102 protein-coding genes, 1 pseudogene, 1 riboswitch and 1 other annotated feature (2 of these 105 only partly in view) are annotated in these 115,343 nt (G+C 38.5%); of the genes and pseudogenes, 83 read left to right on the top strand and 20 right to left on the bottom strand.

Annotated elements, in window-relative coordinates; all coding sequences use genetic code 11:
• The 3 genes from H3T55_RS13990 to H3T55_RS13980 form a co-directional block, all read left to right on the top strand.
• A protein-coding gene (locus tag H3T55_RS13990; RefSeq protein ID WP_225534750.1) for a peptide ABC transporter substrate-binding protein crosses the window boundary here: on the top strand, positions 1–58 show its 3' end. The gene continues 1,577 nt to the left of window position 1, outside the view; 58 of the gene's 1,635 nt are visible here — the last part of the coding sequence; the start codon falls outside the window, past its left edge; the stop codon is at positions 56–58.
• Between the two features lie 260 nt (positions 59–318).
• Positions 319–1,020, top strand: coding sequence for a DUF1003 domain-containing protein (locus tag H3T55_RS13985; RefSeq protein ID WP_225534751.1), 702 nt, complete (start codon positions 319–321; stop codon positions 1,018–1,020).
• 278 nt (positions 1,021–1,298) lie between these two features.
• Positions 1,299–1,730 carry a hypothetical protein gene (locus H3T55_RS13980; protein ID WP_087642088.1) on the top strand — a complete coding sequence of 144 codons (432 nt, stop codon included), beginning with the start codon at positions 1,299–1,301 and terminating at the stop codon, positions 1,728–1,730.
• A 137-nt stretch (positions 1,731–1,867) separates the two neighbouring features.
• On the opposite strand, the gene H3T55_RS13975 is transcribed toward H3T55_RS13980, so the two are convergent.
• Positions 1,868–2,206, bottom strand: coding sequence for a hypothetical protein (locus H3T55_RS13975; protein ID WP_225534752.1), 339 nt, complete (start codon positions 2,204–2,206; stop codon positions 1,868–1,870).
• 352 nt (positions 2,207–2,558) lie between these two features.
• Between H3T55_RS13975 and H3T55_RS13970 the strand changes: the two genes are divergently transcribed.
• The 13 genes from H3T55_RS13970 to H3T55_RS13910 all read left to right on the top strand — a co-directional run bounded on the left by H3T55_RS13970 (position 2,559) and on the right by H3T55_RS13910 (position 16,846).
• Positions 2,559–3,260 (top strand): winged helix-turn-helix domain-containing protein, encoded by a 702-nt coding sequence (locus H3T55_RS13970; protein ID WP_225534753.1) that lies wholly within the window; start codon positions 2,559–2,561, stop codon positions 3,258–3,260.
• Positions 3,261–3,584: 324 nt separating this feature from the next.
• Positions 3,585–7,010 carry an isopeptide-forming domain-containing fimbrial protein gene (locus tag H3T55_RS13965; RefSeq protein WP_225534754.1) on the top strand — a complete coding sequence of 1,142 codons (3,426 nt, stop codon included), beginning with the start codon at positions 3,585–3,587 and terminating at the stop codon, positions 7,008–7,010.
• Between the two features lie 22 nt (positions 7,011–7,032).
• Positions 7,033–7,407 carry an LPXTG cell wall anchor domain-containing protein gene (locus tag H3T55_RS13960; protein WP_225534755.1) on the top strand — a complete coding sequence of 125 codons (375 nt, stop codon included), beginning with the start codon at positions 7,033–7,035 and terminating at the stop codon, positions 7,405–7,407.
• Positions 7,404–8,213 (top strand): WxL domain-containing protein, encoded by an 810-nt coding sequence (locus H3T55_RS13955; RefSeq protein ID WP_225534756.1) that lies wholly within the window; start codon positions 7,404–7,406, stop codon positions 8,211–8,213. Before H3T55_RS13960 ends, H3T55_RS13955 begins: the two co-directional genes overlap by 4 nt.
• 42 nt (positions 8,214–8,255) lie before the next feature.
• Positions 8,256–9,029, top strand: a complete 774-nt coding sequence (locus tag H3T55_RS13950) for a WxL domain-containing protein (protein WP_225534757.1) — start codon at positions 8,256–8,258, stop codon at positions 9,027–9,029.
• A 117-nt stretch (positions 9,030–9,146) separates the two neighbouring features.
• Positions 9,147–10,217: a DUF916 and DUF3324 domain-containing protein gene (locus H3T55_RS13945; protein WP_225534758.1), complete on the top strand. Its 1,071-nt coding sequence runs from the start codon at positions 9,147–9,149 to the stop codon at positions 10,215–10,217.
• A gap of 31 nt (positions 10,218–10,248) precedes the next feature.
• A complete protein-coding gene (locus tag H3T55_RS13940) occupies positions 10,249–10,911 on the top strand; it encodes a hypothetical protein (protein ID WP_087642096.1) in 663 nt (220 codons plus the stop codon).
• A gap of 12 nt (positions 10,912–10,923) precedes the next feature.
• Complete coding sequence (gene lepB / locus H3T55_RS13935; RefSeq protein WP_225534759.1) at positions 10,924–11,643, top strand: signal peptidase I; 720 nt, start codon at positions 10,924–10,926, stop codon at positions 11,641–11,643.
• A gap of 103 nt (positions 11,644–11,746) precedes the next feature.
• Positions 11,747–11,863: riboswitch (SMK box riboswitch) on the top strand.
• Entirely contained in the window at positions 11,861–13,048 is a 1,188-nt protein-coding gene (gene metK / locus H3T55_RS13930) for a methionine adenosyltransferase (protein WP_225534760.1), read from the top strand. (Overlaps the previous riboswitch by 3 nt.)
• Positions 13,049–13,065: 17 nt before the next feature.
• The gene (locus H3T55_RS13925; RefSeq protein WP_225534761.1) at positions 13,066–13,206 is read left to right on the top strand and encodes a hypothetical protein; all 141 of its coding nucleotides are present in this window, start codon (positions 13,066–13,068) and stop codon (positions 13,204–13,206) included.
• Between the two features lie 391 nt (positions 13,207–13,597).
• On the top strand, positions 13,598–15,052 hold the full coding sequence (locus H3T55_RS13920; RefSeq protein ID WP_225534762.1) for an MDR family MFS transporter: 1,455 nt from the start codon (positions 13,598–13,600) through the stop codon (positions 15,050–15,052).
• Between the two features lie 125 nt (positions 15,053–15,177).
• The gene (locus H3T55_RS13915; RefSeq protein ID WP_225534763.1) at positions 15,178–15,810 is read left to right on the top strand and encodes a LysE family translocator; all 633 of its coding nucleotides are present in this window, start codon (positions 15,178–15,180) and stop codon (positions 15,808–15,810) included.
• Between the two features lie 235 nt (positions 15,811–16,045).
• Entirely contained in the window at positions 16,046–16,846 is an 801-nt protein-coding gene (locus H3T55_RS13910; RefSeq protein ID WP_225534764.1) for an alpha/beta hydrolase, read from the top strand.
• A 19-nt stretch (positions 16,847–16,865) separates the two neighbouring features.
• On the opposite strand, the gene H3T55_RS13905 is transcribed toward H3T55_RS13910, so the two are convergent.
• Positions 16,866–17,513, bottom strand: a complete 648-nt coding sequence (locus H3T55_RS13905) for a TetR family transcriptional regulator (RefSeq protein ID WP_225534765.1) — start codon at positions 17,511–17,513, stop codon at positions 16,866–16,868.
• A gap of 235 nt (positions 17,514–17,748) precedes the next feature.
• Here H3T55_RS13905 and H3T55_RS13900 point away from each other — a divergent pair, with 235 nt between their 5' ends.
• Entirely contained in the window at positions 17,749–19,449 is a 1,701-nt protein-coding gene (locus H3T55_RS13900) for an ABC transporter ATP-binding protein (protein WP_263864707.1), read from the top strand.
• A 2-nt stretch (positions 19,450–19,451) separates the two neighbouring features.
• Positions 19,452–21,221, top strand: a complete 1,770-nt coding sequence (locus tag H3T55_RS13895) for an ABC transporter ATP-binding protein (RefSeq protein ID WP_225534767.1) — start codon at positions 19,452–19,454, stop codon at positions 21,219–21,221.
• Positions 21,222–21,347: 126 nt separating this feature from the next.
• Here the strand turns inward: H3T55_RS13895 and H3T55_RS13890 are convergent, their stop codons facing one another.
• The 6 genes from H3T55_RS13890 to H3T55_RS13865 all read right to left on the bottom strand — a co-directional run bounded on the left by H3T55_RS13890 (position 21,348) and on the right by H3T55_RS13865 (position 25,753).
• On the bottom strand, positions 21,348–21,602 hold the full coding sequence (locus tag H3T55_RS13890) for a YiaA/YiaB family inner membrane protein (protein ID WP_087642309.1): 255 nt from the start codon (positions 21,600–21,602) through the stop codon (positions 21,348–21,350).
• A gap of 136 nt (positions 21,603–21,738) precedes the next feature.
• Positions 21,739–22,302: a class I SAM-dependent methyltransferase gene (locus H3T55_RS13885; protein ID WP_087642104.1), complete on the bottom strand. Its 564-nt coding sequence runs from the start codon at positions 22,300–22,302 to the stop codon at positions 21,739–21,741.
• Positions 22,302–23,270 (bottom strand): TIGR01212 family radical SAM protein, encoded by a 969-nt coding sequence (locus H3T55_RS13880; protein ID WP_225534768.1) that lies wholly within the window; start codon positions 23,268–23,270, stop codon positions 22,302–22,304. The genes H3T55_RS13885 and H3T55_RS13880 overlap by 1 nt, the downstream gene beginning before the upstream one ends.
• A gap of 14 nt (positions 23,271–23,284) precedes the next feature.
• Positions 23,285–23,935, bottom strand: coding sequence for a phosphatase PAP2 family protein (locus H3T55_RS13875; protein ID WP_225534769.1), 651 nt, complete (start codon positions 23,933–23,935; stop codon positions 23,285–23,287).
• 131 nt (positions 23,936–24,066) lie between these two features.
• Positions 24,067–25,098 (bottom strand): DUF4097 family beta strand repeat-containing protein, encoded by a 1,032-nt coding sequence (locus tag H3T55_RS13870; RefSeq protein ID WP_225534770.1) that lies wholly within the window; start codon positions 25,096–25,098, stop codon positions 24,067–24,069.
• A 1-nt stretch (position 25,099) separates the two neighbouring features.
• Positions 25,100–25,753, bottom strand: a complete 654-nt coding sequence (locus tag H3T55_RS13865; protein ID WP_087642108.1) for a DUF1700 domain-containing protein — start codon at positions 25,751–25,753, stop codon at positions 25,100–25,102.
• A gap of 311 nt (positions 25,754–26,064) precedes the next feature.
• On the opposite strand from H3T55_RS13865, the gene H3T55_RS13860 reads away from it, so the two are divergent.
• From H3T55_RS13860 to H3T55_RS13820, 9 genes are all read left to right on the top strand, one after another.
• Positions 26,065–28,119 (top strand): muramidase family protein, encoded by a 2,055-nt coding sequence (locus H3T55_RS13860; RefSeq protein WP_225534771.1) that lies wholly within the window; start codon positions 26,065–26,067, stop codon positions 28,117–28,119.
• 51 nt (positions 28,120–28,170) lie between these two features.
• Positions 28,171–28,419, top strand: a binding site (T-box leader).
• Between the two features lie 472 nt (positions 28,420–28,891).
• Positions 28,892–31,405: a leucine--tRNA ligase gene (gene leuS / locus H3T55_RS13855; RefSeq protein WP_225534772.1), complete on the top strand. Its 2,514-nt coding sequence runs from the start codon at positions 28,892–28,894 to the stop codon at positions 31,403–31,405.
• A 247-nt stretch (positions 31,406–31,652) separates the two neighbouring features.
• On the top strand, positions 31,653–32,351 hold the full coding sequence (locus H3T55_RS13850) for a phage tail tip lysozyme (protein ID WP_225534773.1): 699 nt from the start codon (positions 31,653–31,655) through the stop codon (positions 32,349–32,351).
• Positions 32,352–32,593: 242 nt separating this feature from the next.
• Positions 32,594–32,995, top strand: a complete 402-nt coding sequence (fosX, locus tag H3T55_RS13845; protein ID WP_225534774.1) for a FosX/FosE/FosI family fosfomycin resistance hydrolase — start codon at positions 32,594–32,596, stop codon at positions 32,993–32,995.
• A gap of 470 nt (positions 32,996–33,465) precedes the next feature.
• Entirely contained in the window at positions 33,466–35,061 is a 1,596-nt protein-coding gene (gene abc-f, locus H3T55_RS13840) for a ribosomal protection-like ABC-F family protein (protein WP_225534775.1), read from the top strand.
• A gap of 293 nt (positions 35,062–35,354) precedes the next feature.
• Positions 35,355–38,009: a fibronectin type III domain-containing protein gene (locus H3T55_RS13835; protein ID WP_225534776.1), complete on the top strand. Its 2,655-nt coding sequence runs from the start codon at positions 35,355–35,357 to the stop codon at positions 38,007–38,009.
• 10 nt (positions 38,010–38,019) lie between these two features.
• Positions 38,020–38,556, top strand: coding sequence for a hypothetical protein (locus H3T55_RS13830; protein ID WP_225534777.1), 537 nt, complete (start codon positions 38,020–38,022; stop codon positions 38,554–38,556).
• 64 nt (positions 38,557–38,620) lie between these two features.
• Positions 38,621–39,277, top strand: a complete 657-nt coding sequence (locus H3T55_RS13825; protein ID WP_225534778.1) for a hypothetical protein — start codon at positions 38,621–38,623, stop codon at positions 39,275–39,277.
• Positions 39,278–39,300: 23 nt separating this feature from the next.
• Positions 39,301–39,621 (top strand): hypothetical protein, encoded by a 321-nt coding sequence (locus H3T55_RS13820; protein ID WP_225534779.1) that lies wholly within the window; start codon positions 39,301–39,303, stop codon positions 39,619–39,621.
• Here H3T55_RS13820 and H3T55_RS13815 read toward each other — a convergent pair.
• A complete protein-coding gene (locus H3T55_RS13815; protein ID WP_225550202.1) occupies positions 39,618–39,782 on the bottom strand; it encodes a hypothetical protein in 165 nt (54 codons plus the stop codon). The genes H3T55_RS13820 and H3T55_RS13815 overlap by 4 nt on opposite strands.
• Positions 39,783–39,916: 134 nt before the next feature.
• Between H3T55_RS13815 and H3T55_RS13810 the strand changes: the two genes are divergently transcribed.
• The 19 genes from H3T55_RS13810 to H3T55_RS13720 all read left to right on the top strand — a co-directional run bounded on the left by H3T55_RS13810 (position 39,917) and on the right by H3T55_RS13720 (position 63,036).
• Positions 39,917–41,380 carry a glycoside hydrolase family 1 protein gene (locus tag H3T55_RS13810; RefSeq protein WP_087642117.1) on the top strand — a complete coding sequence of 488 codons (1,464 nt, stop codon included), beginning with the start codon at positions 39,917–39,919 and terminating at the stop codon, positions 41,378–41,380.
• Positions 41,381–41,825: 445 nt separating this feature from the next.
• A complete protein-coding gene (locus H3T55_RS13805) occupies positions 41,826–42,518 on the top strand; it encodes a response regulator transcription factor (protein ID WP_225534780.1) in 693 nt (230 codons plus the stop codon).
• Positions 42,515–43,888, top strand: coding sequence for a sensor histidine kinase (locus tag H3T55_RS13800; protein WP_225534781.1), 1,374 nt, complete (start codon positions 42,515–42,517; stop codon positions 43,886–43,888). Before H3T55_RS13805 ends, H3T55_RS13800 begins: the two co-directional genes overlap by 4 nt.
• Positions 43,889–43,999: 111 nt before the next feature.
• Positions 44,000–44,659, top strand: coding sequence for a PepSY domain-containing protein (locus H3T55_RS13795; RefSeq protein ID WP_225534782.1), 660 nt, complete (start codon positions 44,000–44,002; stop codon positions 44,657–44,659).
• 218 nt (positions 44,660–44,877) lie between these two features.
• Positions 44,878–45,417, top strand: a complete 540-nt coding sequence (locus H3T55_RS13790; RefSeq protein WP_087642121.1) for an HdeD family acid-resistance protein — start codon at positions 44,878–44,880, stop codon at positions 45,415–45,417.
• Between the two features lie 164 nt (positions 45,418–45,581).
• A complete protein-coding gene (locus H3T55_RS13785; protein WP_225534783.1) occupies positions 45,582–46,409 on the top strand; it encodes an AraC family transcriptional regulator in 828 nt (275 codons plus the stop codon).
• Positions 46,410–46,523: 114 nt separating this feature from the next.
• Positions 46,524–47,792: a PTS sugar transporter subunit IIC gene (locus tag H3T55_RS13780; RefSeq protein WP_225534784.1), complete on the top strand. Its 1,269-nt coding sequence runs from the start codon at positions 46,524–46,526 to the stop codon at positions 47,790–47,792.
• Between the two features lie 2 nt (positions 47,793–47,794).
• Complete coding sequence (gene bglX, locus H3T55_RS13775) at positions 47,795–50,011, top strand: beta-glucosidase BglX (RefSeq protein ID WP_225534785.1); 2,217 nt, start codon at positions 47,795–47,797, stop codon at positions 50,009–50,011.
• A 178-nt stretch (positions 50,012–50,189) separates the two neighbouring features.
• Positions 50,190–50,804 (top strand): nitroreductase family protein, encoded by a 615-nt coding sequence (locus H3T55_RS13770; protein ID WP_225534786.1) that lies wholly within the window; start codon positions 50,190–50,192, stop codon positions 50,802–50,804.
• Between the two features lie 36 nt (positions 50,805–50,840).
• The gene (locus H3T55_RS13765) at positions 50,841–51,932 is read left to right on the top strand and encodes a FecCD family ABC transporter permease (RefSeq protein ID WP_225534787.1); all 1,092 of its coding nucleotides are present in this window, start codon (positions 50,841–50,843) and stop codon (positions 51,930–51,932) included.
• A gap of 3 nt (positions 51,933–51,935) precedes the next feature.
• The gene (locus tag H3T55_RS13760; protein ID WP_225534788.1) at positions 51,936–52,700 is read left to right on the top strand and encodes an ABC transporter ATP-binding protein; all 765 of its coding nucleotides are present in this window, start codon (positions 51,936–51,938) and stop codon (positions 52,698–52,700) included.
• Between the two features lie 41 nt (positions 52,701–52,741).
• A complete protein-coding gene (locus H3T55_RS13755) occupies positions 52,742–53,749 on the top strand; it encodes an ABC transporter substrate-binding protein (RefSeq protein WP_225534789.1) in 1,008 nt (335 codons plus the stop codon).
• 418 nt (positions 53,750–54,167) lie between these two features.
• Positions 54,168–56,384, top strand: a complete 2,217-nt coding sequence (locus H3T55_RS13750) for a M60 family metallopeptidase (protein WP_225534790.1) — start codon at positions 54,168–54,170, stop codon at positions 56,382–56,384.
• 416 nt (positions 56,385–56,800) lie between these two features.
• Positions 56,801–57,739: a phosphate/phosphite/phosphonate ABC transporter substrate-binding protein gene (locus H3T55_RS13745; protein ID WP_412523577.1), complete on the top strand. Its 939-nt coding sequence runs from the start codon at positions 56,801–56,803 to the stop codon at positions 57,737–57,739.
• Between the two features lie 200 nt (positions 57,740–57,939).
• Positions 57,940–58,707, top strand: a complete 768-nt coding sequence (phnC, locus tag H3T55_RS13740) for a phosphonate ABC transporter ATP-binding protein (protein ID WP_087642129.1) — start codon at positions 57,940–57,942, stop codon at positions 58,705–58,707.
• Complete coding sequence (gene phnE / locus H3T55_RS13735; RefSeq protein WP_225534791.1) at positions 58,704–59,483, top strand: phosphonate ABC transporter, permease protein PhnE; 780 nt, start codon at positions 58,704–58,706, stop codon at positions 59,481–59,483. Before phnC ends, phnE (H3T55_RS13735) begins: the two co-directional genes overlap by 4 nt.
• Complete coding sequence (phnE, locus tag H3T55_RS13730; RefSeq protein ID WP_225534792.1) at positions 59,483–60,262, top strand: phosphonate ABC transporter, permease protein PhnE; 780 nt, start codon at positions 59,483–59,485, stop codon at positions 60,260–60,262. Before phnE (H3T55_RS13735) ends, phnE (H3T55_RS13730) begins: the two co-directional genes overlap by 1 nt.
• Before the next feature lie 16 nt (positions 60,263–60,278).
• Positions 60,279–61,469, top strand: a complete 1,191-nt coding sequence (locus tag H3T55_RS13725) for a bifunctional metallophosphatase/5'-nucleotidase (protein WP_225534793.1) — start codon at positions 60,279–60,281, stop codon at positions 61,467–61,469.
• 37 nt (positions 61,470–61,506) lie between these two features.
• Complete coding sequence (locus H3T55_RS13720) at positions 61,507–63,036, top strand: bifunctional metallophosphatase/5'-nucleotidase (protein ID WP_225534794.1); 1,530 nt, start codon at positions 61,507–61,509, stop codon at positions 63,034–63,036.
• 92 nt (positions 63,037–63,128) lie between these two features.
• On the opposite strand, the gene H3T55_RS13715 is transcribed toward H3T55_RS13720, so the two are convergent.
• Together H3T55_RS13715 and H3T55_RS13710 are read right to left on the bottom strand one after the other, a co-directional pair.
• Entirely contained in the window at positions 63,129–63,641 is a 513-nt protein-coding gene (locus tag H3T55_RS13715; RefSeq protein ID WP_087642134.1) for a LysM peptidoglycan-binding domain-containing protein, read from the bottom strand.
• A 238-nt stretch (positions 63,642–63,879) separates the two neighbouring features.
• Positions 63,880–65,037, bottom strand: a complete 1,158-nt coding sequence (locus tag H3T55_RS13710; protein WP_225534795.1) for an ROK family transcriptional regulator — start codon at positions 65,035–65,037, stop codon at positions 63,880–63,882.
• A 137-nt stretch (positions 65,038–65,174) separates the two neighbouring features.
• On the opposite strand from H3T55_RS13710, the gene xylA reads away from it, so the two are divergent.
• The 10 genes from xylA (at position 65,175) to cls (ending at position 79,177) form a co-directional block, all read left to right on the top strand.
• Complete coding sequence (gene xylA, locus H3T55_RS13705) at positions 65,175–66,482, top strand: xylose isomerase (protein WP_225534796.1); 1,308 nt, start codon at positions 65,175–65,177, stop codon at positions 66,480–66,482.
• Between the two features lie 20 nt (positions 66,483–66,502).
• Positions 66,503–67,789 (top strand): ABC transporter substrate-binding protein, encoded by a 1,287-nt coding sequence (locus H3T55_RS13700; RefSeq protein WP_225534797.1) that lies wholly within the window; start codon positions 66,503–66,505, stop codon positions 67,787–67,789.
• A gap of 79 nt (positions 67,790–67,868) precedes the next feature.
• A complete protein-coding gene (locus H3T55_RS13695) occupies positions 67,869–68,732 on the top strand; it encodes a carbohydrate ABC transporter permease (RefSeq protein ID WP_087642138.1) in 864 nt (287 codons plus the stop codon).
• Positions 68,729–69,553: a carbohydrate ABC transporter permease gene (locus tag H3T55_RS13690; protein WP_225534798.1), complete on the top strand. Its 825-nt coding sequence runs from the start codon at positions 68,729–68,731 to the stop codon at positions 69,551–69,553. The genes H3T55_RS13695 and H3T55_RS13690 overlap by 4 nt, the downstream gene beginning before the upstream one ends.
• A gap of 247 nt (positions 69,554–69,800) precedes the next feature.
• Entirely contained in the window at positions 69,801–72,086 is a 2,286-nt protein-coding gene (gene yicI / locus H3T55_RS13685; protein WP_225534799.1) for an alpha-xylosidase, read from the top strand.
• Between the two features lie 16 nt (positions 72,087–72,102).
• On the top strand, positions 72,103–73,539 hold the full coding sequence (locus tag H3T55_RS13680) for a glycoside hydrolase family 1 protein (RefSeq protein ID WP_225534800.1): 1,437 nt from the start codon (positions 72,103–72,105) through the stop codon (positions 73,537–73,539).
• A 94-nt stretch (positions 73,540–73,633) separates the two neighbouring features.
• A complete protein-coding gene (gene xylB / locus H3T55_RS13675) occupies positions 73,634–75,121 on the top strand; it encodes a xylulokinase (RefSeq protein WP_225534801.1) in 1,488 nt (495 codons plus the stop codon).
• Positions 75,122–75,141: 20 nt separating this feature from the next.
• Complete coding sequence (locus H3T55_RS13670; protein WP_225534802.1) at positions 75,142–76,008, top strand: ROK family protein; 867 nt, start codon at positions 75,142–75,144, stop codon at positions 76,006–76,008.
• Positions 76,009–76,150: 142 nt separating this feature from the next.
• Positions 76,151–77,482 (top strand): dihydrolipoyl dehydrogenase family protein, encoded by a 1,332-nt coding sequence (locus H3T55_RS13665; RefSeq protein ID WP_225534803.1) that lies wholly within the window; start codon positions 76,151–76,153, stop codon positions 77,480–77,482.
• Between the two features lie 198 nt (positions 77,483–77,680).
• The gene (gene cls / locus H3T55_RS13660) at positions 77,681–79,177 is read left to right on the top strand and encodes a cardiolipin synthase (RefSeq protein ID WP_225534804.1); all 1,497 of its coding nucleotides are present in this window, start codon (positions 77,681–77,683) and stop codon (positions 79,175–79,177) included.
• Between the two features lie 113 nt (positions 79,178–79,290).
• On the opposite strand, the gene H3T55_RS13655 is transcribed toward cls, so the two are convergent.
• The 4 genes from H3T55_RS13655 to H3T55_RS13640 all read right to left on the bottom strand — a co-directional run bounded on the left by H3T55_RS13655 (position 79,291) and on the right by H3T55_RS13640 (position 83,760).
• A complete protein-coding gene (locus H3T55_RS13655) occupies positions 79,291–79,746 on the bottom strand; it encodes a GNAT family N-acetyltransferase (RefSeq protein ID WP_225534805.1) in 456 nt (151 codons plus the stop codon).
• Between the two features lie 240 nt (positions 79,747–79,986).
• Positions 79,987–81,132 (bottom strand): ArgE/DapE family deacylase, encoded by a 1,146-nt coding sequence (locus tag H3T55_RS13650; protein ID WP_225534806.1) that lies wholly within the window; start codon positions 81,130–81,132, stop codon positions 79,987–79,989.
• Between the two features lie 34 nt (positions 81,133–81,166).
• Entirely contained in the window at positions 81,167–82,564 is a 1,398-nt protein-coding gene (locus H3T55_RS13645) for an MFS transporter (protein ID WP_225534807.1), read from the bottom strand.
• A gap of 2 nt (positions 82,565–82,566) precedes the next feature.
• Positions 82,567–83,760, bottom strand: coding sequence for a M20 family metallopeptidase (locus H3T55_RS13640; RefSeq protein ID WP_225534808.1), 1,194 nt, complete (start codon positions 83,758–83,760; stop codon positions 82,567–82,569).
• A gap of 189 nt (positions 83,761–83,949) precedes the next feature.
• On the opposite strand from H3T55_RS13640, the gene H3T55_RS13635 reads away from it, so the two are divergent.
• A complete protein-coding gene (locus tag H3T55_RS13635) occupies positions 83,950–86,289 on the top strand; it encodes a helix-turn-helix domain-containing protein (RefSeq protein ID WP_225534809.1) in 2,340 nt (779 codons plus the stop codon).
• A 71-nt stretch (positions 86,290–86,360) separates the two neighbouring features.
• Positions 86,361–86,834 carry a glutathione peroxidase gene (locus H3T55_RS13630; RefSeq protein WP_087642150.1) on the top strand — a complete coding sequence of 158 codons (474 nt, stop codon included), beginning with the start codon at positions 86,361–86,363 and terminating at the stop codon, positions 86,832–86,834.
• A 125-nt stretch (positions 86,835–86,959) separates the two neighbouring features.
• On the opposite strand, the gene H3T55_RS13625 is transcribed toward H3T55_RS13630, so the two are convergent.
• On the bottom strand, positions 86,960–87,046 hold the full coding sequence (locus H3T55_RS13625; protein WP_140405355.1) for a type I toxin-antitoxin system Fst family toxin: 87 nt from the start codon (positions 87,044–87,046) through the stop codon (positions 86,960–86,962).
• 184 nt (positions 87,047–87,230) lie between these two features.
• On the opposite strand from H3T55_RS13625, the gene kdpF reads away from it, so the two are divergent.
• The 9 genes from kdpF (at position 87,231) to H3T55_RS13580 (ending at position 98,360) form a co-directional block, all read left to right on the top strand.
• Entirely contained in the window at positions 87,231–87,311 is an 81-nt protein-coding gene (gene kdpF / locus H3T55_RS16775; RefSeq protein WP_087642151.1) for a K(+)-transporting ATPase subunit F, read from the top strand.
• Entirely contained in the window at positions 87,308–88,990 is a 1,683-nt protein-coding gene (gene kdpA, locus H3T55_RS13615) for a potassium-transporting ATPase subunit KdpA (protein ID WP_225534810.1), read from the top strand. The genes kdpF and kdpA overlap by 4 nt, the downstream gene beginning before the upstream one ends.
• 19 nt (positions 88,991–89,009) lie before the next feature.
• Positions 89,010–91,070 carry a potassium-transporting ATPase subunit KdpB gene (gene kdpB, locus H3T55_RS13610; RefSeq protein WP_225534811.1) on the top strand — a complete coding sequence of 687 codons (2,061 nt, stop codon included), beginning with the start codon at positions 89,010–89,012 and terminating at the stop codon, positions 91,068–91,070.
• 33 nt (positions 91,071–91,103) lie between these two features.
• Positions 91,104–91,634, top strand: coding sequence for a potassium-transporting ATPase subunit C (locus tag H3T55_RS13605; protein ID WP_225534812.1), 531 nt, complete (start codon positions 91,104–91,106; stop codon positions 91,632–91,634).
• A 14-nt stretch (positions 91,635–91,648) separates the two neighbouring features.
• Positions 91,649–94,309: a DUF4118 domain-containing protein gene (locus H3T55_RS13600; protein ID WP_225534813.1), complete on the top strand. Its 2,661-nt coding sequence runs from the start codon at positions 91,649–91,651 to the stop codon at positions 94,307–94,309.
• Positions 94,310–95,008, top strand: a complete 699-nt coding sequence (locus H3T55_RS13595; protein WP_225534814.1) for a response regulator — start codon at positions 94,310–94,312, stop codon at positions 95,006–95,008. It abuts the gene before it with no gap.
• Positions 95,009–95,302: 294 nt separating this feature from the next.
• Positions 95,303–95,983: an ABC transporter ATP-binding protein gene (locus H3T55_RS13590; protein WP_225534815.1), complete on the top strand. Its 681-nt coding sequence runs from the start codon at positions 95,303–95,305 to the stop codon at positions 95,981–95,983.
• Positions 95,984–97,267: an ABC transporter permease gene (locus H3T55_RS13585; protein ID WP_225534816.1), complete on the top strand. Its 1,284-nt coding sequence runs from the start codon at positions 95,984–95,986 to the stop codon at positions 97,265–97,267. It begins immediately after the preceding gene.
• A gap of 151 nt (positions 97,268–97,418) precedes the next feature.
• Entirely contained in the window at positions 97,419–98,360 is a 942-nt protein-coding gene (locus tag H3T55_RS13580) for an NADP-dependent oxidoreductase (protein ID WP_225534817.1), read from the top strand.
• A gap of 87 nt (positions 98,361–98,447) precedes the next feature.
• On the opposite strand, the gene H3T55_RS13575 is transcribed toward H3T55_RS13580, so the two are convergent.
• The gene (locus H3T55_RS13575; RefSeq protein WP_225534818.1) at positions 98,448–99,344 is read right to left on the bottom strand and encodes a LysR family transcriptional regulator; all 897 of its coding nucleotides are present in this window, start codon (positions 99,342–99,344) and stop codon (positions 98,448–98,450) included.
• 167 nt (positions 99,345–99,511) lie between these two features.
• Between H3T55_RS13575 and H3T55_RS13570 the strand changes: the two genes are divergently transcribed.
• Genes H3T55_RS13570 through H3T55_RS13545 form a run of 6 tightly spaced genes read left to right on the top strand, consistent with a single transcriptional unit; the run spans position 99,512 to position 104,987 of the window.
• Positions 99,512–100,195 carry a CoA transferase subunit A gene (locus H3T55_RS13570; protein WP_225534819.1) on the top strand — a complete coding sequence of 228 codons (684 nt, stop codon included), beginning with the start codon at positions 99,512–99,514 and terminating at the stop codon, positions 100,193–100,195.
• On the top strand, positions 100,179–100,820 hold the full coding sequence (locus H3T55_RS13565; protein WP_225534820.1) for a 3-oxoacid CoA-transferase subunit B: 642 nt from the start codon (positions 100,179–100,181) through the stop codon (positions 100,818–100,820). Before H3T55_RS13570 ends, H3T55_RS13565 begins: the two co-directional genes overlap by 17 nt.
• 13 nt (positions 100,821–100,833) lie before the next feature.
• Entirely contained in the window at positions 100,834–102,024 is a 1,191-nt protein-coding gene (locus H3T55_RS13560; RefSeq protein ID WP_225534821.1) for an acetyl-CoA C-acetyltransferase, read from the top strand.
• Positions 102,024–103,340, top strand: coding sequence for a GntP family permease (locus H3T55_RS13555; protein WP_225534822.1), 1,317 nt, complete (start codon positions 102,024–102,026; stop codon positions 103,338–103,340). The genes H3T55_RS13560 and H3T55_RS13555 overlap by 1 nt, the downstream gene beginning before the upstream one ends.
• A 30-nt stretch (positions 103,341–103,370) precedes the next feature.
• Positions 103,371–104,141, top strand: coding sequence for a cyclase family protein (locus H3T55_RS13550; protein WP_225534823.1), 771 nt, complete (start codon positions 103,371–103,373; stop codon positions 104,139–104,141).
• 15 nt (positions 104,142–104,156) lie between these two features.
• A complete protein-coding gene (locus H3T55_RS13545; RefSeq protein WP_225534824.1) occupies positions 104,157–104,987 on the top strand; it encodes a 3-keto-5-aminohexanoate cleavage protein in 831 nt (276 codons plus the stop codon).
• A gap of 474 nt (positions 104,988–105,461) precedes the next feature.
• Here H3T55_RS13545 and H3T55_RS13540 read toward each other — a convergent pair whose 3' ends face one another.
• Positions 105,462–105,773, bottom strand: a complete 312-nt coding sequence (locus H3T55_RS13540; protein ID WP_225534825.1) for an ArsR/SmtB family transcription factor — start codon at positions 105,771–105,773, stop codon at positions 105,462–105,464.
• Between the two features lie 102 nt (positions 105,774–105,875).
• Between H3T55_RS13540 and H3T55_RS13535 the strand changes: the two genes are divergently transcribed.
• The 6 genes from H3T55_RS13535 (at position 105,876) to H3T55_RS13510 (ending at position 110,116) form a co-directional block, all read left to right on the top strand.
• The gene (locus H3T55_RS13535) at positions 105,876–106,514 is read left to right on the top strand and encodes a nitroreductase family protein (protein ID WP_087642168.1); all 639 of its coding nucleotides are present in this window, start codon (positions 105,876–105,878) and stop codon (positions 106,512–106,514) included.
• Positions 106,515–106,526: 12 nt separating this feature from the next.
• On the top strand, positions 106,527–106,892 hold the full coding sequence (locus H3T55_RS13530; RefSeq protein ID WP_087642169.1) for a DUF1304 domain-containing protein: 366 nt from the start codon (positions 106,527–106,529) through the stop codon (positions 106,890–106,892).
• A 165-nt stretch (positions 106,893–107,057) separates the two neighbouring features.
• Positions 107,058–107,654 carry a nitroreductase family protein gene (locus tag H3T55_RS13525; protein ID WP_087642170.1) on the top strand — a complete coding sequence of 199 codons (597 nt, stop codon included), beginning with the start codon at positions 107,058–107,060 and terminating at the stop codon, positions 107,652–107,654.
• A 34-nt stretch (positions 107,655–107,688) separates the two neighbouring features.
• Positions 107,689–108,537 carry a VOC family protein gene (locus H3T55_RS13520; protein WP_225534826.1) on the top strand — a complete coding sequence of 283 codons (849 nt, stop codon included), beginning with the start codon at positions 107,689–107,691 and terminating at the stop codon, positions 108,535–108,537.
• Between the two features lie 177 nt (positions 108,538–108,714).
• Positions 108,715–109,377, top strand: a complete 663-nt coding sequence (locus tag H3T55_RS13515) for an ATP-binding cassette domain-containing protein (RefSeq protein WP_225534827.1) — start codon at positions 108,715–108,717, stop codon at positions 109,375–109,377.
• Positions 109,358–110,116: an ABC transporter permease gene (locus H3T55_RS13510; RefSeq protein WP_225534828.1), complete on the top strand. Its 759-nt coding sequence runs from the start codon at positions 109,358–109,360 to the stop codon at positions 110,114–110,116. The genes H3T55_RS13515 and H3T55_RS13510 overlap by 20 nt, the downstream gene beginning before the upstream one ends.
• 54 nt (positions 110,117–110,170) lie before the next feature.
• On the opposite strand, the gene H3T55_RS13505 is transcribed toward H3T55_RS13510, so the two are convergent.
• Positions 110,171–110,860, bottom strand: coding sequence for an HAD family hydrolase (locus tag H3T55_RS13505; RefSeq protein ID WP_225534829.1), 690 nt, complete (start codon positions 110,858–110,860; stop codon positions 110,171–110,173).
• A gap of 17 nt (positions 110,861–110,877) precedes the next feature.
• Positions 110,878–111,645 carry a DeoR/GlpR family DNA-binding transcription regulator gene (locus tag H3T55_RS13500; RefSeq protein ID WP_225534830.1) on the bottom strand — a complete coding sequence of 256 codons (768 nt, stop codon included), beginning with the start codon at positions 111,643–111,645 and terminating at the stop codon, positions 110,878–110,880.
• 239 nt (positions 111,646–111,884) lie between these two features.
• Here H3T55_RS13500 and lacG point away from each other — a divergent pair, with 239 nt between their 5' ends.
• The 4 genes and pseudogenes from lacG to H3T55_RS16770 form a co-directional block, all read left to right on the top strand.
• Positions 111,885–113,288 (top strand): 6-phospho-beta-galactosidase, encoded by a 1,404-nt coding sequence (gene lacG, locus H3T55_RS13495; protein ID WP_225534831.1) that lies wholly within the window; start codon positions 111,885–111,887, stop codon positions 113,286–113,288.
• Positions 113,289–113,322: 34 nt separating this feature from the next.
• The gene (locus H3T55_RS13490) at positions 113,323–113,640 is read left to right on the top strand and encodes a PTS lactose/cellobiose transporter subunit IIA (RefSeq protein WP_225534832.1); all 318 of its coding nucleotides are present in this window, start codon (positions 113,323–113,325) and stop codon (positions 113,638–113,640) included.
• Positions 113,641–113,661: 21 nt separating this feature from the next.
• Positions 113,662–114,931: pseudogene (locus H3T55_RS13485) on the top strand (PTS transporter subunit EIIC); the annotation flags it as partial.
• Positions 114,922–115,343, top strand: partial view of a lactose/cellobiose PTS transporter subunit IIB gene (locus H3T55_RS16770; RefSeq protein ID WP_412523580.1) — the 5' portion only. 31 nt of this gene lie beyond the right edge of the window; only the first 422 of its 453 coding nucleotides appear in the window; it begins with the start codon at positions 114,922–114,924; its stop codon lies off the right edge, out of view. The pseudogene H3T55_RS13485 and the gene H3T55_RS16770, both read left to right, overlap by 10 nt.

Here is a 115,343-nt window from a genome sequence, read left to right as displayed (position 1 = left end):
CTATCATACTTTTGCTGCACCATTGACACTAAAAAATGTCTATAAAGAAACAAAATAAAAATCTAAGGATAGAGTGTTTGAGACATAACTCTGCGAGTCATATCCTAGACATCTGAAATCCAGATAAACGGTGGGAGCAGAAGCAATCCCTTCGGAAATAAGCGAGAATTCTCAAAAATTTGAAGAACAATTTTTGAGAATTCTTTCTTATTTCTTGGGATTAAACACTTCTGTCCCATTATTTTTTTGTGCAGAATAATATCTGAATCTTCATTCTCGTTGTATGATAGAGCTATAGAATATCAGGAGTGTGAGGATATGACGCGACATACCCATGAAAAGCAGACCGAAGTGAATGAAATGCAGCTAAAAAATGTCGAAGAAGAAATTCGAAAATTTATTTTGAAACAACGACCAGATTTAACAGAAGATTCCTATATACTTTTTCACGAATTATTGAATTACCGTTTGGATTATATGAAAATAATGATAAAAAGTGATTCTATGATAATGGAAAAACTAAATGAAAGCATTGTTCAAACAATTAAAAATAATGAAACGATATCCAATAATCTGAATACGACTGTAGAAAAAAATTTAACTATTGGACAAAAAACAGCAGATGCTATTGCCAAATTTGGCGGCAGCTGGCCATTTATTTTCATTTTTATCATCGTTTTAGTCGTTTGGATCATCCTTAATTCAACGCAACTATTGGGGAAACCATTTGATAGATATCCGTTTATTTTATTGAATCTTGCATTGTCTTGTTTAGCTGCGATTCAAGCGCCAGTGATTATGATGAGCCAAAATCGTCAAGAAGCAAGAGATCGTGAGCAGGCCAATAATGACTATAAAGTAAATCTAAAAGCTGAAATCGAAGTCAATCTGCTGCATGAGAAAATGGACTATCTAATCAATAGCCAATGGCAGCACTTGGTTCAAATGCAGCATATTCAAATTGAACTACTAAGTGAATTGCAAGAGCAAGTAAGTGAAATGAATAAAAAGAAGGAATGAACTAATGTAATTCAAACGATTATATTTATATTTTTGGAAAATAATATAAATAACTTTGTTTAATATTGGAAAAAATAGAGAAAAGCTCGAAAACCGCTATATATGTGGCTAAATGGGCTTTTTTTGTTGCTGTAGTTTAAAAAAAATAGGTGTAAGAATGAAAAAAATGACAAAAAAATCCATTTTAATAGCATATTACTTGATATAAAAGATTAAGGGAGACTATAATAAATATAAGTCAGTGTTTTAACTGCTTAGTTATGGGAGGAGAGAGCATTATGTTTAGTTATACAGATATGATTTTGTCAGTAATGCAAAGAGTTGAAGTCTACAATGAGATTTTTAATGCCATTGCTAAGGAAGTTCAAGAGAACAGCTGCAGCCAAGCGATCAACAGAAAAGGGAAAGATACTTATTTATTTTGTCGCAACAATGTGAACCGTTTCTTTATAGAAGAAGGAAGCTTTAGAAAAAATTTAGTCTTCTATGGAGAAAAAGAAGCGACAAAAATCTTGTTGGAAGGCTTAGATATTTATAAAGAGGGGATTTACTTTTGGTTGGAAGCATTGAATGATAAGTGCGAAGTGATCGATGAAGTCAAATATAAACGTGGATTGCATCGTGCAAAAAGTGCATTTATGTTGATCAACCAAGCCTGTAAGGAAGCTTGTGGAGGAATTGAAAGTGCACATAGCGTTCATAAAATGTAATCACTTAATGTCTTAGCACTGTACTTTATTATTAAATTTTATTGATTTGAACTAGCTATATGAAAAGAAAGTTCAATTTGTTTGGAATTATTTTCATTTAGTATTTATATTAAAATATTAAAAAATACCAAGATTAATTAGAAAATCTTGGTATTTTTATTTTTTATATTAAGAAATTTTTCGATTAATTTGTCAAGTTCTTGGTCGATCTCTTGTTTATTTGATTCTTCTCGCGTCAAAAACAATGGCGGAGTGACGTGCATGTCTATCATTTTAATAGCTAAAGCACTTGACTCTGTTAAGCTGACTGTGATTTGCGGATGTACGAGTGTATCGCCGCAAGGGCCTGCAACTAAGAAAGCTAGTTCGATCGTCTCTTTATCAAGTATTCTAATACGGTAATAGCCATCATGAATAAACGTTTTATCCTCGCTGAAATAACTTAACAACTCTTGTAGCTCATTGACTCTCTTCATTTTGTCCACCTCATTTTATTGATTATACCATAGTTAGGAAAACTTAATGTTTCTCTATATCCCTCGTGTTATTATTGAGTTTTTTTCTTTTAAAATATATTTAAATTCTATACTGATTAACAGGCTTTACAGCGATTTCGCTTCACATAATTCTCAATTTTTTGTGTTTTTAATTAAAAAAATGATAAAAAAAAGGACGAAAAAACATAGACTTAACAAATGAAATAGATTAAACTAATTTTAGTTTAGGAATTATATCAATATTATATCTAGATTATCACGTTTTTTTAATAGAGAATACATATAAATTAGAAAAATGGATGTGTGGCAGAATACTTTAAAGGAGAGCAGCATGATGTATGACATAGGATTTGTTTCATTTAATGAGCTCGATAAAGAGAAGTACATAGAAGCATTAAGAAATAGTCAATTACATGTAAATTTGATTTCGAAAGATGAAGCAGCTGAAAATGCGAATAAGTATGATGGCATTATTATAGAAGAAAATCATTCGCAAAATATTGGTATGATCTGTGAGTTGATCATCTTGATAAAAAAAGAAAGTAATCCATTTGTTTGGGTCATTTCTAATAGAAAGAACAATATGAATCATATTGTATATCTTCAACTTGGAGCAGATGGGATATTGGATGAAGAACTTGATTTTGAAGTTAGCAAGCTTTTCTTGACGAATACATTGAATCGTTGCAAGAACAAAGATGGAGCATCTATAGATAGGAAAGAACAATCTACGAAATCAGCAAGTGGTTCTGATTTTCATTTGCGGCCATGTAACTATAGTGTTGTGTTGAATGGAACAGAAATAAATCTGACAAAACTGGAATTCAAGGCGATTGAATTTTTGCAGACACAGCAGGGAGTCGCTGTATCTTATGAAGAAATTTATAAAAATGTTTGGGAAAATGAAGGGAACGATAAACAATATCGTGTGTCGAATCTGATTTTTCATTTAAGGCAGAAAATCGAAACAGATGCTGCTCGCCCAGTATATATTAAAACAGTTCGTTCAAAAGGCTACAAATTAGCCCTATAAGTTTCAAAATATAAGGGCACAATAATGTCATGGCGGTTGTTCTAAAGAGAACGATGACGGTGACAAAAAAACGAATTTAATTGGTTTCTTTTTTTCTAGCCAGATGTAAACACATAAACAAAGAGAGAAAATCAGTGCTCCTTTGATGACATCCGAATTGAGAACAGCCATTCTCGATCGGAACCAAGTCATAAATTCAGCGCCAATTTTCCCTGCACTGTGAATGTATCAAAAAATGAAACACTTGGCAAGAAAAATAGAAATAGATTGTGTGTTCAATTAAGACAGACACACAAAAAATGTTTTGGGGAGGAGTTGAAAGATATGAAAATCGGAAAAAAGTCTTACCTTACTATTGCATTAGTCTTATTGGTTAGTATTTTCTCTACTCTTTTATTAAAAAATAGTACTCCGATGAAAGCATCAGAAGAAAGGTATTCTATTGAAACAGAAACGGTAAATGCTGCTGGTCAAATACCAGTTAAAATAACTATTGCTGAACCAATAGATGAAGAGTTGACGCTTTCGCTTGAAGGTTTTGACAATTTGGATGCTGCTGATTTAAACAATGGTGTTCTGGAGGAAGATAAAAAGAATATAGTAATAGAAGATACAGATGATATTAAAATCAAAAGAATTACTACAAAAGTGAGCGAAAAGCCTGTACAAATAACTTTCTTTGCTAATAAAGATGGTCAGAGTGAATCTGGAAAGATCACATTATTAAATGTAGCTCAAGAAGTGTTGAGTTCTACTAAGGTTGAATTTGCAGCCGATGAGTCAACGTTAGTTGATAAGATTGTTGCAAAAAGCTTGGCTCTAACGCCAACAGCTGATGCAACCACAGAGCAAAATGTGGGACCTGTTCCTGCAACAGCCGAAGAAAAGGCTGCGGCAAATGCTGCTGCTAATACAAGATTTGGATTCGATCCATTGCAAAATGAAGCAACTGTTGGAACTTGGGCAGATTTCAAGTTAGCTTATCAAGACAATTCAGTTACTAAAATCACAATGACACAAAATATTTCAAATAGAGCAGTCAGTGGAACCGCTGGTAACTTAGGTGAAAGATCTAAGTCTATTGAAATTGATGGTGGTGGTTTTTTACTTGATTTAAATGATCAGACACTTCGCTTAGCTAACACACCAACTGATGGAATCGGCTTTGTCCATGTGCATAATATGTCTATCAAGCAAAATGTAACAGATGCTGGGTATAACGGCGGAACTTACAGTTGGGCATTTATTATGGGAAACAATGGAACGGGCTATGCAAGAAATTGGTATTTTAGAGTTGGGGATATTCGCAGCTTTGAAGAAGTTAATGGCGAAAAGGTAGCTCGTTTGATTCGTGGAACAAGAAGTGAAATCACTGTTTATGGGAAAATGACGTTATACACAACCTCTGAAAACTTTTACGCTGGTAGTGTCATTATTGAAGATGGAACTGAATGGTATGGTGTGAATACTACATCTCCTTGGTCTTTGGTCTGGTATGAACAAAACTCATCAGGGACTGACACTGGAGCCGCTCAAAAATATATTGTAGGAAAACGCAGTTATGTTTACTTACAAAATAGAGGAAATAATCCGACATACCCATCTGTATACAGCTACTATAAAGAATTAGAAGTTGGGGAAAACTCAATTTACAATGCAAATATGGCTGGAAACTCTGTACGATTTGATAATCCTGGAGTTATGACGGTAAAAGCAAATGCCGTAGTTAACTTACTGAGTCGTGGAACAGGAGAAGTTCTTCAATATTCTTCAAATGATGCGTCAGTCGTTGTTGAACCAACAGGGAGCTTATATATTGTTGGAAACACAACTGGTGGTGTCGTTGGACTGAATGGAGGAAGTAATCGTTCTCTAACACTGAACTCACCTAAAGGCTATGATATACGGAACCGAAATAATAGTGGGAGAGCTATTGCAGTGACAGCTGTGGCAACTCAAACATTTAATTTAACCGATTCTGATATCGATCTATGGAATGTCGGTAAGGATATGGCTGGACCATCACAAGAAACGTATGCTTTAGTTACTAACTTTAGCTCTACTGGTACAAATGTGATTACAACTTCTGAGCCTGGACTACAATCATTCAGATTTACAAATTATCGAAGAATCACTGGAATGAATGCTAAACCTACAATGGAATGGACGCCTGTAACAGATGCAGACAAAACTTATCAAGCAAAAGTTAAGATAGGAATGACACCATCTGATGAATTTGATGAAAATGGAAATGTCAAATTAATTCCAGTTTATGCTTCTAAAGATCAAGCATCTGTAACCTATACAGATACTTACAATGAAACACATACTGCATCAACTTTAGATGGAGGACTCGCACCTTTTACTGATACAAAATTCAATATTGCAGGTAAACAGATCAGTGCACATGCTGTCAGAGGACCTTGGATTTCAGAGCCAGATGAAGCAACGACGGTTATCGATGTCACACCGCCGGAACCGGCAGTTGTAACTGGTGGTAAAGTTACTAACGGAATGAAGCAATTGACTGGTGAAGGTGCGGAACCAAAAGCAAAAATTTACCTGGATATCAATGGCGTTCGTCAATCAGTAGTTGGGCTTGTAAATGATGATGGCACATGGACGTACAATCTACCCCATTATTTAGAAAAAGGCGATGTCATACAAATCTTCTTAGAAGATAACGCGGGTAAGATCACTGAAGCAATTACTCCAGCAGCACCTTCGACAAATAGCGATGCAGGGAACATTAATCCAGCAACAGATATGACGTACCGTGATGCAACCTTTAAAGCGGCAACGAAGTATACCGTAGAGGATGTTCTTCCTGATAAACCATCAATGGATAAAACAGTTGTTTCTTCAGGTGGAGCGACGACACAAGTTGGCGATACGTTGACTTATACGTTGACAGCTAAAAATAATAAGGAAGCAACTTATACAACGCTTTGGAAAAATGTAATCGTTACGGATACCCTTCCAGAAGGATTGGATTTTGATCCGGCAACAGCTGAAATCAAGATTGATGGAGTAACCGCTGAAACACCAAATGATTACTCTTATGATCCAGATTCAAGAGTGTTGACAGTCAAATTAGGTGATTTAGCAACTGGAGATTCTTCAGTTATCACATTCAAAGCAACTGTTGCTTCTTCAGCCGTTGGAACCGTGATCAGTAATACTGCAACGGTGGTCGGTGACTCACCAAGAGAAACGCCATTTGTTGAAGGACCAAATGATCCGGATGCGACACATGAAACCTATACAGCGACTTCTCAAAAAGCAGATAGCCCTGGTGGAACCGTCTTTGGTGTACTTGAACTAGCTTCTGCTCCGACAGAAATCGATTTTGGAAGTGCGAAGTATCAAGGGAAAACAACGAGAATCAATTCAGCTCAGCATCATGGAGCAGATTTAGTTGTTAAGGATAGCCGGGCAAACAAAAAAGGCTGGACATTGACAGCTAAATTAACAACACCGATGACAAGTACAAATCCAGACGTTCCAGCTTACACATTGGATGGCGCTTTGAAGTATGTCTATAACAATAATGAAATCACATTGAACGGCGGCGCTCAGGATATTATGATCCAAGACGCCAATGCTTCTACCGCTGAAACGACCTATAATATTAGTGATACGTGGTCTGCTTCCGGTGACGGCTTCAAGTTTGAAACTGCAGCTCAAGATGTGAAAGCACTTGGTACGTATCAAGGCGAGATCCTTTGGGAACTTGGAGATACTCCATAAGAGTAAAGGAGATTTTTAATCAATGAAAAAAAGAATCAAGTATATGATCATCTCCTTTGCTTTTGTATTGACGTTAGCAGTCGTTTATCCATTGAATGCTGCGGCCAATGCCAATGGAGGAGAATTGAAAACGGACGGTGTGATCAGCTTTTATGAAGATAGTTCTTCAACAGAACCGACAAGTACTACGCCACCTTCATCAACGACAGAACCATCATCTGTACCAGAGCCTTCAACAAGTGAACCTAAAGTGGTAAAACCTGTTGGACGTTATCCAAGTACAGGTGAGATGGTAAAAACTAGTCTTGTTTTTACTGGAGCGGCTTTGATCGTTATTGGATTACTTCTATTCTTATGGAAACGTAAGAAAGATAATGAAGGGCGGGATAATCAATGAGGAAAAAACGATTACTGATTCAAGCTCTCATTGTACCGCTGACTGTAGTTGCTTCATTAGCGGGTGTATCTAATGCTGCTTATGCTGAAACAGAATCGATCAGCGGACCTGGAACGATCAAGTTTGAAGGAGAATATCCTCAGAATATTGTGGATCCTGAAAAACCTGGTGAAATTGTCGATCCAGGAGAAACCCCTCAACTTACAGGGGATTTGCGAATTGATTTTGTACCAAAATTAGATTTCTATCAGAACAAAATCTCTGATAAAGATGAAGTCTATTATGCAAATGCGCAAAATTTCTTTGGAGCAACAAAGGCTAGAGGTAATTTTGTTCAAGTCACAGACTTGAGACAAAAACCAACGGGTTGGACACTGCAGCTTCGTCAAGAAATGCAGTTTACAAACAATGATGCCAAAAACAAAGAAATCAAAGGGGCTATGCTTTCGCTGGATAAATCTTGGGTGAGTTCGACCAAGGATCTTAATGAAGCGCCTCAACTATCAAAAGAAATCATCAACATAGACAATGTTGGCGCTTCGTATAACTTAGCGCAAGCGAATACGGGACAAGGCAGCGGGACTTGGACGATTTCCTTCGGAGCTTCTGAAGAAAATAAGGCGAACCAAAAAAATACGCTGGAACCAAGACTGGACAAAAATGGACAAGCAGTACTTGATCCTGTTTTTGATCAAAAGCCTGTCTATCAAAACAAAGCAGTTTCATTGTCAATACCAGGAACAACAGTTGTTGATCCGGTACCTTACACTACGGTGTTAACTTGGATATTAGCCGAGTTGCCATAAATAAAAAAACACACAAACATACAATACTAGGAGGAAACACACATGAAAACAAAAACATTATGTTCAGTAGCATTATTAGCAGTAGTAGCAGCAGGATTAGCTTTACCAGCAGGAGCAAACGCTGAAGCAAAATCTCAAGCAGCAAAAGGAACAATGACATTTACAGAAGACAACGATCCTAAAGACGTAGTTGACCCGGAAGATCCAGACAAACCAATCGTAGATCCTAAAGAGCCAATCATCGTTAACCCAGATCGTGGTTCATTCAGTATCGATGCAGTAACTGAATTAAATTTTGGTACTGATAAAGTAAAAGCTTTCGCATCTAACCCTGAGTACTTCGCAGCAGCTATCCCAACAAAAAATGCTGATGGTGATATCACTCGTGGGAACTTCGTACAATTCACAGATGTACGTGGTACTGCAAACCATAAATACACAGTAAGTGCACAATTGACTAAACAATTTGAAGCAAACGGAACTGCCGGTACTTTCTTGAAAGGTGCTACAATCGATTACTCAAATGCAGCAATCACTTCTGCAGATCCAGCAGCACAATGGCCAGCAACTACTGTTGCAGGATTCCAATTAGCAGCTGATGCAGCAGGAACAGGCGCTGGTTCTTCAGTACCAGTATTAACAAATTCAGATGCTTCTAAAGGTATCGGAACTTACACAATCGAATTTGGTCAATACGGCGACGGAACTGCTGATACAACAGCTGACTCTGTTAAATTGACTGTACCAAACACAAACATTTTACTAGCTGATACTTACACAGCTGAAATCACTTGGTCAATCGCTGAAGTATTATAATTCAAACGAATTAAACTGGATCATAACACAGACTTTTAGCTAGTCATGTTTCAAATGAATGGCGGGACAGAAGCAAATACTACTTCTGTCTCTGCCTTTTTAAAGAGAGGGATATCGATGAAGAAAAAGAAGCTATTATTTTTACTAGTAACAATTATCATAGCAACACTTCTGCCGATCAAAGCCTATGCAGAAGATAGCAGTAGCGGGAACGCAACTGGATTTACATATGAAGCAATCAAGCCTGATAACCAAAGAGACACTGGTGCAGGATATTTTGACTTAAGAATGACTCCTGGACAAAAACAAACGGTAAAGATCAAAATCAAAAATTTAGCTGCCGAAGAAATCGAAGTCTCTGTAAAACTGAATGGAACAAAGACGAATGCGAATGGAGTAGTGGAATACGGACCAACGACGATCAAGAAAGATAAGTCGTTGAAGTATGATTTTGAAGAGATTGTTTCAGCACCAGAAACGGTGAAAATACCTGCAAAAAGTGAACAAGATATCGACATAGCAATCAATATGCCAGAAGCATCTTATGATGGGATGATCGCTGGTGGCATTCAGCTTCAAAAAGTTGAAAAAGAAAATAAAGCCGAACCTAAAAAGACGGGGGTCATCAATAAATACGCCTATGTAATTGGGATGATTCTAACGGAAACTGATAAAGAAGTACTACCAAATATAGAATTGAATAAAGTGTATGCAGATCTAAATAATTTTAGAAATACATTTTTTGTTAACTTCTCAAATGTTGAACCCGCGTATTTAGAAAACATGACGACGCAAGTTCAAATCATGAAAGAAGATAGTGATGAAGTACTGTATGAAACAAAACGTTCAGGTATGAGAATGGCGCCGAATTCATTGATCAATTTTCCTGTAAGTATGGAAGGTGATCGAATGGTTGCTGGAAATTATCGTGCCAAAATCCTGGTAACTTCTGGTGACAGAAAATGGAACTGGGATGAAAAGTTCAAGATTACAGATGAAGAAGCAGACAAATTCAATAATCAGGATGCAGGATTGGAAGATGTCCAAACCTTTAACTGGCAATTGATTGCCGGCATTGTTGGCGGAATTGTTGCGCTAGCAGTGATCATCTTCGTAGTGATCAGAACCATCAGCAAAAAGAAACAAGCGAAGAAAAAACAGGCAAGAAAAAAGAAACCTAGAAAATAACTAAAAATGGAGAAAGTGAGGAGGGAAAGAAATGACGGTATTAGATTGGTTTTTTATTATTTCTTTGTCTCTAGCCAGTATCGGGTTAGTATTTTCAGGTATCTCTTTTTATCTGATGGCTCAAACGAAAAAGGCTCTAAAGAAACTGAAGAGAAGAAAAGTTCGTAAGAAAAAACAAAAACAAAAGAAACGCAACATCAGAGAGCTGGTGAAGAAGAGTAAGAAGCAGCGCAATTGGGGAATTTCTTTAAGTATACTCTTTTTAGTTTTTAGTATAGCCGCTGGTTATTCTTTATATTATCAGGCAATGCATTTAAGCCAGAAAGATTCTAAAGCTGTTGTTCAAGGGTACTATTTGATGGATAATCTGGAAAATGAGTTAAAAACGGCCAAGACTACTGAAAATGATGTGAAATCAGGTAAAAATATCAAACTATTAGCAGGACAATTCTCGAGCTATGGTATTTATAAAGCGACGATTCGAAATAGCGAGACAGGGCAAAAGAAATTGAACAAGTATTATAAGTCGATGAAAGAGTTAGGAATCAATTTATCTTCTCAGCCGAATGATTTCTTTAAAAATGAAACACTACTAAATGAGTTTGAAACTGATTTGGAGGCGATCAAGAAGAATCATGAGGATGTTGTCCGTTACTTCAATATCAATAAAAATGCGTTGGTAAATAAAAAATAGTCTGGTGATTTCATGAAAAAGACCACTCACAAACCAAAGAATCGAGCAGTCAAAAAGAAGTCAGAACAAAGAAAACCAGCTGCTGTCAAAAAGCCGCAAGCATCAAAAACTGGAAAGCCGAAAAAAAAGCAGGTTCGACCTGTCAAACATAAAAAAAAGAAAATCAACAAGAGAAAAAGAAGGCTTAGAAAAATAAAGCTTCTTTTTGTGGAAATAGTGTTGACTCTTTTGGTGACGATAGGCGTCTTATATACATTGTCACTTTTTACTTTTTCCCTTGCTAGAGTAGAAGGCTATTCTATGAGTGCAACGTTAGAGGATGGAGACATTGTGGTGGTGAATAAATTAGCTAAAGTGAAACGGTTTGATCTGGTTTATCTTAAAGTACCGAAGTCAAAAGAGAAATCGATCCGCAGAATTATCGGACGACCAGGTGAAAGTTTATACTATAAGAATGGACAGCTATTTATCAATGAGCAGGAAAAAGATGAAGCCTTTATTGGTGAGTATAAAAAACAATTTGAACAAGACGGAATGCTTTATACAGAAGATTTTACGTTAAAGGCATTAACTGGAAGTCCAACGATTCCACAAGGGAAGTACCTCGTTTTGGGAGATAATCGACCATATGCGACTGATAGCCGTTATTATCAGCTTGTGGATGAAAAAGAAATCATCGGGAAAGTCGAAATGAGAGTACTGCCTCTCCATAAACTTCAACGAGTAAAATAGTTATTGAAAAACATCTGATATTCCAATGAATGCCAGATGTTTTTTGTTGAGAAAAAAAGTCAGTTAAAAAGCAAGTTTTTTCTTTTGATATCTGTTATACTGGGAATGTTACAAGTTCCCGAAAGGATTTATTTGGCGCTGGTTGAGAGCATATGTGATGCTTCGATCACCTAAATAAAGATGCCTTGTAACCGAATATAACTAGGGGGAATACATTATGACAGAGAGACATTTATTTACATCAGAGTCCGTTTCAGAAGGACATCCGGACAAAGTAGCCGATCAAGTAAGTGACGCGATATTGGATGCGATTTTAGAGCAGGACCCACAGGCACGTGTCGCGTGCGAAACAAGTGTAACAACAGGTTTGGTTTTAGTTTTTGGAGAAATATCGACAACAGCTTATGTTGATATTCAAAAAATCGTTCGACAAACATTAAAAGATATTGGCTATACTCGAGCAAAATACGGTTTTGATGGAGATACAGTAGCAGTTCTTGTTGCCATTGATGAACAATCACCGGATATCGCTCAAGGTGTGGATGGTGCGCTCGAAACTCGTGGAGACAAAGATACAAAAGATGACATTGGTGCTGGAGATCAAGGGCTGATGTTTGGCTTTGCAGTCAACGAAACACCGGAGTTGATGCCTTTACCTATTTCACTGAGTCATCAATTAGTTCGCCGTCTATCAGAGCTACGTAAAGAAGAAACATTACCTTACTTACGACCTGACGCGAAATCACAAGTAACAGTAGAATATGATGAAGAGGGAAAACCTCAGCGCGTGGACACTGTAGTGATCAGCACACAGCATGATGAAGATACAACGCTGGAGCAAATTCAAGATGATGTGAAATCACTCGTGATCGAACATGTGATTCCAGCTGAATTATTAGATGAAGAAACAAAATATTTTATCAATCCGACTGGCCGCTTTGTTATTGGCGGACCTCAAGGAGATGCCGGCTTGACTGGACGGAAAATCATCGTTGATACTTACGGCGGTTATGCGCGTCACGGCGGCGGTGCTTTTTCTGGAAAAGATGCAACAAAAGTCGATCGCTCAGCAAGCTATGCAGCTCGCTACATTGCTAAAAATATTGTTGCTGCTGGTTTAGCAGAAAAAGCAGAAGTTCAACTAGCATACGCAATCGGCGTAGCACAACCGGTGTCAATTTCAATCAATACCTTTGGTACCAGCAGTGTACCAGAAAGTAAATTGATCAAAGCAGTAAGAGAAAACTTTGATCTACGTCCGGCAGGAATCATTGAAATGCTTGATTTACGCCGTCCAATTTACAAACAAACAGCAGCATATGGTCATTTTGGTCGTACAGATATCGAACTACCTTGGGAGCAGACAGACAAAGTCGAAGCAATCAAAGCAAGTTTAGGTGAGTAACAGAGGCGGCGCTACTAATGAAAATTAGTGGCGCTGTTTTGCTGCGAACCACCGCGATTGGCTTTGCCAGAGCGGATGCTGAGCAGTACTTGGCGACCAACGGGAGCGAAGTCACCTTACTAGTGAACCATGAACAAGAATCATGGAACAACCCCTAATAAACCTGAACTTTCAAGCGGTTAATCCAACTAAAGCAGCCAGAACTAGTGAATCACAAACAAGGCTTATGAACAAAACTAATAAACTCAAGGGTTCAAACAGTAATTTAACTAAAACAGCTAGAGTAATGCTGGGCAGTACTTGGAAACAATGCGAGCGAAGGAATCCTTAGGATGACCGTAGCTTAAACAAAAGCAAAGAACACAAAAACCACATCGAACCTATATTTATTCACAAGTTATTAGTTTAGCTATATAAGCAACATTGCAAGAATAGCTAATCTAACAAACAGTGGAAAAACATTGTTTTATAAAGCTACATAAGCAGTAGTAAAATTAACTGTCACATAATAGGGGAATGAACATTATTTAGATAAAAGGATGGAGATATATGAAAAGAGAAACAAACGTCAAACTTGTAACGATCAGTGTGTTCGTTGCAACCTTTATGACTGCGATCGAAGGCACGATCGTTTCAACAGCGATGCCGACGATCGTGGGATCATTACATGGTATGGAAATCATGAATTGGGTTTTTTCTATTTATTTGTTAACTAATGCTATGTTAACACCGATTTATGGGAAATTAGCAGATAAAATTGGTCGAAAACCGATTTTTATGATAGGAATTATTATTTTTATTATTGGTTCGTCACTTTGTGGTTTGGCTCAAAACATGCTGACATTGATCATTGCTAGAGCAATTCAGGGGATTGGTGCAGGAGCGATCATGCCCGTTGCTTTGACGATTCTTGCAGACATTTATTCTATTGATAAACGAGCGAAAATGTTGGGGTTGAATAGTGCTGCCTGGGGAATCGCCAGTATTTTTGGTCCGCTTGCCGGTGGTTTTATCGTTGATACCGTCGGCTGGCATTGGATTTTCTTCATCAATGTTCCGATCGGCCTTGTCTTGTTAGGTTTGATCGCTTACTTCTTAGTGGAACCAAAAAGAGAGCAAAACAAAGTACCAATGGACATACTTGGCAGTGTTCAGCTGATGCTGGTCTTATTGACCTTACTATTGGGCTTTCAATTGATCGGTGATAATGGTTTTGGTCTGAACGTCTTTCTTTGTTTAGGTGCGTCTATTTTATTCTTTATTAGCTTCATTTTTGTTGAAAAAAGAGCCAAAGATCCAGTGATCGATCTAAAATTATTTAAAAATTCTACGTTCGTTATTGTGAATATCGTAGCTGCTTTGATCAGTGGATTTTTGATGGGAGTAGAAGTGTATATTCCGATGTGGATGCAGGGCGTTTTAGGTAAAAGTGCGGGTCTTGGTGGACTTGTTTTAGCCCCGATGTCGATTTTATGGATGGTTGGTTCGTTTATTGCAAGTTCATTGATGGAAAAACACACGACTAAAAAAGTATTGACGATCGGATTAACGATCACATTACTAGGTGGTATTTTCTTAGTATTGGTTCCTGTATCGATTTCATTTATTTGGTTCTTTGCTATTTCTTCAGTATTAGGGATCGGTTTTGGGATTACGATCACTACAACAACAGTCAATGCTCAAAGTAGCGTAGATCCTTCTGAGGTAGGTGTAGCAACTTCATTCAATACTCTTGTTAGAACAATTGGGCAAACGTTGATGGTGTCTATTTTTGGTGTGATCATCAATGCAGTAACGACATCAGAGCTTGCTAAAAGTTCGCTAGATGTTGATCCTGATGTGATGAATAAGTTAGTGAATCCTCATACAGCGAATACGATTTCAGCAGAATTATTGGAACCATTACGTGGCATGTTGTATGCTGGTCTTCATAATGTTTATATTGTAGGAATTGGCTTAATCATAGCCGCGATGATTTTAAATGCACTTGTGAAGAAAAAGTAGTTTAAGTAAAAGTAAGAATAAGAGTTTGGGAAAAAACTGTTTTTTAGTTTTGTTCTGGACTCTTATTTTTTACTTTATAAAGTAGCAAATTTTTTGTTATACTGTCCAAAAGGAGTGATACATGTATGGGAATTATTAATTTTGGTGCGTTCATTATCTCAGCTATTTTATTAAATTTGATTCCAGGTTCTGATACGATTTACATTTTGAGTAGATCAACGCTTGGCAGTAAGCGGCAAGGAATCATTTCTGTTTTTGGTATTTCATCGGGGATTTTTGTACATACTATTTTAACTGCTATAGGATTGTCAGCTATTTTGATGACTTCGGCGATTGCTTTTAATAGTATGAAGTGGCTTGGTGCTGGCTATTTGATCTATTTAGGCATTTCCTCGATCTTAAAAAAAGAATCGTTAGTAAACACAAAAGAAGAGCAAACGACAACCGATTGGCAGGTGTACAAACAAGGGTTGCTAACGAATGTATTGAATCCTAAAGTAGCATTATTTTTTCTCTCTTTATTGCCTCAATATGTGGATGCGAATGCTCAGTCAGGTTCTTTACCATTTTTGATTTTAGGAATCACTTTCGTATGTACAAGCACGATTTGGAGTTTAGCAGTTGCTTACGGTGCTTCTTTTTTTGTAGGACTGCTCAATAAAAATGATCATATGAAAAAAGTTGCAAATAAAATTGCTGGATGTATTTATATTGGCTTAGGCTTGAATTTACTAAGAGTTACGTCCACTAATAATTGATTCTTTATAAAAAACTCTTGAAGAAAGCAAACATTGAACAAAGAAAAGTCATAATTGATTTGTATGATAGATGTATACCAACACAAAACAACTTATAACAAACATTTTTTCATTGTTAACTCCTCCCCTTGGACCTAGTCAAAGAGATTTGTCTAGGTCCTTATTTTTTGTTACTGCTTCTCATTTAATCAAAAATAGTGCTACAATAGAAGAAAATGAAAATGAGGGATGCTGGATGGCTTTTTTGCAAGCAAATGTTTATTCCAATATATTGGAAATGGAAGTATCATTAAACATCGTTTTACCACAGAAAACAGAGAAAAAAATAGGAACAGCAACAAAAGGCAGTTTATCTGACGTTCCAGTTTTATATTTACTGCATGGAATGGGTGGAAATCATAGCGTTTGGGAACGACGTACATCGATCGAGCGTTACGTAGCTGATCTAGGCTTGGCAGTGATCATGCCGTCCACAGATTTAGGCTGGTACACAGATACGACATATGATATGAACTATTGGACGTTTATTTCTGAGGAATTACCGAAAATTTGTCATGAACTATTTCCTCAGTTAACAAAAAAAAGAGAGAAGACCTTCGCGGCAGGGTTGTCGATGGGCGGGTATGGTGCGTTGAAATTAGGGCTGGCAAAACCCGAAAATTTTGCCGCCGTCGCTTCCTTATCTGGAGCAGTCAATCTTGCGGATCGACCAGAAGATCTATTAGCACTCAAAGGAAAAAAATATTGGGAAGGTATTTTTGGTCCGTTAGAAGAAATGCAAGGATCTATCAATGACCCAATGTTTTTATTGAAACAATTAGTTGCAGATAAGAAAGAAGCACCAAAAATTTTTCTTTGCTGTGGAGAAGATGATCCACTTTTATATGGAAATAAAATGATGGCTAAGGCATTGAGTGAGCATGATCTTGAGCATACATTTGAAACAGGACCGGGAAACCATGACTGGATTTTCTGGGATCAATGGATCCAACGAGTATTGGCTTGGTTGCCAATTGAATCTGAAAAAAAAGCTTAGACTTTTGTCTAAGCTTTTTTTAAATCAACGGATCTAGTCCGTTTAAAAAAACACGCAGCGTTTTCATAAAGAAATCTTTTTGTTTTTCAGTTCGTCGATAATCAATGCTCTCACGGATATTGTTCAATTCTTGCTCTTGAACATACTGCTTCATTAAGATGATCTGACGTTTTAAGTAATCATCACCTGCGATGACTTTATTGTATAATTTTTGTTCTTCAGTTGAATCTAGCAGCATACCAAATAATAGATGCTGCATAGAAGTCACAGTCATATAACTAAGCTCAATAGAAAAACCTGCTTCTTTGAGGATACCCAACATGCTATCTAAATTCTTTAAACGACTGGGATAAGATGGAATCGTCAATATCTCTATTTCTAAAGCACAAGGATATTGTTGATAGAGCTCATAGTAATTTTCCATGTAAGCGTAGATTGCTTCTTTCCAATTTTTTTGAGGTTTAGGAGGGACAAAATGATTTTCGATTTCCTCAGCCATACTTTGTAATAAAGCCTGTTTATTTTCTACATGCCAGTAGATAGCAGGGGCTTGAACACCTAATTTTTTTGCTACTTTGCGCATTGAAAGCTTGTCTATTTCAGGGACTTCCTCCAATAATTCAAAGGCAGCTTCAATGATTTTATCTTTTGATAATTTTGACTCCATTTTTCTCATCCTTCTATTAAAAAATCTAAGCGAACTCCTTGAATTCCACTGCTAAAAATGGTACATTGGTATGCAACCTAATTTTACAGTGTTAAATTAGAGGAATATAGTGATGTGTCCGTGTCTCGCTCATTTACTTATTTCATATCATAACACTAAATGCACACTTAAAGGTAGACTATGTATTGATTAGGTTAGTTTTATAAAGGAAGTTGGGGATTACGTGAGTATTATTATGGAACACGTCAAAAAGTACAAGTTGGAAGTTTCCATAGCTTTGATTACAGTTATTATCATGGTTATGTCGGCGTTGTGGCAGCCCAAACTATTACAGCAAGTGTTAGAAGCAATTATAAAAGATGATAAAGGACAAATTAAGGAACTAGGATTATATCTGATCGGTATTGCAGGGTTAGGGTTGGTTGCAGGTGTTTTCAACACGATTTTTTCAGCTAAAGTTGCTCAAGGTGTGAGTGCAGATATTCGTGAAGCGACCTTTCGTAAAATCCAAACCTTTTCATTTGGAAATATCGAAGAATTTTCAGCTGGAAATTTAGTTGTTCGTTTAACGAATGATGTGACTCAGATTCAAAATGTGATCATGATCGCTTTACAATCATTGTTCAGAATCCCATTTTTATTTATTGGCAGCTTTATTTTGGCGATGACAACATTACCACAATTGTGGTGGGTCATTATTTTACTAGTTGTAGCGGTATTTATTATCACTGCATTGTCATTTTCTCAAATGGGCAAACACTTTATGATCATTCAAAACTTGATCGACAAAGTGAATGGGTTAGCAAAAGAGAACCTTCTAGGCATTCGTGTCGTTAAATCTTTTGTTCAGGAAAAAAATGAATTGGACCGTTTTAGTAAAGTCAGTGATGAACTGACCACACACAATTTGATCGTCGGTACACTATTTTCTGTGATGATCCCGTCATTTATGCTGGCTGCGAATTTAGCAGTTGCTGGATCGATCTTTTTAGTGAGTGATCTTGTGAAAGATGATCCGACCGTTATTGGCGGTATTGCTTCATTTATGAGCTATTTGATGCAGATCATGATGGCGATCATTATCGGCGGGATGATGATGATGATGACGTCACGTGCAGCTGTTTCGATCAAACGGATCAAAGAAGTCATGGACACTGTACCAGCACTTACTTATAAAGAAGTACCAGAACAAGAGTTGGATGGCAGTGTTGTATTTGACCATGTTAGCTTCCGTTATCCTGGAGATGAATCCGATACGTTGAAAGATGTTTCTTTCTCGATCAAGCCAGGTGAAATGATTGGAATCGTTGGAGCAACAGGTGCTGGTAAATCGACATTAGCGCAATTGATTCCACGACTATTCGATCCTTCAGAGGGAACCGTTGAAGTTGGCGGTGTGGATTTAAAAGAGGTCAATGAACAAAGTCTTCGTAAGACGGTTTCCTTTGTCTTGCAAAAAGCGATCCTGTTTTCTGGAACGATTTCACAAAACTTACGGCAAGGGAAAAAAGATGCTGATGAGGCAGACATGACCCGTGCAGCTGAAATTGCTCAGGCAAAAGAATTTATTGAAAAGCTGGCATTACAATACGAAGCGCCTGTCGCTGAGCGAAGCAATAATTTTTCCGGCGGGCAAAAGCAACGCTTGTCGATATCACGAGGTGTCATCGGAGAGCCAAAGATTTTGATTTTGGATGATAGTACCAGTGCACTAGATGCTCGCTCTGAACGTCTGGTCAGAGAAGCATTGGATAATGACTTAAAAGATACGACAACAATTGTAATCGCGCAAAAGATTTCTTCCGTTGTTCATGCTGACCGTATTTTAGTATTAGATAAAGGGCAGCTAGTCGGCGAAGGAACGCATGAAGAATTAGCTAAAACAAATGCGATTTATCAAGAAATCTATGAAACACAAAAAGGGGAGGAAGATTAAGAATGACTGATTTAGTAAGAGCAAGTAAATTCTTTTTTCACTATTTAAAACGTTATAAGATCTCCTTCTTCTTTATTTTTGTGACGATCATCATAGCAACTTACTTGCAAGTTAAAGCTCCGCAGTTTGTGGGTGAAGCGATTCAAGAGCTGGCAAATTATGTAGGAGCCTTGATGCAGGGAACGGATGATAAAAGCAAGTTTATCGAAATTATTTGGAAGCTATTGATTTTCTATGTATTGACTAGTGCTGCAAATTTTATTTACAGTATTCTGTTTACACAGGTCGTTGGAAAGTCAACGAACCGCATGCGAATTGGTTTATTCAATAAATTAGAAAAATTGACGATCCGCTTTTTTGATTCCCATCAGGATGGCGAAATCTTAAGTCGTTTTACCAGTGATTTAGATAATATTCAAAATAGCTTGAATCAAGCGTTATTGCAGGTTTTGACGAATGCGGCATTATTTGTCGGGATTTTGATCATGATGTTCCGCCAAAACGTTCAACTTGCTTGGGCGACGATCGCTTCTACACCTGTTGCGATTTTGATTGCGGTAGTTGTTATCAGCAAAGCGCGTAAATATGTCGATATTCAACAAGATGAAGTTGGTAAGTTAAATGGGTATATGGATGAAAAAATCAGCGGTCAACGTGTGATCATCACTAACGGTTTGCAAGAAGAAACCATCGATGGTTTTCTTGAGCACAATGAGACAGTTCGTAAAGCAACTTTTAAAGGGCAAGTTTACTCAGGATTATTATTTCCGATGATGCAGGGAATGTCTCTTGTTAATACGGCCATCGTGATTTTCTTTGGCGGCTGGTTAGCATTGAATGGAGATTTGGAAAAGACAGTTGCTTTAGGTTTAGTAGTTACCTTCGTTCAATACTCTCAGCAATATTATCAACCATTGATGCAAATATCTTCAGGATATAGCATGATCCAGTTAGCGATCACTGGTGCAAGACGCTTAAATGAAATGTTTGACGAGCCGGATGAAATCAATCCTAAAAACGGCAAGGAAATTTCAGGCGTTAGTGATTCTGTTGCTTTGAATCAGGTTGATTTCGGGTACGATCCTGAGATTCCTATTTTAAAAAATGTTTCGATCAATGTAAGTAAAGGTGAAATGGTTGCATTAGTAGGTCCGACAGGTTCAGGAAAGACAACGATCATGAACTTGTTGAATCGTTTTTATGATGTTGACAGTGGGTCGGTTACATTTGACGACACAGATATTCGTGAAATCGATCTAGATAGTTTACGTTCACATGTTGGGATCGTTCTACAAGATTCAGTGTTATTCTCTGGTACGATCCGAGCAAATATCGCGTTCGGAAAACCGGAGGCAACGGATGAAGAGATTGTTGCTGCAGCGAAGCAAGCGAATATCCATGAGTTCATCATGGCTTTGGAAAAAGGCTATGATACTGAAATAACAGAAGAAAATAATGTCTTTAGTACCGGTCAAAAACAATTGATCAGTATTGCTCGTACGATCATCACAGATCCGGCATTATTGATTCTGGATGAAGCAACGAGTAATGTAGATACTGTGACAGAAGCGAAAATCCAAAAAGCGATGGATGAAGCAATCAAAGGGAGAACCAGCTTTGTTATTGCGCACCGATTGAAAACAATTTTAAATGCTGACCGTATTGTAGTGTTGAAAAATGGTGAGGTCATTGAAGAAGGAAATCATCGTGAACTATTAGAACAAGATGGTTTTTATGCAGAGCTTTACCATAATCAATTTGTTTTTGAATAAGATTTTGATCGTGAAATAAATAGATAAAAAGCCTACCTGATTTTAGCATAATGACTAAAATCAGGCAGGCTTTATTTTTTGAATCATGTGAAGATATCTAGTTAAAGATCTTAGTTGACTATAGTCTTAATCTTCAATATCATCTTGAACTCTAAACATTTTGTTATAGCGTTCTTCATCTTCTTGATTGTCTCTGATTACTTTAGAAAGTGTGAAGGATGAAGAAATCAATCCAACTGATCCCATCAAGTAATAACCTTTTACCATCAATGGTTCTTTTAATGTGTACAACCCAACAAGAATAAGGACCGCAAAGAATAAAAATGATCCCCATGCCAACATCACGAAAGCCGGTGTATTACGGTAAGCTTTCCTTTTCATATTATTATTCAAATAATCACTCCATTTTTTTATTGATAGACATTAATTGTACCAAAGAATAGGAGGGAAGGAAAGGCAATCTAGATAAAATGTTAAAAGCAATATCAGATCAGAAAAGCATATTGAGATAGATGGTCTACTTTTTCTCAATACAAAATAAAATCGGTGGATTGTTACGTTGATTGATGAATTGATAGGTCAATACACTGTAATGTTCTTGCGGCAAATTTTGGCAATACTCCTGAACTAATTCTAATTCAGCCTCTCCACCATCATGTCCATAATAAACAACTAAGACGATCCTTCCCTTTGGTATCAATCTTGGAAGCAGTGCATCTAGTGCTTGCTTTGTTGTATCTGGTGTTGTAATGATCGTTTTATCACTTTTGGGAAGATAGCCAAGATTGAAAATGGCAGCTGTGATCAATGTTTCTTTAGCAAGTACGGTTTCAATCGTTTCATGACCTTGATGAAACAGTTGGACTTGCTTTGTCAAATTTGCATCAGTTAATTTTTTAGCGGTGGCAGTTAGTGCTTGTTCTTGAACATCGAAAGCATAGACATCTCCTTTTGTTCCGACAAGCTCTGCCAAGAAGGCTGTGTCATTACCATTGCCCATTGTAGCATCGACCACAGAATCTCCTTCTTTAATGACTTCTTTCAACAATGTATGACTAAAATGTAGTGCTGTTTGCAGCATTAATGATACACCTCTTTTTCTATACGAACGTTGTGACTCCCCTGAAAAGTACCGCGTCGTTTCATTTCATCATCGATAGCATTCAAAACTTCCCATTTTTTCAAGCTCCACATCGGGCCAACTAGAGAGTCAGAAGGCGCATCTCCCGTTAACCGATGGATCACGATTTCTGGTGGGATCATTTCCAATTGGTCGCAGATCACAGAAACATAGTCCTCTCTGCTCATCAATTGAAGCCTGCCTTCATGGTAGTCTCTTAGCATCCGTGTATTTGTCATTAAGTGAAGCAAGTGAAGTTTGATGCCTTGAATGTCTGAGTCAAGAATCGTTCGTCGCACATTTTCTTTCATCATTTCCATCGATTCTCCAGGCAAACCATTGATCAAATGTGTGCAAACACGGATGTTATGTTTCCGTAATTTTGCTACGCCATCTAGATAGGTCTGATAGTCATGAGCACGATTGATCATAGTACTAGTTCCTTCGTAAGTGGTCTGCAGACCCAGCTCTACCCAAACATAATAACGCTGATTCAACTCTGCTAGATAATCTACAACATCATCAGGAAGACAATCAGGACGAGTACCGATCGAAATTCCAACAACACCTTTTTCATTGACCACTTGTTCAAAGCGATGGCGGATGACTTCGACAGGTGCGTGAGTATTCGTGAAATTTTGGAAATAAACAATATATTGTGCCACTTGAGGCCATTTTTTATGCATCATTTGAATTTCTTTTTGAAATTGAATCGGTAAAGGATCTTGTGGAGCCACGATCATGTCACCAGAACCAGAAACGCTGCAAAATGTACAACCGCCTTTAGCAACAGTGCCATCACGATTAGGACAGTCGAAGCCGCCGTCTAAAGGAACCTTAAAGATTTTTCCGCCAAACTGCTGACGCAAGGCATAATTCCAAGTGTGGTAACGTTTATTTGGATCTTCTGTATATAAAAAATCAGACATAACTTTTCTTCTTTCTATTGCTGTTTATTTTTAAAACGCCAAACGAATCGCTTTTCTAGATAAATTGGGTACGTCATCAATAACCAAGCTAAACCAAAACAGAATCCGCCTAACACATCACTCGGGAAATGAACGCCGACATAAATCCGGCTGATCCCAATCAATAAGATACCGATTCCTAACAGAATTTGCAAGGTCAAACAAAGCTTCTTGTTCTTGATAAATTGAGGGAGTAGAAAAATAAGTGTTCCGTAAAGAAGCATGCTTCCAGTCGAATGACCACTTGGAAAACTATAGCTGTGTTCTGATACTAAATGATCTAAGGTTGGACGCGGACGCATGAAGACAAGCTTGATCAGCGGATTTAGAATTCCAGCCACTCCTCCTGTGTTGATCAAAAGCCAAAGCGCTTCTGCATAATATTTCCCTCTAGCTAAAATAAATCCGATTGCCAAAGCTAAAATACCAACAGTCAATGGATCAGCAAATTTTGTATACCAAATAAAGAATTGATTCATTGAGGGATATGGAGCGCGTACAATAGCTGTGATCGCTTGGTCGAATCCATTTAGCCACGTCGGATAAAATCGAACAACATAGCCTAAAAACATAAAGACAACTAAAAAGCAGCTGCCGGCAAACTGATAATATAATTTGTTTTTCATAAAAAATCCTTTCTCATATACGTAATGCTCATTATAACATCAAACAATTAAGAACACAGCTTAGAACAAGAAAAATGAAGGCTGCTTTAGAACTTTTTAAGCTCTAAAGCAGCCTTCAGCGAATCATTTGATTACTCATCGTCCTCAGAATCAACAGGTCCTTCAATTGAAATATCACCAGAATTTGACTGAAGATCAAACACTCTTGACCCTTTTCCACGTTTAAATGATGAACGCTCCTTACCAAAGATCGTGCTGTCACCTAACTGTGTTTTTGAATGGATCGCAATATCATAAAGGATTTCGTCTGTGTACAGATTGATATCACCTCGCTGGGTCGTAACATTCAACAGTTTAGGAATGTCTGATCCGTATAGATCAAAGCTGCCATTGGTATTTTTTATAGTGGCTTCACCTTTCAAATTACTGGCATTGATATCACCATTCATTGTTTCAATAGTCGAAGTTCCTTTCACTGATTCTAGAGATATATCGCCGGATGTAGTGATTGCAGACCAATTCAACGCAGCGAAATCATTGAGGTTGATATCTCCATTCGTTGTCTTAAATGTAGCTTTATCTGCATGAACGTCTGTGTAGACATTTAAGTAACCATTCGTTGTCTCAAGAGCTAGTTTCTCAGTATTGAGACTGTTTGCATCAACATCAGCATTATCAGTTTTGACCGTAATATTCTTTGCGTTGATTCCTGAAAGGTTGATTCTACCAGAAGCTTTGCCATCAACGATAATTCGTTCAGCATTGTCTGGAATCGTTAAAGAAACAGATGACCCTCTGTCAAAACTAAAAAAATCAAATTTCATGCTGCCCAGCTTCTTTTCATCCCTGTTTCCATTAGCTGAAATGAGAAGCTGTCCATTTTTCTCGTCAACCTTTAGCGCACTTTTTATTGAAATAGGAGCATAGCTGCGTGTATTCATCACAACTTTATTTGTGCTTTCAGTACTGATATAATATTCTGCATTTCCCGCAAGCGACAAATGGATCTCTTTTAGATTTTCATTCTTCTTAACGGTATAACTTTCTTTTTTTGTATCCGTCATGGATTGCTCAGCGCGTCTAAAGTAAACTGCGCTGCCGATTCCGCCTATAATCATCGTTACTACACCAATCGTTAGAAAAAAAGCAGTAGTCTTTTTCATATCATATATCTCCCCTTAAGACACGTATATTCCATAGCATATACCGTTTTAATACTTTGCCGAAAAATCTTGTTAATGGCGCTAAGATCAGCAGGCCGATAATACCTGCACCGCAAAGAAAGACACTAACAAACATTTCGAACATTGATGCATCATTCAAACCGGTAAAAATCGAAATCCCGCCTAGAATTGGAGAAAACAAGAAAAGAATTGCTGCAAACCAACCAGAAAAGAGAAGCATAGCAAAGCTGAATATAAACCAAAACATTAAAAGAAAATTTAATAAAATAACACCAGATATCTGACAAAAACGGACGAATCCATTATGTTTTGGGCGCTCATATGACTGATAGGCTTGATCATATGGATGCTCCGCTGTTTCCTCATAATACTCATAACTTGTTGCAGGTGGAATTTCTTGCCAACCGTCACGCTCCAATCGCTTTTCAGGAACAGTGATATCAAATTCCTCTAAAATCTCTTCAGCGATCGTTCTAGGCTTTCCTAAATCTTTGGCGATTTCTTCTTCCATTTCTCCATTAGCCAGCCGCTCATCAAATATATTATCGTATTTTTCTAAGATAAAGGCTTGCTGTTGTGCCGTCAATGGTTTCAAATAGATCTTTAATTCAATTAAAAAATGCTCTTTATTCATCCTTTTTCCCCTCACTTTATTAACCAATCGGATTACTTCCTCTTCACTATAATTTCTTTTGCAGTCAATAACAAGACTTTGCGAAAAAAATCAGCCTAAGGTAAAGAGGGATATCAGACCTGAGACCTAGATTTTGCAGAGAAAAAAATTAGGGTATAAAATGAGTAAAAGATCCCAAAAAAAGAAAGGAAAAAAGAACATTTAAATGATCGGACGGAGAAGTATATATTAAAAAAATATTCTATTTTCAGCTGAAAAAGGGTATACTATAATTCAAGGTATACTTTTTTAGAAAATTCGGAGGACTTACTATGGAGAAGTACAAACTATCGAGAAAAGAGCGGAGGAAAGCCGAACAAAACAAGCTTGCTGCCGAACAGTTGAAAAAAGGTACGACTGTCTTAAGCTCAGCAATCGTTGTTTCATCGATTGCCGCGCCGATTGCAGCACCTAAAATCGCAGAAGCAACGGAAGAACCAACACCAAATGCTCAGATCAGTTACTCAGAGACACCTACACATACAGAAGACGTTCAATCACAAACGACGACTGACCCTAACGATTCGATGACAGAAGACACTCAGGAAACATCTTCAAGTGAAGAAACAACTGAAACAACAGATTCATCAGAATTAAATACATCAGAAACAACTCAAGGTACTGAGGAAACAACAACTGAAACAACAGAAGATCTGACTGAAACAACTGATTCTTCTGCAGATGAGGCTGATGATCTACCAGAAGTATCTTTACGTTCTTTTGCAGCAACGACAAGAAGCATTAGTCCAAGTGCGTTTATTGCAGAAATTTCCGGACATGCTCGTTCTGTAGCTTCAGCAAACGATTTGTATGCTTCAGTGATGATGGCTCAAGCGATTCTTGAAAGTGATTGGGGCAGAAGCACATTATCTGCTGCACCAAATCATAACCTGTTTGGAATCAAAGGCAGCTATCAAGGACAGTCAGTTACGATGCAAACCTGGGAAGTCTATAACGGACAGTGGGTTCAGGTGAATGCTGCATTTAGAAAATATCCTTCCTATTCAGAATCATTCAGCGATAATGCCTATGTGCTGAAAAATACGTCATTTCAATCTGGCGTTTATTATTATTCGGGTGCCTGGAAAAGTAATACCAATTCATACAGAGATGCGACTGCATGGCTGACAGGACGTTATGCAACAGATCCAAGCTATAATACAAAATTGAATAATATTATTACGACATACAATTTGACACAGTATGATACACCAGCAACTGGTGGCAATACGGGTGGAAACAATAATAACGGAAATACTGGCGGCAACACAGGTGGAAGTTCAGGTAATACTGGCAACACAGGAAATACAAGCAGTCAAAATGTGACTCATACGGTAAAATCTGGAGACAGTCTTTGGGCTTTGGCCGCTCAATATGGCACATCTGTCGCAAATATCAAAAGCTGGAATGGATTATCTAGTGATATGATCTATGTTGGTCAAAAGTTGATCGTCAAAAAAGGCTCTGGAAGTACAAGTGGCGGAAATACTGGCGGCAATAGCGGCTCGACAGGCAATACTGGTAATTCCGGCAACACGAGCACATCAAATACGTACTATACAGTAAAATCTGGTGATTCACTGTGGGCAATCGCAAATGCGAATGGTACAAGTGTTGCAAATATCCGTCAATGGAATAATTTAAGTGGCGATATGATTTATCCAGGTCAAAAGTTAATTGTCAAAAAAGGTTCTGGAAATACGAACAGTGGGAATAGTGGTTCGACAGGAAGCACTGGCAACTCAAACAATTCTGGCAACACAGGTACTTCAAATTCCACGTACACAGTAAAATCCGGTGACTCATTATGGGCAATCGCAAATTCAAATGGTGTGAGTATCGCAAACTTACGTCAGTGGAATAATTTAAGTGGCGATATTATTTACCCAGGTCAAAAATTGATCGTGAAAAAAGGTTCTGGGTCTGCCAGCAGCAACAATAACTCATCAAGTAATACAGGTAGCTCAAGTACTAACTCTGGTTCAACAACTGGTTCTTACACAGTAAAATCTGGTGATTCATTATGGGCGATAGCGAGTGCAAACGGTACGAGTGTTGCTAATCTGCGCCAGTGGAATAATTTGAGCGGAGATATGATCTATCCAGGCCAAAAATTGATTGTCAAAAAAGGCGGTAGTTCAACAAGCTCATCTTCTTCATCAAGTAATCAAGGGAATACCCAAAGTGCAGGCGCGCATAAAGTGAAAAGCGGTGATACTTTATGGGGACTTGCTCAAAAATACAATACAAGTGTTCAAAAAATCAAACAGCTGAATGGTTTATCCAGTGACGTGATTTATATTGGTCAGCAATTAAAAGTTAAATAAAACAATTGAATTTCTAGTAGAAGTTTGATAGTATGAGAACACATAATTGATTCATAAACAGTGAAAAGGAATAGTAGAAAGAACCATGTTTTAGAGAGCGTATGGCTGGTGAAAATACGTACAGAAGCTTTTGAACTCGCCTTTGAGTTATTTTACTGAACAAATGAAAAAAGTACAGGTGAACTCCGTCATTTCTTTTCATTAATTAAGTAAAATCGGTGACGGCCGTTATAACGTTTGAGGCTTGTATAATACAAGTGAACTTAGGTGGTACCACGTTGCTTATCAAACGTCCTATAGGAAATATTTCCTATGGGACGTTTTTGTTGTGAATCACTGCGACTGGCTTCGCCAGAGTTGATGATGAACAATACTTGGCGACCAAAGGGAGCGAAGTTACCGTACTAGTGAATCACAGCACTTCGATCAGAGGAAAGGTTAAAGACCGCGTACCTGAGGAACAAACGCTAAAAAAATTGACCTTATCAAAGCCGATGATACACAATACATGGCGACCCAAGGGAAGGAAGTTATACTAGTGAATCACAGCACTTCGATCAGAGGAAAGGTTAAAGACCGCATACCTGAGGAACAAAAGCCAAAAAAATTGGCAACATCAGAGCTGATGATAGAGAATAAATTATGTGGGAAGCACAAATCTTTTACAATCTGGCTCTGCAAACTGATCGAATCATATTTTTCAAGGACAAAAGCACGACCACCAGTTAAAAAAGGATAAAAAAGTTATTTATAAATAGGAGGAGAAAACATCGTGAGTTACGATCACAAGAAGATTGAAAAAAAATGGCAAAAATATTGGGCGAAAAACAATAGCTTTATCACCCACGATGATCCAAACAAAAAGAAATTTTATGCACTGGATATGTTTCCATATCCATCAGGTCAAGGGCTGCATGTAGGACATCCAGAGGGCTATACAGCTACAGATATTTTATCTCGGATGAAACGAAGCCAAGGATATAGCGTTTTACATCCAATGGGATGGGATGCTTTTGGTTTACCAGCAGAGCAATATGCGCTAGATACAGGAAATGATCCAGCTGAATTCACAAAGAAAAATATTGAAACCTTTAAACGTCAAATCAACTCATTAGGTTTTAGTTACGACTGGAATCGTGAGATCAATACGACTGATCCAGAATATTATAAATGGACACAGTGGATTTTTACTAAGCTGTATGAACATGGTTTAGCTTATGAAGCAGAAGTTGCAGTAAACTGGGTACCTGAACTTGGAACAGTTATTTCTAACGAAGAAGTGATCGATGGCAAAAGTGAGCGCGGCGGATATGATGTCGTCAGAAAACCAATGCGTCAATGGATGCTGAAAATAACGGCTTATGCAGATCGTTTGTTAGATGATCTAGAACTAGTGGATTGGCCGGAAAGTATCAAGGATATGCAGCGTAATTGGATCGGTCGCTCAGAAGGTGCGAATGTTACCTTTAAAGTAGATGGAACGAATGAAGAATTTACTGTTTTTACAACAAGACCTGATACATTATTCGGTGCAACCTATACGGTGTTGGCTCCAGAGTTAGCATTAGTAAAACAAATAACTACGCCAGAACAAAAAGAAACTGTTGAAGCTTATATCGATGCTGCATCGAAAAAATCTGACTTGAATCGAACGGATTTGGCCAAAGAAAAAACTGGCGTCTTTACAGGTGCGTATGCAGTAAATCCAGTTAATGGTGCGAAAATCCCAATTTGGATCGCAGATTATGTACTGGCTTCATATGGAACGGGAGCAATCATGGCTGTTCCGGCACATGATGAACGTGACTATGAATTCGCTAAAACATTTGGTATCGAGATCATTCCGGTATTAGCTGGTGGAAATATTGCAGAAGCAGCATTCACAGGAGATGGTACTCATATCAACTCAGGCTTTTTAGATGGTTTGAATAAAGAAGAAGCCATCGCTAAAATGAATGACTGGCTGGAAGAAAATCAAGTAGGGAAAAAAGAAATCAGTTACCGTCTACGTGACTGGTTGTTCTCACGTCAACGTTATTGGGGTGAGCCAATCCCGGTGATCCATTGGGAAGATGGCACAACAACCACTGTACCTGAAGAAGAATTACCACTAAGATTGCCAAAAACAGACGACATCAAACCAAGTGGTACAGGAGAATCTCCTTTAGCTAACATCACTGAATGGGTCAATGTCGTTGATCCGGAAACTGGTAAAAAAGGTAAACGGGAAACCAATACTATGCCGCAATGGGCCGGCAGTTCATGGTACCATTTGCGTTATGTTGATCCGCACAATAAAAAAGCACTTGCTGATTATAAAAAATTGGAACGTTGGTTGCCTGTAGATATTTATATCGGTGGAGCGGAACATGCTGTATTGCATCTACTGTATGCTCGTTTCTGGCATAAATTCTTGTACGATATCGGGGTAGTTCCTACTAAAGAGCCTTATCAAAAATTGTACAACCAAGGAATGATTCTAGGCCAAAGCTTCCGTGATAATCGTGGCGCTCTTGTTCCTACAAATATGGTCGAAAAACGGGATAATGTTTGGGTGAACATCGAAACAGGAGAAGAGCTGGAAGAAGCACCTGCTAAAATGAGCAAATCATTGAAAAATGTGGTGAATCCTGACGATGTCATTGAAAAATATGGTGCGGATACTCTTAGAATGTATGAAATGTTCATGGGACCTTTAGATGCATCGATTGCTTGGAGCGAGAATGGATTAGAAGGCAGCCGTAAATTCTTAGATCGTGTATGGCGTTTGATCGTTGATGAAGATGATAAGATGCGTGATCGGATCACGACGGTCAATGATGGTCGCTTGACAAAAGTCTATAACCAAACAGTGAAAAAAGTTACAGAAGATATGGAGAATCTGCATTTCAACACAGCTATTTCTCAATTGATGGTTTTTGTGAATGAAGCGAATAAAGTTGATGTATTGCCTTATGAGTATATCGAAGGTTTTGTTCAACTTTTAGCGCCAATTGCGCCTCATATCGGTGAAGAACTTTGGGCAATCTTAGGAAATGAAGAAAGCTTAACGAATGCACCTTGGCCAACGTATGATGAAGCAGCCTTAATTGAAGATGAAGTTGAAGTCGTATTCCAAGTTAATGGAAAAGTTCGGGCAAAATTAAATGTTCCTAGAGGAATGAGCAAAGAAGAGCTTGAAGAAAAAGCATTAGCGGCTGAAGAAATACAATCATTTATTGAAGGAAAAACAGTTCGTAAAGTGATTGTCGTTCCTGAGAAGCTGGTGAATATCGTAGCGAATTAATGAACTATAAACGTGTAACGGCTAGAAGTCTTATATGATAAGACTTCTAGCCGTTTTTTTATTTGAGTATCAAGCATAATACTGTTTTTTTATTTTTCGATAGTAGTATCACTTACTGTAAATCACTACACAATAGGAGTATTTTTGCAAAGAATAGTGACAGAATGTTGGCAGCTTTATATTAATAATACAAGCTATAATAACAGTGTAAGATCTTACAGAAGAACTGAATGTTAGGAGGAAAATAATGGCGACACAAGCTCAAACAGCTCAGCAAATTTGGAATTATTTAACTTCTAAAGGCTGGACAAAAGAATCTGTTGCGGCTATCTTAGGGAATATGCAGTCAGAAAGCGGAATTATCGCTGATCGCTGGGAATCGGACATCACTGGTAATATGTCTGGTGGCTACGGTCTTGTGCAATGGACACCAGCTACAAAATATATCAACTGGGCTAAAGCCAATGGTTTGATCTATCAGAATGTTATTAGTCAGTGTAAACGTCTAGAATGGGAAGTGGTAAATAATGAACAATTTTACCATCCTTCGATGTCCTTTAAGCAGTTTACACAAAGTACTCAGTCCCCAGAAGTTTTAGCGGATATTTTTATCCGTCACTATGAACGACCGTTTAACCCAAACCAGCCGATCAGAGGAACACAAGCAAGATATTGGTTCAATTTGTTAAAAAATAGCGGGGAAAATCCGCAATTAGAGGAGGAATTTTTAATGTGGGTATTTTATCAAGCAAACAACAATGTACCAGTAAGGTGGTTCAATGGACAGCATTCCTATCCACTTGCCCATCCAGACGAACAGGCTGCTATCAATCACGTCTATAAGGCAAATACAGGAAGAGATGTTCCATTTTTAACCAATTGGAAGGATGCGTCACCATACCACAATCGATTAGCTAATGTATTGAATAGAAAAGCAGATTTTTAGAAATATTGATAGGACTACCCAAAAAGGGTAGTCTTTTTAGATTTAAATTACTTATAAGTAGACTTTCTAGCTCATAAAACGTTGTAGTATTTATATAGAATGCTATTATGATACTATCTATCTAAAGTTATAGAGTAGCAAAGTATATGATATGGAACTAGTTTAGTTAACTACCTCTGATATTAGCAAGAAAACAGAAAGAATTGTTATTAGGGTTAGCTAATAATAAAAGGAGAAAAAATATGCAAATCATCAGTCATATGACATTCATTGTCCATGATTTAGAAAAAGCAACACAGTTTTTTGAACAAATTTTTGGTGCGAAAGAAGTCTATTCCAGCGGAGAAACAACATTTTCAATTGCTAGAGAAAAATTTTTCCTGATCGGAGATCTGTGGATCGCAATTATGGAAGGTGAACCGCTGCCGACAAAAACATACAATCATATCGCTTTTAAGATTGAAGAAGCAGATTATGAGTTGTATTTAGAAAGAATCGATCGATTGGGATTAGAAATAAGAAAAGGTAGAACGCGTGTCGAAGGGGAAGCTAGCTCCATTTATTTTTACGATTTCGATAATCATCTGTTTGAGTTGCATACGGGGACATTAGAGGAACGCTTAAAACAGTACCAAAAAAAATAAGTGCGCATTGAAGAACTTCATGATACAATCAATGTATCGATTAAAAAGGTGGTGAATAAGTACGATGGTCAACATGTCAAAAATAACAGCAAGTAATTCATTTATGTTAATGTATCTGGCTTTTTGTCATGTCATTATTTCCAATTTTTTATTCCAAGGCACAAGTGTGTCCAATTTAGGATAATCAATTGAATAAAACAGACCATTCAGACTTATTTACTTAAAGAGTATTCATGATTAAATAACAAGTCGGTGTTAGAAGCCTTAGTACTTACAATAGTAGATGACTGTGAAGGTTGAACAATTTTTGTTCAACTTTTTTTGCTTACTTTAAAGTAATGTTCGGAGAAAAATGACTATCTAGAGACTTATTTGATTTTTTGAATACCGTTTTAAAAAATAGAAAATTCAAGCCTCAAAGCATAAGCAATCATTTTGTTGATCTGTCTGAATGGCAGAAAGAGGGAAAAATGTTAATACAATTACAAAATATAACTAAAAATTACGGTGCTGTTCCATTATTTGAAGCACTGAACCTGCAAATCGACAAAGGAGAGAAAGTTGGATTGATCGGCAGTAATGGTTCGGGTAAGTCAACACTACTAAAAATAATCACGGGTACCGAATCCCAAGATCTAGGAACTGTCAGCCGTAAGAAAAACAGTAAGATCGGCTACCTAAATCAAATTCCAGAAGCAACAGAACAAGAGGTGAAGCATTATTTATTAGAAACGTTTTCTGCTTTACTTGAGATTCAACAGCAATTGAGTTATTTAGAACAGAAAATGACTGAACCAGAATGTCAATTGGAACAAATTTTAGCTCGATACGGACAAAAACAAGAAGAATTCACTCAAGCGGGCGGCTATGAAATGGAGAATCGTTTAACGATGATCGCAAATGGTTTAATGATCGCTCATCTTTTAGAGAAAAAGCTTTCTGATTTGAGTGGTGGAGAATTAACGATCGTAGCATTAGCAAGAGTTCTATTACAGGAGAATGAGCTTGTTTTATTGGATGAACCGACCAATCATCTTGATGCACAAAGGATCTCGTGGTTGGAAGGATATCTAGCCTACGAAAAGACTGCATATCTGATCGTTTCACATGACCGTTTCTTTTTAGATAATGTTGTTCAAAGAGTCATTGAGTTGGAAGATGGACGAATTCTTGAGTATAAAGGTAATTATTCAGCCTATAAAAAACAAAAAGATGAACAGCTCGAGAAGTTGAGAAAGGACTTTAATGAGCAGGAAAAAGAAGTGAAAAAATTAAAACAGTCGATTCGCCGTTTTCGACAATGGGGCTATGAAGGAGATAACGAGAAGTTTTTCAAAAAAGCAAAACAGCTGGAAAAACGGCTGGAAAAAATCCAAACAATCCCTAAACCAAAAGAAGAATCAAACAAAATTGGGAAGAATTTCAAAGAAACAGACCGTTCCGGGAAAGAAGTGCTTTTATTTAAAGGTGTCAGCAAAAGTTATGGTGATCAGTCTTTATTTACTCAGCTTGATTTCTCATTATTCTGGCAAGAACGTGCTGCTGTTATTGGGGAAAATGGTGTTGGTAAAAGTACTTTACTCAAATTGGCCTTGGACATGGAAAAGCCGGATGATGGCGAAATAAGACATGGAACAAATCTTAAAATCGGCTATTTATCTCAAGTTATTGACTACCAAAAGACAAAACAGACCATCCTCCAGCATTTTAGTGAGAGCTGTTCGCTATTGGAACAAGAAAGTCGCCAGATTCTGTCTAAATATTCATTTTATAAGGACGATGTGACGAAACAGGTTCGCTTTTTGAGTGGTGGTGAAAAAATTCGCCTAGAATTGGCTAAGCTGATGTACAACGAAGTAAATTTTCTTGTATTAGATGAGCCAACGAACCATTTAGATATTGAAACTAGAGAAGAAATCGAAGAGATTTTACAATTATTTAAAGGAACGCTGCTTGTCGTTTCTCATGATCGTTTTTTTCTACAGAAAATGTTTACTACATTTTTTGTGATTGAGGAAAAAGGAATCAAAAAAATAGAAGGAAGTTATATAGAAATCCTAAGTTAATATTTAAAGTGAATTGGCAAGAGATAAAGAGGAGGCAATCCCACTTTATCTCTTCTTTTTAATTTTTTTTTCCACTTTTTGAGCTAAAAGAGAGTCGTTATAAAAATAGAAAGAAAAACATAATAAAAAGTTTTGATGATTAAACTTAAAGTTTTATCAAAAACAAATGTAATTATTCAGAAAAAATAAAGAATAACGAAATTAAATTGATATTAATTAGAAATTACAATACAATGATAGTTATAGTAGATTCGTTATAGTTTTGTTTTTTTACAAGAGTAAAGGAGGCAATCGTGAAAAAGAATGTATCGCATGTTTTGATTTATTTTTTGATTCTGCTGATTTTCCCAAGCGATTGGTCCTACGCTTTAGAGGCAGAACCAATACAAGATAAGGAAGAAATAATTACGGAAGAAACTGCTGAATCTTCGGAGCATACAGAGCTATCTTCTGAATCAGCTGAACCTGATTTGGATGAGCATTCAGAAGAAAGTAGTGAAAATTTACCTGTAGATAAAGTAGAAAATAAAGAAATAAACGACAAAAATTTAGAAGAATTTCCATCAGATGATGTTGAATTGGATCAGACAAAGATTTCTCGGGCTGCTGTGCAGGCAGAAGATGGTTTTTGGCTAGTCGATTCAGCTACAACGCTAACAGAGTATTTAAAGGATAGTCAAAAATTAAAATTTCGTCTAACGAATGATCTAAATTTGGGAACTTCGGCTTTTCAATTGAAATCAGGAATGATCATTGATGGAGCAGGGTATACGATCACCTATAATAAAGCAGGTACAGCTGCTCAAGGCTTTTATACTAATCAGGCAGATGCTGTAATTGAGATTCGAAATACGCAGTTTGGTAATCCTGATGGCTCAGGAGCGGTTGGTTATTATGGGATCGTTACTGGCTCTGCTACAAATGTCACACTTATCTATGACTCTATTTCCTACTATTCAAATAATGGACAGATGATCTATAACCCTAACGGTTCGGTCATCATGAGAGGGAATAATACGATCGATCAAAAAGGAACGAGTACATACTCCCAAGAATGGGCAGAGATCAATTATGTAGAAATCGAGAATGGACAAACAACTATTGAACATTCATCGAATCAGACAAGTGCGTTTATTTGGTCGACAGGAACTGCTTCAGGAAATCCTCATGCGAATACCTCGCAAATTGTCGTAAGAGAAAACGCCAAGCTGGATATTAAGACAAACAGCAATATGACTTATGGGACGCTTGCTCCAAGCTATATTGTTGAGAAAAATGCTGTTTTTAACCTGGATAAGGTGACTTTGGCAACAGGCGGAACAAGAAATCAATTTTTTTATTCATCACAAACACAGCCAGTCAATTTTTCATTTCAGGAAAATGCCAAGGTCAATTTCATTTTACCGCTGCCGATCAACCTAAATACTTCAAAAGGAGGTATGGCAATCGGCAAGGATGCAGAAGTCTCGATCGATGTAGCCAGCGGGGCTATTTTTACAACAGGTTCATCTAGCTCATTCGCTGTGACAATGGATCACTCAAAGAAAGTTGCTTTTTCCAGCACTAGTGCAGGAACGCTTGGATTAAACGGAGCTAGTGGTGTAAAGAACTTAGGTTTTACTAGTGACTATTTACAAAAGGTTGAGACTTTTACAACAAATACAGCTACTTCACCGACGCACGAGATATTGAAACAAGCCTCTGATTTGAGTGTGCAAGGAGCTAATTTTACGAATCTAGCTAGCTCACCGGACCCTTTTGATACTCAAGAAATTGCGGCGTTAAAAGGCGCACAAAAAATCGTTTTTAGCGCATTTGTCGATGTGGCTGACCAATTAAAGCTTACAACAGCGAATGAAACGGCGACATCCGTTACGCTAAAAGGGACATCATTTAACAATGGGAGCCCAGCGTCTAAGGTCAAATTTTATTTATTTACCTCTATAGAAGATTTAAATCAACCGGATAAAGCGAAGCATATTTTATCATTAGACTCTTTTGATGATCAGCAAAATACGATGCTTGAGTCTGCTTATCAAGTGACAGCGACAATGCTAAATCCGAATACAAATTATTGGGCTCAAATGGTTGTGATTAATCAAGCAGGACAAAGTCAATTTTCAGAGTCAGTGTTAGTTACTACAAAGCCGCAATTGGAAAGCCTTGAAGCAAATGTTACGACCACATCAGCGGTTATAGAAGGAGTGCTGTCAACTGATACAGGCTACTGGACAGATTACTCTTCAGGAGAAGAATCAGGTGTTGGCGGGCAAGCTGCGTATTATGGCGGAAACTATCAACAAGTACAAGTAGAATATAGTACTGATAAGGAATTTGCAGCAGAGGATACGAACGTTCAACTGGCCGATTTATCTGGAGACAAAAATCAGTTGTTCAGAACTAAACTTAAAGGATTAAAAGCAGAAGTGACCTATTATGTACGAGTACGTGTTATTGGTCTTTCTGGAGAAGAAGTGATCTTGGCGTTGGATCCGTTGACCCAATTTACTACCATAGCAGAGATCATCAACGTGGAAGTGCCGATCGAAATGAATTTTCAAACGAGGAACAAAGATCTTGGGACAGCTCAACAAGGGCAAATCACTTCGCCGAATTATGCAGTTGTCAATAAAGGCAACACACCGACAAAAATCACGTTAACTAATTTGACGAAGGAAAATGCCGACGCTGGTCAGCTTCAGCTTTTAAGTGATCTCTCAGGAACTGAGGGAACTGAAGAATTGGCATTGAAGCTTTTGGTTGAAGCTAATCAGATTTCGACCCATTTTTTAACAAGTCAACTTGCAAGCCAGCCGCAAACGATCGGTGAACTAAATCCTAATGAACACCAAAGCTTAAGGTTAGAAGGGAAATATTTTAATCCTGATAGTGCCGCGTCATTTCCGCAATATAAATTGACGTTCAAAGTCGAAAAAAATGAAGAATAAGAGGATATCTATGGAACAACAAAACCAGAAGAATGAAAAGAAAAAGAACAAACGAATCCTGCTATTATTATTGCTACTGCTTTTAGCGGCAACAGCAGGTGGTCTCTATTACTATTTTTCAAATAAAACCGAACCTGTTCAAGTCGTTTCAGGAGATTATTTGCCTGATAGCAAAGGGGCAAAAAAAATGACCGATGCAGAACTCAAGGCAGCGGAACAAAAAGCTGTGGATGAAAGTAAATTCAACATGGTCATCAAATCAGTCGCAGTCTTTGAAACAGGGGAAAGTGAAGGTAGTCTTTACATTCAGAATCCAGTTGAAAATGGCTATCCGATCAATGTCGTCATCCGTTTAGATGAAACCGGTGAACAAGTTTACTCATCAGGAGCTATTCAGCCTGGCTATGAAATAACCAGTGCAAAGCTGGATAAAACATTAGCTAAAGGGGACCATCCCGCAACTGCGACGTTTGATATCTACGATGCAAAAACCAAGCAAAAGCGCGGACAAGTTCAAGCAGGAATCACACTCCAAATCAACAATTAATCACGAGTTTAACAGAGGATTCTGTTAAAAATAAATTATCACACACATAGAAGGAGAAACCAATATGAAGAAAACCAATTTATTAGTAGCAGCAGCGATGCTAAGTTTAAGTGTAACTGGTCTGACACACACAGCATTAGCGCAAACGATCGATGGAGAAAATTCAGCTGATGTGATCATCAACGGAACGATCGGTAAATTAGATAATACAGATCCAAATACAAACATTCCAGAAGGTTCTGATGAATGGATCAACGTTACTGTTGACACAGCAACAGCTTTCCACACAACAACAGCTAGCGCGCATAAAAACATCGAATCAGCGGATTACAGTATTGTAAATAATTCTGGGCGCGGCGTAGCTGTGACTCTGAATACAATTGCAGGAACACCAACATATGTAGACACATTGACGATCAATGCAAAGGGCACAGGATTAGTTAATACGCCTACTGCTACTAATTTAGTTGCAAGTAAAGCACTTGTTGATCTATCAAGTTCACCTGTTTGGATGACACTGGCAAACAAAGATGGTCGTCTGAATATCGACACGGATGCTGCTTCTGCATACGCAAATTCAGCAAAATTCTATTATACAGGTACAACAGTAGATAACTTACCAGCGGATGTGGATCAAACGGCTACGGCTGAAAATTACACATTGACATTGAAATTCACATCGATTCAAAAAGATGGGACAACACTTGGTGTGACACCATAAGGAATTAAAGGTCGTGATGAATGATGAAACAATTTAGTCTTTCGATCGTCACATGTATTCTTTTGATAGGCTGCAGCTTTAATTTTCCATTGCCGACACAAGCATCTGAAGCGGATATCCAAATTCGCGGAACGGTTGGCAGTGAGAGGCAAACAGAGATAGAACAGTCATCGAAAGAACCAGAAGTGAAACAAGAGCTTGCACAACCGAAACAAATACACATAGCGTTAAAAAAATTTCCCTACACAGGTAACAAGGCAAGTAACTTAGCAACAGTAGGTTTTCTCCTATTAACGATTTACCTGTTGCTATTGGTAAGGGAAGCACATAGAAAACATGATTAACTAAATGCATAGAGAACAACCAGAAGAATCAACTGAAATGTTTCTTCTGGTTGTTCTCTTTTTTTGAATGAAGATGGATGAAAGAAGCAAGGATTGACAGCGTTTTCCAGTAATGTTATGATTGATGTAATCAATGGAATGTAACTGAATTTTTCGGGCATAACCACGATATAGCAAAGAAGACACTCACGTTGTCATTTTTTCTATGTTGTGGTTTTTATTTTTTGATGGATGAAAGAAACTGCAGCTAGGCTAAAGAGAGCAAGACAAGAAAAAAAGTAAGGAGAAATGGCGAATGAGTAAATCAGGATTTCCAAAAAATTTTTTATGGGGCGGCGCAACAGCAGCAAATCAATATGAAGGTGGCTATTTATCCGGCGGCAAAGAGCTAAGTACATTGGATGCGATCACAGGGGGCAGTCATACAAAACCAAGAATGATCACTTATAAAACCAAAGAAGGGAAGGTCGAAACTTGTACGAGAGAGCAAGCGCTACCAGAAGGTGCGATCGGTTATGTAGATCCGGAGCAGTATTACCCAAGTCATGTGGCAACTGATTTTTACCATCATTATAAAGAAGATATCGCATTATTTGCTGAAATGGGCTTCAAGTGTTTCCGATTGTCGATCGCTTGGTCAAGAATTTGTCCAAAAGGTACGATGGAAGTTAATGAAGAAGGACTTGCTTTTTATGACAAGGTATTTGATGAACTCTTAAAATATGGGATCGAACCAGTTGTAACGATCAATCATTTCGATATTCCGATGTATTTAGCTGATGAGCTGGATGGCTGGTCAAGTCGTAAAGTGATCGATTATTTCTTGTTCTTCTGTGAAACACTATTTAAGCGCTATAAAAATAAAGTAAAATACTGGATGACATTCAACGAGATCAACTTTTTACGCAGCTGGACACAAATCGGTATCCATAAAAATGATAAACAAGCCAAGTATCAAGCTGCACATCATTTATTTGTAGCAAGTGCTAAAGCAGTTACATTGGGACATGAGATCAATCCAGATTTTCAAATTGGGATGATGGTTGCCTATATTCCGAGCTATCCAATGAGCTGTAATCCAGAAGATGTGATGGAAGCGATCCAATTTAATCGTGAGCAGGAATTCTATATCGATGTTCAAGTCAAAGGCTATTATCCTGCACACAAGTTAAAAGAATACGAACGGGAAAATATCGACATCAAAAAAGAAGCGGGTGACGATGAGATCATCCAAGCGGGAACGGTTGATTATATCGGATTTAGTTATTATATGTCGACTGTTTCAGCCTCTAATCCAGAAGAAGTGAAATACGTAGGCGGCAACCAAATGCCGGCTGTTAAAAATCCTTATTTACAAGAATCTGATTGGGGTTGGGCCGTTGATCCGTTAGGTTTACGTATTTCTTTATGTAAGCTGTATGATCGTTATAACGTACCTTTGTTTGTTGTTGAGAATGGCTTTGGTGCTGTTGATAAAATAGAAGCAGATGGGACTATTCAAGACGATTATCGTATTGATTACTTCAGTAAACATATTGCTGCAATGAAAGATGCGATTGAACTGGATGGTGTTGATTTGATCGGTTACACGCCTTGGGGCTGTATTGATTTAGTGAGTGCAGGAACAGGTGAAATGAAAAAACGTTATGGCTTCATCTATGTAGATATGGACGACGAGGGAAATGGTACGTTAGATCGTTCTAGAAAACAGTCGTTTTACTGGTATAAACAATTGATTGCTGCAAATGGTGAGCAATAGGAATAAATCCTTTAAAAAATATGAAGCATAAGTTGCTTAGGAGCAAGGGTTTGTTTTATATTGCTTGAACCACCATGGATTAACGATTAAAGTCTGAGACAAAAGAATAGGTCTCTTAAAAGTTGTACGTAGATTAATTATTTAGCTGACTGGTGTGAATTCGGTATCGAACCGGACTCATACCAGTCAGTTTGGTTTTTAAGGGGAAGCCTATCATAGGCAGCGCTAGAACTTGGTGATATGGGCCAAATAGTTTGACGTCTATTCTAGCTTGAACGTGATTTTTCGTTTCTGCATAATACTCCGAAGGGATGGATTCCCATAGTTGATCACTTCTATCCTAACTTTATTATATAGTTCAACTGCCAAAATGAAGATTTTTTCATCATGATTTGATTGACCTTGCCTAAAATACTAGGTACTCTATAAAAAAGGCGGTGGAAAAATGAATGATGTAGTCATTTTATTAGTTGAAGATGAAGCAAGCTTGGCAAATTTTATTTCGGAAGAGCTTCGTTTTGAAGGATATGAAGTGCTGTATGCTGCAGATGGTGAACAAGCATTGACCTTATATGAAGAAAACCAAGAGCGAATCACGATGCTTTTGCTGGACTGGATGCTGCCGAAATATGATGGAATCACAGTTGCTAGAAGAATCAGAAGGAACAGTCAAGTTCCTATTATTATGATGACCGCACGAGATCAATTGACGGATAAAGTTGTGGGTCTCGATGCTGGGACAGATGATTACATAACGAAACCGTTTGAAATAGAAGAATTACTAGCGCGGATTCGTGTGATTATCCGTCGAACAGCGCAAGCACAAGTTCAGTCGCTGATTTATAGCTATAATGATTTGATGTTGGATTTAACAAAACGAGTGGTTGAACGTTTCGGAGAAAGTATCCAACTGACACAAAAAGAATTTGAGCTCTTAGCAGAATTGATCAAGCGCCCGGAAGAAGTTTTGACCAGAGATGAATTGCTTAATGCAGTTTGGGGCTATGATTATTTTGGGCAAACGAATGTCGTGGATGTTTATATCCGTTCTCTTAGGAATAAAATGGATTACGAAGTAGACCAGCGATTGATTCAGACTGTTCGTGGTGTGGGCTATGTCTTGAGGAAGAAATCATGAAAAAGAGTAGCGCTTTATTTCAAGAGAAAAAAAATACGACACAATTTCAGTTGACTGCTCGATTTATTGGTCTATTGGTTTCTACAGTTTTAGTTTTAAGCGTATTGATCATGGGGATCACTATCGCTGAGCTGTACGACTCTGTAGAAAAACAAGCAGTTTTATTAGAGGATTCTCTCAAACGCAGTGGAGCAGAAGATGAAAAAGAATGGACTGACGTACTGACAAGCTATCGATCACAGGATAAATCTTCTTATTTGATTCGCGTAGGGTTAAATTCTGGTGAAGTAATCTATTCTTCAGAGGATGCACAAGAAATTTACGGGGAATTTTCTCGTTTAAAACAGTTGTTCTTTTTAGATCGGATTTTATGGACCGACGACATGGAGCCTTTTTATTATAACAGTTTTGAAGACCAAACAGGTAAGGTGACAATGCTAGTCGAAATGGAAGATCAATTCGAAGTGATCGGCAGGATTTTTTCGTTGACGATATTACTCACGGTCATCGTGATTGCCGTAGGTTCATTTGTTACCTATCGCTTTTCTAAAAAACTTAGCGGCTCATTAATTGTGATGAATGAAGAGATCACACAGTTGGAGGGTTCCATAGATGAAAAAATTTTGACTGTGCCTAAAACGCCGCAAGAAGTTCAGAACATCTCGAAATCTTTCAATCAATTACTGGACAGACAGCGATCATCCTTGAAGCGTGAGCAACAGTTTGTGACAGATGCTTCTCATGAATTAAGAACACCGTTAGCTGCGATTCGCGGACATGTAAATTTGATCAAGCGTCGTGGGGAAAAGCATCCTGAAGTGATTCCAACTTCTTTAGAATATATCGATAAAGAGTCTAAACGGATGGAGATTTTAGTGAATCAGCTGTTGACATTAGGACGTTTGGAAAATACTGGGGAAGGAGATACTCTCGATTTATCTCAATTGATCAAACAGACGATCGATGAACTCCGTATGATGATGACGCAAGAGTTGACTGTTCAAATCGAACCCGGGATCATGATCGTGGGGCAAAAAGAACATTTTTATCAAATTACTCGTAATTTAGTAGAAAATGCGATGAAGTATACAGAAAAAGAAGGCCAAATCCATATTCAGTTAGTAACTGCAGCAAGTCAAATTCAATTGATCGTTGAAGATTCTGGTATCGGAATTCCAGATGAAGATAAGGACAAGGTGTTCGAACGTTTTTATCGTGTAGATCAGTCACGGTCTAGTGAAATTGCAGGAACAGGAATTGGACTTGCGATCGTTAAAGGGCTGGTAGAACATTACCACGGGAAGATCACTATTTCAGATGTGCAGCCTAAGGGCACCCGTTTTACGGTTACTTTGTTACCTGAAACTTAAAAATGAAGATTTCTTCATTTAGCTTTCACGTTGGTTTATTTTTTTAGACACAACAGCCTGTTATGATACTTGTATAAAGAAAAACAACAACAACTCAGGAGGAATAATAGTATGAATAAAAAGGTTATAGTAGCAACAGTCGGTTTAGGTGTTCTTTTGGCAGGATGTACCAACAATAATAAGTCATTGGAAACAAAGGGTCAAAGTAAAGCGAGTACAGAGGTCAGCCAAACGATCACATTCGATTCAAGTACCAGTGAATCAAGTAATACAAAAACTACCGCATCATCTAACAAGACAACAAATGCAACTAAAAATCAAGTTCAGGTGAAAGTGTCACTGGAAGAAGCTGTTAAAGCATACCAGGAAGCTTATCCAAACACAGCGATCACCTCGTTAGATTTAGATCCGTCTTTTGGCACCTATTATTATGAAATAAAAGGAGTAGATGATTCTAAAGAATATGAAGTGAAAATCAATGCTGAAACTGGCGAACTGAAAAAAGAGCGTGAGGAAACATTAGATCGTGAAGATCAAAACGGTGTGGAAAAAGCGAATGAAGCGCTAGATTTAAACAACTTGAAATCAATGGATGATATCTCAAAAATCGCTGTTGACAGTTTTGGTGAAGGTCAAGCAATCGAATGGTCGTTAGAAAGAGAATTATCGACAACCTATTGGGAAGTCAAAGTTCAATCGGGGAATCAGGAAATGTCTGTGAAAATCAACGCTCAAACGGGCGATGTCTTAGAAAAAGAATTGGATGACTAGTATATAAAATTGAAAATGAGGTTGGGACAGAAGGGATCACTTCTGTTCTCACCGTTATCTGTATTCCAGGTGTCCGGGATTTGACTCGCAGAGTTTTGTCCCAGACCCCTTTTTTGTTATAAAATATTTGCTGATCGAGACCTTATCACTCGTCTTATTTGGAGAAATTCTATACAATTAAGAGGAACATAAGTAAATGAAACAACGGAGGGATCAGAATGAATAATGTTATGGAACAATTAAGAAAATATGCTCTTTTAAGAGGAATCGTCTACATTCTTTTTGGCCTATTGATCGTAGTTAATCCAAGAAGTGTTTTTCAAGCGGCAGTTTACTTTATTTCTGCGTACATTGCTATTATGGGAATTCTTAATTTGTATGACGGGTTTAAAGTAAAAAAAGCAACAGGTACTTACGGGATGAGCTTCCTTGGCGGAATCGTGCTGTTAGTCATTGCAGGGATCGTACTAGTTTTTGCGAAAGGCATCGTCAGTATTTTACCGATTTTCTTAGGTTTAGCCATCGTTATTGTTGGTGTTAGCCGTGGGATGCAGGCGGTCAATCTACGAAACTATGTCAATGTGAATTGGTTACCGATGTTGATTTATAGTGCAATTTTGATCATTGCAGGTTTAGTATTGACGTTTAATCCATTCAGCAGTGTGTTAGTACTGTTCCAATTATTTGGCGGGATTTTGATTTTTATGGGAATTGGTGAAGTTGTGGCCTTTTTCCAATTACGTAATATTGATCGATAGTTAAAGCTTAGGATAGACTGACAATGCGTTTGTTGGTCTGTCCTTTTTGTTATGTCTTTTATGATTTTTTTTTAGTAAAAAAGGATGAAGAGTCACTTTATTTTGTTAAGAGTGAAAATAGCTTATAATTTGCTTACTATTGTATAAAAGAAAGAGGTATCGGAATGAAACATGAGATGATTTCTCCAAATGAACATTATCCCTTTAAGCTATTCTCATTTACTTCAAGAAATCCAGATCGACTGATCAGCACGCATTGGCATGAAAGTGCTGAACTTTTATATTGCTTGAAAGGAAATTTAGAAGTTCGTTTTCCTCAGGTGGCTTATCTTTTAGAACCAGGTGATACATTATTCATCAACTCAAATATCATTCATTCTTCAAGAAGTCCACTGCCTAACGAGGTTTTTGTCATGCAGTTTCCATTGCATTTTTTACAAGAGATGACACAAAACCAATACAATGAGCAGTTTTTATTTAATTTGAATCCGTCTAAAGGACAAGATTCACGCATACAGTTGCTATTGGATCAGATTTTTCATGAGTATCAAACTCAGGAGCTTGCAGTCAACCTCTTGGTCAAAAGTCAAACATTGGCGTTACTTGCTTTATTAGTCAAAAACTATCGCATTCCTTTAGCTTCTCAGCAGTCCATAAAAAGCTTGAAGCATCTAGATCGACTAAAACAAATCAATGATTATGTACAGGAGAATTACTATCAATCATTGAAGTTAGAACACGTAGCTGAGGTATTTAATTATGATCCAGCTTACTTCTCACGCTTTTTCAAAAAATATATGGGGATTTCCTTTTCTGAATATGTTAATACTGTCCGTTTAGAAAAAGCTTATTATCAATTGAGAGATACTGATATGACTGTAATGGCGATTGCTATGGCAAATGGCTTTTTCTCTGTGAAGTCCTTTTACAATGTGTTTAAAAAGAATTACAACCTTTCACCTCAGCAATATCGGAAAAAATATTTCTCTTAGAAAAAGTCATTATTTTTCCGATTTTATGACGAATTGGGCAAAGAATTAAAGGATGATTGTCAGTATACTAAGTATAAGTAAAGCGCTTACTGTATTTTGAGAGGAGCAAGCAACATGAAGAAGAAGTTAGTGGATTTTTTTGATAAAGTTAGTCCATTTTTTGATAGAATGGGGAACAATCCGTACCTCCAAGCTATTTCTGGTGCAATGATGTCGACTTTGGGACCTGTTTTTATCGGATCGATCGCTGTATTACTTGTCGTGTTTATGAATATGTCCAAAACCTTACAAGGATTTACACAAGTCATTGATTTATTAGGAAAAGTCAATACATTTACCATTGGTTCGTTGGCCTTATATATTTCTGTTTTGATGGCGATCAACTTAGTTCGAAAACTCGATGAAAAAGAGGACTATGTCGCTGCTGGTATTATTTCGTTGATGAGTTTCTTATTGATCACACCATTAGATAAAACTGCTGATGAAGTTGCCGCATTACCAACGACATGGTTAAGTGCACAAGGCGTTTTTTCTGCGATGATCGTCGGTTTAGTCGTTGGTCGATTGTTTCTGACAATCAAACGTAAAGGCTGGACGATCAAAATGCCGGAAGGGGTTCCGCCAATGGTCACGCGGCTATTTGAATCCTTGATTCCAACCGTGTTGATCGGTGTTTTATTTATTCTGGTTGATTTTGGGTTTAGCTTAACACCTTTTGAAAATATGCATCAATTTGTATATACGATCATCCAAGAGCCGCTAAAAGGAATCGGTGGTTCAATTGGCGCTATGATCATTTTAAGTTTATTGCAACAAATATTATGGTTTTTTGGTATTCACGGAACCAATGTGATATTGCCTTTAGTAACGCCTTTATGGATGGCGATGGATGTGGAAAATATGAATGCTGTAACGGCTGGACAAACACCACCAAATATTGTTGGATTAGCCTTTTTCAATATCATTACGTTTGGGGGAATGGCACTGGGGTTAGTTTTATTGATGCTTAGAGCGAAAAGTAAACAGTATCGTGAAGTCGGAAAAATCTCGATCGTGCCTGCTTTATTTGGGATCACTGAACCAGTGATTTTTGGTTCACCATTAGTTTTGAACTTTGATTTAGCAGTGCCGTTCATTTTTAATAATAGTATTGCGTTGATTTTAGCGTATGTCTTAACCAAAATCGGTCTAGTTTCAAGGTTTGTCGGTGTTCAGGCGATCTTTGGGTTGCCGGTTGGTTTTCACGCAGCGGTTCAAGGCAGCATTTCAGTTATTATTTTACAGCTGGTGATCCAGTTAGTCTTATCACCGTTGCTTTGGTATCCGTGGTTCAAACGCTTAGACAACAAAACGTATTTGCAAGAGCAAAGTGAAGAGGTGTAGAAATGAAAGAGCAAGCACTAAAAGAATTATTGAACTCTTTGACTTGGGAAGAAAAAATCGGACAGTTGGTTCAATTATCAGGTGATTTTTTCCACGCAGATCAGTTAGCTGTTGGCCCGCAAAAAAAATTAGGTATCGATCAACGCATCGTTGATCAGGTTGGTTCAGTGCTAAATGTGACAGGAGCAGAAAAAACAAAAGAGATCCAAGATCGTCATATGGCAAAAAGTAGGCACAAAATTCCACTGTTGTTTATGGCCGATATCATTTATGGCTACCGAACAATTTTTCCGATCCCTTTAGGCTTAGGGGCAACGTGGAATCCAGATCTGGTTGAGTCAGCGTATCAGCAAACGGCAGAAGAAGCTAAAGCAGCAGGTGCGCATGTCACATTTGCACCGATGGTCGATTTAGTTCGCGATGCTCGTTGGGGCAGAACATTAGAATCAACGGGAGAGGATCCTGTGCTGAATGCAGCTTTTGCTAAAGCGATGGTCACTGGACTGCAAAAAGATCTTTTAAACGGTGGTGGGATCGCTTCTTGTGTGAAGCATTTTGCAGCCTATGGAGCAGCAGAAGGCGGTCGTGAGTATAATACAGTAGATATGTCTGAACGAAGGCTGCGTCAAGAATATCTGCCAGCGTATAAGGCAGCGGTCGATGCTGGTTGTCAATTAGTGATGACATCGTTTAATACCTATGACGGAATGCCTGTTACTGGCAATCAGTTCTTATTGAAAGAGATTTTACGCAAAGAATGGGGCTTTGATGGAGTGATCATTTCCGATTATGCTGCGATTCAAGAATTGATTGCTCATGGTGTGGCAGCCGATGATCGTGAAGCTGCAAAATTAGCGATCGAAGCCACAACTGATATCGATATGAAAACCCCCTGTTATGCAAAAGAGTTAGAACCGTTGATCGAAAATGGAGAAATCAGTGCAGAACTGGTCGATCGATCTGTTTATCGTGTATTGAAGTTGAAAAATGATTTAGGGTTATTTGAAGATCCTTACAGAGGTGCAAGCCAAGCATTAGAAGAACAAGCTTTTCTGACGGAAGAAAAACGTCGCTTAGCGAAAAAGGTCTCTGCTGAATCAGTTGTTCTACTGCAAAATAGAAATCAAGTGTTGCCGCTTGCACCTAATAAAGAAAAAGTGTTGCTGGTTGGTCCATATGGTGATAATCAAGAATTGATCGGACTGTGGGCGGTTCATGGTCAAAGAGAAGATGTAGTGACCATCAAAAAAGGCTTTGAAAACTATCTTGATCCGGAGCATCTTCTTTATACTCAAGGCTGTGATATGTTGGAAGACTATGCCTTTTTAGGAGAATTTGGGGCAACAAAAGACCAAATCGAACAGCTGGGGCTTGATGAACAAATGAAAGCAACTGAACTAGAAACGGCATTAGCATTGGCGCAACAGGCGGATACGATCGTTTTTGCTTTAGGTGAACATACGATGCAAAGCGGTGAAGCAGGAAGCCGTACAGATATCACTTTGCCTAAAATCCAGCAGGTCTTTTTGCAAAAAATGGTCGAGTTGAAAAAGAAAACAGTTTTGATCGTTATTAGTGGCAGACCGCTTGTGCTGACAAAAGAAATTGAGCAAGTCGATGCGATTCTTCAAGCGTGGTTCCCAGGAACAGAAGGCGGAAATGCTTTAGCAGATATCGTTTTTGGTCAAACCAATCCTTCCGGCCGTTTAAGCATGAGTTTTCCTTATTCTGTCGGTCAGCTACCTCTTTATTATAGTGAATTCAAAACAGGTAGACCGTTGACAAGCCCAACACATAAAGGGCGTTTTGTTTCAAAATATTTAGATAGCCCTAATGAACCGTTATTCTCCTTTGGGTTTGGTTTATCTTATAGTAAGGTCGAGTATTCTGAGTTGACACTTAACAGTGAGTATATGAATGAGTCATTGACTATTTCAGTAACAGTAAAAAATCGTTCTGATCGGTCAGCACAGGAAACGGTGCAGTTATATATTCAAGATGTGACTGGCTCAGTTGTTCGCCCGATCAAGGAACTAAAAGCTTTTCAAAAAGTTGATTTACGTGCTGACGAAGAGAAAAAAGTAACGTTTCATTTAACTAGAGCGGACTTGAAATTCTACACGAAGGAAATGCTGTTTAAGGAAGAACCTGGTAAATTCATCGTGTTTGTTGGACCTAATGTGAAAGAAACCTTGGAAGCTACTTTTGACCTTAAGTAAATGAAACATCATAATTAAAAACGAAGAAAAGCTGATTTGGTTTTTCTTCGTTTTTTTTATCTGAATGAAACTTGCAAAAATAGAAGTTGAATGGTACTCTTAATTTCTAATTGAGAATGATTTTCATTCGCATTTAATTGTGAATGTTTGTTTAAGTAGAAAAGAATGGAGGAAAAAAATGTTTAGTGCGTCTATCGAACAGGTGATCAAAGAGCGGCGAACGATTCGAACGATATCGAAGCAGCCTGTTTCTATTGAAGATATTAAAGCGTTATTGGAAGTGGCAAGTTATGCACCATTTCATTCTAAAGAGGAACCTTGGGCAGTCATTATGGTCATGTCACCAGAAGAGCGTAGTTTATTCGTGGAAAAAATCATGGATAGCTATGAGCGGATGAACATTTGGGCAAGGTATGACCAAGAACACTTAGCAGCGTCAAAGAAAAGAACTGAAGATTATTACCTGAGTGTTCCTGTAACATTGATTGTAACAGCACCGATTCATGAAAAGAAAAAAGCAAATTTTGAAGCCGTTGGTGCTGTTTCTGCATTTATCCAAAATTTCCAGTTAGCTGCATGGTCTCGAAATATTGGTGTTACTTGGCGTACAGTACCGATCATTTTTGATGATGTCTTTAAACAAGAGATTGGTGTTGGATCGGATCGTCAGATCATTGGTTTATTAGATATAAGTATGATCGATGAAGCAGTCAAGTTACCAAGAGCCAAGAGAAAAACAGTTGATCAGTGGGCATTTCATTTATCAGAAAAATTGTCAGAAAATAAAGAATAATAGAGCTATGTTCAGTTATTTAGGAGGCGCATTTTTTTGCAGGCAATCAAAGCAACAGAAGACAATCTAAAAGTGAAAACACAGCGGTATTATCCGCTCGTTTTGCTCGGCTTGATCATAGCTATTTTCATTTCGATCATTTATTCTTTGCTCAACGGTCAGGCGGATATTTCAGTGGATGACATTATTCAAATCTTATTATCAAAGCTATCGGGTGGAAGAGTTGGTTCATTAGATGGCGTTTCAAGCAATTCTGCGGTCAACATCATCTGGTTTGTGCGAACCCCCCGTGTGATCTTGGCTGTCTTTGTGGGAATGGGGTTAGCTGTAACAGGGGCTGTGATGCAGGCAGTGGTGCAAAATCCTTTAGCTGATCCTTATATTCTAGGGATTTCATCTGGTGCCTCTCTTGGAGCAACCTTTGCGATTTTGATCGGTTTTGGTACTGCCAGTGTATTTTCACAATTTGGCTTAGCTTTTGGAGCGTTTGTCGGTGCGATGGCAGCAGCCTTTGGTGTCTTGATCTTATCTAGCATCGGCGGGCGGATGACTTCTGTAAAATTGGTTTTATCGGGTTCTGTCATCGGTGCGCTTTGCAGCTCTATCTCAAGTTTTATTGTATACCTGGCCAATAATGCAGAAGGAATGAAAACGGTCACGTTTTGGGCGATGGGAAGTCTAGCTTCTGCAAGTTGGAATAAGTTGAGCGTCCTTTCAGTAACTGTCGTTTTGATCACTCTCTTTTTTTTATTTCAGTATCGTATTTTGAATGTGATGCTATTAGGAGATGAAGCGGCAATCACGTTGGGTGTTCCATTAAGTAGATATCGTAAGCTATATTTGATGCTTGCAGCCTTATTAACAGGTGTGATCGTTGCCTACTCAGGTATGATCGGCTTTGTTGGATTGATCATTCCGCATATCGTACGTGGTTTGACAGGTTCTGATCATAAGCGTTTATTGCCTGTATCAGCATTGACAGGTTCTCTTTTTATGATCTGGGCGGATGTCCTTTCTAGAACGCTGATCGCTACCGTAGAGCTTCCCATTGGGATCATTACTTCGGTCATCGGAGCGCCATTGTTCATCTATATTATCGTTAAAAAAGGATATAATTTCGGAGGCTAAGCTATGGAATTAAATGTGAAAGATCTGGCTATTACGATTGGGCAAGAGCAAATTGTTAAAAGTGTTTCTTTGCAAACTCAAAAAGACCAAATTGTCGGTATCATTGGAGCAAACGGTTGTGGGAAATCAACGATGCTGAAAGGAATTTATAAAGGGATCAAACCTCAAGCAGGCACAGTTTTTCTAGACGATCTAGATCTTTTAGCAGCTTCTGAAAAGAAAGTAGCGCAGCGGTTAGGTGTGGTCAATCAGTTTAATGAATTAAATTTTGATTTAACCGTTTTTCAGATGGTTCTCTTAGGTCGAACGCCGCATAAAAAATTACTTGAATCAGATACACCAGAAGATATTGAGATCGTGAATGATGCGTTAGCAAAAACCAATTTGACGAACTATGTCGATCGTAGCTTCCTATCGTTATCCGGTGGAGAAAAGCAACGAGTGATTTTAGCTCGTACGATTGCGCAGCAACCGAAATATATGATTTTAGATGAGCCGACCAATCATTTGGACATCCGTTATCAGTTGGAGATCTTAACGTGTGTGAAAAACTTAGGGATCGGCGTTTTGGCTGCGTTGCATGACCTAGAGTTGGCAGCTCATTACTGTGACTATATCTATGCGATGAAGGCGGGCAAAATCATTGCGGAAGGGAAACCAGAAGAATTATTTACAGCAGCATTGATCGAAGAAATCTATGAAGTAAAATGTACGATCTACACAAATCCGATCACAAAGCGTTTGGGATTTAATTATTCGCTGGACTAATGTGTAGAATTAAAATATATAGCAAATGAGGAAGCATAAAAATGAAAAAAATTGTAATGATCACTCTATTGAGTTTAGCGATTTTTACAGGCTGTGCAACGAAAGAACAATCAGCTAGTGATAAAGAAACAAGCACGGATTATCCAGTAACTATCAAGAACTATACTAGAGCGGAAGGCGCAGAAGGCTGGCAATCAAAGGAGCAAACATTTGAGAAAGCACCAGAAAAAGTTTTAGCCAATACACGACCGGCAGCAGAATTATTATTGCATTTAGGGTTGAAAGACAAAATCGCTGGAGTTGGAGCAGTTTTTGGAGCATCAGACATCACGGTCGAAAAAGATTTTGATCAGCTGAATCATCTATCAGAGGATTATATCGGTAAAGAAATGGCGTTGAGCGTAGATCCAGATCTTATCTATGGTCGCGGAGGTCTATTTGATAATCAAGACTGGGGCGTTGGCACAGTTGATAGCCTCAATGAAATGGGGATCAAAACATTTGTTTTACATTCCTCAGTAACAGGAGGGACATTTGATTCTATTTATGATGATATCGACAATTTAGGAAAAGTCTTTCATGTTAAAGATAAAGCAGAGTCATTTAAACGTGAACTGAAAGAACGTCAATCAGCGCTTGAAACGAAGCTTAAAAGGATAAAAGAAAAACGTACATTTGCCTATATCCATACCACTGATCCGAATGAACTTTATATCTATCCTGCTCATAATGAGACCTTTTTCAATGATATTTTTACAATGGTCAAACTAGAGAATGTTTTTAAGGATGAAAAGGGAGAAGTAAGTGTTGAAAAATTGATCGAAACAGATCCGGAAGTTCTGATTTTAGCTGACTGGAGCTCGACTAAAGGCGGGATCTCCGGTGAGAAAATGCTTGAAGGGATCATGAATAATCCTAAGCTTTCAAGCATGCAGGCAATCAAAAATAAACAAGTTTATACTGTCGATTATAACTATATGTTTGGTTATGGCTATCAATCTTTAGATGGAATCGAAAAATTGGCTGATGAAATGTATCTAGAAAAGTAACTGTTTAAATGAAGAAAGTGCGGAACAAAACTAAGTAACAGTTTTGTTTCGCACTTTAAAGCTTAATAAACGGCGGAAACAGAAGCAACTGTATGAATCGCCTGATATCGAAAGAACAACAAACATCGATTATATCCATTTTCTTACTTTCTGAAATTAACTCAAAAAAGTTTATTTTTCGGCGATTGTTGAACAAAAAAGGGATAAAATTGGTCCATCTGGTTACACTTTGTGGAGAGCGATTTTATGAAAGGATTTGTGAAATAATGAACTTGTTGGTGTTTTCACTTTTTTTAAGAAATAGAAATACTACAAAAGAAGAGCCATTTTTATTAACTAGGCTGAACATTTTTGACCTGATAGCAAGTTAAATCTCTCCTATACTTGACCTATATCAAAGAAAGGTAGGTTAATAAAAATGAACAAAAGAAAATATTATGTATCCGTAGGAGCGTCACTTTTAGCATTAGTTGCTGCTGGTATTATCCAAACAACAGACGCTTATGCTGATCCAGCGGCAAACGAAACAGCTTCAAAAGTGGAGCAAAAAAATGATCAGCTTCGTGTTGGTGTCCAATCAGAGCTTGTACAATCTGAGAATGCTAAACTTTACGCTGAAAAAACGTTGGATAATCCTAGAGGAGCTAGTAATAACCAGTCTACAGGTGTCTACAAAAGAAAGTCTGATACGATCACGATCTACGTAGATGAACAAACAGATCAAACAACGATGCCGACATATACGATTTCACCCATTAGTTTGAATGACTTTAGAGAAGGCAGGACGGAGACGTTTCCTTTAAAGAAGGGGAAAAATGTTATTACTAATACCAAAGAAGGAATCATCCATGTGCAAAATGTGACAAATCGTACTGTACAACAAAAATTAGTCATTAGTGTTGATGGTGGAGTGAAACTGCCTCGATACATCTTAGGAAAAACGACTGATTCCGATTGGCAAAATCAGCTGCGACAAAACCCGAATGCGCCAGGTTTTGAATTAGTTGGAAAACATACACTGATCACAGCTTCTAAAGCGAATTTAAAGCATGTAACAAACCCGAAAAGAACGATAGAAACATATGATAAAGTAGTCGATTTCCATGATGAGACATCTGGTCTGGATAATAGTTCTGCTTTGCATAGAAAAAGCCGGGGCGTGATACAGCATATGAGAGAAACAAAAGAGCCGGGATATTATATGTATGCTTGGTATAATCATACGGGCTACTCTATAGATTCCGGGATGCCTATTGTGCTAAGAGCTGAGCCAAATCGTGTTTGGGGACCGATGCATGAATTTGGTCATATTTATCAATCAAGTCGTATGACTTGGAAAAATAAAACTGAAGTGACAGTCAATATTTTTAGCATGAGAAGTGAGAAAAAATTAGGAGGTAGAAGTCGCCTAGAGACTGATCGTGTCTATGATAAAATGTTCGCTTATTTCAAACAACCAAATAAAAACTATGATTCGATCAATGATTACTTTATAGAACTAGGCATGTTTTGGCAGTTAGAATTGGCTTTTGGGGAAGATTTTTATCCGCAACTGCATAAACTATATAGAGAAGAAGCGAAAAGTTTAAACAGTGATTCAGCGAAACAACAATATTTTATTCTATCGGCATCAAAAATCGCAAATACGAATTTGACTCCTTATTTTGAAATGTGGGGACTGCCTGTCTCTTCAACAACGAAAAAAGAGTTACAACAATATCCTGAATTGACACATAAGATCTGGGAATACCGTGATGAAATGAAAAATCCAATCAGTCCGATCGATCCATCACAACCAGCAAAACCTGCTGCACCGACAGCACTTTCTGTTGTAGAAGCAAAACATGATTCAGTAAAAATCAAGTGGGCGCCAAGTCAAGGCAATCAACAATTGATAAAAGAATATATTATTTTTAGGGACGGCAGAGAAGTTGGTCGAACAGGAACAACTGAGTTTACAGATAAAACAGTTACTGGTGCTGCAACGTATTCTTATTCTGTCGCAGCAGTTAGTGCAGCAGGTACGCAGTCAGATAAAAGTACTAGCTTAAGAGTCAATACACCTTCTGGTCCAGGCACCGAGGTACCCGCTCCAACGAAACCGCTGAATCTTATCTCTAGCACTGCCACTCAACATTCGATTGATCTATCTTGGAGTCCATCAACTAGTTCGATCGGTGTTGTAGGATACCATATCTATCGTAATGGCGTAAAAATCAATACGGTGAATATGACGTCATTTAAAGATACTGGGCTACAAGCCAATACTTCATATACGTATCACATTACTGCTTTCGATAAAAATAACAAGGAATCTGAGAAAAGCGATAGCCTAGTGGTAAAAACAAAAGAAGGCAGCAGCCAAATCACTACATGGGATGCAAACAAAACGTATGACACTGGTGACCGTGTAACGTATGAAGGCTTAGAGTATGAAGCAAAATGGTGGACGAGAGGCACACGTCCAGATGAATCTGATGCATGGCTGCTTCTTTCAGATCAAGCCGTGGAATGGAATGCGAAAAAAGGCTATGATGGCGGAGCAAAAGTAACCTATCAAGGAAAAACATACAAAGCGAAACACTGGACAAGAGGAGATCAGCCAGGATCATCTTCTGTTTGGGAACTGATTTAATTCGGATCGCTTGTTGTTCATATAGATAAAAAAGCAGGACGTGAGCAGATAAATATCTGGTTGCTGTCCTGCTCTTATTTTTTACTACCTCTTTTTAATTTTGGAGAATGTTCGTGTTTTTCAGAAAAAAAGATGAGAAGTAAAAAAACAAAAATTGAAAAAGAAGGCTAGAATATTATCGGATTTATGCTATACTAAATTTAGTTTTGGACGATTATATTATGAGAGAAACAGTGAAAATTACTGAAAAGAAGATTTGCTGCAGTCCATGACGATTTAGTGATGATTACGAAGTGGAAATTGAAAATTTACACAATCTTTACGTCGTTATTATCAGAAGTTTACACCATTAAACTAGAATGAATATAGCTAAAATAGAAAAAACATTCGTTTTAGCTATGCCAAGATGCGAAAGGATGGAAAGAGTGAAAAAGAGAACGAAATTGTTAGGGTTATTATCAGTGATTGGTTTAAGTATCGGTTTACTTACAGGATGCGGTTCATCGGGCGATAAAAAGGCTGCTGATGATACTAAACCATTAGAACTACAATTTGTACCGACAAATAACGATGGCTCAATGGAGGCTAAAGCGAAACCTTTCGCAAAATATTTATCAGACAAATTAGGTCGCGAGGTCAATGTTACGTTAGCGACTGACTACTCTACGATCGTTGAAGCGATGGCTTCAGGTAAAGTCGATATCGGAATCATGCCGCCGTCAGCATATGTTCAGGCGCGTAATCAAAAAGCAGCAACAGCGATTTTATCTTCTGAATTAGGTGCGTATAACCGTGAAACAGGTAAGCCGGAAGATGGCAAATTATCTGGTACGTTCAAGGGAGAAATTTTAGTTAGAGCGGATAGTGGTATTGATTCATTGAAAGATTTGAAAGGTAAAAAAATCGCTACCTTGAGTCCAAACTCAGCAAGCGGCTATATTTACCCTGTTGTTGAGATGAAAGAAGCTGGGATCGATCCAACGAAAGATGTTACTTTGACGACAGTCAATGATATCCCAAGTGAAATCACAGCTGTTTTGAACGGCCAGCAGGATGCTTGTTTTGTGTTTGAAGGAGCTCGTAATGTATTTGCTTCAAAATTTGAAAAAGACGATCTATTCAAAGAGTTGAAAGTCCTTTACTTAACTGAAGGGGACATTCCGAATGACGCGATCGCTGTTCAGCCAAACATGGATAAAGATCTTCAGGCAAAAGTCAAAGAAACGTTCTTGGCAATGTCAGAAGACGAAGAAGGCTCTGAAGCGATGGCAATGTGGGGACATAAAGGCTATGTAGAAGCAGATGACAAAAACTACGATACCGTTGAAGAATATACGGAAAAAGCAGCGGAGTAAATTGAGTGTACATGAAAGAGTAAAGATCAAATGGATGAGATAAAAGCTATAGAAGTCAGGCGCTCTGTTATCATTTATTGTATGATAAGACCGCGGCTTCTGCTTTTTCTTGCTATTTTTTGAGTTTGGAGCGTGCACAAAAGTTTGTATGTACTTTTGGACGACGCTCTTTTCTATTTTTTATATCAAAAGGAGAAATCATGATTCAGTTTGAAAATGTTACAAAAACCTATAGCAACGGTGTTAAAGGATTGAAAAATATCAATTTAACGATCAAAGATGGCGAGTTTGTTTCTGTTATTGGCTTAAGTGGAGCTGGAAAGAGTACATTATTGCGTTCGATCAATCGTTTGAATGAAATCACAGAAGGAAATATCCTAATCGATGGAACATCGATCACAAAGGCCAATAAGCGAAATCTACGAAAAATAAGAAGAAACATTGGCATGATCTTTCAGCATTTTAACTTAGTTAAGAAAAGTTCTGTACAAAAAAACGTTATTTCTGGACGTTTAGGTTATTATTCGACATTCAAGAGTATTTTCGGGATCTTTTCAGCAGATGATTATGCGCTTGTAGAAGATGCTTTAGGTCGTGTTGGCTTAGCCGATAAGTTACATTCAAGAAGTGATGAGCTTAGTGGTGGACAACAACAGCGAGTGTCGATCGCTCGGACATTGGTACAGCAAGCATCGATCATTTTAGCCGATGAGCCTGTGGCATCTCTTGATCCGATCACTACCCAAAAAATCATGAAAGATTTGAAGAAAATCAATCAGGAATTGAATCATACAGTTGTGATCAATCTTCACTCAGTTGATTTGGCGCGTGAATTTTCAAGCCGGATCATTGGATTACGGGATGGTGAGGTCGTGTTTGATGGAACAGCCGCTGAGGCAACAGATGAAGTACTCACGAGCATCTATGGGGCGGATATTTTGAAACAAACTGAAGGTGTACAAGAATGAAGCTGAAAGATACGATCCATCGAAATTTATATAAGCACTTATTTATTTTAGCTTTAGTCTTGATTTGTGTATATTCTAGTGCGAGTGTTACAGGGGCTCAAATGGCTGATGTCTTCAATAATCTGGATCAAATGGGGCTTTTCCTACAGCGTTTTCTTCGTCCAGACTGGAGCTATCTTCCAAAGCTTGTTGAACCTATGCTGAAAACGATCAAAATGTCTGTTGTAGGAACGACGATCGGTGTGATTTTTGCTATTCCATTTGCTTTTCTAGCGACAACAGTTGTTACTAGAAATTTCTTTTTTACAACGATTATCCGTTTTTTGATGAGTATTGTTCGGACGATCCCCAATCTTTTACTAGCAGCGCTATTTGTTGCGATGTTTGGGATCGGTGAGTTTACAGGTGTGCTGACGATAGCAGTCTTTACTTTTGGTATGGTTTCCCAATTAGTCTATGAGGCGATCGAGACGATCGATCATGGTCCGATCGAAGCGGCTGAATCAGTTGGTGCAACTAAAACGCAGGTTGCTTTTTGGTCGATTGCACCGCAGATCACACACCAGATCGCCAGCTATTCATTGTATGCTTTTGAAGTGAATATTCGTGCGTCAACGATCCTTGGTTATGTTGGTGCTGGAGGAATTGGTGTGATTTTGAATTCTTCATTAAGTTTGATGCGTTATGACCGTGTGTCGATCATTATTTTATCTATTTTAGTTGTTGTGATCACGATCGACTGGATCAGTGAAATCATCAGAAAGAGGTTGGTGTAATGAGCATAAATAGAAAAGTAAAACGCTATATGCCGATCCTGATTGTTTTGGCGATCATTCTTTATTCTGCGGCAGGCATTGACTATTCAGAAGCAGGAAACATGTCATTTGATATGGTGAAATCAGTTTTAACGGGATTGTTTCAGCCAGATTGGGCATATGTGTATGATGGCAGCGGTGAAGATTTAGTGAGCTTGATGCTTTTGACGATCGGGATCGCCTTTTTAGGAACGGTGATCGCTACGATTTTAGCTTTACCATTGACATTTATCAGTGCACATAACCTATGGAAATCGAATACGATCATTTCTAAAATCGGGAAGTTTATCTGTAATGTTCTTCGAGCATTTCCAGAACTGGTTTATGCGATCATTTTCGTGAAAATGGTGGGACCGGGACCTTTTGCTGGTGTTTTAGCGATTGGTGTCCACCAAATTGGGATGTTGGGTAAATTGTATACAGAAGAAATCGAATCGATGGATGAAGCTCCTGTGGAATCGATGACAGCGGTTGGCGCCAATTTCTGGCAAACCATGTTTTATGCACGCTTGCCGCAATTGATTCCGACGTTTCTATCATTAGCGTTGAATCATTTTGAAATAGCTGTACGTAGTGCTGCGACTCTTGGATTGGTTGGTGCTGGAGGGATCGGTGCACCAATGATTTTTGCGATTCAATCAAGAGCTTGGGATAAAGTTGGGGTCATTTTGTTTGGTATCATTATTACAGTCTTTCTGATCGATGCAGTGACTGGTTATTTACGCAAAAAATTACAATGATTCGTGAGGATAGAAAATGACAAAATTAACAATTTTAGGTACGACAGACATCCACGGTTTTCTGACAGAGGCTGAAAGTGAGAGCGGAGTTTGCTCTCTTTCAGCAATTGCTGAAAATTTTGACGCCCCCATTTTGATCGATAATGGGGATTTTTTAGTAGGGAGTCCGCAATCGACTTTTTTTAATACTACAAAAATGATTTCTCCATTGATCGAGTTGGCTAATAAAGTTGGCTTTGATGTAATGGTGCCGGGAAATCATGATTTTGACTATGGACTTGATTTTTTGGTTCGTCAGGCGGCAGCTTTTAAAGGAAAGTATGTGTGTGCAAATGTACTGGGTTTAGATGACCATTTGATTTTTGATCCGTACGCAATTTTGGAACGCGGCCAGTTAAAAATTGGTGTGATCGGTGTGATAACAAGCGCTATGCCTCAAATTTCAGACTATGATCGAATAAAGGAAGTAAAATTCCTCGATGTCATCGAAACGTTAAACAAATGGGTGCCGATCGTACGAGAAAAAGTTGATGTGCTCGTCGTTAGCTATCATGGCGGAATCGAACGTGATATGATGACTGGTGCATCAACACAGTATGATACTGGTGAGGATCAAACATATCGTATCATTGATGAGGTCAATGGGATCGACGGCCTGATATGCGGGCATCAGCATCGAACAAACGCTGGGATCACGAATGATACAGCGTTTGTTCAGCCAGGCTATCGCGGCAATTATGTTGGAGAATTGTCATTCTCTGTTCAACATCGTCAAATTATCAACAAACAGGCACAACTGATCGCTACTAGAGAATATCCGCCAGCGGAGTACCAAGTATATGATGAAAAAGCCTATCAGCTCTGGCTGCAGCAAAAATTAAATCTAGATGAATTAGATCGCTATTTAAGAAAAAAGGTACCGAATACCTTTTACTCTATTAAACTTCAGGATGAAACAATTGGCGGATTTTTACAGAGCTTTAAACCACCGTATACACTATCTACTTATCATATCTCAAAAGAAGAGCTGAAAGAATATTTGCAGCATGAAGACATTTGCGGTATAGACGATCATGAAGGACAAATTGATCCGGAACAACAGGACTATCGCATCACAGCTAATACAGCAATATTTCCAAAGTATCGTTTAGAAACAAATTATATTTACAATGTTTTCGACGAATATCTTTCATTTATCAGTCAATAATCGAAAGAACCAAAAGCTACTAGAAAGGAGAAGGTATGTGAAACAACAAATGAAGATTTATTATACATCTGACGTCCATGGTTATTTGTTTCCTACGAATTACGCGGATACAGAAGATCGCCCGATGGGGTTATTAAAATGTATTCCTGACTTTCAAAAGGATGAAAATACCTTGATCATTGATGGCGGAGATATGCTGCAAGGTTCAGCATTAGCGTCCTATTGTCAAGCACATCCCGAAGAAGGATTTCCGCAAGCAACTGTTTTAAATCAGGCAGGGTATGATTTTGTGACGTTAGGAAACCATGACGTCAACTTTGGGACAGATTATTTATATCACTATTTAGAACAATTGAATGCCGCTTGTATCTGCGAAAATATACTTGACCGAAAAACACAAAGTAAAAAATACCCGTGGACAGTTAAAACATTAGCAAACGGCATGAAAATTGGCATCGTAGGTGTGGTTACGGATTATATCAATGTCTGGGAAAAAGAAGAGAATATCGAGGATATTTTGATTACTGATCCTTTTGAAGCGGCAAAAAAGGCATTAGCTGAAATGAAAGAACAAGCACTCGATTTGACGATTTGCGTCTACCATGGCGGCTTTGAGCGTGATGTAAAGTCGGGGAAACAATTGTCTATAACGACTGAGAACATTGGCTATAAAATCTGTGAACAGCTCGATTTTGATCTTTTATTGACTGGGCATCAGCATCTGTTGATCGAAGGCCAGCTTTTACATGGAACCTATATTGTTCAGCCTTCTGCTAATGCATTGAATTATGCAGCGATCACTGTTGAAAAAAAAGAGAGTGCTTTACAAATAGCCTCGATTGTCGGGAAACCAAGTGAACAGCCGCAAGCAGATACTTTTGAACTGTTACAGCCTGTGGAACAAAAAGTCCAACAATGGCTGGATGAATCGATCGGGTCACTGGATAAAGAAGCCTTAGCAGATGAAAAACTAGCGATAGCACTTCACGGCAGTCCTGTTGTTGAGCTGATCGGTGCTGTTCAACTTCAAGCCAGTCAAGCACAGATTACGGTTGTTTCTTTAGCAAATACATCACCAGGATTTCACCAAGAAGTGACGATGAGAGATGTTATTGCTACGTATCCTTATACGAATCATCTAATCACATTAAAGATCACAGGTGCACAATTAAAGCAGGTGATAGAGAAAAATGCCGATTACTTTGCTTTAGATGAACAAAATAACATCAATATTTCTCAAAGATATCTATATCCAAAAATTGAACATTACCACTATGATTTTTTTGTTGGAGTAGAATATGAAATCGACCTTTGTCAAAAAGCGGGAGAGCGCTTAGCTGCTTTAACGTATCAGGGAACCCCTGTTGAAGATCAGGAGGAGTTTACGATTTCATTGAGTGATTATCGAGCAAGCGGAGGCGGTGGTTTTTCGACGTACCAAGACTGTCCGGTTGTTGATGAGGGAGCGAAAGAAATCGTTGAATTGATCGTGGAATACATTCGTTCTTCAGAAAAAATAGTAGTACCCAATCGATTGAAGTATAAAATTAGTAGCTCCTGTGAATGAGCAAGATTTCAAAAAAGAACAAGCAAACTAAAAAAAACGCAAAAGGTTTTGGCCTTTTGCGTTTTTTATTGTCACAGAGTTATGTAGGAAAATTATTGTAATGAGAGTACCTGCCCAATGTAGACAGTTGCGTCAGTTAGATTATTTTTAGCCATCAAATCTTGAAGAGAAATGTTATTTTTCTCAGCGATCACAGAAAGTGTATCACCTGATTGAACAGTATACGTCGTTGCAGCAGGTTCAGCAACATGAGTAGTCGTTTCAGATGATGGTGTTGTCTGATCTGCAGTGTGTGTGGAATCTACTGTAGTCGAACTTGATTGCTCTGATTGACTTTCTTGAGTTGAGCTTGGTCGTGTCAAAACATTTTGTTCTGTCTCTTCAGAGACAGGTGTCTGTTTGTTTGTTTCTTGATCAAGCTGGCTGACTTTCTTTTCAATGTTATTGAATCGTTCTTCATTTTTGGTATTTTCCTGCGTATTCATAAACAACAAACTACCCAGTGCCAGCGTATTGATAAATAATAATAAAATAACAATGATCATCCACGATTTTGGTGTAGAAGCTGGTCGTGTTTGTTTGCGTCGAGAGTATTCTTCTTCCAAGTTATTTTCATTCCTTTCGTCATTGATTTAATTGAAAAGCCTAAAATAAAGCAATAATAGTATATCATACAATTAGGGCAGGCTCAAAGTAGATTTTTTAGACGAATGAAATAGCGGATAAAAGAGAGTTGATCAATAAAATAAAAAAACAACTTATTGTGAAAAAATACAAATTATTTTGAAATATAGTTTTGTATTATGCTGGTTTATTTAATTTTATTGTATATTCTTCTTTTAATCAATAACTATTTTGCGAATGGAATTTTAATTCTCTAATATTTAAGAAATTTTGACAGCATAAAGCAATACCGCCATAAAGAGTTGCTTGACTGCCTAGTGCACTATTTTGGATCAATACTTTACGGGCGATCCGACTGGTTAGGTGATGTTCAACAACAGAAAGCAAGGCAGGATTGCTGCGGTAAATAGAGCTATTGATCACAACTACCTCCGGATCGTAAATAGCGATGATATTATTGATACCGACACTTAGTAGAAAAGCGTTCCTATTTAACTCTTGTAAAGTCTCTGTATCAGCATGATCGATCAATTCTTTGACCACAGAAGAATCAACATAATCCAACTGTTTAACTTTAGCAAGTGTTTCATACAAAACAGAATTTGATGCATATTGCTCTAGACAGCCGTGATTACCGCAAGGGCATTTTTTTCCATTGGGATATAAGATAGAATGGCCGATCTCACCAGCTTCTCCATATTGTCCTTTGCGTAAAATTCCATGATCGACGATACCTGCGCCAATACCACTATGGATGCTCAAGCTGACAAGTGTTTTAGAGTCTAAAGAAAAAACATATTCACCAAGTGAAGCAAGATTCGCTTCATTTTCTATAAAAATCGGGTAATCATAACGGGACGTTAATTCTTGGTAAAGATCGATCGTATCTAAATCATAATATGGCGTAAAAACAATCGAATTTTCGTTGACGATTCCATGAACTGCTGTACATAAACCAACGATCTCTACGTTTGCTTTTATAGATAACTCCTCGATTGCTTGCTCTAATAACGACATGACCGTTTTGGCATCAACGGTGATTCGTTTTTTTTGTATAGATAGGATTTCGGTGCCATCAAGATAGGCAAGTGAGCCTTTTAAATAATCGATACCGATATCAAAGGATAAAATCGCAGCTGCCTTTGGATTGAATTGGAGCATAATTGGCTTACGCCCGCCTTGTATACTGGCAGAGCCAATACCTGTTTCAAAGATCAATCCATCATCTAAAAGAGTTTTAGTGATAGAAGAGACTGATGCTTTGTTTAAACCAATCAGAGTAGATAGCTCTGCTCTGGAGATATTTTCATGATCGATGATGCTTTTTAAGATAAGTGATTCGTTTTGTTCTCTGATTTTGTATTTATTTACAACCATATGTCCACCTCTTTAATGACTATCATAATTTTTTTGAAAGCGCTTGACAACTAATTTCGAATGTTTTATATTCTTTATGTAAGTTAGTTTAACTTACTAACTAACTAGAAGCAAGTCATTTATTGGGAGGAATTTGAATGAATTATTTTCCACAGGTAGAAAAAGTTGTGTATGAAGGTCCTAAAACAGAGAATATGTTTGCTTTCCGTCATTACAATGCGGATGAAGTGGTTCTTGGGAAAACAATGAAAGAACAGTTACGCTTTGCTGTTGCTTACTGGCATACGATGACACAAGATGGGGCTGATCCATTCGGTAAGCCAGTCAATATTCGAACATGGGAAACAAGTGATCCAATGGAAACAGCGAAAAATAGAGTCGAGGCATTTTTTGAACTCTTGGTTAAGCTGGATGTAGAGTATTTTTGCTTTCATGATGTCGACATTGCGCCTGAAGGAAATTCATTAGAAGAATTTTTCGCCAATATTGATGAAATCACTGATTTGATTAAAGTAAAAATGAATGAAACCGGTATCAAATTATTGTGGAATACAGCGAACATGTTTTCTGATCCTCGTTATACGAATGGTGCGGCTTCTTCAAATAATGCTGAGGTATTTGCTTATGCTGCAGCACAAGTGAAAAAAGGCTTGGACATCAGTAAAAAACTTGGTGGTGAAAATTATGTATTCTGGGGTGGACGTGAAGGCTATGAGTCGCTATTAAATACAGATATGAAGCTGGAACAAGATAATATTGCCCGTCTATTCAAAATGGCAGTCGCTTACACCAAAGAAATAGACCATCAAGTTCAATTCTTGATCGAGCCAAAACCAAAAGAGCCAACGAAGCATCAATACGATTTTGATGCAGCAACTGCAATGGCTTTTTTACAAAAATATGATCTGACAAATGATTTTAAATTGAACTTGGAAGCCAATCATGCGACGTTGGCTGGACATACCTTTGAACATGAATTAACGGTTGCCCGCTGTTATGAAGCGCTTGGTTCGATCGATGCCAATCAGGGAGACATGTTGTTAGGTTGGGATACTGATGAATTTCCAACGAATATCTATGATACGACTTTAGCGATGTACGAAATTTTAGAAAATGGCGGTATTGCACCTGGCGGAATCAATTTTGATTCGAAAGTCCGTCGTTCATCGTTTGAAATGGAAGACTTATTATTAGCTCATATCGCAGGGATGGATACTTTTGCCCGCGGCTTGAAAGCAGCAGCAAAATTGAAAGAAGAACGATTCTTCGATGAACTGAAAGAGCAACGATATGCATCTTATCGATCAGGGATCGGCGCAAAAATCCTTGAGGATCAGGAAACACTGGAAAGCTTAACAGAATATGCACTGACACATGATGATGTTCGTTTAGAGTCTAGTCACTTGGAGTATGTAAAATCGCGTTTGAACGACTATTTAGTCTAAAAAAGAAGGAGCGAGATAAAATGAAACGTAGTAAACTTATTCTTTCAGCAACAGTTGTAGCAGCAGTAGGTTTATTGTTAGGTGCATGTGGAAATAGCGGTGGCAGTGCAAGTTCCAAGGATACGACAACAGTGGATGTTTTCAATATCAAAGTCGAAACAAAAGATCAATTGGATGAACTGGCTAAGAAATATGAAGAAACTCATGACGGCGTCAAGATCAATGTAACAACTGTGGGCGGCGGACAGGATGCGAATGCTGCGCTGCAATCTAAGTTTTCTTCCGGTGATGAACCAAGCGTCTTTCTTTTAGGCGGTTTAGCAGATGTGGAAAAATGGGGCGATAGTTTAGCAGATTTAAGTGATACGAAATTAGCTGAAACGGCCATTGAAGGAACCTTGGATGGCGCGACAAAAGATGGAAAAGTCTATGGTTTACCAATGAATATCGAAGGCTTCGGCTTATTGATCAATAAAGAGTTGTTTAAAAAAGCGGGCATCGATATTGAAGATATCAAATCATACCAAGATTTTGAAAAGGCTGTAAAAACGTTAGACAGTAAAAAAGAGGAGTTAGGAATGAAAGCGGTTTTCGGCTTTAGTGCGAAGGAGTTCTGGGTAGTCAGCCAATACAGCGCTCATTTTACGTCACCAGAGTTTGATGACAACTTGCAAAAAATCTACGATGCGAAAACGATCGATTTTAAATATGGGGATCAATTCAAAAAATACACAGATTTGATCAATAAATACAACGTACAACCGATTTTATCGTTAGACTACAGCACATCAGTTGAAGAAGATTTTGCTAATGATCAAGTAGCGATCGTGCATCAAGGAAACTGGATCGTGCCAACGTTGAACAGTTTAGATCCAGAATTTACCCAAGATAAATTAGGAATTTTGCCATTGTACGTAAAAGATGATACCGATGGAAAAATCGCAGCTGGCGCTCCTTGGTACTGGGGTGTGAATAAAAACAAAGATGAGAAAGTCGTAGAAGCAAGTAAGGATTTCTTGGAATGGCTGTATACCGATAAAGATGCAATGAAAGTTGTAACGGATGAAATGGAATTTATTCCGGCATACACAAACTTCTCATCTGATGCGATCAATGATCCGACCTCAAAACAAATTTTTGATTATCTATCTGATGGAAAAGTTGTTCCTTGGGCGCATAATCAATACCCTGATGGCTTTTCACAAACACAGTTTTATCCTGAGTTCCAAAAATATTTGAATGGAGATATCAGCTGGGACGAAGTGCTGACGAAAGGCAAAGAAGCTTGGGCGTCTGATCGTAAATAATCGATGTTTCGATAGGAGATGACAGAAACGATGAGAAAATCTTCTGTCAAACTCTTATCATTTAAGGAGGGAAATCGTTGTGAGCAATAAATCAAAATCCTTTTGGTTCTTTTTGGCGCCTAGTCTGATTGGGATGGCTGTTGTTTTATTTATACCTTTGATCACAGGTGCCTACTATTCAATGACTGACTGGAATGGGATCAAAGTGGATCAATTTCTAGGCTTAGATAATTATATTCGGGCGTTTCAGGATGAACGTTTTCTTAGCAGTATTTGGTTTACGACGAAGTTTTCTGTCGTTGCTATTCTGTTGGTCAATGTGATTGGACTTGGCTTGGCGCTATTAGTGACGCAAAAAGCCGATAAATTGAATAACCTGTTTCGAACGGTTTTCTTTATGCCTAATTTGATCGGCGGGATCATATTAGGATTCATCTGGCAGTTTATTTTTATCAAAGCATTTTCTGCTATTGGTGATGCGACAGGGATCGAATTTTTCAAAGGTTGGCTGTCGACGACGAATACAGGTTTTTGGGGGTTGGTCATTTTATTTGTTTGGCAAATGAGCGGTTATATTATGATCATCTACATTTCATTCATCAATAATATTCCAGATGAGATGATCGAAGCGGCAGAAATCGATGGGGCAACAGCGTGGCAAACATTTTGGAAAATCAAGTTTCCAATGCTGGCACCTGCCTTTACTGTTAGCTTGTTTTTGACATTGTCAAACGCGTTCAAAATATACGATCAAAACTTAGCGCTAACAGCTGGTGGTCCATTTGATTCTACGCAAATGGTAGCAATGAATATCGTCAATGAAGCGTTTGCGGTTAGAAATATGGGCTATGCGCAAGCGAAAGCTGTGATTTTCTTGGTGATCATCGCTGTGATTTCAGTCGTTCAAATCAGTATTACCAGAAAGCGGGAGGTTGACCTATGAGAAAGCAAAAACAAAGAAAAGCATTCTGGATCAAGCTTCTTGGTATTGGTTTGACGCTTTTATGGCTATATCCATTCTATTTGATCGTTGTAAATTCGTTTAAAACAAAATCTGAGATTTTTAAGAATACATTGAGTGTGCCGCAGAATTTTACAACAGAAAATTATCCAGTCGCTTTTGAAAAGCTGGATTTCTTTAGAAGTGCATTCAATTCAATTTTGATCACAGGTATTTCATTGTTTGTGATCGTCGTTTGTACCTCTATGGCTGCCTATGCATTGTCTCGAAATAAGAGTAAGTTGAGTAATACCTTGTATTTTGTGATTGCGATTGGGTTATTGATTCCCTTTCAAGCAATCATGATCCCTTTGGTTTCGTTCTTTGGAAAGGCCAATATGCTGAACCGTCCGGGACTTGTGATCATGTATCTTGGATTGGCCAGTAGTATGGCGATTTTTCTGTACTTTGGGGCTTTAAGAAGCATACCGCAGTCATTGGATGAAGCAGCAACGATCGATGGTGCTTCAAAATTTCAAATTTATTGGTATATCATCTTGCCATTATTAAAGCCAACGACTGTGACGGTCATCGTTTTGAATGCAATTTGGTTCTGGAATGATTACTTACTTCCTTCTCTGGTGATCAATAAAGAAGGCATGTACACGATCCCGCTGAAGATGTTTTATTTCTTCGGGCAATATTCAAAACAATGGCATTTAGCTTTGGCGGCGCTATTTATTGCGATTATTCCGATCATCATTCTTTATGTGTTCTTGCAAAAGTATATCATCAAAGGAATTTCGGATGGTGCAGTGAAGTAAAGGGTTGAGTGAAAGAAAAAGCATCATGATCAGTGGAATTATCCAGCTGCACAGGTCAGCCTTTTGGGAAAAAGATAAAAATAGAGTGAGGCCAAAAGCACCTCAATCGATTTTTCCTATTTGCTGAGAATCACAACGAAAGTAATGAGTTGATGATGAACAGTACAAGACTTTCGTAAGAAAGTGTTGATCATTTTTTACTCAGAGCAGGACGAGCCTGTTCCGCTTTTATAGTCAGGAGGAAATTATGAAGTTTACAGATGGTTATTGGATGACAAAAGAGGGGTTTACGATTCAGTCCCCTAAAGAAGTTTTTTCTTATCAGAAAAATCAGGATTCGGTTGTTTTATATGCACCTTATAAGAAAATTGAGCGGCGTGGTGATACGCTCAATTTAGGAATGAGCACGATCACATTATCAAGTCCTCAAACAGATATGATTTCAGTAAAAATTGTTCATCATGATAAAAATGATCTAGGGCCGAATTTTGAACTAACGAAGACTGAGGTTCAGCCGATCATTGAAGAAACAGCGGAACAGTTATCTTTTACCTCAGGAAATCTAAAAGCAACTGTTGCTTTAGAGGATAAATTCCGGCTTCGTTTCTTTGGTGATGAACAATTACTAACAGAGTCAAAATTTGGTGCTCAAGGTGAAATCATTCATACAAGTGGGAAGCATTTTATGAGAGAGCAGCTGTCTTTAGGGATCGATGAACAGCTTTATGGTTTAGGTGAACGTTTTACACCATTTATCAAAAATGGGCAAACTGTTGATATCTGGAATGAAGATGGTGGGACAGGCAGTGAGCAGGCCTATAAAAATATTCCTTTTTATCTAAGCAGCAATGGTTATGGTGTGTTCGTCAATCATCCCGAAAAAGTTTCATTTGAAATGGCTTCTGAGAATGTTTCAAGAGCACAATTCAGTGTGGAAGGTGAAGCGCTGGAGTATATCATTATTTATGGACCGACACCAAAAGAGATTTTGGAAAAATATACCAACTTGACGGGGAAACCAACATTGCCGCCAGCATGGTCCTTTGGTCTATGGTTATCCACTTCATTTACCACAGATTATAGTGAAGAAACAGTCATGACATTCATTGATGGCATGTTGGAAAGAGATATTCCGCTAGAAGTATTCCATTTTGATTGTTTTTGGATGAAGGCTTTTGAATGGTGCAATTTTAAGTGGGATGAAGACTTGTTTCCAGACCCTAAAGGCATGCTTCAGCGTATCCATGACAAAGGGATCAAAGTGTGTGTTTGGATCAATCCATATATTGGGCAAAAATCGCCGTTGTTTGAAGAAGGCAGGAAAAATGGGTATTTCTTAAAACAAGGAGATGGCAACGTTTGGCAATGGGATATGTGGCAGGCTGGTCAAGGAATCGTTGATTTTACTAATCCAGAAGCAGTGAAGTGGTATCAAGGCTATTTAGCTGACTTGCTGGATATGGGTGTAGATAGTTTCAAAACGGACTTCGGTGAACGGATTCCGACAGATGCTGTCTATTTTGATGGCTCGGATCCAAACAAAGCACACAATTATTACAGTTATTTATACAACGAAGCTGTCTTCTCGCTTTTAGAAGAAAAGCGTGGGAAAAATGAAGCTGTACTATTTGCCCGTTCTGGAACAGTCGGGTCCCAAAAGTTCCCGGTCCATTGGGGCGGCGATAATTTATCCGAATATGTATCGATGACAGAAACCTTAAGAGGCGGGTTGTCCTTCTTATTATCAGGGTTTGGTTTTTGGAGCCATGATATTGGCGGATTCGAAGAAAATGCTTCTGCCGATATCTACAAACGCTGGACACAATTCGGTCTACTTTCAACTCACAGTCGTTATCACGGCAATATCGAATACAGGGTTCCTTGGAATTATGATGAAGAAGCAGTAGCTGTCACGAGAAAATTCACGAAGCTTAAGGTTCAATTGATGCCATATCTTTACCAACAAGCAGTTTACACGGCAACAACTGGCGTGCCGATGATGCGTCCTGTTTTTATGGAGTACCCAAAAGACCGCAACAGCTATTTTGTGGATAAACAATATTTCTTAGGTGATAACTTGCTGGTAGCACCTGTCTTCACAGAAACAGGTGAAGTTTCGTATTATTTACCGGAAGGTAGATGGACTCAGCTGTTAGATCATTCATTCAAGGCAGTCGACCGCAACGGTCAGTGGCAAACTGAACAGCATGATTATTTAAGTCTACCTGTTTGGGTCAAAGAAAATACAATTTTAGTCATGGCAAAAAATGAGCATCCAAGTGTGGTTTATGACTACAATCAAGAACTGGCTATTCATTGTTATCAATTATCAAACGGCGTACATGAACAACTTATTGTAAATAGTAGTGGAAATCCTCTTGCTAAGATTATAATAGAGAAGGATAATGAACATGTGGTGATTCGTACCGAAGGCTTGGTCGGAGAAAATGACGTGTACATCCACGAAAATGAGCGTGTGATCACAGATCGATTAACAGAAACTAAACAAACGATTGAGATCAGCGCAAACTAAAACTGGAGGCAATAAGATGGAACATAAACAACTGGATCAGTTTCCAACGAATTTTTTATGGGGATCAGCTTCTGCTGCTTATCAAGTAGAGGGGGCTTGGCAAGAAGACGGCAAAGGTGTTTCTGTTTGGGATGAGTTTGTTCGGATTCCTGGAAAAACGTTTAAAGGAACCAATGGTGATGTGGCTGTCGATCATTATCATCGTTACAAAGAAGATGTTGCTTTGATGAAAGAACAAGGCTTAAAAGCCTATCGTTTTTCAGTTGCTTGGACACGGATTTTTCCGAACGGACGCGGTGAGATCAACCAGAAAGGGCTACAGTTTTATATTGATTTAGTCGATGAACTGCTCAACAATCAAATCGAACCGGTATTGACGTTGTATCATTGGGACTTGCCTCAAGCACTTCAAGATGAGTATCAGGGGTGGGAATCAAGAAAAATCGTAGAGGACTTCACGAATTATGCTGCGACTTTGTTTGAAGCATTACGAGGGAAAGTAAAATATTGGGTCAGTTTAAATGAGCAGAATATTTTTATCAGCCATGGCTATTTAATGGCGTCACATCCGCCAGCAGTCAGTGATCCAAAACGGATGTATCAAGCAAACCATTATGCGAACCTTGCCAATGCTGCGGTTATCAAAAAGTTCCATGAGATGGATATGCCGGGACAAATCGGTCCAAGTTTTGCTTATGGTCCAAACTATGCTCTAGATAGCGATCCCAAAAACGTATTAGCAGCTGAAGATGCAGAAGATTTGAATGCTCATTTTTGGATGGATGTTTACTTATTCGGAAAATATCCGATCGCTGCAATGAAAATGTTGAAGGAACAAGGTCTGGCGCCAACGATGGAAGCCGGAGACGAAGAATTGTTAGCAGCAGGGAAACCGGACTTTTTAGGGATCAATTATTACCAAACGAATACAGTCGTGTTTAATCCTCTTGATGGTGTCGGCATGGGCAAAATGAATACGACAGGAGAGAAAGGCTCTACGGAAGAATCTGGGGTACCAGGTGTCTTCAAACGCGTTGAAAATCCTTTTGTTGAACGGACGAACTGGGATTGGGAGATCGATCCTGAAGGGTTGCGGATAGGCCTTAGAAGAATCGCCAGCCGCTATCGGATTCCTGTATTGATCACTGAAAATGGTCTAGGTGAATATGATAAGCTGACAGAAGAAAAAGAGATCCATGATGAATATCGTATCGATTATTTGAGCAGCCATGTACATGCGATTAAAGAAGCGATCACCGATGGCGTTGAAGTTTTAGGCTATTGCACGTGGTCTTATACAGATCTTTTGAGCTGGTTGAATGGCTACCAAAAACGTTACGGTTTTGTGTATGTTGAACAAGATGAAAACCAAAATGGCACACTGAATCGTTATAAAAAAGATAGCTTTTACTGGTATCAAAAAGTGATCAGTGAAAATGGTGCCAATGTTTAAAGTGTACGTAAGAAAGGCTGGAGCAATTTTTCCATTTGTTCCAGCCATTTTTTAAATGAAAATGTAACCGTTATTATAAAATGAGGTGAATAAAATGTCCTATGTTATTGGTATCGATTTAGGAACTGGCTCAGTCAAGGGACTGGTGGTAAATCAAGAAGGTAAGGTGGTTTTAGAAGCTGCCGAAAATTATCCTTTATATCATCCAGAAAAAGGCTATAGTGAACAAGATCCAGCAGATTGGCTCAATGGAACCAAACAAGTATTGAAACGCTTGATCGAAAAAATGCCAGAACTAAAAGAACAGTTGGAAGGTATCAGCTTTTCCGGTCAAATGCATAGTTTGGTGTTGCTGGACGATAACGACCAGCCTTTGAGAAACGCTATTTTATGGAATGATGTGCGTACGACAAAGCAATGTGAAGAAATCACTGAAAACTTGGGAGAACAATTGCTTATAAAAACGAAAAATTTAGCCTTGGAAGGTTTTACCTTACCTAAATTGCTTTGGGTCAAAGATCATGAACCTGATCTTTGGTCGCGGGCAGCGCATTTCCTTTTGCCGAAAGATTACGTCGCTTTTTGGCTGACGGGTAAGAAGCAGATGGAGCTTTCTGATGCAGCAGGGACTTTATTATTGAATGTGATGGATCAAAAATGGGATCTTGAGATAGCAGATGCTTTTGGAATTGCTCATAAATTGCTGCCGACACTCGTTTCTTCAATCGATAAAGTTGGTACGATAAATGAGTCTCTATGTGAAGAGTTGGGAATCAAAAACAGTGTCGATGTCTTTGCTGGTGGTGCCGATAATGCGTGCGCGGCTCTCGGTGCAGGAATCATCAATCAAGAACGGGGATTATGCAGTATTGGCACTTCTGGTGTTTTTTTAGCTTACGAGGGAATAGAGGAACCACAATATCAGGGCAAACTGCATTTCTTCAATCACGTGATCCCAAAGGCTTATTATTCGATGGGCGTCACTCTTGCTGCTGGTCAAAGCTTGACTTGGTTTAAAGAAACCTTTGCAAAAGAAAGGTCGTTTGATGATCTGCTCTACGGAGCAACGCAAAGTCCCATAGGTGCGAACGGCTTATTATTTACACCTTATATTATGGGAGAACGTACGCCTCATGTAGATAGTCAGATCAGAGGGAGCTTTATCGGGATCGATGCGAGTCAAAAAATAACTGATTTTACCCGAGCAGTTTTAGAAGGAATTACTTTTTCCCTAAGAGATGCCCAATTGTTGATGGAAACCATTGCAGGGAAGCGATTTAAAGAAATTGTTTCGGTTGGCGGCGGGGCTAAAAGTGATCTTTGGCTGCAAATACAAGCTGATATTTTTAATACGAAAATCGTGACATTAAAAACAGAACAAGGTCCAGGCTTGGGCGCAGCTATGCTTGCTGCTGTGGGATTCGGCTGGTTCAAAACAGTGGAAGAATGTGCAGCAACTTTTGTTGATTATGACAGAGAATATTTCCCAGATGAAAAAGCAGCAATGCAATACGAAAAAATCTACCACTTATATGCGCAAGTCTATCCGCAAACGAGAGAGTTGTGTCATCAATTAAAATAAATCGGTTTGGAGTTGAAACGATGAATCTATTAGCTTTTGATATTGGGGGAAGTTCAGTTAAATACGGACTGTGGAAAAATGAAAAGCTCGCCGAACAGGATAGCTTTCCTTTACCTAAAGACTGGATCGAAATGAAACAGATCTTAAAACAAATTTTTGACCAAAAGAGCCAAGTAGGAACCCTTTCAGGCGTCGCTCTCAGTGCACCTGGCGTCGTTGATGATAAAAAGGGGGAGATTCGTGGAGTGAGCGCCGTACCATATATTCATCATTTTCCAATTAGGAAAGAGTTAGAAACGCTATTTGGAGTACCGGTTTCAATGGAAAATGACGCCAATTGTGCCGCGTTGGCAGAAGTGTGGCAGGGAGCAGCTAAAGATGTGTCTGATTCTATTTTCTTTGTGATTGGTACAGGGATCGGCGGGGCAGTGATCATTGATCGAAAACTGTTTAAAGGCAGAAATCTGTTTGGCGGTGAGTTTGGTTATATGGCATTGAATGAATCTTCTTCTTTAAGTGACTTAGGCAGCTCAGTCAAAATCGTCAAAAAGTACAATTTGATCAATGGAACCCAAATCGACGGTAAAGAGCTTTTTGAACGAGCGGAAAAAGAAGATCCATTAGCCATCCAATTAGTCGAGCAGTTTTATGCAGCGATCGCGAGAGGCATCTATAATCTACTGGTTTGCTTTGACTCGGGAAGAGTCGTTTTAGGCGGCGGAGTCTCTAAAAATGAACGGCTACTGCCAAATATCCAAAGACATTTAACGCGTATTTTATTGGAACATGCAGTGACAGATATGGACTACGAATTGGTTACCTGTAAATTTGGAAATGATGCAAATTTGATTGGTGCGGTCTATCATTTTATGGAAAATAATGCATAGTGAATGGAAACGTTTGAACAGTGTTCGCACTGCTCAAACGTTTTTTTGTTAAAGAGTCTTTACTGTGCTGTCGTTTCCTCCTTTGATATAATTGAATTGTGAAGTCCTTAGAGATATAGAATGGATCAGAGGAGGAATCAGTATGGCAAAATTTGACATAATTATCATCGGTAGTGGGCCTGGCGGAATGGCAGCGGCGTATGATCTAGCGGCTAGTGGTAAAAAAATTGCTGTTGTTGAAGCGGATCTTTGGGGTGGCACATGTCCTAACCGAGGATGTGATCCGAAGAAAGTGTTGTATGGGGCAATAGAAGCACAAGATGCCGTTCAACAGCTTGAACATCATATTTTTTCTACCTTACCTAAAATCAATTGGCGTGAATTGATGGCTTACAAAGAAACCTTCACTCAGCACGTTCCAACTGAACAAAAAGCTGGTTTGGATAGCGCAGGTATTCAAACGATTTACGGACAGGCTGTGTTTAAAGATGAGCACACCATTACTGTGGTAGAACAGGAATATCAAGCAGATAGATTCATCATAGCAACAGGTCAAAGACCAGCCATTCTCACTATTCCCGGCAAGGAATATTTTGAGACAAGTACTGAATTTCTCAGCATGCAAGAATTACCAGAAACAATGATTTTTGTCGGCGGCGGTTATATTTCACTGGAATTGGCAAATATCGCGAACAGCTGTGGAGCAGAGGTTCATTTGCTGCATCATAATGATCGTCCATTGAAAGGCTTTGATGCAGAGTTGACCAAGGAAATGATCCAACAGTTGAGCGCTCGGGGAATTCACTTTCATCTGAACGAATCTGCTGAAAAGATCGTCAAGCAGGAGAAAAAATACAGTGTAACTTTGACAAGCGGTGGAGAATTACTTGTTGATCGTGTCTTTTGCGCAGCTGGAAGAATACCCAATGTAGAAAATTTAGGATTAGAAAAAATCGGAGTAAACTATAGTCGAAAGGGAATTATCGTAAATGACTATTTGCAGACGAGTGTTGAAAACATTTATGCATTAGGAGACTGTTTAGAAAAATCACTCCCTAAATTGACACCCGTTTCAAGTTTTGAAGGCAGTTATTTAGCGGATTTGATTGGAAAAAATAAACAAGAGCCTATCAACTATCCGACTATACCAACCATTATTTTCAGCTCGCCTAAACTTGCTCAAGTTGGTTTGACAAATGTAGAAAAACTAGATGCTGAAAACTATGAGGTACAAAAATTAGATCTGTCACAATGGTTTACATACAAACGCATCAATGAGCCGCTGGTCAAAGCTACGATCGTAACCGAAAAAGCGACAGGAATATTAGTAGGAGCCTCTATTTTAGGTAATGAGGCCGATCAATTGATCAATCTTTTCACTATCATGATCAATCAAAAGTTACGATCAGAACAAATCGATCGATTGATTATGCTTTATCCAACGGTTGGCAGTGATTTAGGGTATTTATATTAATAGCAAAAAGAGTCCAGAACAAAAACTAGAAAACCGTTTTGTTCTGGACTCTACTTCTTGATAGACAACTTTTGTTTTAGCGCTTTTTTAGATAGAAAATCAATTGTCTATGAATTATCGTTATGCTTTATTTTTAGTGTTTACTACCTTTATAATATATAGGAATCGTAAAAAATGTTGAAAAGTAGAGGAAATGATATGAATCAAACGATACGGCAATTTGGTGTTTTATTAGCAGTACTAGTTATTGGAATAGGAATACTGTTTCTTCTTTTTCCCCAAGTGATGCTTGTTTTTCTTATGTTCTTTGAATTTATTGCTATTATATTGAGTATTTATATTTTATTTAAACGGACAGATGTGACGAGTATTAAGGTTGCTTGGATACTTACACTGTATTGCCTACCGATAGTTGGTATATTTTTGTATCTTTTTTTTGGTCGAAGCCAGTTGAAAAGCACAGCGATCCAAAAAAAAGAACAGCAATATCTACATGAATATGTTCAAACCCTTCAGACAAATCATACTAGTCCGACAAGCATGCTAAAGATCAAAAATGAACGCTTAGCTGAGAAGAGAGTGCTCGGAGGCAATCGTTTTGATATCCTAACAGATGGTGAGGCGACATTTGATGCCATTTTTACCGCTATCGAAGAAGCAAAGGAGCATATCCATTTGTTTTATTTCATCATCAAAGAAGATGAGTTGGCTGAAAAATTGAAGAAATCTTTGATCAAAAAAGCGCAAGAAGGTGTCAAGGTACGTTTTGCTGTAGATGGCTTAGGGTCATTGAAATTGTCTGATGCCTATTTAAACGCATTACGAGAAGCGAATGTAGAGGTTTGTATTTTTAATCCGATCCATACCTTCTATCACCTATTTAGAGCCAATTGGCGCAATCACCGGAAAGTGATCGTGATCGATGGACGTATAGGTTTCACTGGTGGCTTGAATATTGGCAATGAATACTTAGGTCTGACTGAAAAATTTTCATCTTGGCGAGATACACATATGAGGCTACAAGGGCCAGTAGTCACACAACTACAGGAAACGTTTCTTTATGACTGGCTGTATATGAAAAATACAACTGGGAGTGCCAGTGAATTTTTATCGGAACAGTATTTTCCGATCGATTATGCGGGTGATGATGAGGGACAGGTCATTTATGGCGGTCCCTATGATCAGGAACGGGTGATCCGTGATGTATTTTTTAATATGATCGATTCAGCAACTGGAAAGATATCGATCGCCAGCCCGTATTTTGTTCCAGATGATGAAATGTTGGCTTTGTTAAGAAGAGTTGCCCGGAATGGGATCGAGGTAGAAATCTTGATTCCGGGAAAAGGGGATCGGAAGCTTTCGTATTATGGAAATGACTTTTATCTAGAAACACTGATCAGTGCAGGAATCAAGGTATATAAGTATGACAATACAGCCTTTTTACATTGTAAAGTGATGATTATCGATGAAAAGATCGCGACTGTTGGTTCTACGAATTTTGATATTCGCAGCTTTGATATCAATCATGAGGTTTCTGTTATTTTATACAATGGAGAAGGGGTGAAAAAATTGGCGGAGGATTATCGGAGGGATGTGCAGAACGCTACTGAGATCACTGACGTAGATCTTACTGAAAGAAGCCGTTGGAAAAAAATAAAAGGTCGTGTTTGTGGTCTTTTTGCACCGCTTTTATAATTAAAGTGGAAGCTGTCGAGTTTGTTCTCCAAAATTGATCGGGGTTTGTTTAGTAATCTAAAAATGAATAAAACAGCTGTTCAAAAGACAAAGCAGCTGCAGTTAATAATTGACTATAATAGTGATTTTTCATAATGGATCCAAGAATCAGTTCTTTCCCCGAAGGAATCATAAAGTTTTTGGGCGCCGAGGTTATCTATGTGCGTTTCCCAAACCATACTAGCACAATTATTTTTTTCTCCAAAAAGGATACATTCTTGAATAAGTTTTTTGCCAATAGCTAATCCTCTATAATCATTATCAACAAATAAGTAATTCATATTGATGACTTTCTTTAAATTCATTGTGCTGAATGAATAATATAAGGTTGCAAAACCAACAATTTTTTGATCGATCTCAGCAATCAACTGACAACCTAAACAATCAGAATCAACGAGATGTATAATATGTTCCTTTATTTGGTTTCTAGTTACATTTGGTTTTAGAATACTTAAATTCATATACTTCTGCATTAACATACTTAATTCTGGAAGATCCTTCATTTCTGAGCGTCTAATATATATTTCCATGTTATTACCTCCTTTTTCTTAATACTAGTTTATCGTAAATGATTCTTCAATTGACGAGTGAGGTTCTTAATAGGAACTTAAAATAGTAAGATCATTGTAGCTATTTAGTTAGAAATGAACAAGGTTGAGACTAAAAGTAGTTAGCTTCGAGAAATAATCTCCTTTTTTCTCACCATTTATTCGAAGAATTTAGAGGCCGGAACAAAACTTTTTTTAGTTTTGTCTCGGCCTTGTTTCACTCTATTTCAAATACTCTTTAGCAATCGATTCATTGATCGTGATCATTTGGTAAAAGTCATCGATATTTACAAATTCATTTGGCTGGTGAGCATATTTTGTTTCACCAGGACCTAAGATCAAAATAGGAAAATCTTTTTCTACTCGTCCAAATTGTGAACCATCTGTATAGCCAGTCATGCCGAAGGTCTTCGCAGGTTTACCTGTTACTTTAGAGACAACCTCTTGTGCCAAGACGGTAAATGGATTATCAAGCTCTGTTCTCATTGAAGGTAAATCGTTAATGAACTCGATTTCTGCTTTAAATCCCGGAACAGTTTCAGTCAGTTTGGCCAACATATCGTTGAATTGTTGTTTTAACTCAGCGTGATTTTGTGCTTTGATCGTGCGGATATCGATTTCTACTGTACATTTATCGGGAACAACATTGGTGCCGTTACCACCGTTGATAATGTCCAGACTAGAAGTAGATGCGCCCACTAATTCATCGACAGATTTAGAGAAATCAAAGGTTTTTTTAAATGCATTTAATACCAAAAGCATATGTTCGATTGCGTTGACACCTTGATCAGGCATAGAACCGTGCGCTGTTTTTCCGTAAGTTGTGATTCGAGGCCATAAAGCACCTTTATGAGCCACACCGATTTCTACATTTGTTGGTTCACCAATGACTAAGGCATCAAGATCGTCAGCATAGCCTTCATCGACTAATTGTCCTGATCCGATCGCGCTTGTTTCTTCCCCAACCGTCGCTAAGAGTTTGATACTACCTTTAAACTGACTGCCCGCCTCTTTTAAACGGATCATAGCTACAACTGCTGCTATCAGACCTGATTTCATATCGCAAGTGCCTCGGCCGTAAAGCAAGCCATCTTTTTCAACTGCTGCAAATGGATCTTCATCCCAAGGGATTTCTCCGACAGGCACGACATCCATATGACCAGAAAAGCCTAAAACAGGACCAGGTGCAGTGCCTTTCAACGTAGCGACCAACTGGCTTCGTCCGTCACTGTAAGTCACTTGCTCACAAGGAATATCATAGGAGTTGAATAGCGCTTCAAGCTTGTCAGCCACTTGCTTTTCTTCTCCTAAAATACTTTTGATTTGAACGACTTCTTTTAATAATTGTAATGCTTCTTGATTGTTCATTCGTATTTCCTCCAATTTATGAAATAAGACTAATTTAATTACGTTTTTCTTTTGGAATGATAAAAAGAATAGAGCCTAGTGCTAATACACAAAACAGGATATTCGTTAGTAGTCCGCCTGTGGCACCTAATGTGTAATTCCCTGATGCGCTCAAACCGTTATAAACAGCTGCAGAAATTGCTACGCCGAGTGCGCCGCCTAGAGAGCTGGCCATTTTGTAAATACCGGATGCTACTCCTGCTTTTTCATTCGGTACACTTGAAATCGCTGTATCGGTAGACGGTGTTGCATACATACCAAGTCCCATACCAAACAAGCTATAGCCGATAAAAACAAGGACAAAATAAGCTGTACCTGTGATCATGGTCAACGCCATCAGACCAACACCTACACCTGAGAGAATGGTTCCCCAAAGCATCGGTTTTTTAGCTCCGATCGTTTGCAATAATTTTTCCCCAATACGGATCGTGATCAACACTAAGCAAAGATAACCAATAGAAAGCATTCCTGTTTTAGCTGAAGAAAGGCCGCGTCCTTGTTGGACATACGTATTAATAACGATCAATGTTCCAGCGACAGCGTTTAATAAGAAGTTTGAGATCGTCGCACCGAGATAGCCGCGGTTTTCAAAGAGTGAAAATTCTACGAAACTGTTGTCGATCGCTTGTTCAACTCTGTAAAAGGCGATCAATCCAGCTATTACGATGACAGCTAAAATCAAGACGATCGGACTGGCCCAGCCTAATTCAGAACCTTTAGAAACAACGATATTCAAAGCGACCATTGAAATAATAAAGAGAAGCAAACCAACTGTATCGAACTTGCTGTTGCTGTTTGTTTCGACTTTGCTTTCAGGAGTACCGAAGATCAATAGTGCGCTGATAATAGAAATAATGATTGAAAAAACAAATACATAGCGCCAACCTAAAGAACTAGCGATCGCTCCGCCGAAGAAAGAACAAAAGCCTGAACCGCCCCAAGAACCGATCGACCAGTAGCTTAGTGCCCGTTGGCGGTCTTTTCCCTCATAATACGTTTTTACTAAAGCCATTGTCGCCGGCATGATACAAGCAGCGGACAAACCTTGTAAAATACGACCACCGATAAATAACGCTGGACCATGGGCCACGACTAATGCACCTGATCCGATCACACTTAAAATCAGACCGATATACGTCAATTTCATTCTGCCTAATTTATCGGCTAAACCGCCGGCAACGACGATAAAGATACCGGAGAATAACCCCGTCATAGAAATACCAATGCTTAAAATACCTGATGAAACCCCTAAGTCACGCTGAACATCCGGAGCCATGTTGAGTAACGATTGAGCGAATAACCAATAGGTCAATACGCTCAAAACGATCCCAACTAATAATTTATTTGTTCCTTTATATGCTGCAGTTTCTGCTGTATGTGTTGTTGCTTTCATGATTAAACTCCTTCAGATAAGTAATGTAAAACGGCTGCCCCCATTGATTTTGCTGCGATCAGCAAGCAGTCTTCATCGATATAAAATTTTGGATGGTGATGTGGATACATCGGCGTGCCTTCTTTGTGCGCGCCAACGAAAAAGAAACAACTTGGACGTTCTTTAGCATAATAAGCGAAGTCTTCAGAAGGTGTTTGCGGACCGCATTCTACTAAATGTTTGATTTCGGGAATTTGCGCTTCTGTAAGTGCTGCTGCGACCATTTCAGTTGTTTGTTCATCATTGACACAAACAGGATAATCATTGGCATAATCAAGATCGTACTCAATACCAAACGCCTTGCAGACACCATCTAAAATTTGTTTAAATTCTTTTTCAACGATTCCACGTGTTTCTTCCTTCATGATCCGTACATCGCCTTCAAGAGTAACGGAATCTTTGATTACATTCGCTGACCCTTTGCCATCAAATGAACCGATCGTTACAGTGGCTGTATCGAAAGGATCGATGCGGCGGCTGACGATCGTTTGGACAGCAGTCACGAATTGTGAAGCAGCAACGATCGTATCGTTTGCATCCTGAGGTGTTGAACCATGCCCACCTTTTCCTTGTAAAACGACTTTAAAGGTTGCACGGCCGGTATGAACAGAGCCTTTGTGATAAAGGACATCTCCTAAAGGCATCATACTCATGACATGGATACCCAAAACATGATCCACACCGTCTAAACAACCGGCTTCGATCATTCCTTTGGCTCCGCCTGGCGGAACTTCTTCAGCAGGTTGATGAATGATTCGGATCGTACCAGGCAGCTGATCTTTCAGCTCGATCAAAGAATCTGCTAGAATCATCATGTAAGCGGTATGGCCATCATGACCACAGGCATGCATCACGCCATCAGTCTTAGAGGAAAAATCCAGACCTGTATCTTCTTGGATCGGCAAAGCATCAAAATCTGCTCGAATCGCCAAAACAGGTCCTTTTTTACCGCCATGAATATCGACTAAAAGACCATTTCCGCCGCCGATATGTGTTTTTACTTCACAATCTTTGCCCGCATAAAAGTCAGCAATATATTGTGCAGTCTTGGTTTCATGAAATGATAATTCTGGATTCTCGTGAAAATGTCTGCGAATCTTGATCATTTCAGCTTCTTTTTGTTGAAGCAACGTAAATAATTGGGTTTTAATATCCATTCTTTGTGAATCTCCTTTCAAATACACTCCATAGTTTATACCTATTTTTGACTAAGACAATGCGGATATTTTCTTAAATTCAGGATAATTTTTATTAAACAAAATATGAGAAAATAAACAACTTGTTAAAGAACGATATTTTCTGAAATGTGCTACAATATTAGAGAAATCTGATAAAGGAGCAAACAAATGATTGCAAATGAAAATTATCGCGTTCGTTATCATCAATTGACTGACGAAAGACAAGAGTTAGCCAAAGAAACAACGATTCTGCTCGTTTTAAAAGGGGAATTGTTGATTACGATAGAAGAAAAAAGCGAAACGATCCAAGCTGGAGAACTGTTTGTGATCAATGCCAGTGATTATTTTGTCTTGAGTAGACAGACACATGAATCCTGTTTTTATATTGAATTGACTATCAATAGTCTGTTCTTTGCTTCCCAGTTTCCAGCTTTTTTCTACACGTACTTTGATTGTCGCCCCAAGCAAAAAGAATATGGGAAATTGCATGCGGTTTTATCCTTAAGAAGACAGATCGCTGAGTTATGTTTAGTCAAATTCAGTGAGGAATCCGCTAAGCAATTAAAAGCTTCGTTATACTTGACCCAAATTATTTTGTCTTTGGTACACAATTTTCAAAGGGAAGAAGAGAGTACGGCGCTACATTCAGAAAATCAGACATTGAGAGATATCTTGGAATATATTGAAAATAATTATCAGAGAGGAGTGTCTTTAGCAGAGACGGCAGAGCACTTTTTTATGTCAGAACCGACATTATCCAAATTTTTTAAAAAGGAAACAGGTGATTATTTTTCCCATTATGTTCGATCACTTGCGGTCAAGCATAGCTTAACAGAGCTGCTTTATACGAAAAAAAGTATTGAACAAATTGCTCTTGATGTAGGGTTTCATAGCAGTAAGACCTATCGGGAACAGTTCAAGAAGCTTTTTCAGGTGTCGCCAACAGACTATCGTTTCACCCATTTAGCTAAAAAAGAAGTCAGCCCAACGCTGCATTTGAAAGCATCTACTACTGATTTAACGATCAAAGAAATTTTGCCCCCATTATACAGTTATCTTCAGACGACGTTAGAAGAAGCTCAGAGCTCTGAGCTTTCATTAAAAACTAAGCAATTACAGATTACTTGTGAAAAAACAGTGACAGATTATCAAAAGAAAGAAGTGATCATCAAGGTCGGTACTCTGGAAAATTTAGCGTTGAAAAAGGTGCAAGAAGAGCTTATTGAATTGAATGAAGAAATAGGAATCGATTACATCAGTGTGCATTCCTTATATGCTCAGTTGCCGCTGACCGTTCAGATTCATCAAGAAGCTGGAATGAATTCTTTTCCAGCCTTTGAAAAGCTGGATTGTATATTGGCATTTTTGAATGAACATCGATTCCGCCTATTTTTTCAACTATCATTGCCAAAGTTCAGGGCAATGGGTGCCTATGAACGAGAAAATTATCGTAAATTTTTCAGACATGTTCAAAGTACGTTCGGTAAACAGATGTTGACACACTGGAAAATCAATTGCCGGTTTGAAGAGCAACAGACAGACAATTATCATTCTGAATTTTTGGAGCTGAAGAAAATCATAGATAGCCAATTTCCAGAAATTGAAATAGGCGCAGAATTGTCTTTAGATGATCCGTTTTTTGAATATGATGAGTTGAGCTCATTCCGATTTTTCTTTAAAGAAATTGCTCCTTTTTGTAAATTTGTTTCGTTTTCGGCGGAACCGAATTATGTGTTTAGGAATTTAGACAGCACGTTTCCCGATTTGAAGAATTATCATCAATATGTGCTGAATAAAACATTCTATATCAAGCATCTCATGAAAGAGTTTGACGTGAAATTACCCTTATATTTAACGGAGTGGAATACATTGACAGGAATGACGCGTATCAGTAACGGTACATTCTTTAGAGGAGCGATCATTCTAAAAGATTTGTTGATGTTGACGCCATTACTACAGGGCTATGGTTTTTGGCTGAATATCGATCTATATGAGGTCAACACTCAAAATCGTCCGTTGAAAAATGATGGCTTGGAACTTTTTCATTATCATAGCGGCAAACGTCCAGTGTATTTTTGCTTATGGCTAGCACGTCGACTGGGTGGAACTGTTGTAGCGGCAGGAGAAGAGTATATAATGACACATAGCAATGGGAAATATCAGCTATTGCTGTTCAATACTAATTATTTTGACCCGCACCTTTCTACGGAGGAAGCTTTCTTAAAAAGTCATTCGGTAAATATCGAACTGGATCTATCGAAAATCAAGCCTGCACAATATCAGGTCAAGCAAATTGAGTTTAATCGCTACAATGGCGCATTATTTTATACTTATGAAGAATTTAAAAATGCGGCGTCACTTGATCTGGAAGCACAGGAATATATTATGAATAAAAGTCGGCCTAAGATGAGAGTATTTGATGTACACATTCAAGAAACCTTTCTTTACTTTGTAACATTAGATACGAACGGCATCGTTTTGCTGGAAATGACTCCGATTTATTATTGAAGCGTGTATTCTTGACGAATCCCTTTTGACTAGCTAGTATTTAGAAAAGAGTATAGAGAGGATGATAGAGGATGAGTATTTATGACTATCAAGTAAAGACGACTGACAACGATACAGTTTCGCTAGAGAAATACAAAGGGAAAGTCCTGTTGATCGTCAATACGGCGACCGGCTGCGGTTTTACTCCACAATATGAGGGATTAGAAAAATTATATAAAGAGTATAAAGAGCAAGGATTTGAAATTCTGGATTTTCCTTGTAATCAGTTTGGGCATCAAGCGCCAGGAACGAATCAGGAAATCAGCGATTTTTGTCAATTGACGTATCAAACGACCTTTGAAACATTTGGAAAAATCGATGTGAATGGTGAAAATGCTGACCCATTATATGCTTTTTTAAAAGGCGAAAAAGGCGGACTTTTAGGTGGAGCGATCAAATGGAACTTCACGAAGTTTTTAGTTGATCGTGAAGGCAAGGTCGTGAAGCGTTTTGCACCAACAGTAGAACCAGAGAAAATCGCTGGGGATATTGAGAAATTAATGTAAAATATAACATTCTTCTTGATGTTTAAATGCTGATCATGGTATACTACCTTTGAAAGCCAAAAACATCAAGTACACAAACCCCCTAGAGGTTGGGACTCTAGGGGGTCTTTTTTTGTCGCCTATTTTCACTTCTTCTTTCTGTTATTTAACCAATACTCGAATAGAGCAAGCAAAATCCCGACAAGAAGTGGACAAAGAAATGCCAATAACATCAAGCACACCTCCTTTCAGTCGCAAAACTGTAAGAAAAGGCGACAAAATAAAATACGCATAAATACGGATAAATAGGTTCTTCTTCACGTATAAAGATTCTATAAAGAAAATCCTTCCACTTTAACACTATCTTTATATAAAAACTGATATCATTTTTTTATCAAATGAAGGAGAGGAATTTTGATGACGATTATTTCTGGTATTATCGCAGCGTTATTGCTTATTTATTTATTTTACCAACTACTTTGGGGGGATCAACAGTGAGTACTATTTTGATACAGCAGTTCTTCTTTTTTATTGTGCTGATAGGGTTAGCGATTCCATTAGGTGTTTATATGAATAAGGTCATGACTGGACAGAAAACATTTATGACAAGGATACTTGCGCCAGTTGAGACAAAAATATATCAGTTTTTAGGCAGTCCGGCACAAAAAGCGATGACCGCAAAACAATACGGTGCAAGTGTCCTGTTTTTCAGTTTGTTCTCGTTTTTACTGCTGATGGGTATGCTTGTGACACAGGGATTTTTACCGCTAAATCCAGAGAAGATGCCAGGAATGAACGTATCCCTTGCTTTTAATACAGCGGCAAGCTTTGTAACAAATACGAACTGGCAGGCGTATGCAGGAGAAGAATCATTATCGATTTTTAGTCAGGCATTTGGCTTAACCGTTCAGAATTTTGTTTCTGCTGGTGTGGGAATTGCCGTTTTATTTGTTTTACTTCGTGGTTTTGTGAATCGGACAACGAAGCAGATTGGAAACTTCTGGCAAGATTTAACGAGAATCATTTTATATGTATTATTACCACTCTCTGTTATCGTATCGCTCCTTTTGATCTCTCAAGGTGTTGTTCAAACCTTTGCTGGATCGGTTGAAACAACGAGTTTAGAGCCTGGAGAAAAGATATTTTTACCGTTGGGAACTGTAGCCAGTCAAGTTGCGATCAAACAATTAGGAACAAATGGTGGCGGCTACTATGGTGGGAACTCTGCTTATCCTTTTGAAAACCCTAATTTGATCAGTAATTTTATTGAAAATATTTCTATTTTACTGATACCAGCTGCTTTGATCGTTGCTTTTGGATTATTCGTCAAGGATTGGAAACAAGGCAGAACGATCATGATCGTGTCTCTTGGTTTTTTGATCGCAGCTTTGATCGGTGTGACCTTGAGTGAATATTACGGACCGCAGTTTCAGCAAGTGATCGGTCAAATGAACCTTGAAGGAAAAGAAACACGTTTTGGTATTGGTTGGTCAAGTTTATGGGCTGTTAGTACGACTGCTGCGTCAAATGGTTCGGTCAATGCGATGCTAGACAGTTTCACACCGCTGGGCGGTTTGCTGCCGATGTTTTTGATGCAGCTTGGTGAAATCATCTTTGGCGGAGCTGGCAGTGGACTTTATGGCATGATCGTCTTTATTTTACTAGCCATTTTTATTGCAGGTTTATTGGTTGGACGAACACCCGAATATTTAGGGAAAAAAATCGAGCCTTTTGATATGAAAATGGTTTGCTTAGTGATTTTGACTCCGCTGTTATTGACCTTGATTGGAACAATGCTGTTTATTTTGAATCCTCAGGCAATGAGCTGGTTAGGCAATCAGGGCCCTCACGGATTTTCAGAGATCCTCTATGCCTTTTCTTCATTAGCAAATAATAACGGAAGTGCATTTGCCGGATTGACTGTAGATACGCCATTTATGAATTTGCTAGGTGGTGTGATCATGATCCTATCTCGTTTTATTCCTATGTTGGCAGTGATTTATTTGGCCTCTAATTTAGGGAAAAAGAAAATCGTTGCCACAGGATCAGGCTCATTATCAACAACGAATGCGACCTTTGTGACGATGCTGATCATCGTGATTTTAGTCGTAGGAGCACTAAGCTTTTTACCAGCAATGGCATTAGGTCCGATCGCTGAACATTTCATAACTAAATAAAGCAAAGAAGGGGAAAAAATTGAAAAAAACACAAAGTAAACGCACCGTCTATTTAGACGCTTTGCGGTCTTCCTTTAAAAAATTAGCTCCCGCTGTTCAAATAAAAAATCCTGTCATGTTGGTTGTTTACCTCGGCGCAATGCTAACGACCGTTCTTTATATTTTGACTTTTACAGGATACACAGACACAGAACCATTCTTTATTCTAGCGATCGCATTGATTTTATGGTTGACGATTTTATTTGCAAATTTTGCTGAAGCGATCGCAGAAGGAAGAGGCAAGGCTCAGGCAGAAAGTTTAAAGCAGGCAAAAAAAGATGTCATTGCGCATAAAGTTGCTTCAGTAGAAGACGCTGAGCTGAAAAAATTCAGCGAGGTCAAATCATCAGAGCTGAAAAAAGGCGACCTCGTTTACGTTTGCGCAAATGAACAAATTCCTATGGATGGCGATGTGATCGATGGAGCTGCCTCTGTTGATGAAAGTGCGATCACAGGAGAATCAGCACCAGTGATCAGAGAATCAGGAGGTGACCGAAGTGCAGTAACAGGAGGGACAACGGTCGTTTCTGACTATTTGGTGATCAAAGTAACAGCTGAAAATGGCGAATCTTTTTTAGATAAAATGATTTCTATGGTGGAAGGAACCGAACGTAAAAAGACACCAAATGAAATTGGTTTGCAAATCATTTTGATCATGTTGACGATTATTTTTCTTGTTGTTTCGGCTACTTTACTGCCATTTACTAAATTTTCCAGTGAATTGGTTGGAAATGGCTCTGCATTAGCATTGACTGTGATCATCGCATTATTGGTATGCTTGGCGCCGACAACGATCGGTGCATTAGTTTCTTCGATCGGGATCGCGGGCATGAGCCGTTTGAATAAAGAAAATGTGATCGCCATGAGCGGACGGGCAATCGAAGCGGCTGGAGATGTGGATATTTTATTACTAGATAAAACAGGAACGATCACCTTAGGGAATCGTCGCGCTAGTGAATTTATCCCTGTGGCAGGAGTGTCTGAATATGAACTGGCGGATGCAGCACAGCTTTCTTCTTTAGCAGATGAAACAGCCGAAGGGCGAAGCATCGTCATTTTAGCAAAGGAAAAATTTGATATCCGCGGACGTGAGCTTAATCATGTAGACGTTGAATTTATTGAATTTACCGCTAAGACTAGAATGAGCGGCATCGATTATCAAGGGGATGAAATCCGTAAAGGTGCGGCTGATACAATGAAAAATTATGTGGAAGAAAAAGGCAATCAATACCCTGAAGAATGTGATCAGATCGTCCAACGTGTAGCCAACGAAGGCGGAACACCGTTAGTTGTTGTTAAAAACAATCAAGTATTTGGCGTGATTTATTTGAAAGATATCGTCAAAAACGGAGTAAAAGAAAAATTTGATGATCTACGTAAAATGGGGATCAAAACGATCATGATCACAGGGGACAATCCGATGACTGCTGCAGCAATTGCTGCAGAAGCTGGTGTAGATGACTTTCTGGCAGAAGCAACACCGGAAAATAAGATGAGCTTGATCCGTGATTACCAAGAAAAAGGACACTTGGTTGCCATGACTGGAGATGGGACAAATGATGCACCGGCGCTTGCTCAAGCAGATGTTGCTGTTGCGATGAATACAGGGACGCAAGCGGCTAAAGAAGCCGGTAATATGATCGATCTGGATTCCAGTCCAACGAAATTGATCAGTATTGTTAAGATCGGTAAACAGCTGTTGATGACACGCGGTGCATTGACGACCTTTAGCATCGCCAATGATATCGCAAAATATTTCGCGATCATCCCTGTTTTATTTTTCAGTATTTATCCTTCTTTAGAAGCACTGAATATCATGAAACTGACAAATCCGACAACGGCTATTTTATCAGCGATCATCTATAATGCGTTTATCATTGTAGCGTTGATCCCTCTTGCATTGAAAGGCGTTCCGTATAAAGAAAAACCAGCCAGTCAAATACTGCGTCACAACTTGCTGGTATATGGTTTAGGCGGAGTAGTCGCGCCGTTTATTGCGATCAAATTGATCGACCTTTGTCTCACGTTTTTATTGTATTAGTTCGTAGTTTATATAAAGAGGAGAGAAAAAACAGTGAAAAAAACAATGATTGCCTCATTAAAGAGTCTCGTAGTATTCACCTTATTGTGCGGTGTGTTTTATACAGCAGCTGTCACTGCGGTCGGTCAAGTGCTTTTTTCATCTCAGGCTAACGGCAGTTTAGTAAAAACAGAAAAAGCAGGGGAAAAGCAGATCATCGGCTCCAAATTGATTGGACAAGCGTTTTCAGCAGATAAATATTTACATGGACGACCAACGACAGTCAGTCAGCTTTCGCCAGTTTCAAAAGAACAACAAAAATTGATTGATGAAAGAATTGAACAAGCAGATTCAAAAGAAGTACCGATCGAATTAGTCACCGCTTCAGCCAGTGGTGTTGATCCAGAAATCTCGCTCGATGCTGCAATGCTTCAGGTTTCACGAATCGCCTCAGCGAGAACGATGAAAAAAGAAGAGGTCCGTGATATAATCAAACAAAATATCACGGGGCTCAAAATCGGACCAGCAGACTCAAGACGGATCAATGTGTTAGGCGTCAATCAAATGCTGGATGAGGCTAAATAAAGGATGGTATCAACGTGACTGAGGGACGGTTAGATCCAGAATACTTATTAGAGAAATGGAAGAAAAACGAACAAAGCCTGAGGTCTGGTAGACTGAAGGTTTTCTTCGGTTATGCTGCAGGGGTAGGAAAAACTTATGCTATGCTGAAAGAAGCGCATGAGCAACAAGCAGAAGGAAAGACAGTCGTCGTGGGGTATGTAGAACCTCACGCTAGACCTGAGACAGAAGCCTTGGTCAAAGGGCTTCCCATTATGCCGACTAAAAAGTACACCTACAAAGGAATCACGATTCGAGAGTTTGATGTAGATGCTGCTCTAAAAGAAAAGCCGGATCTTATTTTAGTGGATGAATTGGCTCATACAAATGCTGTGGGCGCCCGCAACAAAAAAAGATATCAGGATATTGAAGAATTATTGAAAGCTGGAATCGATGTTTATACGACAGTGAATGTTCAGCATATCGAAAGCTTGAATGATATCGTTGAACAAGTAACAGGTGTTCATATTTCCGAAACAGTTCCAGATACTTTTTTTGAAGCAAGTGCTTTAAAAGTCGTTGATATTGAAACAGAAGAGCTTTTAGAGCGTTTAAAACAAGGGAAGATCTATCATTCAGAAAATGCCAAAAAAGCGATGGCGAACTTTTTTACCTCGGACAATCTCACACTGTTAAGAGGACTTGCCATACGTAAAGCCTCCGATCATATCAATACGACAAATCAACAGGAAACGCAAAAGAGTACAGGAATCCATTCTAAATTACTAACAGTTATTGATGAGAAAAATCCTGAAATGACAAAAAAATGTTTACGTTGGACCGCACGATTAGCACAAGCATTAGGAACTGAGTGGATCGCATTGGAAATTTTAGAAGATCTGTCTGAGCATTCTGAGTCAGAAAACGCAAAATTAGCAACGAAATTAGGCGGTGAAGTGGTCACTTTAGAAAGTGATAATCAAAGAGCTACGATCATCCAGTATGTCAAAATGCGCGGTGTCACGGATCTTGTGATGGGGAAAGTCATCAATCGCTCTCGTTTCATTCGCTTGTATCGGCCGGATCTAGAAGATGAGCTTGTTTCATTCATCCCAGATGTGGACATCCATTTAGTGCCTTATCAGTCAAATAAGTATCTTTTGAATAAGTATGCTGCAAAGAAAAAAAATCTGAATACCGTTTTCACTTGGAAAGATTTTTATATGACACTGGGGTTGTTGGCGATGGCGACTATTTTATCAGAATTAGGTTCGTACTTTCATATTGGCGACCAAAATCTGATTCTGATCTACATCTTATTTGTATTATTGGTAGCTAGAGCTACAACAGGTTATTTATGGACAGCGCTAGCATCGATTGCTAGTGTGCTGATGTTCAATTGGTTTTTTGTAGCGCCGCTTTATTCATTGACAGTCTATAAACAAGGCTACCCATTGACCCTCTTTTTTATGCTTTTGGTTGCTTTGTTAGTCAGTAATTTGATGATGCAGATCAAAAAACAGGCTTTTTATGCGATGAAACGTGAACATCAGTTGGAAATTTTATATGAGCTAAATAAAAAATACTTAGTAACTCATGATCAAAAAGAAATTCTAGCAACAACTGCCGACTATCTATCGAACATGCTGGATCGTGAAGTCGTGCTGTATGACGAACAGGAAGTCAAAGAACCAAATGGCGCACCGATCAAAGGGCCGTTAAGAAGTTTGGAAGAATTGGCAGTCGCAAATTGGGTCTTTGTCAATCAAAAGCAGGCTGGTTATGGAACAGATACATTGATGGGGGCTAAAGCACTCTATCTACCAGTATTATCAAATGGTGCTACCTTAGCTGTGATCGGTATTGAAAAAAGTAAAGAGAACCCGATCACGGATGAAATCATTAGTTTCCTAGAGTTGATCTCGACACAGTTGGCACTTGCCCTAGAACAAAATATACTCACCTCAGAGCGTCAGCAAATCTTATTTGAAAGTGAAAAAGAACGAATGCGTGGGAATTTATTGCGGGCGATCTCACATGATCTGCGTACACCGCTCACAGGGATTTCGGGCTCAGTTGAAGCTATTCTTGCAGAAGATAAAAGCACTTTACTGCCTACAGAAACGAAACAAAAACTACTGGTTGGGATCAAAGAGGATGCAGACTGGTTGATTCGTATGGTAGAAAATCTATTATCGATCACTCGGATCAATGAGGAAACTATGAAAGTCGCAAAACGTAAAGAAGCGGTTGAAGAAGTTGTTGCTTCAGCGATTCAGCGAATTAGAAAAAGCTATCCAACAAGTGAGATCAAGGTTTCTTTACCAGAAGAATTTATTTTAGTACCGATGGATTCTATTTTGATCGAACAAGTGCTTTTTAATTTGATGGAAAATGCTATTCGTCATTCCAATTGCCGATCAGCGATTTTTGTGACAGTCTCACTAGCTGAAAATGATGCTGTATTCGAAGTGGCAGATCAAGGACAGGGCTTAACTTCAGAACAGCTGAAAGGTCTATTCAGCGGAATGAGCCAGCAAAGTACACCCGTCGATTCAAAAAATGGCATGGGCATCGGATTATCCATTGTAAAAACGATCATCTTAGCACACGATGGGACACTAAACGCCGGCAATCGACCACAAGGGGGCGCATTCTTTATCTTTACACTCCCGCTGGAAAGAAAGGAGCAACTATAAATGGCAACGATTTTAATCATAGAAGATGATGATGTAATTGCAGAGTTTATGGGCGCCGTTTTAGAAAAAGAAAAACACACGATCTATATCGCACGCTCGGCTCTTGAAGGCTTGTCGACGTATCGAATGTGGCCTGTCGATTTGATTTTGCTGGACCTTGGCTTACCAGATCAAGATGGGATGGATGTATTGAAAAGTATTCGGGCAGCCTCCTCTATACCGATCATCATTATTTCAGCTCGGGATCATGAGGATCATAAGGTAGAAGCCTTAGATCTTGGAGCTGATGACTATATCACCAAGCCGTTTGGCACTCCTGAGCTTTTGGCTAGGATCAGAACAGCCTTGCGTCATGCGGCGGCTCATTCGAATACACAAGAAGTTAAACAAATCATAAATGGAGATTTGTGTATCGATATTGAACATCATCAAGTGACAAAACGAGGACAAATCATTCACTTGACGCCAAACGAATACAAGATCATCCAAGTCTTAGGTGAAAATATGGGAAAGGTTTTGACACACACCTATATTTCTCAAAAAGTTTGGGGACCATACAGCAATGAAAGTCAGACACTAAGAGTCAATATGTCGAATATTCGTAAAAAGATCGAAGAAAATCCAGTAGAACCGGAATATATTTTAACTGAGATAGGAATCGGCTACAGAATGTTGGAGACAAAAAAAGCGGTCGACTAAAAGAATATAAAAATCTAAGCCTTCAAAAAAGGTTGATGACCTGAAATGAGAATCGAAACACCATGTTATAAAATATTGAAAAAAGCAACACAGAGCAGTTACTTGACTTGTTTTGTGTTGTTTTTTCAATATCCACCTAAAGTCTATCTGTTTATAGGTCTAAGGTACCATGACAAGAAAAGTAACTTAGTTCAAAATAGTAAGGGTAGCAGGAGGTTGTATGTGGAAAAAGGGAAAACTGGAAAAGTCATCACTTACTAAATCAAGCAGTAAGTCAAAAAATGGAGGGATAAAATGTCTGTAATCGAAGCTAAAAACATAAAAAAAAGCTATGGACGAAACGAATCAAGATTCGATGCCTTAAAAGGTGTGGATCTATCAGTTGAAGAAGGCGAATCTGTAGCGATCATCGGGAAAAGTGGATCAGGAAAATCAACATTTATGCATATTCTTGCATTGTTGGATAAGCCAACATCCGGTGAAATTTTACTAAATAATCAAAATGTTACCAGCATCAGTAAAAAACAATTAGATAAAACAAGGAATGAACAATTCGGTTTTGTCTTCCAGCAATTCTTTATGAACCCTAAAGATACCGTTTTAAACAATGTGATGCTGCCGTTAAAAATCGGTGGGATTTCTAGTGGTAAGCGCAAGAAAATGGCGCTTGAGGCACTTAAAGCTGTTGATTTAGAAGATAAAATCAATAACAAAGCCAATAACTTATCTGGTGGACAAAAGCAACGTGTTTGTATTGCGCGTGCGTTAGTCAATAATCCGAAAATCATTTTTGCTGATGAACCAACGGGGAATCTGGATTCGGCGACAGGAGATAAAATCGAACAGCTTTTATTTGATCTGAATAAGAAAAAAGGCATCACGCTGATCATTGTAACGCATGACCCAGAACTTGCGGCCCGCTGTGATCGTCAGATCCATGTTCGTGACGGCTTGATCATAGGAGGAGATGAGTAGATGAAATTCAGCGATATTTTAAAATCAGCAAGTTCAAACTTAATGCGTAACAAAGGTCGGACGATTCTGACGATTGTTGCAATTTTTATTGGTGCTTTTACTATCTCATTGACAACAGGGGTCAATATTGGTGTGAATGACTATATCGATAAGCAAGTCGGCAGTGTCGGCGGAGAAAATCAGATTTTTGTTCAGCCGAAAATGGAGATGAACATGGGCAATAGCGATGAGCCTACAAAATATGATCCAGATAAAAAGACCAGCACAATGTCACAAATACAGGCAATGACAGAAAAAGATGTCGAAAAAATAAAAGAACTTAAAGGGATCAAATCTGTTGAACCGATGAAATCTGCAACGATCGATTATATCGAAGGTACAAACGGTGAAAAATATGTATTTTCTGCAAGTTCGACGATGGAAGATATGAATATCGATCTGGAAACGGGCAAAACTGTTTCTCAAGACAGCACAGCATTTGAAATCAATTTAGCACCTGAATATGTGAAATCACTTGGCTTCAAATCAAGTAAGGACGCAGTTGGTAAAACCGTGAAACTAGGAACAGCTCCAACGCTTGGCGGAGAAGAAAAAGTGGTTGAAGCAAAAATCGTTGGCGTTCGTAATACCAGCTTGATTCAAGGTGGTATGTCATTGATGAACCGCTCATTAGTAGATAAACTGGTCGAAATCAACGAAGAAGGTCTGCCGGAAAACATGCAAAACCAATATGGAATGGTCATTGCAGCTGCGGATAAAAATAGTACAAAAGAAGACATTACGGCAATTAAAGATCGTTTGGACAAAGCAGGTTATACTGGATCGACCGTGGAAGATGAAATCGGTATGATCAGAAATATCATCAATGCAATTACAGGAGTCTTAACAATGTTTGGGGCGATTGCATTATTAGCAGCAAGCTTTGGGATCATCAATACGTTGTACATGTCCGTTCAAGAGCGCACAAGAGAGATCGGCTTAATGAAAGCAATGGGATTAAGTAGTGGTAAAGTCTTTACGATTTTCAGTGTAGAAGCAGCGTTGATCGGATTCTTAGGCTCAGTATTAGGAATTTTAGGAGCAGTCGGTGTTGGCGCACTAGTGAACCAAATCGCGGCAGATTCATTCTTAGAAGCATTGACTGGATTTACACTGATCCAATTTTCAGCAGGGTCTTCACTCGTGATTATCTTAGTAATCATGGCAATTGCTTTCTTAGCAGGAACATTACCAGCAAGAAGAGCGGCCAAATTAGATCCAATCGAATCTTTACGTTATGAATAAAAATAAATAGAAAATCGATTGACAAAGCAAAGACAACAGCTCATTTTGCTTTGTCTTTTTTTTACTTTCTTTTAGTAAGCATATTAGTTACCTAAATAAACAAAAAGGAGTATACTAAGTTTACATTTTGTTGAAAAACGGAGGAACGATCATGAAAGCAGTAGTAATCAATCAATATGGCAGTAAGGATGTCTTAGAAGAACAAGAGGTTACCTTACCTGAATTAAAAGAACATCAAGTATTAGTAAAGGAATATGCAACGTCGATCAATCCGATCGACTGGAAACTTAGAGAAGGCTATTTGAAGCAAATGTTCGACTGGGAATTTCCAATTATTTTAGGCTGGGATGTTGCCGGTGTGATCACTGAGGTTGGAAGCCTTGTAACAGAGTGGAAAGTCGGCGATCAAGTTTTCGCTCGTCCTGAAACCACTCGTTTTGGCACTTATGCAGAAGAAACGATCGTCGATGATCATTTATTAGCAGCGATCCCTGAAAATATTAGCTTTGAAGAAGCTGCCGCTGTGCCATTAGCAGGGCTGACTGCTTGGCAAGCATTGTTCGATCATGGCGATCTTAAAAAAGGTGAAAAAGTCTTGATCCATGCGGGTGCAGGCGGCGTGGGAACTTATGCGATCCAATTAGCAAAAGAAGCAGGTGCCTATGTGATTACAACAGCTAGTGAAAAAAATCATGAGTTATTGAACAAATTAGGTGCAGATGAAGTGATCGATTATCATACAACAGATTTTACAGATGTTTTATCGGATATCGATTTAGTGTTTGATACGATGGGCGGCGACGTTCAAAAAAATAGTTTCAAGGTCTTAAAAGCTGATACTGGACGCTTGATTTCGATCGTTGGGATCGTAGACGAAGAACTTGCCAAAGAAAAAAATATTCTAGCGGAAGGTATTTGGCTACAACCAAACGGTGAGCAGTTGAGTAAAATCGCTGATTTAATGGCAAAAGGGAAAGTTACTTCTGTTGTTGGAGAGGTTTTCCCATTCTCAAGACAAGGTGTTTATGATGCACATGCTTTGAGCGAAACTCATCATGCGGTCGGAAAAATCGTAATAAAAATGGGTGAATAAAAAAGAAGAGACTGAGATTTCTGTCTATAATGATCAATAGAAGGTACCTTCTACTGATCATTATAGGATAGAGTTCGGTCTCTTTTTTTAATTATTCGGTTTAGAAAAATGTTCTAAGATACTTTTTAAAACAAATTTTTCGACATTTAAGTAATTTTTCTTTTTTGGACGACAGACAGTGACTTTCCAAGATAATGGATGTTGGATTCGAACAGCTTTGTAATCCCGTTCTTGAATGAAATCTTTGACAGGAGCTGGCAGAATAGTCAAAAACGCTGTATTAAAGGTCATTTTCAGCAGTAAATCCCACGCACCAGATTGGATTTTTATCATTGGCTTTAAATTTAGCTTGTCAAAATAACTCATGACCAAATGATGGATCATGAAGGTATCGTTGAATAATGCCAACGGCTCCTTTGCCAGTTGTTCCCAAGTGATCCATTCCTTTTCAGCATAGGCATTGTTGATACTCATAAATGCATATAGCTCATCTTCTACCAACGTATGTTCCTCGATATTCACTAATTCTGTCGGCTGCAGTAAAATAGCTAAATCGATTTCATTGACCAGCAGCATTTTTTTTAGCTCATACGCACCTTCTTCGACAATGTTTATTCTTATCTCAGGATGTTCTAGAATAAACTGAGATAAAAAATTCGCAAAAACCAGAGAAAGAATCAATGGCGGGATCCCGATCGTGATACTACCAGTCAAAAACTGATTTTTTTCTTCGAGCTGTTTCATCATTTCTTCATAAGAAGCAATGACTTCGATGGCTTGTTCGTAAAACGTTTCCCCAACAGCGGTTAAAGCGGAAAGTTTTCCTTGTTTGCGTATAAACAACTCGACATTTTCTTCTTCTTCAAACGTTTTGATCATCTTACTCAATGCAGGTTGGGAAAGGTGCATTTTTTTTGCCGCGGCAGATAAATTATTATCGGAATCGACGATCGTCACAAAATATTTTAATTGCTTGATATCCAAATGATTCTCCTCCTTTAGTAAATATTTCTTCCTATAAACTATTCTATACCTATAACTTTAACATATAGGTGTTATGAAAATAAAGTCTTAGACGAGAAAAAAAAGCATTGATATTATTAGTGTATAAGGAAATGCAACCGTTTTAATCAAAGGCGATGGAGGAAGTTATGAAAAGGATAAATCAAAAAGATCTAATAAATTTAATTCATACAGGAGAGACGATCATGATCGGCGGTTTCATGTCAGTGGGAACTCCGGACACAGCGATTCGAGCGATTTCTGAAAGTGAGCTGGAAGATTTAACGATCATTAGTAATGATACTGGTGTTTCTTCCGATGATCAAGATAGATTGGGGATTGGTCATTTATTGTTGCAGCATAAAGTTCGTAAAGTTATTGCCTCACATATTGGGATGAACGCTGAAACAGGTCGACAAATGATCAACAAAGAAATAGAGGTAGAATTGGTGCCGCAAGGAACATTAGCCGAAAAGATCCATGCTGGCGGTTCGGGGCTTGGCGGTTTCCTGACACCAACTGGACTAGGGACCATTGTAGAAGAAGGCAAAGAAATTATTTCTGTTGATGGGGAAAAATATCTTTTGGAAGCCCCATTGACGGCCGATGTTGCGTTGATCAAAGCATATAAAGCAGATTCTTTAGGAAATCTTGTTTACCAAAAAGCAGCACGTAATTTTAATCCAGTAATGGCATTAGCGGCAAAAACAGTGATCGTTGAAGTTGATGAACTGGTAGAAGTGGGGGAGCTTGATCCAGAAGAAATCGTGACACCATTTGTGGTTGTCGATAAAATCTTGGTGAAGGAGAAGAACAATGCGGGTAAAAGATAAAATTACAAAGCGGGTAGCGAAAGAACTAAGAGATGGTGATGTGGTCAATTTAGGTATCGGAATGCCGACATTAGTCGCAAATTACATCGATCCAAGCATTACTGTATTTTTACAATCTGAAAATGGGGTCGTTGGTATTGACAAACCTTTGGAAAATCAAATTGAGCCAACTTTAGTGAATGCCGGTGGTGCACCAGCAGGAATTATCAAAGGCGGAACATTTATTGATAGCCTGACTTCCTTTTCTCTTATTCGGGGAGGACATATCGATATCACCGTTTTAGGTGGGCTGCAAGTGGATCAAAATGGAAATTTAGCAAACTGGATGATTCCTGGTAAGCTGATTCCGGGAATGGGTGGAGCTATGGACCTTGTAGCGGGAGCCAAAAAAGTTATTATTGCGATGGAGCATATGACTAAAAATAAGGAACCAAAAATTTTAAAAGCATGTACATTACCGCTCACAGCCAGCGGTGCGGTTTCAATGATCGTCACAGAGCTGGCTGTCTTCAAATTTATTGAAAATCGCTTAACGCTTATTGAAATTTGTGAAGGAAGTAATTTAGAAGAAATCAAGGCTTCGACTGAAGCAGAGTTTGATATTCTTCCAGAACTATTGAATTAAAGGAGAGAGTAATATGAGAGAAGTAGTGGTTGTATCAGCGATGAGAACGCCGATCGGTACCTTTGGCGGTACACTAGCATCGTTTTCAGCCGTTGATTTAGGTGTGAAAGCTGTGGAAGGCTTGATCGTCAGAGCTGGCGTATCTAAAGAAATGATCGAAGAAGTCATCATCGGAAATGTCTTATCTGCTGGTAAAGGTCAAAATGTGGCTCGACAAGTTGCTGTAAACGCTGGATTACCATTTTCAGTACCAGCTTCCACTGTTGGGAATGTTTGCGGCTCAGGAATGAAGGCTGTTATCAATGGTGTGCAGGCAATTTTATCTGGGGATCGAGAGGTTGTTTTAGTTGGCGGAACAGAAAGTATGAGTCAGGCTGGATATGTTTCATCTGATAGTCGTTGGGGGATGAGAATGGGGCATAGTCAATTAACGGATACGATATTATCTGATGGATTAACAGATGCATTTTCCGGCATCCATATGGGAATCACAGCTGAGAATTTAGCAGAACGTTTTCATATCAGCCGTGAAGAACAGGATGCTTTTGCGTTGAACAGTCAGGAAAAGGCATTGAAAGCAATTGAAAATCATCAGTTTGAAGAAGAAATCGTACCGATCACTATACAGCAAAAGAAAAAAGCTCCCTTTGATATGACAACAGATGAAGGTCCTCGCACAGGCCTATCACTTGAAAAATTAGGCAATCTAAAAGCTGTCTTTAAGGCAGATGGCACTGTAACAGCCGGCAATGCTTCCGGTATCAATGATGGTGCAGCAATGCTGCTTTTGATGAGCAAAGAAAAAGCTGAGACGCTTGGCATTTCTTATATGGCAACAATCAAAAGCTATGCTTTTGAAGGAGTGGAACCTGATATTATGGGCTATGGTCCTGTTGTTTCAACGAGGAAAGCTCTTGATAAAATCGGCATGTGCATCAAGGAAATTGATTTAGTAGAATCGAATGAAGCTTTTGCGGCACAATCACTTACAGTTGCAGCAGAACTTGGTTTAGATTTAGAAAAAACAAATATCTATGGTGGGGCAATTGCATTAGGTCATCCTATTGGAGCCTCAGGTGCCCGGATTTTAACCACGCTGTTACACGGCTTGGAAGCGAATAAAGCGAAAACAGGTCTAGCCACATTATGTGTTGGCGGCGGCATGGGTGTATCGATGATCGTTGAACGAAAGGAGTCCAACTAATGGAAATTTTAGCGATTGCAGGGGTTGTTTTTGCGACAGGTCTAATTATTTACTTGTCATTGAAAGGCATCAATATTTTAGTTATTTCTCCGCTTTGTGCCTTACTTGTTATGCTGACGAATCAAATGCCGATCTTGGATAGCCTTTTAAAAGGACCAAACTCATATATGGGTGGGTTATCAGGATTTGTTTCCTCATTCTTTATTATTTTTCTACTAGGGTCTGTGTTAGCGAAATATATTGAAGAAAGCGGTGCAGCTAATTCGATTGCAAATGGTATTTTGAAATTGACTGGGACGGAAAAACCTTATTCTGTTTTGGTGGCGATTTTTCTAATGAGCCTATTATTGACCTATGGTGGTGTGAGCTTATTCGTTGTTCTATTTGCGGTCGTTCCTTTGGCAAGAAATCTATTTGAAAAATTGAATATTCCTTGGCGTCTGATCATCACACCTTATTTTTTAGGGGTTGCAACTGTAACGATGACGATGATGCCGGGAACACCTGCTATTCAAAATGTCATCCCAACGATGACTTTAGGTACTACTTTGACAGCAGCTCCTATCCTTGGCATTGTTGCCTCGATCGTAGTGACGATCTGGGGATTATGGTGTATGAAAAGAGAACTTAAAACAGCATTGAATAATGGTGAGACCTTCGATGAAAAGTATGCGAAAAAAGAAGACGTAAAAACAGAAGGAAAACAACCGAGCTTGATCATAAGTCTTTTGCCGTTGGTAACATTGATCATTATTATTTTTGTCGGCAGCTTTTTTAAAGTCAGCAACATTATCATTCCAGCACTTACGGTATCGATCATTCTTTCAGCTGCTGTATTCCATCCCTACATTGAAAGCCATAAACAAGTTCTAAATCTGGGGGCAACAGGAGCGATTTCACCAACGATTTTTTCTGCTTCGGCTGTTGGTTTTGGTTCTGTAGTAGCATCAGCAGCAGGGTTTCAAACGATTTTAGCGGGCATTCAAAGCATTCCTGGAAATCCGTTGATCAGTTTATCGATTTTGACAGGCGCCATGGCAGGTGTAACTGGTTCATCTTCTGGTGCGCTAGGGATCGTAATGAACAATTTTGTCCAGCCTTATGTCGATATGGGGATCGACCCAGCGATCATCCATCGAATGTCAGCGATTGCTTCAGGTGTATTGACTTGTCTGCCTCAATGCGGCGCTTTACTGTCGATGTATGCATTGACGGGATTGACACATAAAGAAACGTACAAAAATTTGTTTATATCTGTTGTAGTAGGAAGTTTCATCGCGTTTATCGCAGCATTACTTTTAGCTGTTTTATTTTAAAGAGAATAACTTATTTAGGAGGAAAGAAATATGAAATTTGTCGACTTGAGTACAACGATTGAAAGTGGTTTGCCGTCTGATCCTGTGGGAATGATTCCAGAGATCAAATATAAGGATCATAAAGACAGCATCGAGTACATGTTGAGTTTTTTTGGAACGGCTACACCTGAAGATTTGCCGGATGGCTTGGCTTGGGCTTTGGAAGATGTGACATTGACTACTCATGCAGGCACACATTTAGATGCACCTTATCATTACCATCCAACAATGAATAATGGTGAACGTGCATGGACGATCGATGAAGTACCGCTTGAATGGTGCTATGGTGATGGTGTAGTCGTTGATTTTACACATAAACCAGATGGTTCTGCTGCAACGATCGAAGATTTTGAAAAAGAATTTGAACGCTTAAACTATAACTTGAAGCCAGGCGATATCGTCTTGGTAAATACTGGAGCCTCTAAAAAATGGGGATCGATCGAGTATCTTTCAGCCGGTTGCGGAATGGGCAGAGAGGTTACGTTATGGCTGATCGAACAAGGCATCCATGTGATGGGAACAGATGCATGGAGCTGGGATCGCCCGCTTAAAATCGTCGGCAAAGAATTTGATGAAACTGGCGACAAAAGTATCATTTGGGAAGGTCATTTTGCCGGAATCGAAAAAGCATACTGCCACATCGAAAAATTAGCGAATCTGGATCAAGTGCCTGCAACAGGATTCAAATTCAGTTGTTTTCCTGTAAAATTAAAAGCAGCAAGCGGCGGCTGGATCAGAGCTGTTGCTATGATCGACGAATAGAAAGGTCTGATAAAATTGAAAAACAAAGTAATCATCACCGTTGCGACAACAGGCGGTTATACGACGAAGGAACATAATCCGAATGTCCCTCTAACACCAGTTGAGATCGCTGATGAGGTGTACAAATGCTATCAAGCAGGTGCGGCGATCGCCCACATCCATGTAAGAGATGAAGCTGGAAATCCAACGATGGATTTTGAGAAATTTAAAGAAACAGTGGAATTGATTCGGTCAAAATGTGATATCGTCATCAACATTACTACATCTGGTGGAACTGGCTTCAATGATGATGAGCGAATGAAACCATTTGTAGAGCTGCTTCCGGAAATCGCTAGTTATGACTGCGGTACGATGAACTGGCAGCATACGACAGTATTTGAAAATAATCCTCTGTTTTTAGAAAAATTAGGGAAGAAAATGCAGGAAGTCAATGTGAAACCAGAGATTGAAGTTTTTGATCCAGGGATGTTGTACAACGCGCTGTATTATGCTAAAAAAGGTATTTTAAAAGAGCCGCTGCATTTTCAGTTTGTATTAGGTGCACCAGGCGGTATTGCGGCAACAGTTGAAAATTTAGTTTATCTAAAAAGCTTACTTCCTGAAAATGCGACATGGAGTGCTTTTGGGATCGGTAAAGAAAGTACACCTATCCTGATGACGACATTGGCGCTCGGCGGTCATGTTCGGGTTGGAATGGAAGACAATAGCTACTTGTTTAAAGGTCAGTTAGCTGAATCGAATGTTGACTTTGTGGAACGTTCAAAAACCTTGATCAAAGAATTAGGGAAAGAACCGGCAACGCCGGAAGAAGCGAGAACTATCCTAGGGCTTACGAAAAAAGTATAGCCAGAAGAGGCTGAGACAAAAGTGTTTAGCTCTGAGAACCAAGTCCTTCAATTCTTAGGATCTTTGATCCTTAGAGATTGATGAGATCGAAACGAAGTGTAGTAGGTACTGTGCAACACTGTTTATCTGCGACGAGTCTTTGACGAGAAAGCATCAACTCATTCTTCGTTGTGTTTTACAGCAATAAGAAGGAATTCACGAAAATGACAAGAAACACGAAAGTGTACCTTTCGATGTTGAATGATTCCTACTTGGTGCTTTTCAAATTTTTGTGAGTTTTGGCTTATTTACAAAGCCTTAAACTCTTAGTGCTTTAGCACTTAGAATGTTGCTAGCTTCACTTTGTTCTTTGAACAATAGTGAAACTGTATGCGTTAGCTGATGTGATCGAAGCGTAGTAGCCGCTTTTTTCTCACCGTTTATTTGAATTTAGAGAGCGAAACAAAACTGATTTTTAGTTTTGTTTCGCTCTCTTTAACCGTTCTGTTTTTTTGCTCTATGGCGAATAAGTTCAATCAGACCAGGTAATTCTCGTTCGATATACGTCTGATTCAATGCATATTTTTTAGTGGTGCCTACTTTGTTTTCACGAATCAACTGGGCATCTTTCAACAACTTTACATGATGGGAAAGTGTAGATTTAACAATATTGTAGGTTTCTGAGGTAATTCGTTTCTCGCCATCCATCAGTAAACAAGTCAAAATATTCAAGCGGATCGGATCACTAACGGCCTGAAGAGCGAGTAAAACAGGGTCATTTTTATTGGAATCATATTTACTATTCATAGGATGAGTATACCACAAACCTTCTACTTTACATATTACTTAGACAGTGCTATATTTTAATAGTTCGAATATTTTCGAACAAAAAAGGAAATGAGGGATATTATGCAAAACACATATAAAGAAAACGACTTTTCAAAAATATTAAAAGGCCGGAGATCTGTTCGCAACTATGATCCAGCGGTTAAAATTTCTAAAGAAGAAATGGAACAAATCATCAATGATACTGTTACAGCCCCATCATCGATCAACATGCAGCCGTGGCGTTTTGTTGTAGTGAGCAGTGATGAAGGGAAAGAAACCTTGGCTCCTTTAGTTCATTTCAATAAACTGCAAAATGAAACATCAGCGGCAATGGTCGTGATTTTTGGTGACCTGGATAATTTTGCACAGGCAGAAAAAATTTATGGTACGGCGGTCGAACAAAACCTGATGCCTCAAGATGTAAAAGAACGACAACTGGAAATGTTTAGTCCGTTGATGGAAAAAATGCCTTTGGACGTGAAAAAAGAAACGGTTTTGATCGATGGTTCATTAGCTGCTATGAATCTGATGCTTGTTGCGCGCGCGTATGGCTATGATACGAATCCGATCGGCGGCTTTGACCGTGAAAAAATCACTGAAGCATTACAGTTGGACCCAGAACAATACTATCCTATAATGATCGTATCGATTGGAAAAGCCAAAGAAGCAGGCTATCCTTCTTATCGTTTACCAGCAGAAGATATTACTTTTTGGAGATAGGAGAAACCTACAATGCAGATGATTCCTTTAGTTTTAGCAGTGATTGTTGCACTTGAACATTATTACATTTTATATTTAGAGATGTTTCAGACAACGTCAACGAAAGCGCAACAGGCCTTCGGTTTAGATAAAGAATTTTTATCAGATGAACGCGTACAGACCTTATTTAAGAATCAAGGATTGTATAATGGATTTTTAGCGACGGGTATTTTATGGGGCGCATTTTTCGCGTCCAATTCTTGGGCAGTCGTAACCTTTTTTATTAGCTGTGTGGTGGTGGCAGCTGTATATGGCGGACTCACCTCGTCAAAATCGATTCTTTTAAAACAAGGTGTGCCGGCAATTATTACGTTAGTGACGTTGATTATATTTAGATAGAAAAGACAAAAAGCTTGCAACAAGGATCTTATGGTTGCAGGCTTTTCTTTTCATTTTCAAAAAAACTTATAAAAAGTAAGTCAAAACTATTTACTTACTTTTAGTAAGGGTATATACTGTGTAAGTAATCTAAAAACTATTTGAAATCGAAAAGGAGAAATACCCATGACAGAATTTATTCAAGCATTAAAAAAACGCCGCTCAATCTACGCTTTAGGAACAAACGTAACGAAATCAAATGAAGAGATCGAAGCGTTAGTTAAAGAAGTTGTAAGAGAAAGCCCATCTTCATTCAACTCACAAACTCAACGTGTTGTTTTCTTATTTGGAGACGCACATAAAAAATTATGGTCAATCACTGAAGAAGCATTGAAACCTCTAACACCAGCAGAAGCTTTCCCGAATACTCAAGCAAAATTACAAAGCTTTGCAGCAGGTAAAGGAACGATTTTATTCTTCGAAGATCAAGACGTAGTGAAATCTTTACAAGAACAATTTGAATTATATGCAGAAAACTTCCCAATCTGGTCAGAACAAGCAAGTGGTTTGACACAAGCAAACGTTTGGACTGCATTAGCTCAAGAAAATATTGGTGCAAACCTACAACACTACAATCCAGTGATCGATGAAGCTGTTGCTAAAGAATGGTCGATTCCAAGTAACTGGAAATTAAGAGGACAATTAGTCTTTGGTTCGATCGAAGAAGCAGCCGGTTCAAAAGAATACATGGAAGACAGCGCTCGCTTTAAAACATTCGGTTAAAAAAAGTTCAAGCTGGGAGAAAGAAGGGATCACGATGTTTCAATTATCTGCTGAGACACATCCAAGTCAAGTTGTTTTAAAAGTAAAAAATCTAGAGAAAATGGTTGCGTTTTACACTGAAATCGTTGGACTGATGTTTGTTAAGTCAGAAGCACAAACGGCTTATCTAAGTGCTCAAGGAACTCCTGAAAAAATTATTTTAGTAGTAAAACAACTACCAGAACCTCAAGAAACGATAAAGACGGCAGGATTGTATCACATCGCCTTTTTACTTCCAACAAGAAAAGACTTAGGCAATACGCTGTTATGGTTATTGCAAAACAATATCGAAATTGGTGCTGGCGAGCATGGCTATAGTGAAGCACTCTATTTTTCAGACCCAGAAGGAAATGGGATCGAAATTTATCGTGATCGTCCAATGGAAGACTGGGATATCCGAGAAAACGGTGAAATCGTCGGCGTCACAGAAGAACTTGATGCAGATGGGATTATTGCTGAGGCTGATAGAACTTGGCGTGGAATGCCTTTGGGATCAAAAATTGGGCATATTCATTTGAGTGTTTCTGACATAGAAAAGTCAGGGGCGTTTATGGAGAATATCGGCTTTTCGCTAAAATACAATTTTGGGCGTCAGGCGAAGTTTTTTGCGGCTGGTAATTACCATCATCATATTGGCATGAATGTTTGGGAAAGCCGTGATCTGCCGAAAATGCAGCCGGAACAATTTGGTTTAGAATCCTATACATTTTCATTGCCAAATAAAGAAGCTTATGAGCAATTACAAAAGCATTTGCAGGAACAAGCAATTGCTCATGAAAAAAATGATACTGCGTTGATCGTGCCAGATCCAAATGGAACAGCACTGATTTTTACGTATAATTAACATCATTTCAAAAAAACTAAGTGAAGACGAAGCAACGAGTAAAACTCTACGAGCGATCAAAGAGGATTATTGGTTGTTTCGTTTTTTTTGTTTGATCAAATTAACTATTGAGTCAAAATGCACTGGACGGTAAGATAGAAGATGATATTAGTAAAATAGGATAGGAGTAGATAAAACGTGGAGCCGATCTTAACAACAGAATCTCTTTTTTATGAATCTGATCAGCGGATGATCCTTCAGGATATTTCGATCATGATTGAAACAGGCAGTCATGTGACGATCACAGGACCCTCAGGCAGTGGGAAAAGTACCTTATTAAAACTTTTGGCATCACTGCTGACGCCGACGAAAGGAAAAATCATTTTTGAAGGAGCAGACAGTTCGACTTTGCCGATCGAAGAATATCGTATGGCAGTCTCTTATTGTTTTCAACAACCATCATTATTTGGTGATACGGTAAAGGACAATTTTTTATTTCCTTATCAAATTCGTAAGAAGTCATTTGATGAAAAACATGCGATAGAGCTTTTGGATGATATGCAATTGAAACCAGATTATTTGAATAAGCCGATCAAAGAACTATCAGGTGGAGAGAAACAACGCGTGGCATTGATTCGAAATGTGCTTTTTTTACCAAAAGTTTTATTACTCGATGAAGTGACAGCGGGGTTGGATCAACAGAGCAAAGAAATCGTCAATCAGTGGCTGACGGCACTGAACCGTGAACGAAAAGTGACGTTGATCCGGGTCACTCATGATAATCAGGAAATAGCAAATGCGCAAAAGCTGATCCAAATCAAAGAGGGGCAGGTAGTGGAAAATGAATCTAGCAGTAAATAATTTGTCGTTGACATTAGCGGCAGTTCTTGTACTTGTTTCGATCGTTATTAGCTATAAAGAAAAACTTGGATTTACGAAGGATATTTTGATCAGTGTATTTCGGGCGATCATTCAATTAGTGATCGTTGGTTATTTACTTAAATATATTTTTCAAGTCAACAATGTTTTTTTGACGTTGGCAATGACCGCAATTATTATCATCAATGCTTCTTTGAATGCTAAAAAACGTAATGGGCATTTAAAAAAAGGTTTTTGGATTTCATTGATCGCCATAGCTTCGAGTACGATCGTAACGATCGGTGTTTTGATTTTATCAGGTGCGATTCGCTTCATCCCTTCCCAAATCGTACCGATCAGCGGAATGATCGCTAGTAACTCGATGATTGCGATAGGTTTGTGCTATAGAAGCTTGGATCGTCTATTTCATGATCAAAGACAGGCCGTTCTAGAAAAACTTGCGTTAGGTGCTTCGATCAAATTAGCATCTATTACGATCGTCAAAGAAAGTATCCGTACGGGGATGGCACCGACCATCGATTCAGCTAAAACAGTGGGAATCGTTAGTCTGCCGGGAATGATGTCTGGGTTGATTTTTGCAGGTGTCGATCCAGTACATGCGATTAAATATCAAATCATGGTGACCTTTATGTTGCTGTCTGCAACAAGTATTGGTTCAGTGATTGCAACTTATCTGGCGTATAAAGAATATTATAATGAGCGAAAACAATTGATCGTTTAAAAAAGAGGAACACTGTTGGGGCAGCTTCCCCACAGTGTTCCTCTTTTTCATGAATCAAACTATTGTTTCTCTAGCGATGAAAGTCTCGAAAAAGTTTTCAAAATTTTTGATCAGACCGTTCGTATCTAGTCCTGCTTCTTTGAATAACAGGCCATTTTTCTCGAAAGGATCAATGGCAATGATAGTTCCGATCCCTGCGTTTTTTGCAGCAGTCAAACCAGAGAAGGCATCTTCGATCACAAGGCATTGTGTTGGAGGAAGTGTTAATTTTTTTGCGGCAAGGATAAAAATATCTGGTGCAGGTTTTCCAGGAAATGTTCCATTATCATAAACCACAGTTGTAGGATCGAACCATTTCTCTAAATGAAAAATATCAAAGTAAAAATCTAGATTTTCCTTTGTTGTTGCTGTAGCTATGGTCATTGGAACAGCAGCCTTTTTCAATCGATCAAGTGTTGTGGTCAAACCTGCTGTCAATTCTAGTTGTTCAGGATTTTTTAAACACATTTCTCGATAAAGTGCTTCTTTCTCGTAAGAAAGCTGTTCGATTTGCTCTTGATTTAGCTTGTTTGAAATGAAATGAGTCAAGATTTCATTGTTTGTACGTCCATGAATATTCAGTAAGATATCATCTTCTGTAAGATCTGCTGAGGAATATTTTTTGATCATGTGAAGCCAAGCCTCCTCATGAAGATGAGAATCTAAAAACATTGTTCCATTAAAGTCAAAAATAATTCCATTCACTTTGATCACTCCTTTTATCACTCTGTTTTTTTAGCGATTTTTACTGCTACATACTGTTCATAGTGCTGCTGTACATCTTCAATGACGGCATCATCAGTAATCAAATAATCCATATCATGCAGATTATAGAAAACATAAAAATCATCACGGTTCAGCTTTTGATGGTCGGCTAAAATGAATTTTGTCCGTGAGTTGTTCAAAGCGATTTTCTGGGCCTCTCCTTCTTCGATGTTATAGGTGGAGATTGCTTCATTATGAATACCGTTTGCGCTAATAAATGCTTTAGTAAACTTCAATTTTTTTAATGTATCATTTACGATCGGTCCAACAAAAGCCCCTGTATTTTGACGATAATCGCCACCAACTAAAAGAATGTCTGCAATTTCATGTTGCGCTAGAATATCAAAAACAGGGTAATTATTTGTGATGATCCGTATTCGTTTTGTTGATAGCAATGAAGCTAAAAGCTCCATTGTTGTTCCGGGTCCTAAGAAAACTGTATCTCCATCTTGAATAAAAGATGCTGCTAGTTTGGCAATCTGCTTTTTTTCTTCTATCTGAACAGCTTTTTTTTCATTATGAGAAAGCTCTTTATCGATAGAATAGGATAAGCTTTGGGCACCGCCATGGATCCTTAGTATTTTTCCTGCTTTATCCAGCTCATCAAGATCTCTTCTGACTGTCATATCTGATACAGACAACGCCTGAATAATTTCATTGACAGTAATGATCCCTTGGGCATTTGCCATTTCGATGATTTTGAGTAAACGCTCTCTTTTTAACATCTTGATTGTTCCTTTCACTTATTTTACAAACAATTTAACATAAAAAAACACACAAGTCAAAATAAAACGAACAAAAACAAACAATTATGGGTTGAAGAAAAAAGATAAGATATCGTTTTTATGTGTTTTATTTGTTGACAATTCGAAAATATGAAAGTAATATTAGAATATGAAACGAACAAAAACGAACTTTAAATCAACAAAAATAAACTTTCGTTCATTAAGAGGAGGAAGAAATAATGGTCTGGACATTACCAGAGGATTTTATTTTCGGTGGGGCGACAGCAGCTTATCAGGCAGAAGGTGCAACAAAAGAAGGCGGCAAAGGCGCAGTAGCTTGGGATGAGTTTTTAGAAAATCAAGGACGCTTTAGTCCTGATCCGGCGAGTGATTTTTATCATCAGTATCCTGAAGATATTCGCTTATGTGAACAATTTGGTGTCAACGGAATTCGTTTATCCATCGCATGGACTAGAATTTTTCCGAGTGGAAACGGTACAGTGAATCAAGAAGGAGTAGATTTTTATCACAATGTGTTTGCTGAATGTAAAAAGAGAAATGTAACCCCTTTCGTAACGCTGCATCATTTCGATACACCGAAACCACTATTTGATAAGGGAGATTTTTTAAATAGAGAAACAATGGAAGCGTTTGTAAAATATGCCGAATTTTGCTTTGAGGAATTTAGTGAAGTCAAACATTGGAGTACATTCAATGAGATTTATCCTGTAGCGACAAATCAATATCTTTTAGGAGTTTTTCCTCCATCGATCAAATTTGATTTTACGAAAGTCATTCAATGCCTGCATAACATGATGGTCACACATGCAAAAACAGTGAACTTATTTAAAGAAAAAGGCTACGCTGGCCAAATTGGCGTCGTTCATTCATTGGAAACGAAATATCCTGCAACAGATTCATTAGAAGATCAGCATGCTGCATTTTTAGATGATGCTTTATCTGTTCGCTTTTTATTAGATGCGACTTACCTAGGATATTATTCTGAAGAAACATTAAAAGCTTTAGATGAAATTTGTGAAGCAAATCAGGCAAGCTATTCTTTTTCAGAGGAAGATTTTGAGGTCATGAAGAAAGCCTCTACACGCAATGACTATTTAGGGATCAATCACTACCAGTGTCATTTTGTAAAAGCCTATAATGGAGAAAGTGAAATCTATCATAACGGTACGGGTGATAAAGGCACTTCAGTCTATCGAGTAAAAGGAATAGGCGAACGAATTTATAAAGAAGGGCTGGCAAGAACGGATTGGGACTGGTTGATTTATCCAGAAGGTATGTATGATATGTTGATGCGGATCAAAAAGGATTACCCATCGTATAAGCAAATTTATATCACTGAAAATGGAATGGGTTATAAAGATGATTTTGAAGATGGGGTTATTATGGATGGACCGCGAATTGAGTATTTGAAAGTCTACTTGGAAGCAATCAGCCGTTCGATCCAAGAGGGTGTGAATGTAAAAGGATATTTTCTGTGGTCACTGATGGATCTTTTCTCATGGACCAATGGCTACAATAAACGGTATGGTCTTTTTTATGTTGATTTTGATACACAAAAACGCTATCCGAAAGAATCAGCTTACTGGTATAAATTTGTCAGTCAGACGAAGACAATTATCTAATAAGGCTAAACTAAACAAAGTGAGGAGTAAAAAAATGAGTACAAAAGAAGAATTGCAGATGCTGGGTTTCGAGATCGTTGCTTATTCTGGAGATGCAAGAAGTACGATCTTGAATTTATTGAAAGAAGTTCGCGGTGGTAATTTTGAGCATGTAAACGAAGCACTGAAAGAGGCCGATGAAAACTTAACACTTGCCCACAATGCACAAACAAAGATTTTGGCTGAAGAAGCTTCGGGGAGTGATCTTGATTTGGGGTTTATATTTATTCATGGACAAGATCATTTGATGACGACACTTTTACTAAGAGAACTTGTACAGGATTTTATCGAATTATATAAAAAAAATCAGTGATCTGACTAGGAGGAGTACAAAATGAATGCAATCATCAAGCAGATTGAAAAAGGAAAACCATTTTTTGAGAAAATCTCCCGAAATATCTATTTAGGCGCTATTCGAGATGGTTTTTTAACAGCTATGCCCGTCATTTTATTTTCTAGTATTTTTATTTTGATCGCAGCTGTCCCGGAAGTATTAGGTTACGCCTGGCCTGAAGCTGTATCAGCTTGGCTTTGGAAAGTTTATGGGTATTCAATGGGACTTGTGGGACTTTTGGTTGCTGCAACAACAGCTAGGTGTTTAGCAGAATCGATGAATCGAAAAATGCCAAAAAATACCACGATCAATGCAACATCTACTATGCTTGCAGCAATTGTTGGTTTTGTTTTATTGAGTGTCAATCAAATTGAAGGCGGTTTCTCTGTTGAGTATATGGGAACAAAAGGGTTGATCGCTGCCTTTGTATCAGCATTCATTACTGTTAATGTATACAAGTTTTGTGTTAAACGAAATATCACGATCAAAATGCCGAAAGAAGTTCCAGGAACCATTTCACAAACGTTTAAGGATATTTTTCCTTTCGCTTTTTCAGTATTTTGTATGGTGATCATCGATTTAGTGATGCGTAATTTCTTCAAAGTTTCTTTTGCAGAAGGCATCATTACTTTATTACAGCCATTATTTTCAGCAGCAGATGGTTACCTTGGAATTGCACTTATTTGGGGAGCGATGGCGCTCTTTTGGTTTGTTGGCGTTCACGGACCTTCGATCGTGGAGCCGGCAATCGCAGCAATCATTTATGCCAATGTGGAAACGAATCTAGAGTTGGTTAATTCTGGAGAACAGGCATCTAAAGTGTTGACTGTAGGGTTAGGCAATTTTGTTGGTACGATGGGCGGGACTGGAGCAACACTTGTCGTCCCATTCATTTTTCTTTTATTTGCAAAATCCAAACAGCTGAAAGCAGTCGGCAAAGCATCTGTTGTTCCAGTCTGTTTTGCAGTGAATGAGCCGTTATTATTTGCAGCACCAATGATTTTGAATCCATATTTCTTTATTCCATTTTTGATTACACCCATGGTCAATGTTTGTTTATTCAAATTTTTTGTCGACGTGATCGGTATGAACAGTTTTATGTATGTTCTTCCATGGGCAACACCTGCGCCGATCGGATTGATTTTAGGGACAGGCATGGGGCTTTGGGCTGTTGTACTTGCAGTTGTTTTGATCGCAGTCGACGTGATCATCTATTTGCCTTTCTGTAAAGCGTACGATGCAGAGCTAGTGGAACAAGAAATGCAGAATGTGGAAGAAAATGTAATCGAAGAGCTGTTGGAGCCGGCTTTCGGATCAGTCATTGCCAGTGCAGCTGTGTTGACTGACAAGGAATCAAGTGGTGATTTACCTACAGAGAAAGAACAACCATCAAAAGAAATCAATGTTTTAGTATTATGTGCTGGTGCTGGTACAAGTGCTATGTTAGCGAATGCATTAAAAGATGGTGCCGAAGAATATGAAGTTGCGATCACTGCTGAAGCGGGTGCATATGGTTCTCATTATGAAATAATGGAAAATTTTGACATGATCGTACTAGCACCGCAAGTAAACTCCCACTATGAAGATATCAAAGAGGATGCTGATCGTTTAGGTATCAAGCTGATCGGTACAAAAGGAGCAGAATACATTCAACTGACAAGAGATTCTAAAAAGGCGGTTGA

It is taken from the genome of Enterococcus sp. S22(2020) (genome assembly GCF_020295385.1).
GTDB lineage: Bacteria > Bacillota > Bacilli > Lactobacillales > Enterococcaceae > Enterococcus_L > Enterococcus_L dunnyi.
Note: the sequence above shows the minus strand (reverse complement) of the source record. Positions and strands in the feature narration are given on the sequence as shown.

Coding starts and splice junctions, on each gene's coding strand:
- H3T55_RS13965 (WP_225534754.1), top strand. CDS start 3,585: ATGAAAATCGGAAAAAAGTCTTACCTTACTATTGCATTAGTCTTATTG.
- H3T55_RS13520 (WP_225534826.1), top strand. CDS start 107,689: ATGTTTCAATTATCTGCTGAGACACATCCAAGTCAAGTTGTTTTAAAA.
- H3T55_RS13805 (WP_225534780.1), top strand. CDS start 41,826: ATGAATGATGTAGTCATTTTATTAGTTGAAGATGAAGCAAGCTTGGCA.
- H3T55_RS13770 (WP_225534786.1), top strand. CDS start 50,190: ATGTTTAGTGCGTCTATCGAACAGGTGATCAAAGAGCGGCGAACGATT.
- xylA (WP_225534796.1), top strand. CDS start 65,175: ATGAATTATTTTCCACAGGTAGAAAAAGTTGTGTATGAAGGTCCTAAA.
- H3T55_RS13670 (WP_225534802.1), top strand. CDS start 75,142: ATGAATCTATTAGCTTTTGATATTGGGGGAAGTTCAGTTAAATACGGA.
- H3T55_RS13590 (WP_225534815.1), top strand. CDS start 95,303: ATGTCTGTAATCGAAGCTAAAAACATAAAAAAAAGCTATGGACGAAAC.
- H3T55_RS13650 (WP_225534806.1), bottom strand. CDS start 81,132: ATGAACAATCAAGAAGCATTACAATTATTAAAAGAAGTCGTTCAAATC.
- H3T55_RS13960 (WP_225534755.1), top strand. CDS start 7,033: ATGAAAAAAAGAATCAAGTATATGATCATCTCCTTTGCTTTTGTATTG.
- H3T55_RS13550 (WP_225534823.1), top strand. CDS start 103,371: ATGAAATTTGTCGACTTGAGTACAACGATTGAAAGTGGTTTGCCGTCT.
- H3T55_RS13630 (WP_087642150.1), top strand. CDS start 86,361: ATGAGTATTTATGACTATCAAGTAAAGACGACTGACAACGATACAGTT.
- H3T55_RS13750 (WP_225534790.1), top strand. CDS start 54,168: ATGAACAAAAGAAAATATTATGTATCCGTAGGAGCGTCACTTTTAGCA.
- H3T55_RS13655 (WP_225534805.1), bottom strand. CDS start 79,746: ATGGAAATATATATTAGACGCTCAGAAATGAAGGATCTTCCAGAATTA.
- H3T55_RS13555 (WP_225534822.1), top strand. CDS start 102,024: ATGGAAATTTTAGCGATTGCAGGGGTTGTTTTTGCGACAGGTCTAATT.
- H3T55_RS13645 (WP_225534807.1), bottom strand. CDS start 82,564: ATGAAAGCAACAACACATACAGCAGAAACTGCAGCATATAAAGGAACA.
- H3T55_RS13860 (WP_225534771.1), top strand. CDS start 26,065: ATGGAGAAGTACAAACTATCGAGAAAAGAGCGGAGGAAAGCCGAACAA.
- H3T55_RS13700 (WP_225534797.1), top strand. CDS start 66,503: ATGAAACGTAGTAAACTTATTCTTTCAGCAACAGTTGTAGCAGCAGTA.
- H3T55_RS13725 (WP_225534793.1), top strand. CDS start 60,279: ATGACAAAATTAACAATTTTAGGTACGACAGACATCCACGGTTTTCTG.
- H3T55_RS13915 (WP_225534763.1), top strand. CDS start 15,178: ATGGGAATTATTAATTTTGGTGCGTTCATTATCTCAGCTATTTTATTA.
- phnE (WP_225534791.1), top strand. CDS start 58,704: ATGAAGCTGAAAGATACGATCCATCGAAATTTATATAAGCACTTATTT.
- H3T55_RS13795 (WP_225534782.1), top strand. CDS start 44,000: ATGAATAAAAAGGTTATAGTAGCAACAGTCGGTTTAGGTGTTCTTTTG.
- phnE (WP_225534792.1), top strand. CDS start 59,483: ATGAGCATAAATAGAAAAGTAAAACGCTATATGCCGATCCTGATTGTT.
- abc-f (WP_225534775.1), top strand. CDS start 33,466: ATGTTAATACAATTACAAAATATAACTAAAAATTACGGTGCTGTTCCA.
- kdpF (WP_087642151.1), top strand. CDS start 87,231: ATGACGATTATTTCTGGTATTATCGCAGCGTTATTGCTTATTTATTTA.
- H3T55_RS13780 (WP_225534784.1), top strand. CDS start 46,524: ATGAAGAAGAAGTTAGTGGATTTTTTTGATAAAGTTAGTCCATTTTTT.
- H3T55_RS13755 (WP_225534789.1), top strand. CDS start 52,742: ATGAAAAAAATTGTAATGATCACTCTATTGAGTTTAGCGATTTTTACA.
- H3T55_RS13565 (WP_225534820.1), top strand. CDS start 100,179: ATGCGGGTAAAAGATAAAATTACAAAGCGGGTAGCGAAAGAACTAAGA.
- H3T55_RS13760 (WP_225534788.1), top strand. CDS start 51,936: ATGGAATTAAATGTGAAAGATCTGGCTATTACGATTGGGCAAGAGCAA.
- H3T55_RS13510 (WP_225534828.1), top strand. CDS start 109,358: ATGAATCTAGCAGTAAATAATTTGTCGTTGACATTAGCGGCAGTTCTT.
- H3T55_RS13825 (WP_225534778.1), top strand. CDS start 38,621: ATGAAGAAAACCAATTTATTAGTAGCAGCAGCGATGCTAAGTTTAAGT.
- metK (WP_225534760.1), top strand. CDS start 11,861: ATGACAGAGAGACATTTATTTACATCAGAGTCCGTTTCAGAAGGACAT.
- H3T55_RS13940 (WP_087642096.1), top strand. CDS start 10,249: ATGACGGTATTAGATTGGTTTTTTATTATTTCTTTGTCTCTAGCCAGT.
- lacG (WP_225534831.1), top strand. CDS start 111,885: ATGGTCTGGACATTACCAGAGGATTTTATTTTCGGTGGGGCGACAGCA.
- H3T55_RS13975 (WP_225534752.1), bottom strand. CDS start 2,206: ATGAAGAGAGTCAATGAGCTACAAGAGTTGTTAAGTTATTTCAGCGAG.
- H3T55_RS13570 (WP_225534819.1), top strand. CDS start 99,512: ATGAAAAGGATAAATCAAAAAGATCTAATAAATTTAATTCATACAGGA.
- H3T55_RS13690 (WP_225534798.1), top strand. CDS start 68,729: ATGAGAAAGCAAAAACAAAGAAAAGCATTCTGGATCAAGCTTCTTGGT.
- cls (WP_225534804.1), top strand. CDS start 77,681: ATGAATCAAACGATACGGCAATTTGGTGTTTTATTAGCAGTACTAGTT.
- yicI (WP_225534799.1), top strand. CDS start 69,801: ATGAAGTTTACAGATGGTTATTGGATGACAAAAGAGGGGTTTACGATT.
- H3T55_RS13635 (WP_225534809.1), top strand. CDS start 83,950: ATGATTGCAAATGAAAATTATCGCGTTCGTTATCATCAATTGACTGAC.
- H3T55_RS13925 (WP_225534761.1), top strand. CDS start 13,066: ATGAAAATTAGTGGCGCTGTTTTGCTGCGAACCACCGCGATTGGCTTT.
- H3T55_RS13530 (WP_087642169.1), top strand. CDS start 106,527: ATGCAGATGATTCCTTTAGTTTTAGCAGTGATTGTTGCACTTGAACAT.
- H3T55_RS13785 (WP_225534783.1), top strand. CDS start 45,582: ATGAAACATGAGATGATTTCTCCAAATGAACATTATCCCTTTAAGCTA.
- H3T55_RS13900 (WP_263864707.1), top strand. CDS start 17,749: ATGGAACACGTCAAAAAGTACAAGTTGGAAGTTTCCATAGCTTTGATT.
- H3T55_RS13945 (WP_225534758.1), top strand. CDS start 9,147: ATGAAGAAAAAGAAGCTATTATTTTTACTAGTAACAATTATCATAGCA.
- H3T55_RS13560 (WP_225534821.1), top strand. CDS start 100,834: ATGAGAGAAGTAGTGGTTGTATCAGCGATGAGAACGCCGATCGGTACC.
- H3T55_RS13665 (WP_225534803.1), top strand. CDS start 76,151: ATGGCAAAATTTGACATAATTATCATCGGTAGTGGGCCTGGCGGAATG.
- H3T55_RS13830 (WP_225534777.1), top strand. CDS start 38,020: ATGGAACAACAAAACCAGAAGAATGAAAAGAAAAAGAACAAACGAATC.
- H3T55_RS13815 (WP_225550202.1), bottom strand. CDS start 39,782: ATGCCCGAAAAATTCAGTTACATTCCATTGATTACATCAATCATAACA.
- H3T55_RS13710 (WP_225534795.1), bottom strand. CDS start 65,037: ATGGTTGTAAATAAATACAAAATCAGAGAACAAAACGAATCACTTATC.
- H3T55_RS13875 (WP_225534769.1), bottom strand. CDS start 23,935: ATGAAAAACAAATTATATTATCAGTTTGCCGGCAGCTGCTTTTTAGTT.
- H3T55_RS13885 (WP_087642104.1), bottom strand. CDS start 22,302: ATGCTGCAAACAGCACTACATTTTAGTCATACATTGTTGAAAGAAGTC.
- H3T55_RS13680 (WP_225534800.1), top strand. CDS start 72,103: ATGGAACATAAACAACTGGATCAGTTTCCAACGAATTTTTTATGGGGA.
- H3T55_RS13955 (WP_225534756.1), top strand. CDS start 7,404: ATGAGGAAAAAACGATTACTGATTCAAGCTCTCATTGTACCGCTGACT.
- H3T55_RS13580 (WP_225534817.1), top strand. CDS start 97,419: ATGAAAGCAGTAGTAATCAATCAATATGGCAGTAAGGATGTCTTAGAA.
- H3T55_RS13525 (WP_087642170.1), top strand. CDS start 107,058: ATGACAGAATTTATTCAAGCATTAAAAAAACGCCGCTCAATCTACGCT.
- xylB (WP_225534801.1), top strand. CDS start 73,634: ATGTCCTATGTTATTGGTATCGATTTAGGAACTGGCTCAGTCAAGGGA.
- phnC (WP_087642129.1), top strand. CDS start 57,940: ATGATTCAGTTTGAAAATGTTACAAAAACCTATAGCAACGGTGTTAAA.
- H3T55_RS13820 (WP_225534779.1), top strand. CDS start 39,301: ATGAAACAATTTAGTCTTTCGATCGTCACATGTATTCTTTTGATAGGC.
- H3T55_RS13745 (WP_412523577.1), top strand. CDS start 56,801: ATGGAAAGAGTGAAAAAGAGAACGAAATTGTTAGGGTTATTATCAGTG.
- H3T55_RS13950 (WP_225534757.1), top strand. CDS start 8,256: ATGAAAACAAAAACATTATGTTCAGTAGCATTATTAGCAGTAGTAGCA.
- H3T55_RS13905 (WP_225534765.1), bottom strand. CDS start 17,513: ATGGAGTCAAAATTATCAAAAGATAAAATCATTGAAGCTGCCTTTGAA.
- H3T55_RS13865 (WP_087642108.1), bottom strand. CDS start 25,753: ATGAATAAAGAGCATTTTTTAATTGAATTAAAGATCTATTTGAAACCA.
- H3T55_RS13585 (WP_225534816.1), top strand. CDS start 95,984: ATGAAATTCAGCGATATTTTAAAATCAGCAAGTTCAAACTTAATGCGT.
- H3T55_RS13490 (WP_225534832.1), top strand. CDS start 113,323: ATGAGTACAAAAGAAGAATTGCAGATGCTGGGTTTCGAGATCGTTGCT.
- H3T55_RS13535 (WP_087642168.1), top strand. CDS start 105,876: ATGCAAAACACATATAAAGAAAACGACTTTTCAAAAATATTAAAAGGC.
- H3T55_RS13500 (WP_225534830.1), bottom strand. CDS start 111,645: ATGTTAAAAAGAGAGCGTTTACTCAAAATCATCGAAATGGCAAATGCC.
- H3T55_RS13800 (WP_225534781.1), top strand. CDS start 42,515: ATGAAAAAGAGTAGCGCTTTATTTCAAGAGAAAAAAAATACGACACAA.
- H3T55_RS13910 (WP_225534764.1), top strand. CDS start 16,046: ATGGCTTTTTTGCAAGCAAATGTTTATTCCAATATATTGGAAATGGAA.
- H3T55_RS13920 (WP_225534762.1), top strand. CDS start 13,598: ATGAAAAGAGAAACAAACGTCAAACTTGTAACGATCAGTGTGTTCGTT.
- H3T55_RS13895 (WP_225534767.1), top strand. CDS start 19,452: ATGACTGATTTAGTAAGAGCAAGTAAATTCTTTTTTCACTATTTAAAA.
- H3T55_RS13540 (WP_225534825.1), bottom strand. CDS start 105,773: ATGAATAGTAAATATGATTCCAATAAAAATGACCCTGTTTTACTCGCT.
- lepB (WP_225534759.1), top strand. CDS start 10,924: ATGAAAAAGACCACTCACAAACCAAAGAATCGAGCAGTCAAAAAGAAG.
- H3T55_RS13595 (WP_225534814.1), top strand. CDS start 94,310: ATGGCAACGATTTTAATCATAGAAGATGATGATGTAATTGCAGAGTTT.
- bglX (WP_225534785.1), top strand. CDS start 47,795: ATGAAAGAGCAAGCACTAAAAGAATTATTGAACTCTTTGACTTGGGAA.
- fosX (WP_225534774.1), top strand. CDS start 32,594: ATGCAAATCATCAGTCATATGACATTCATTGTCCATGATTTAGAAAAA.
- H3T55_RS13790 (WP_087642121.1), top strand. CDS start 44,878: ATGAATAATGTTATGGAACAATTAAGAAAATATGCTCTTTTAAGAGGA.
- H3T55_RS13870 (WP_225534770.1), bottom strand. CDS start 25,098: ATGAAAAAGACTACTGCTTTTTTTCTAACGATTGGTGTAGTAACGATG.
- H3T55_RS13980 (WP_087642088.1), top strand. CDS start 1,299: ATGTTTAGTTATACAGATATGATTTTGTCAGTAATGCAAAGAGTTGAA.
- H3T55_RS13890 (WP_087642309.1), bottom strand. CDS start 21,602: ATGAAAAGGAAAGCTTACCGTAATACACCGGCTTTCGTGATGTTGGCA.
- H3T55_RS13880 (WP_225534768.1), bottom strand. CDS start 23,270: ATGTCTGATTTTTTATATACAGAAGATCCAAATAAACGTTACCACACT.
- H3T55_RS13640 (WP_225534808.1), bottom strand. CDS start 83,760: ATGGATATTAAAACCCAATTATTTACGTTGCTTCAACAAAAAGAAGCT.
- H3T55_RS13625 (WP_140405355.1), bottom strand. CDS start 87,046: ATGTTATTGGCATTTCTTTGTCCACTTCTTGTCGGGATTTTGCTTGCT.
- H3T55_RS13850 (WP_225534773.1), top strand. CDS start 31,653: ATGGCGACACAAGCTCAAACAGCTCAGCAAATTTGGAATTATTTAACT.
- H3T55_RS13810 (WP_087642117.1), top strand. CDS start 39,917: ATGAGTAAATCAGGATTTCCAAAAAATTTTTTATGGGGCGGCGCAACA.
- H3T55_RS13970 (WP_225534753.1), top strand. CDS start 2,559: ATGATGTATGACATAGGATTTGTTTCATTTAATGAGCTCGATAAAGAG.
- H3T55_RS13985 (WP_225534751.1), top strand. CDS start 319: ATGACGCGACATACCCATGAAAAGCAGACCGAAGTGAATGAAATGCAG.